Below are 112995 nucleotides of genomic sequence, written 5' to 3'. Positions count from 1 at the left end.
GTAACGCCCCGTGGTGGCCTCGCCGCTCTCACCGACAAACCGCAGGGCCTCGCCGTCGCTTTCCAGCGTGTAACAGGCCCACAGGTCCGAAGGCGGCCAGGCGGAGCAGTATTTGCCGTCCCGCACATCCCAGTAGCCCCAGCTGTCATGGCCCGCATTATAGAGCGTCCGGCCCGAGGCGCGGAACTCCTGCCAGGCGCCGCTGGAGTAGACCAGCCGCTTGCCCTCCAGAGCCGCCCGGACTTCTTCGCCGCTCAAGCTGCGCCATTCGCCGCCCCAAACCGGCGAAACCGCAGATGATAACGCAATCATCAGGGCAATCTGCCTCATCCCCGCCTCCCAGCCTTGCTGTCCTGCCTTTGCTGATCTAAGAGGCCGGGCATCTGCTGCGCAATCACATAAAGGTGCCTTCGCCCATGATCCCCCGCTATTCCCGCCCCGAGATGGTCGCAATCTGGTCGCCCGAGACCAAATTCAAGATCTGGTACGAGATCGAGGCCCACGCCTGCGAAGCCATGGCCAACCTGGGGGTGATCCCGCGCGAAAACGCCGACGCGGTGTGGAAAGCCAAGGACGTGGAATTCGACGTCGCCCGCATTGACGAGATCGAAGCGGTGACCAAGCATGACGTGATCGCCTTCCTCACCCACCTGGCGGAGCATGTGGGCTCCGAAGAAGCCCGCTTTGTGCACCAGGGCATGACCTCCTCGGACGTGCTGGACACCTGCCTGAACGTGCAGCTGGTGCGTGCAGCCGACATCCTGCTCGATGGCATGGACAAGGTGCTGGCGGCGCTGAAGAAACGCGCGCTGGAGCATAAGAACACCGTGCGCGTCGGCCGCAGCCACGGCATCCACGCCGAGCCGACCACCATGGGCCTGACCTTTGCCCGCTTCTATGCGGAGATGGACCGCAACAAGAACCGCCTGGAAAAGGCCCGCTGGGAAGTCGCCACCGGCGCGATCTCCGGCGCGGTCGGCACCTTCGCCAACATCGACCCGGCGGTCGAGGAACACGTCTGCGAGCAGCTGGGCCTGCGCCCGGAGCCGATCTCCACCCAGGTGATCCCGCGCGACCGCCACGCGATGTTCTTTGCCACCCTGGGCGTCATTGCCTCCTCAATCGAGAACGTCGCCGTTGAGATCCGCCACATGCAGCGCACCGAGGTGCTGGAAGGCGCCGAATTCTTCTCGATGGGCCAGAAGGGCTCATCGGCGATGCCGCACAAGAAGAACCCGGTTCTGACCGAGAACCTCACCGGCCTCGCGCGCCTGGTGCGCATGGCGGTGATCCCGGCGATGGAGAACGTGGCGCTGTGGCATGAGCGCGATATCTCGCACTCCTCCGTCGAGCGCGGCATTGGACCGGATGCGACCATCACCCTGGATTTTGCCCTGCACCGCCTGGCCGGCGTTGTCGACAAGATGCTGGTGTTCCCGGAGAACATGCTGGACAACATGAACAAATTCCCTGGCCTGGTGATGTCGCAGCGGGTGCTGCTGGCGCTGACCCAGGCAGGCGTCAGCCGCGAGGACGCCTATTCCATGGTGCAGCGCAACGCCCTGAAGGTCTGGGAAGAGCGCGTCGATTTCCGCGAGCTGCTGCTGGCGGATGCGGACGTGGTTGCGGCCCTCGGCGAAGAGGCGATCAACGAGAAATTCGACATGGGCTACCACACCAAGCATGTCGACACGATCTTCCGCCGGGTGTTCGGCGAGTAAGCCGGCCTTAGTATGAAGCAAACGACGCCCCGCCCTCCGGCGGGGCGTTTTCTTTTCCGCCGGGCAAACGCCTTTGTGAACAAAAATACAGACCCAAGCCTTGGTTCGAAGGATAGAATAGGCCAAACATTGCATTTGGAGTTCTTGAGATGCGTATTCTTGCCTTGGCCGCCGCGCTGTCCCTGCCGGTGACGGGATTTGCTGCAAGCGGCAATGACTGGAACCCGCCGAAACCCACCGAGACCACCAAGATCTGCAAGGGAAAGCGGGTCTGGGACGATGACAAGAAACGCTGCGTGCGGCCCCGGAAGTCCTCCCTGAACCAGCAGGGGCTGCTGGAGGCGGCGCGGGAGCTGGCCTATGCCGGGCGGCAGCAGGATGCGCAGGCTGTGCTGAGCGCGATGGCCGACCAGAAGGACACCATGGTGCTAACCTACTGGGGTTTCACCCACCGTAGGCTGGGCAACCAGGAGCTGGCCCAGAGTTTTTACGATCAGGCGCTTGTGCAGGATCCGGACAATGTCCTGGCCCGCTCCTACATGGGACAAGCCTTTGTGGAACAGGGAAAATACGGCGCAGCCAAGGCGCAATTGAAAGAGATCAAGGCACGCGGCGGCGCTGGCAGCTGGGCCGAGGCTTCGCTGCGCAGCGCGCTGAGAACAGGCAAGACCTACGACCACTAGGCTTCAGGCTTTCTTTACGGCTTGCCGCGTAATCTGCCCCCGACGATTGAGAAGAATCTTTTCTAGGGTGCGAGAATGCCTCAAGACGATATGCTGGCGCTTCCGATGGATTTGGGCGGGGGCGGAATGGGCGGAATGGATATGGGCGATTTCGCCGCTCCGGCACCGTTGGGCGGCCTGGACGCAGACGGCCTCGGCGGCGGAATGGGCGGCGGCGCGGCGGCAGCACCGGCCGCGGCCTCCGGCCTCAGCGGCAAGGCCAAGGCGGCCATCATCGTCCGGCTGCTGCTGAATGAAGGCGCCGAAATTCCTCTTGAAGAACTGCCGGACGACCTGCAGCTGGAACTGACCCAGCAGATGGGCCGGATGAGCATTGTCGATCGTGCCACGCTCAATGCGGTGGCGGGCGAATTCGCCGATATGCTGGACAATGTCGGCCTGCATTTCCCCAACGGCCTGGCCGGGGCGCTGAGCGCGATGGAAGGCAAGATCAGCCGCTACACCCACAACCGCCTGCGCAAGGAAGCCGGCGTGCGCCAGTTCGGCGACCCTTGGGAACGGCTGAAGCAGCTGCCGCCGGAAGACCTGGCGCAGCTGGCCGAGGCGGAAAGCACCGAGGTGGCCGCGGTGCTGCTGTCCAAGCTCGACACCGCCAAGGCTGCGCAGATGCTGATCCATCTTCCCGGCCCGGTTGCCCGCCGCATCACCTATGCCGTCAGCCAGACCGCCAATGTCACGCCGGACACGGTCGACCGCATCGGCCTGTCGCTGGCCGCCCAGGTGGAGGCACGGCCCGATCTTGCGTTCGATCAGACCCCGGGCCAGCGGCTTGGCGGCATCCTGACCGAGGCCGCTGCGGCCAAGCGCGACGAGGTGCTGACCGCGCTGGACGAACAGGACGAGGAATTTGCCATCAAGGTGCGCAAGGCGATCTTCACCTATGCGCTGATCGGCGAACGGATGAAGCCGCTGGATGTGCCCAAGCTGATGAAGGTGCTGTCGCAGGCCGATCTGGTTACGGCCATGGCCTTTGCCACCGACGAGGAGGACGTTGCAACCAGCGAATTCCTGCTCAAGAACATGTCCAGCCGGATGGCCGACAACATCCGCGACGAAGTGGCCGAGCGCGGCAAGGTCAAGCGCAGCGACGGCGAAACCGCCTTTGGCCTGGTGATTTCCGCCATGCGCGACCTGGTGGCAACCGGCGAGATCGAGCTGAAATCCGAAGAAGAGGACGAAGACAGCTGAGCCCCGGCGCGCCCGGCTCCATCCGCCGCGCAGCATTGCGGCGGCAGACAGCTGCAGGCGCCGCCGCAGAGCTGCTTGTGCCTGCTGCCGCCCCTGCGTATGATGCAGACTTCCGGGCGCATTTCTGCGCCGCAGCTATCCAGACGCCATGCCCGCAGATCCTTCCGAGCTCTCCGCCCTGAGCCATGCCAGATACTTTGGCAGCAACCTGTTTCTGCGCGGTCTGCTGCTGGCGGCCGGGCTGGTTCCCTACCGTCTGCGGGTTCCGATGATGGGCCGGCTGGTTACCGCCATGGGGCGTCTGGCGGGGTTCGACAAGCGGGTCCGCGACAACCTCGAGCTGGTCAGCCCGGAGCTGTCGGACCTGGACCCGGGCGCGCTGTACCGGGACGTCAGCGACAACGCGGGGCGGATGATCGCGGAAATCTACGCAGGCAAGCCGTTTCATGACCGCGCCAAGGCAGCGCCGATCACCGGCCCCGGCCTGCAGGCCTTGGAGGACGCCCGCGCTGCAGGCCGCCCGGTGCTGCTGGCCACCGCGCATTTCGGCAATTACGACGCTGCCCGGGCCGCCCTGGTGGCGCGCGGACACGAAATGGGGGCGCTCTACCGGCGGATGGCGAACCCCTATTTCAATGAGCATTATGTCGAGGCAATCAAGAAGAACGGCGAACCGATGTTCGAACAGGGCAAGCGCGGCATGGTGGAGCTGGTCCGGCATCTGAAGAAGGGCGGCATTGCCGCCATCGTCACCGATCTGCACGCCCAGGGCGGAAAGCCGATCGACTTTTTCGGCAAGCCCGCGGTGACCTCAACCGTGCCGGCCGAGCTGGCGCTGAAATTCGGCGCCGCGCTGATCCCGGTCTATGCAGTCCGCCAGGACAACGGCCTGGACTTCGAAATCATCATGAACGCCGAGATCGCGCCCTCCGATCCGCTGACGATGACCAAGGCGCTGAGCGCGGATCTGGAATCGATTGTGCGCAAGCATGCCGGGCAGTGGTTCTGGATTCACCGCCGTTGGAAATTCCGCAAGCGCAAGTCCAAATCCGGCCAGCGGGCGAAGCAGGCCTCCGATACGGCCTGACGGTCAGTCCACGCGCGCGGCCGCAACAATGCGGCCAAAGGGGGCAGCCTGAACCAGCACTGCCGCGGGCAGGCCGCCGGGTGCGGGAACCGACATCTCCAGCTCCTGCGTGCCGTCCCATTCGGCGGCAACTTTCCAGTCCTCGACCACGTTGGCGTAGGTGAAGGTTCTGCCGGCCAGTTCGCCGCGGGTGATGCTGACGGTGCGTTCCGGAGTAAAGCGCACCAGCTGCACCAGCAGCTTGCCTGCAGGCATCTGCCCGCGCGCCTGCAGCCGGATCTGCAGCTCTTCCCCCTGGCGGCTGACCGCCAGAGCCACCGGACGCGGCTGTTTGCTGTGCTTGCCGATGGCCTCTTCCACCTGGACCGCATCGGCACCCACCACATCCTCCTGCCCCATGATGATCATCTGCGGCGTATAGATCATCCGGCGGCCGCCCGCATGGGCATATCCCTTTTGCCGCTTGGCGTGGGCGGGCCTGGCGAATTTGTCTTTCCAGCCGATGTAATCCCAGTAGTCCACATGCAGCGCCAGCGGCAGCACATCCGGGCGCGCGGCCAGTTCGTGCAGCAGCGCGTCGGCCGGCGGGCAGGACGAACACCCCTGCGAGGTGTACAGCTCGACCACCACCGGCTCTGCTGCGGATTGGCCGTAAACCGGCAGGGCCAGGGCCGCCACGGCCGCAATCGACGCCAGGAATCTCATGAATCGCCTTCTTTGTTGCTAGGCATTAGGTCTAAAGGAAGTGCCCCGGAATTGGCCAATCAATCATTTTTGAGAGCTGTTGCAGGCGCTGGCCGCGAAAAAATGTGTACAATCGCATACAAAAGTGGCCCCTGCGGCGTTTGGGCTATTGAATGCTCTATCTTCCTCATGCATTTAGCAGGCAGCGAATTCCCCGGTTTCAAATTCTTGAGGGAGGCCAACCATGCCTATTACCGTCGGACAGGACAATGCCAAGACGCGCAAAACGCTCAGCGTCAACGGCAAGTCGATCTCCTACTACTCCATCCCCGCAGCCACCGAAGCTGGCTTTGGCGACTTCTCCAAGCTGCCCGCCGCCCTGAAGGTGGTGCTGGAAAACATGCTGCGGTTCGAGGATGGCGGCTTTTCCGTCTCCACCGACGACATCAAGGCCTTCGGCGAATGGGCCGAAAAAGGCGGCAAGAACCCGCGTGAGATTGCCTACCGCCCTGCCCGCGTGCTGATGCAGGACTTCACCGGCGTTCCCGCCGTTGTCGATCTGGCCGCCATGCGCGACGGCATCGTCGGCCTGAAAGGCTCTGCCGCCAAGATCAACCCGCTGGTCCCCGTTGACCTGGTGATCGACCACTCGGTGATGATCGACGAGTTCGGCAACCCGCGCGCGTTCCAGATGAACGTCGACCGCGAGTACGAGCGCAACATGGAGCGCTACCAGTTCCTGAAGTGGGGCCAGAACGCCTTCAACAACTTCCGCGTCGTGCCGCCGGGCACCGGCATCTGCCACCAGGTGAACCTGGAATACCTGGCGCAGACTGTCTGGACCGACACCGACCAGAACGGCGAGGAAGTCGCCTATCCGGACACGCTGGTTGGCACCGACTCGCACACCACCATGGTCAACGGCGCCGCGGTGCTGGGCTGGGGCGTTGGCGGCATCGAGGCCGAAGCAGCGATGCTGGGCCAGCCGATCTCCATGCTGATCCCCGAGGTCATCGGCTTTGAGCTGACCGGCGAGATGGTCGAAGGCACCACCGGCACCGACCTGGTTCTGAAGGTGGTGGAAATGCTGCGCGCCAAGGGCGTGGTCGGCAAGTTCGTCGAATTCTACGGGACCGGCCTGGACCGCCTGCCGCTGGCAGACCGCGCGACCATCGCCAACATGGCCCCGGAATACGGCGCCACCTGCGGCTTCTTCCCGATCGACGACGAAACCCTGCGCTACCTGCGCAACACCGGCCGCGACGAAGACCGCATCGCGCTGGTCGAAGCCTACGCCAAGGAAAACGGTTTCTGGCGCGGCGCGGACTACGCACCGGTCTACACCGACACCCTGTCGCTGGACATGAGCAGCATCGTTCCGGCCATCTCCGGCCCGAAACGCCCGCAGGACTATGTGCCGCTGACCAACGCCAAGGCCGCCTTCCGCCAGGAAATGGAAGAGACCTTCAAGCGTCCGATGGGCAAGGAAGTCGCCGTCAAGGGCGAAGACTACACCATGGAATCGGGCAAGGTCGTGATCGCCTCGATCACCTCCTGCACCAACACCTCCAACCCCTATGTGATGATCGGCGCAGGCCTGGTCGCGCGCAAGGCTGCCGCCCTGGGCCTCGACCGCAAGCCCTGGGTCAAGACCTCGCTGGCACCGGGTTCGCAGGTGGTGTCCGCCTATCTGGAGGCCGCGGGCCTGCAGGAAGACCTGGACAAGGTCGGCTTCAACCTGGTGGGCTACGGCTGCACCACCTGTATCGGCAACTCCGGCCCGATCCAGCAGGAGATCTCCGAAGCGATTGCCGAAGGCGACCTGGTGGCGACCTCGGTGCTGTCGGGCAACCGCAACTTCGAAGGCCGCATCTCGCCGGACGTCCGCGCCAACTACCTGGCCTCACCGCCGCTGGTTGTCGCCTATGCGCTGGCCGGCACCATGGACATCGACCTGGCAACCGACGTGATCGCGCAGGACAAGGACGGCAACGACGTCTACCTGAAAGACATCTGGCCATCGACCCAGGAAGTTGCGGAACTGGTCGAGCAGACCGTCACCCGCGAGGCGTTCCAGTCGAAATACGCCGACGTCTTCAAAGGCGACGAGAAGTGGCAGGCGGTCGAGACCACCGATGCGGAAACCTATGACTGGCCCGCGACCTCGACCTACATCCAGAACCCGCCCTACTTCCAGGGCATGGGCACTGAGCCGGGCACCATCGAGAACATCGAGGGCGCCAAGGTTCTGGCAATCCTGGGCGACATGGTCACCACCGACCACATCTCGCCCGCCGGTTCCTTTGCCACCACCACGCCTGCAGGCCAGTACCTGCTGGAGCGCCAGGTGCAGCCGCGCGAGTTCAACTCCTACGGCTCGCGCCGCGGCAACCACGAGATCATGATGCGCGGCACCTTCGCCAACATCCGCATCAAGAACGAGATGCTGGACGGCGTCGAGGGCGGCTACACCAAGGGCCCCGACGGCGAGCAGACCTCGATCTACGAGGCCTCGATGGCGCATCAGGCCAACGGCACCCCGCTGGTGGTGTTCGGCGGCGAGCAGTACGGCGCAGGCTCCTCGCGCGACTGGGCAGCCAAGGGCACCGCGCTGCTGGGCGTCAAGGCCGTGATCGCCGAGAACTTCGAGCGTATCCACCGTTCCAACCTGGTTGGCATGGGCGTGATCCCGTTCGAATTCACCGCTGGCGACACCCGCAAGACGCTGGGCCTGACCGGCGAGGAAACCGTGTCGATCCACGGCCTGGACACCATCCAGCCGCTGCAGGAAGTGCCCTGCGACATCACCTATGCCGATGGCACCACCAAGACCATCACGCTGAAGTGCCGGATCGATACCGCACCGGAGATCGAATACATCGAGCACGGCGGCGTTCTGCACTACGTGCTGCGCAACCTGGCCAAGTCGTAAGGCCTGCCAGACCGAAGCTTTTGAACATGCACCCTGCGGGGTGCATGTTTTTTTTGTGCCCTGAACTTTCCCGAAGCCGTCCGGGGCCGTCGACAGCAGTCTTGCCGAACGCCCGTATCCTGGATACAATTTAAACGCGCAATCGGCGGCGCCTTTACCGGCTGTACGGCCCAAACTGCTTGTGCAAATGTGTATCTCAAATACACCTTACAAACGCTGCGAAACCCATTGAAAGGCTGGACGCCCAAGCATGAAAGAAGCCGTTTTTGCAGTTGTTTACCCTGACATCGGCACTTTCGACGCGCATGTGGAAGCCGTCCTGGCGATGGTGCCGGACACGCGGACCTTTCCAGGCTGCATCGAGGCGCATGTGGGCATCAACCGGGACCGTTTCGAAATCGCAGTCTTTCATCTTTGGGAAACGCCGGAACATCTCAACCGGTATCTGGACTGGCGCGCAGAACGCGGCGACCTGGACGCCCGCAGTGCCACAATGCGGCGGGAACAGGACTTCCGCACCTTTTCGGTGCCCTGAGCCGGCCGCACTGCACAGGGCCTGTTCGCAATCACCGCATTGCAGATGCGGCGTCACCGGGTGACACTGGCGGCATGACACAGACAGACAGCATCACCGGCTATCACGCCCATATCTACTTCGACGCCGCCACCGTGGATCAGGCCCGCGGCCTGTGCCAGCAAGCGGCGGAGCGGTTCTCCGTCGAGATAGGCCGGGTCCATGAAAAGAACGTCGGGCCCCACCCCATGTGGTCCTGCCAGCTGGCGGCGACGCCGGATCAGTTCGCGCAGCTGCTGCCGTGGCTGGCGCTGAACAGGAACGGGCTGGTTGTCTTCGCCCACCCGGAGACCGGCGACGCCCTGGCCGATCACCGCGATCACGGGATCTGGCTGGGCACCGGGCTTGAGCTGGATCTCAGCATTTTCAACTGACCCGAACCGCAAATTTACCAGAAGTTTCCAAGTCGCCGGGAACATGTCAGCACTCACAAATCCCGGAGACTTCAATGACCGAAGCGGTGATCATAGGATTGCACCCCCGGCCCGGAAAATTCAGCGAGCTGACGGCGCTTGTCCAACAAATGGTGGAAGAGGTTCGCAGGCACGCCGGATGCTTGCAGGCTGACATCCTGCTGGCCCCGGACAGAGATGAAATATCCGTATTCCAGAGATGGCAAAACCCCGAGGCTTTCAGCGAGTATCTGATCTGGCGGTCCAAACAGGATCATCTGGACCGCGTCTATGAGCTGTCGGCGGCGGAGCCCGATCTGAGCAGCTTTACCCTGTGTGAACCGGACTGATGCAGGGGGGCGGTTACTGCCCCGCTGCCTTCTCCATCGCCGGGCGCAGGGTGCTGTCGATCACCCGCTGGGTGATCGGGCCGGCAAAGCGCAGGATGATCTTGCCTTGACCGTCGACCACATAGGTTTCCGGCACGCCATAAAGGCCCCAGTCGATCGCCATGCGGCCCTTCTCGTCGCGCCCCATCGCGGTGTAAGGATCGCCCAGTTCGTTCAGGAACGACTCCGCATTGGCCAGCTGGTCCTTGTAGTTGATGCCGTAGATCGGAATGCCTTCCTCGGACAGCGCCTCGAGGTTCGGATGCTCGACCCGGCAGGGCGCGCACCAGCTTGCCCAGTAGTTCACCAGCTTCACGTTTCCGTCGCGCAGGGTTTCGTCAGAGAACATCTCCTTGCCCGGAAACTCATCCAGCACCACCGGCGGCGCCGGCTGGCCTTCTCGGGCGGACGGGAGGCTATTCGGGTCCTCGCGGAACATGCCCACCAGCGCCAGGCCGACAAAGCCTGCAAACACCACACCGGGCACCGCCATCAGGGGTGAAATCTTAGCCATTGCGCTTCATCCGGGTTTCCAGGGTTTCCATCTCCCGGCGCACCTTGCGGCCGCGCAGGATTGTCACCACCACCAGCGCCACCAGCAGCAGCAGAGAGGCGCCATAGGCCGACAGCACCGTGTCGGCGTATTTTCCAAGATCAGGCATCACGCCTCCAGCCGTTCGCGCGCCATCAGTGCCTTGATGCGGCGGGCGCGGATTTCAGTTCCGGTGCGGTAGAACACCAACGCGATGAACAGGAGCACAAACCCTGCCATGCAGACATAAAGCGGATTGGAAAACGCATCGGCCACGTTTTCCTTCTCATCGAGCGACAGCGACGCGCCCTGGTGCAGCCCCTGGTTCCAGAAGTTCACTGCATAGCGGCTGAGAACGGCAAAGACAGAGCCCACCAGGCACAGGATCGCGGTGAGGTCAGCGGCGGTGTCCGGGTTATCGATCGCCTCCCACAGGGCGATGTAGCCAAGGTAGAACAGGAACAGCACCAGGAAGGACGTCAGGCGCGGGTCCCAGGCCCACCAGGTGCCCCACATCGGCTGGCCCCAGATCGCGCCGGTGATAAGTGCAATTACCGTCATGATCACGCCGACAGGCGCGGCGGCGCGGGCGGCCAGAGCACTGACATGGTGGCGCCGGACCACCCAGACCAGCGAGGTGACCAGCATCATGAACCAGGCGTTGATCGCCATCAGCGCCGACGGCACATGCAGGAAGATGATCTTGACGGTGGAACCCTGCCGGTAGTCGTCCGGCGTGAAGAAGAAGCCCCAGATGAGGCCCACGGAAATCAGCACCGCGGAGCTGACCCATAGGGCCGGCATCACCTTCTCGGTGGTGGCCAGAAACTTCTTCGGGTTGGCGTATTCCCAGATCGACATGGTGGCTATTTAGCTCTTGTTCTCGGGTTTCTCAATTCACAGCTCCGGCAAATGTCCTATCGCAAATTGACGCGCAGGACAGCAGCGCTGGCAAAGGGCAGAAGGGCGATGGAGGCGGCGGAGATCCCTGCCAGCAGCAAGAGCGGCGTCTGCACCGCCATGCCCTCGGCGCCGCGGCGGGCGACCTCCGATCCGAAGATCAGCGTCGGCACGTAAAGCGGCATCACCAGCAGCGACATCAGCAGGCCGCCGCGTTTCAGCCCCACGGTCAGCGCGGCGCCGAAGGTGCCGATGACAGACAGCGCAGGCGTGCCCAGCAGCAGGGAGACCACCAGCCACTGAAAGCCCAGCACCGGCAGGTTCAGCAGCACGCCCAGCACCGGTGCCGCCAGCACCAGCGGCAGGCCGGTGGTGATCCAGTGGGCCAGCGCCTTGATCGTGACGGTGCTTTCCAGCGGCAGCGGCGCGGTGGCCAGGAGGTCGAGCGAGCCGTCCTCCCAATCCAGCGCCAGCAGCCGGTCAAGCGACAGCAGGCAAGCAAGCAGCGCCCCCAGCCACAGCACGCCCGGGGCGATGCGGGCCAACAGTTCGGACTGCGGGCCGACGGAGAAAGGCACCATCACGGTCACGATCAGAAAGAACGCAAGGCCGAGGCCAAAACCGCCGCCCGCGCGGAAGGCGAGCTTCAGATCCCGCAGAAGAAGCGCAATCACAGGAAGCCTCCGTCAAAATCGTCAATCTCTGGCGGCTTGGCCTTGTAGGGGCCGACATCCAGCACCTCCGCCTCCAGCCCCAGATCGATATGGGTGGCAATCAGGGCAGAACCGCCCTGCCCCAGATGCGCCCGCACGGCATCCGCGAACATGGCGACGGAATTGGTGTCGAGGCTCACAGTCGGCTCGTCCATGATCCAGACCGGGCGCCCCGTGACCAGCATCCGGCTGAGTCCCAGGCGGCGTTTCTGGCCTGCTGACAGCGCACCGGCCTGCCGGTCGCGCAAGGTTTGCAGATCAAATCCGTCCAGCGCCTGTTCAATGCCGTTGCGGCCAAAGACGCTAGCCCAGAAGGTCAGGTTCTCCGCCACTGTCAGCGTCGGCTTCAGACCGTCGGAATGCGCGGCGTAGGCGATCTGGTCCTCAGCCCCTTCAACCCGGCCCTTCAGCGGCGGCTGCAGGCCCGCGACGGTGCGCAGCAGCGTGGTCTTGCCGATGCCGTTGGGGCCGCGCAGGATCAGCGCCTTGCCGGGCGCCAGCGCAAAGCTCAGGCCTTCCAGCACCGGTATGCCGCCGCGGGCCACGCCCAGATCCGTCACAGTCAATGTCATGAAGTTCGCTAGTCCTATTTCTCCGGGCATCAAAAGCCTGTTTTCAAATCGCCCGCTTTGCGGCAGGTCAAATGAAACTTCAGAAAATCAGACCGGCAGCGCGGCCAGGGCAATCCGGCGGCCCTCGGACAAGAGCACATTATAGGTGCGGCAGGCCGCGGGGGAGTTCATTGCCTCCACCCCCAGGCCCGCCTCCTCCAGCGACTTGCGCAGATCCGCCGGGATATGGGCGATTTCGCTGCCGGTGCCGATGAACAGCACGTCGACTTCCCCGGCCAGCGCCAGCAGAGGCGCGGCATTATCAAGCCCGCCCCAGGCTGCGGTTCCGGCAGCCGAGGTCAGCACCGCGCCCTGATGCACCTGCCCGCCGATACGGAAGAACCCCTCGCCATAGCCGTCCACCGGCTGCGCGTCGGAATAAGTCACTTCGTTCAGGCGCATAGGAGCTTCCTTTCAGTCAAATACCGGGAGGCTGGATACCACGGCCAGCGCAATCACGGAATAGGAGGCAAAGCGGTAGAGCTTCTCAAGCTTGGGGTCAAACAGCGCCTTGCCGGTGAGGGTGGTGATCACATAGGGGATGCCCAGCAGGCAGGCCAGGATCACCGCCTTGAGGCTGGCCATGCCGCCAAAGATCAGATTGGCCGCGATCACCACGTCCAGCGCCGCCAGGAACACGATGGTGTTGGCCCGCACCCGCGCAACGTCGCGCACGTTGGCCAGGTAGAAAACGATGATCACCGGCCCGGTGAGGCCGGTCATGCCGCCAACGATGCCGGCCGCACCGCCAATGGCAAACCGCCCCGGCCAGCCCAGCCGGCCCTGCCAGCGCCAGCCGGAGACCACGGCCGCCAGTGTCACGCCGATCACCCCGGCGGCAACCCAGCGCAGGGTCAGCGGGTCCATCTGCGCCATCAGCCACAGCCCGGCCGGAACCGTGACCGCGGCGGCCATGGACAAGGCTCCGACTTCTGCCCTGTCCGCCTTGCTCCAGGCCTGCGGGAACAGGGTGATGGTGGAAAACACCCCCATCAGCACCATCAGGAACACCACATCCGCGGACGGCAGGAACTGGGCGCCGACCGGAACAAAGATCATCGCGGTGCCAAAACCAGTGAAGCCGCGGACAAGGCCCGCGGCTCCAATGGTCAGGAAAAGCCAGAACAGCCCCGGCGTCTGCAGGGCTGCCTGAAACGCCTCAAGCATCGATGTTCGAGAACTGGTTGCCGGTGGTGTTAGACTGCTTCGACCAGTCGCGCTTCACCCCCAGTTTCAAGAGGATGGTGGAGGCAACGAAGACCGACGAATAGGTCCCCACCACAACGCCCCAGATCATCGCAAACACGAAGCCGCGGATCACGTCGCCGCCCAGCACATAGAGCGATATCAGCGCCAGCAGCGTGGTGACAGAGGTCATCATGGTCCGGCTGAGGGTCTCGTTGATGGACAGGTTCAGAACCTCTGCCAGATCCTTCTGCTTGTAGCGGCGCAGGTTCTCGCGCACCCGGTCAAAAACCACCACGGTGTCGTTCAGCGAGTAGCCGACGATGGTCAGAAGGGCGGCAATGATGGCCAGGTCAAAGCGGATCTGCAGTTCCGAGAACACGCCGATGGTCAGCACCACGTCATGCACCAGCGCCGCCACCGCGCCGAGCGCGAACTGCCATTCGAAGCGCAGCCAGATGTAGACCAGCACCGCCGCGATGGCGAGCACGACGGCAATCACCGCGGTCTGGATCAGCTCGCCCGAAACCTTGGGGCCAACAGATTCGACCGAGACGAACTTGATGCCCGGCGCCACTGCGTCCAGCGAGGCCTTCAGCGTTTCGATCATCTCGCCGGAGATCGCCTCGCCGTCGTCCTGCGCCTGGATGCGGATCATGGCGACGTGCTGGTCCTCCTCGAAGGCCGGATCGAACACCTCGGTGATCGACACATCGCCCAGCTGATGCGCCGCCAGCGCGTCGCGGTAGGCACCCACGTCCACGGACTCGGCCGCCTCGGTGCGGATGGTGGTGCCGCCGCGGAAGTCGATGCCGAAGTTCAGCCCTTGGAACAGGAAGGAGGCAAACCCCACCACCATCATCAGCGCGGAGATGCCCAGCCACAGCTTGGCGCGCTTGAAGAAGTCGAATGAGGTTTCCTGGGGAACAAGTCTCAGCCGCATATCACACCTCAATCGTTTTCGGACGGCGCCGTTCGAACCACATGATGATCATCAGGCGGGTGACAAAGATCGCGGTGAAAACCGAGGTCATGATGCCCAGCCCCAGGGTGATCGCAAAGCCACGCACCGGGCCGGAGCCCATGGCGAACAGGATCACCGCGGTGATGAAAGTGGTGATATTGGCGTCAAGGATGGCGCTCAGCGCCTTGGAGTAGCCTTCGTCGATGGCCTTGGCCGGGCCGCGGCCCGCCTTCAGCTCCTCTCGGATGCGCTCGAAGATCAGCACGTTGGCGTCCACCGCCATACCGACCGTCAGCACGATACCGGCGATGCCCGGCAGCGTCAGGGTGCCTCCAATGAGGCTGAGCATGCCGAAGATCAGCGCAATGTTCAGGATCAGTGCCACATTGGCAAACAGCCCGAACAGGCCATAGCTGAGACCCATGAACGCCAGCACCGCGACAAAGGCGACGGCAGTTGCCACCTTGCCCGCGTCGATGCTGTCCTGGCCCAGTTCCGGACCGATGGTGCGCTCTTCCAGGAACTCCAGCCCCGCGGGCAGCGCGCCTGCGCGCAGCAGCACGGCAAGGTTGGTGCTTTCCTCGATGGTGAAGTTGCCGGTGATGATGCCCGAGCCGCCCGGAATGTGCGACTGGATCACCGGAGCGGAGACCACTTCGTCATCGAGCACAATCGCAAAGGGAGAGCCGATGTTCTCGGCGGTGTAGTCGCCGAACCGGCGGGCGCCGGAGGTGTTGAAGCGGAAGGTCACCGCAGGCCGGCCGTTCTGGTCGAACGAGGGCTGCGCATCCACCAGGTCCTCGCCGGTCACAACGGCGGCGGCTTCAACGGTGTAATAGGTGCCTTCTTCATCCAGCGAGGGGATCACCTTATTGCCGACGCCCGGCGCCGCGTCCGCATCGCTGCCGCGGCCCACAACCGGGTTGAAGGTCAGCTGCGCGGTGGTGCCGATGATCGCCTTCAGCTCCGAGGCAGAGCCGATGCCAGGCACCTGGATCAGAATACGGTCGGCGCCCTGGCGCTGGATGGTCGGCTCGCGGGTGCCGACCTCGTCGATGCGGCGGCGCACGATTTCGAGCGACTGGCGCACGGTGCGGTCGTCGGAGGCGAGCTTTTCCGCCTCGCTCAGCTGCACCACCAGGATGTCGCCTTCGGCGGAGACTTCAATGTCGGTTGCGCCGGCGCCGGTCAGGCTGGTCACCGGGTTGGCCAGGCCGCGCACCACTTCCAGCGCGCGGGACATGCCATCCGGTTTGGAAATCTTCAGCCGAATCTGGTCCGCAGGGCCGGGCTGGCGGCGGAAAGTGCCGACAGTGGAGCGCTCGGGCCGCAGCGCATCGCGCACCTCCGGCCACAGCGCATCCATCCGCGCCTCGTAAACGTCGTCAACCTGCACCTCGGCCAAAAGATGCGCGCCGCCCCGCAGGTCGAGGCCCAGGTTCACCAGGCCCGACGGCAGGAAAGACGGCCACTGGCCTGCGGTTTCCAGCCGTTCCGGCGTTTCGCCCTTGGCGATGATATCCGCCGCCGCGTCATTGGCCTGTTCGACGCGGGTGTAAAATCCGTTTGGCAGGGCAAGCAGCAGGCCGGCCGCACAGACCAGCCAGATCAGCACCCTCTTCCAGAGATCGATTTGCAGCATTGCCCTGCCTTTTCAGATAGTTGCGTAGGGCGCTTACGCTGCCGGTTCGGTCTTGTTCAGAACCTGGGCAATGGTCGCCTTGACCACGCGCACCTTGACGCCATCAGCGATCTCGACCTCGACCTCGCCGTCTTCCTTGACCTTGGCAACCTTGCCGATCACGCCGCCCTGGGTCACCACCTGGTCACCGCGGCGCAGGCCGTCCACCATCGCCTGATGCTGTTTCATCTTCTTCTGCTGCGGGCGGATCAGCAGGAAGTACATGATCGCGAAGATCAGGATAAGCGGGAGAAATTGGGCGACTGCGCCACCGTCCATGGGATATTCCTTCTGTAAAAGCAGCGCTGGAGTTAGCGCCGGAAATTTGCAGCGGAACCTATGCGCTGGACCGGGGGTTTGCAAGGGAACGCTGCAGTCCCGGAGGGGCGGATTGCAGGCCGCGGCGGCTGGCCGTGCGGCAGGCGGCTGAAGAAAGCACAGACTCGCCCTGCCGCCGTGCAGAATTAGATTGCAAAACAGCGCGATTCGGCGCTTTGCTTTCCCTTGCGCAAGCCGCCAGGCGCGGGGCGTTTGCCCCCTCTTTCCGGTCCGGATGGCGGCCCGGCCATTCCTGAAAGAAGGAACAGGCGCATGATGATGGTGCGCTGCTATCTCGCCCCCTCGGCCATCGAAGGGCTGGGCGTTTTCTGCCATGACAACATCACCAAGGGGGATATTGTCTGGCGTCATGACAAGATGCTCGACACCACCTTTCCCGAGAGCAAGCTGGACAATGTCGAACCCCACATGAAGGAGTTTCTGGAGCGCTACAGCTTCCCGGATCCCTGCCGCCCGGGCTACCTGATCCTGCAATGCGACGAAGGGCGTTTCCTGAACCACTCCATGTATCCAAACCTCGATTTTTCGGACGGGGTCTGGGGCCGGGCGCTGGCCAGTATTCCGGCAGGCACGGAGCTCACCTTCGACTATGCCGACTTCCTGACCGGCGAGATCCGCATGCAGCCGCCGCGCCACCAGGTGCACATGATGGCGATGGCCGCGGAATGAGAACCAAAGGGCCGGGTCCAGCACCCGGCCTTTTCTATTCCGCTGCCGGCGGGCTGTGGCCGATTCACCCGCTTGCACATAGACCGCCCGCCCCCCTTCCCCTTTGTTCACCCTTGCGTCATAGGATGGGGCTACTGATTCAAACCATCTTGCAACGCTAGGAGAAACTCTCATGCATGACATCCGCGCTATCCGCGAAAATCCTGCCGCATTCGACGCCGCTGTGGCGCGGCGCGGGGATGCGGGCGTGTCATCCGAGATCCTGGCGCTGGATGAGGCGCGCCGGGCCAAGATCCTGGCGGCCGAGACCGCGCAGGCCGAGCAGAACAAGGCCTCCAAAGAAGTTGGCGCCGCCAAGGCCCGCGGCGACGAGGCCGAGTTCGAGCGCCTGCGCGCGCTGGTGGCCGAGAAGAAGGCCGAAGTGGCCGCCATGAACACCGAGGCCAAGGAATTGGACCAGCAGCTGAATGACATGCTGGCCACCATCCCGAACCTGGCGTTCGAGGAGGTGCCGCTGGGCGAGGATGAGGACGACAACGTCGAAATCCGCCGCTGGGGCGAGCCGAAGCCGTTCGACTTCGAGCCCAAGGAGCATTTCGAAATCGAAGGCGTGAAACCGGGCATGGATTTCGAAGTTGCGGCCAAGCTCTCGGGCAGCCGTTTCGTGGTGCTGTCCGGCGCGGTTGCCCGCATCCACCGGGCGCTGGCGCAGTTCATGATCAACACCCATGTGGACGAGAACGGACTGACGGAAACCTGGACCCCGGTGCTGGTGCGCGAAGAGATGATGTACGGCACCGGCCAGCTGCCCAAGTTCGGCGAGGACAGCTACAAGACCACCAACGGCTGGTGGCTGGTGCCGACCGCCGAGGTGACGCTGACCAACATCGTCAACGGCCTGGTGGTCGAGGAAGGCTATCTGCCGCGCCGCTATGTGGCGCACACCCAGTGCTTCCGCTCCGAGGCAGGCTCGGCCGGCAAGGACACCGCCGGCATGCTGCGCCAGCACCAGTTCGAAAAGGTCGAGATGGTCTCGGTCACCCACCCGGACAACAGCCTGGAAGAGCATGAGCGCATGACCCGCTGCGCAGAGGACATTCTGGAGCGCCTGGGCCTGCCCTACCGCACCATCGTGCTGTGCACCGGCGACATGGGCTTTGGCGCCCGCAAGACCCACGACATCGAAGTCTGGGTGCCGGGCCAGAACACCTACCGCGAGATCTCTTCGGTCTCGGTCTGCGGCGATTTCCAGGCCCGCCGGATGAATGCGCGCTTCAAGCCCGCGGATGGCGGCAAGCCGCAGTTCGTGCACACGCTGAACGGCTCCGGCCTGGCCGTCGGCCGCTGCCTGATCGCGGTGCTGGAAAACGGCCAGCAGGCGGATGGCTCAGTCAAACTGCCGGAGGCCCTGGCGCCCTATCTGGGCGGCAAGCTGACCCTGACCGCCGAGGGCAAGCTGGTCTGAGCCTGACCGCATCCCAAAAATCAGAAACCGGCGCCAATTGCGCCGGTTTTCTTTTAACTGCAAAGGCTTGAAGTCACTTCTTCGCCTTCTTCTTTTTCTTCTTTTCAGCGGTATTGCCTTCCAGAATGGCCTTGGCTTTGGCCTTTTCCTTCTCGATGGCCTTCTTCGCCTTGGCCTTGACCTTCTTGGCCTTACGCTTGGCCTTGACCTTGGCTTCGGCAAACTCCTCCGCCAGTTGCGCCGCCTGCCGCTTGGCCTTCTTCGCCTTGGCCTGCGCCTTGGCGGCCTTCTCTTCTGCGGCCAGCCGGGCGGCCTCTGCGGCTGCCAGCCTGGCGTTCAGTTCCTCTTCGCCCGTATCCGCTTCACCCGCATCCGCCGCCACATGCTCCTTGGCAGCTTCCATCAGCAGGTTCGCCCGGCTGGTGCCAACGCCGGGAATGCTGAGCAGCCTCTGCTCTCCGGCCCCCGCCAGTTCCTCAACCGTTTGAATACCGTTTTCCTCTAGCGTCTTTGCCAGTGCCGGCCCCACGCCGTTCAATTGTGATATGGCCGTCATCCAGAAAACCGCCTCCTTACTTCATTCTTTTCAATCACTTGACGCGCAATCATTACAGGAAAACCTCAGGCCGGAAAGGGCACCAGGCATTTTTTGTCCTCGTCCCACAGTTTCAGCGTCAGCGCCCGGACCGCCTCGGGAAACTTGATCCGGCGCAGCCCCAGTTCCGGCGGCAGGCTGTAGTGGCACTGCCGCAGCCGGTAGGATGGAATGCGCGCGTTGTAATGGTGGATGTCATGCAGGGTGATGTTGGCGACAGCCATGTCGAAGAACCAGCCGAAGTCGAGGCAGGACGACCCCTGCAGCGCCGCCACCTGCGGGTTCAGCTCCGGCCGGCGGTCCCAGTAGGTGTCTTCGAAATTGTGCTGCAGGTAGACAAGAAACACTCCGATCATGCCGCCCAGGAAGGAAAACACCAGCCAGACCCAGATACCGGTCATCCCTCCGGCCCAGTATAGCAGCCCCAGCATAACCACGATCACCAGATTATGCAGGACCACGCCGGCAGCGCCGAAGCGCACCGTGTTCTTGGGCCACCGGTAGCGGATGAAATAGGTGAAAGCCGAACCCAGCGGCACCAGCACAAACGGGTTGCGGTAGAGCCGGTAGCCCAGCCGCTCCCAGAAACCGGCGGCTTTCCATTCCCGCACCGTCATGGTGTGGATTTCGCCGGTCTCTCGGTGCTCCAGATTGCCGATATTGGAGTGATGCAGGTTGTGGTTCTGCTTCATCACCTCAAACGGTGCAAAGGTGAAGGGAGACAGCACATGGCCGGCAATCTCGTTCTGCAGGCGTGTCTCAAACAGCGAGTGGTGGCCGGTGTCATGCTGCAGCACGTAAAGGCGCACCGCAGCGAAGGCAAAGACCACGCCGGCGGGCAGCATCACATACCAGCGGTCCGCGTGGGCGATGGCCAGATAGAGCGACAGGAAGTAAACCGCAAATGTTCCGAAATAGCTGAGCGATGCCAGCCGGTTGTCTTTTTCGGTGAACTTGCGCGTGTGTGCCCTCAGATCCATGAATTCTTCCATAAATACGCGATGTGACAGGCATGCGAAGAAAGGCGCAGCCCGCCCAACATATACCTCAGATAATTCCGGCCTGGCCAAAGGCAAGGCGGCGGCGGCCAGGCACCTCAACCCTAGGGATACCACCCTGCCACTCTTGATGGAATAGGCCCGTTGCGGTCAGCACCGCGCGGCAAAAGCCCGCCGGATTTGCGGCGGCAGGGCTGGGCGCTACAGAAAAGCGCCGCCCCTTGGGGCGGCGCCAGGCCCAACGGGCCAAGGTATTCTCTGAATGCCGCGTGGCCGGGCGGGAGTATCCGCCCCTGGCCGGTCAGCTGCCGCGTTTTTTCAGGTGTTTTTCCAGCGCGCCTGCGTTCTTGGCCCGCTTGCCCTTGTAGGGGTTCTTGTCGCCCTGCCCGCGCATATAAAGGCGGATCGGGGTGCCGGGCATGTCGAAATCCTCGCGCAACCCGTTGACCAGATAGCGGGTATAGCTTTCCGGCAGCTTGTCGGGGTGCGAGCACATCACCACGAATCCCGGCGGTCGGCTCTTGGCCTGGGTCATGTAGCGCAGCTTGATCCGCTTGCCCTGCGGTGCTGGCGGCGGGTGCTGTTCCAGCATGCCAACCAGCCAGCGGTTCAGCGCCGCGGTCGGCACCCGCCGGTTCCAGGTGCCATAGGCCCGCATGATCGCCTCATGCAGCCGGTCCAGCCCCTTGCCGGTCTTGGCGGACACTGTTACCAGCGGCGCGCCGCGCAGTTGCGGCAGCAGGCGGCCGAAGGCTTCCTTGAGGTCGCGCAGCTTTTCCTGCTTGTGCTCCTCGGCGTCCCATTTGTTGACCGCCACCACAACCGCACGCCCCTCGCGCTCGGCCAGGTCGGCAATCCGCAGGTCCTGCTGTTCAAACGGGATGCTGGCATCCAGCAGCACCACCACAACCTCGGCGAATTTCACTGCGCGCAGACCGTCGGAGACAGAGAGCTTCTCCAGCTTCTCCTGCACCTTGGCCTTCTTGCGCATGCCGGCGGTATCGAACACCCGCATCGGCGTGTCTTTCCAGTTGATCTTGAGCGAGATCGCATCGCGGGTGATCCCGGCCTCAGGCCCGGTCAGCAGCCGCTCTTCGCCCAGAATCTTGTTGATCAGGGTGGATTTACCGGCGTTCGGGCGGCCTACAACGGCGACTTGCAAAGGCTTGGCATCGGTCGGGACCGGAATGATCTCTTCCTCGTCCTCGCCGATCTCTTCATAGACCTCGACATCGGTGACCGGCGCATGCTCTTCGACCGCGGCTTCGAATTTCTCCGCCAGCGGCTGCAGGATGCCGTAGAGGTCGGGCATCCCCTCGCCGTGCTCGCCGGACAGCCGCAGCGGCTCGCCCAGGCCGAGACCGTAGGCTTCCAGCACGCCGGCCTCGGCGGCATTGCCCTCGGCCTTGTTGGCGGCCAGGATCACGTGCGCGGACTTGCGGCGCAGGATGTCGGCAAAGATCTCGTCGGTCGGGGTGACGCCGGTTCGGGCGTCGATCATGAACAGGCAGATGTCGGCCATGTCCACCGCCCGCTCGGTCAGGCGGCGCATGCGGCCTTCCAGCGAGTTGTCGGTGGCGTCCTCCAGACCCGCGGTGTCAATCACTGTGAAGCGCAGATCGCCCAGCCGCGCCGCGCCTTCGCGCAGGTCGCGCGTCACACCCGGCTGGTCGTCGACCAGGGCCAGCTTCTTGCCCACAAGGCGGTTGAACAGGGTGGACTTGCCCACATTGGGACGGCCCACAATGGCGAGGGTAAAGGACATCAGACCAGCTTTCTGCGATTCAGACGCGGCTCATAGCGCATCCGCGCGGCTTGTGCCACCCGGAAACACTTTCAGGGCCCTTGACCCTAGCGGTAGGCCAGCAAATCGCCCTTGGTGGAAACCACATACAGCGTGCGCCCGGCGACGACCGGCGCCGTGGTCGCACCGCCGGGCACCTCCACCGTGCGGGCCAGGCTGCCGTCCTGCGGGTTGAAGAAACGCAACAGCCCGTCGCTGGAGGCGACAACCACCTGCCCGCCGGCCAGCACCGGGCCGTGATGGACGTGGATCTGGCCGCGCTTCCTGGGCTTGTCCTTGAGGTAGCCGGGCAGGTCCACCGCCCATATCACCTCGCCGCTGCCGGCATCCAGGCGCAGCAGCTGGTTCAGATCGCTGACCTGGAACAGGCTGCCGCCCGCAGGCCAGGCCGTGCCCGCCGCGCCCTCGCGCGCAGTCCACAGCCGGTCGCCGGTTTCCAGGTCGATCGCCACGGTGCGGCCGGAGTTGTTGCCCGCGTAAAGGCGCCCGCCCGACACCACCGGCGCGCCGGTCACATCGCCGATCCGCGACAGGGTCCGGCCGGTGCGCTGGCCAGCAACAGAGGCGCTCCAGCGGCGCAGGCCGCCGCGGCGGAAGGTTGCAATCAGGTCGCCGGAGCCAAAGGCAAAGACCGCCAGATCGTTTGTCACCACCGGCGCTGGCGCGCCCAGGACATTGGCCGGCGACGGCGAAGCTTCGATCTGCCAGGCAATGCGGCCGTCTTTGGCGTTTACCGCCCAGCCGGTGTCGTCGCCCGCAACCAGATAAACCAGCCCGCCGCTCACGCGCGGCTGGCCGGAGCCGGTGGCGCCCAGTTCCTGCCGCCAGATCTGGCTGCCGTCCGCTGCATTCAGCGCCGTCAGCACGCCAAAGCCGGAGGAGATATAGAGAACGCCGTCGTTATAGGCCAAACCGCCGCCGGTGGCCTGGCCCTCGTCATCGGTGGCCGGGATCAGTTCGCTTTGCCACAGGACCTGGCCCTGCGGCGAAACCGCGGAAACCCGCGCGGCACTGTCCAGCGTGTAGACGCGCCCGCCGCCGACAACCGGGGTTGCAGTGATCCGCTGGCGGCGGCTGTCGCCGGCGCCGATCGAAGCGGACCAGATGCGCTGCGGCGCGGCGGCCAGCGCCGGGTGCGCGGTGCGGCCCGCCTCGGCGCCATGGCCCTGTTCCCAGTTCGCATTGGCAACCTGCTGCGGCAGGGAAATCGGGCGGGACTGGTTCACGATCTCCACTTCGGCGTCGGGCCGGATGTCCTCGCGCTCGCCGCGCAGGATGACCTCCGGCTCAGCGCAGGCCGCCAGCACAGCCGCGGCTGCAGTTGTGCAAAGAAGAACCCGTGCCCGGGAGAAAGTATTGTTTATTGTCATTGCCCTGCCCTGTCTGCCGTTATCGTTCCGCAAGTTCCCATCCGCGGAGCGCCTTACCCCTCAGGCGCGGCATCCCCGTCCAGGGATCCGCCGAGCGCCACAATCACCTGAGACGCGCGGTCTTTCAAGTCTGCACTGACAGTTGCGTCCGCAACGATGTCCCGCAAACGGGCAATTGCCGCCTCGCTGTTGCCTTCTTCGACGTCCAGCAGCGCCAGTTGTTCAGATGCCAGCAGTGCCAGCGGCGCGCCGGGCTGGGCCAGCGCCTCGTACTGAAGGCGGCGGTCCGCGGCGCTGAGCGTCCCGGTCTGCAGCGCCAGCACCTTGAAGCTGGCAATATGGCGGTAGATCAGCGGCAGCTCGCCATTGACGGCAACGGCCTCCAGCCGGGCCACAGCCTCAGCGGTCTTGCCGGCCTCGGCCAATGCGCCCGCTTCCAGCATCTTGGCAATGGCCGCGCCGCCGGCGCCTTCGGCGGACACAGCCGCCAGCGCCTCGGCCTGCTTTTCGCTGCCGTCGGTTTCCAGCGCCGCGGTGATCGCGTCGCCCAGGGCCTCGGCAGCGGCCTGCTCCTGCGCTTTGCTGTATTCGCGGAACGCTGCGCCGCCGACGATCAGCGCCACAGCCACGCCGCCGATCCAGCCATAGCGTTTCAGCATCAGGAAAAGCCGGTCGCGGCGGACCTCTTCGGTCACTTCGTCGATAAAGCTGTCGGTATCGCTCATGAAAAGCCCCTGATATGCGCGGCGCGGGCTTCCGCCGGTGCCGGTATTGAATGCGTCGCGCCCCTCTTACCCCGGCTCAAAGGCCAAGCCAAGTGGCCCGTTTGCACCAGAAACACATGCATTCAGGGCAGAAAAGCAAGAAATGTGAACTAAACCACTTAGTTTAGAATGGACATATCCTATATCAGGCCTATCACATACGCGCGACTCCGCTGTGAACAGGACCGGCCGGCCGACGGACAAGGGTATTGTGCACGTGGAAAAGACAGAGAACAGGAAAGGCCCGACATGCGCATTGTACCGATACTGACCGCAGTGGCGGTGACAGCCAGCCTTTATATGGTGGTTATCGAGCGCGACGATCTGATGGCCTTTGCCCGCGGCGAGGATGCGTCGGAAGCTGCCGAGGCAGGCGCCGCGCCCGCCAGTGGAGAAGAACTGGCCCAGACTGAAGAAGCACGGGTCGGCGTGGTGGCCATTCAAAGCAAGGCGCGCACCATCGGCAACGCGGTGATCCTGCGCGGCCAGACCCAGGCCATCCGCCAGGTGGAGGTGCGGGCCGAAACCACCTCGACCGTGATTTCCGAACCGCTGCGAAAGGGCGCCCATGTCAAGAAGGGCGACCTGCTGTGCGAACTGGATCCCGGCACCCGCAACGCCTCGCTGCTGCAGGCGCAGGCGCAGCTGAAGGAAGCCAAGATCAACCTTACCGCCGCCGCCAAACTGTCGGAAGGCGGTTATGCTTCTGAAACCCGCCTGGCGGCTGCCGAGGCTGCGGAGCGGTCCGCGCAGGCCGCAGTGGCGGCCGCGGAACGGGAAATCGGGCATCTGACCATCACCGCGCCGTTTGACGGGCTTCTGGAGAGCGACACCGCGGAACTCGGCAGCCTGCTGCAGCCCGGCAGCCTGTGCGGCACGGTGATCCAGCTCAATACCATCAAGCTGGTCGGCTATGTGCCGGAGGCCGAGGTCAACAAGGTCGCCCTGGGTGCCATTGCGCAGGCGGAACTGTCCACCGGCCAGCAGGTCCAGGGCGAGGTGACCTTCCTCAGCCGGTCTGCCGACCCCACCACCCGCACCTTCGAGGTGGAGATCACGGTGCCGAACCCGGATCTCAGCATCCGCGACGGCCAGACGGCGGACATCGCCATTTCCTCGGCCGGCGCGCTGGCGCACCGGCTGCCGCAATCGGCGCTGACCCTGAACAACGAGGGCCGGCTGGGCGTGCGCGTTGTCGGTTCCGACAGCACCGTGGTATTCTACCCCGTGCAGCTTCTGCGGGATGAGGCGGACGGCGTCTGGCTGGGCGGCCTGCCCGAAACCGCGGATGTGATCGTGGTGGGACAGGATTTCGTGACCGAAGGCGTCGCCGTGGCGGCCACCTACCGGGAGACTGAACAGTGATTGGCATCGTCGATTGGGCCGCCGGCCGCGCCCGGATGGTCCTCGCCTTCATCGCAATTTCGCTGCTTGTCGGCGGCTTCGCCTATTCGATGCTGCCCAAGGAGGGCGAGCCGGACATCGAGATTCCGGCCCTCTTCATCTCTGTCCCCTTCCCCGGCATCTCCGCCGAGGACGCCGAATCCCTGATGGTCAAGGTGATGGAGACCGAGCTTGCCGACCTCGACGGTCTCGACAAGATGACCTCCACCGCCGCCGAAGGCTATGCCGGGGTGGCGCTGGAGTTCGAATTCGGCTGGGACAAGACCGCCATCATGGCCGACGTGCGCGACGCCATGGACAAGGCCGAGGCCGAATTCCCGGAAGGCGCCGAGAAATACTCGATCACCGAGATCAACTTTTCCGAATTCCCAATCGTCATCGTGAACCTGACCGGCGCCGTGCCGGAACGGACAATGGCGCGTATCGCCAAGGACCTGCAGGACGACCTTGAGGCACTGGATGCGGTTCTGGAGGCCGGCATCGCCGGCAACCGCGACGAAATGGTTGAAGTGCTGATCGACCCCTTGCGGCTGGAAGCCTACAACGTCACAGCACTTGAGCTGATCAATGTCGTGCAGAACAACAACCAGCTGATTGCGGCCGGTGAGGTCGAAACCAGCCAGGGCGCGTTCTCGGTCAAGATCCCTTCCTCCTTTGACGATGTGAAGGACATCTACCAGCTGCCGGTCAAGACCAACGGAGACCGGGTGGTCAAGCTGGGCGAGCTGGCACAGATCAACTTCACCTTCGAGGACCGCGAGGGCACCGCCCGCTTCAACGGCGAAGACACAGTTGCCCTGCAGGTGGTGAAGCGCAAGGGCTACAACCTGATCGACACCGTGAACCTGGTGAAAGAGACACTGGAGGTGTCCAAGTCCAAATGGCCCGCGGAACTGCAGGCCGCGGTCGAGGTCGGCACCTCCAACGACCAGAGCCGCGTGGTGGGCTCCATGGTCAGCCAGCTGGAAGGCTCGGTCCTGACCGCCATTGCGCTGGTGATGATCGTTGTTCTGTCGGCGCTCGGCAGCCGGGCGGCGCTGCTGGTGGGTTTTGCGATCCCGACATCGTTCCTTCTGTGTTTCGCGCTGCTGGCGCTGATGGGCATCTCGATCTCCAACATCGTGATGTTCGGCCTGATCCTCGCCGTGGGGATGCTGGTCGATGGCGCCATCGTGGTGGTGGAATACGCCGACAAGCGGATCAAGGAAGGCACCGGCCCGATGCACGCCTATGTCGAGGCGGCGCAGCGGATGTTCTGGCCGATCGTGTCGTCGACTGCGACCACGCTCTGCGCCTTCCTGCCGATGCTGTTCTGGCCCGGCGTCCCGGGTGAATTCATGGGCATGCTGCCGGTCACCCTGATCTTCGTGCTGTCGGCCTCGCTGGTGGTGGCGCTGATCTACCTGCCCGTCATGGGCGGCGTCACCGGCCGCATCAGCCGCACCTTCGAAGGCGCCTCGCGCGCGCTGCGGATGATTGCGCCGTGGTGGCTGCGTGCGGTGCTGGTGCCGGTCTCCATGTGGGGCATGTTCGCGGGCGCCATGCAGATGCTGAACCCCTCCTACCTGCTGGCAGAGGGCACCGCCCCGATGGCGGGCGTGTTGTTCGGCGGGCTGGTCTTTACCCTTGCCTCCTTTGCGGCCTCGATCACGCTCAGCTCGGTCAAGGCCGTGCGCGAGGAGCAGGAAGTCGCCCCCGGCTACCACCACACCCCGTTCGGCCATGTGATCAAGTTCATCGCGGGCAACCCGGTGATGCCGGTGGTGACCATTGCCGCCGTGGGCTTTGCCATCATGACCGTCTTCTCGATGTTCAGCGAAAACAACTACGGCGTCGAATTCTTCGTCGACTCGGAACCGGAACAGGCCACCGCCTATATCCGCGCCCGCGGCAACATTTCGCTGCAGGAAAAGGACGAGATGGTGCGCGCGGCCGAGGAGGTCATCCTGGACCACCACGCGGTGATCAATGTGTTCTCCTTTGCCGGCGACGGCGGCCTCAACACCGACAGTTCCGGCGCGCAGCTGCCGCCGGACACTATCGGCCAAGTCCAGTTCGAAATCATCCCGTGGGAGGAGCGCCCCACCGAGAGCGAGCCGCTAAACGGCTGGTTCGGCGGGCTGCTGAGCAAGTACCTCGGCTTTGAGAAGAAGGTGATCGCCGAGGAATACGACGGCAACACCGTGATTGACGAGCTGAACGCAATTCTCGGCAAGCTGCCCGGTTTCGAGGTCGAGGTCCGCGCTCTGGCGCAAGGCCCCGCCTCCGGCAAGCCGGTGCATCTGCGCCTGCGCGGCGACGGCTGGGAGGATCTGACAACCGCGACCCTTGCCGCGCGGGAGCAGTTCGAAAACACACCCGGCCTGATCCTGATCGAGGACAGCTTGCCGCTGCCCGGTATCGACTGGCAGATCAACGTCGATGTCGAGAAGGCCGGCCGCTACGGCGCCGATGTGGCGACCGTGGGCGCGATGGTGCAGCTGGTCACCCGCGGCATCCTCTTGGATACCATGCGGGTCGACAGCTCCGACGAGGAGATCGAGATCCGCGTCCGTCTGCCGGAACAGGACCGGGTGCTGTCGACACTCGACAATCTCAAGGTCCGCACTTCGGACGGGCTGGTGCCTCTGTCGAACTTCGTGACCCGCCAGCCGGTGCCGAAGCTCGCCCAGATCAACCGCATCGGCCAGGAACGCTTCTATGACGTCAAGGCCGACGTGGAGCCGGGTCTGAACAAGGTGCTGATCGAGGATGCGGACAGCGGGGAAATGACCCGCCTCGCCCTGCTGAAGGAAGTCCCGGAAGGCACTGAGGCGAACGGAGAAACCCTCACCGCACCGAACGGCCGCGTGATGCAGCTGGCCGCGCTCACCGGCGCCGAGAGCTTTGACGCGGTGCGGGCTGCGCTGGACAATGGCGCCAAGATCAGCCCGGTGAACCCGAACGAGCGGATTGCCGTCCTCACCGAATGGCTGGAGAGCGACCCGCTGCCGCGCAGCATCAGCTGGGAATGGACCGGCGACCAGGAGGAGCAGGAGGAATCCGGCGCCTTCCTGTCCAAGGCCTTTGCCGGCGCGCTGGCGCTGATGTTCGTCATCCTGCTGGCCCAGTTCAACAGTTTCTACAACTCGGTGCTGGTTCTGCTGGCGGTGGTGCTGTCCACCACTGGCGTGCTGATCGGCATGATGGTGATGCAGCAGCCGTTCTCGATCATCATGACCGGCACCGGCATCGTGGCGCTGGCGGGCATCGTGGTGAACAACAACATCGTGCTGATCGACACCTATCAGGAGTTCAGCCAACAGATGCCGCGGATCGAGGCGATCATCCGCACCGCCGAGGCGCGTATCCGCCCGGTGCTGCTGACCACCATCACCACGATGGCCGGCCTCACCCCGATGATGTTCGGCGTCAGCCTGGACTTCATCAACGGCGGCTACTCCATCGACAGCCCCACCGCGCTGTGGTGGAAACAGCTGGCAACCGCCGTGGTCTTTGGCCTGGGCATCGCCACCGTGCTGACCCTGGTGGTGACACCCTCGCTCTTGTCGATCCGGGTCTGGTTCTCCACCTACATGCGGGCCCTGGGCCGGATGCTGTCGCGGATCACCCGCGGCCGCTCCAGCCGCATCGCGCAGGATTCCAAGCTGTTCAAGAAAGCGCGGCAGCTGCCGACCACCGAAATCCAATGGGTCGAAGACGAGACGCCGGAGAGCGGTGAAACCGAAGCCGATGAGGACGAGCCGCAACCGCCCGCCCCGCGCGGCAGGCTGCGTGCCGCAGAATAGGCCGGCCAACAAAAAAGCCCCGCATTGGCGGGGCTTTTTCTTTGCGGCTGGCCGGATCACCCGGCGGCCTGCAGGATCAGTCGATAAAAGAGTATTCGCCCAGCTCACACAGGTCGAGCCCGTAGTCCTCTGCCTCAGAACCGTCGGCAAAGCCGCCGCGGATGTCATAGACGCAGGTGGTTGCGCCGTCCGCAATCAGCACGCCGACCTCATATCCGGATTCCAGAACACCGCCATCCAGCAGGTTCTCTTCCCAATTCCCGGAAGAGGCAGGCGACACATTGAATTCAACCAGATTGGCGCTGCTTTCATTGACCAGCAGGAACTCGAGATCCTCTGCAAAAGCCGGTGCCTGAACAGCCAGCAATGCAACTGCAGCAGCGGCGGCGGTGAAAATGGTTTTCATAGTCTTATCCTTATGTGCGGGCCAGCCGGCGCCAATGCCGCTACGCCCCTGAGCGGGCGTACTACAAGTATCGCGCTCTGCCTTGCAATGGGAATGCAATCGGCGTTTTCCTCTGCTGCCCATCCGCACGCAGCAGTCCTGCGCCTTTCTTGCCGGAAGTTCTGGTTCGGATACCAACCGGCCGGCCGGACGCAGCCCCGCTGCGCCGAGCAGGCAGCGGTTTTTGCGCGGTTTAATCCATCGCATTTTAGGTTTACCGCCCTCGGCACCCCCTTCCCGACCCGCACGCAACTTTAGCGCATTACTCATTGTTTTTATTTGTCTTTTCAGTCCACCACTCGAATTTCGAAAAATTAAATACTGGCAGGATTCACTCATCTTTTCCCCCAAAAGCGGCAGAGGCCCTGAGAAACTGACGCATCCGGCGCGGCCCGGTTTTTGCCCCCTCCGGACGCTGCCGGCCCAAGCCCGGCAGCGTTCACAGAATGTTATTTCTTGCATGCAAAGGGGAGATGATAGCGGAAAACATCCCGCTATACGTGTTCTCTGGTTGGGAAAAATATCATGTCACTAAGATCGCAAATCCTCACTCTGATCGCGATCCCCTTCGTAGCCCTGTCGGGCATTGGCGGTCTCAAGGCCCTGGATGACTGGGACCGGTATAAAGATGCAAAGATAACGCAGGCGGAAACGGCGGCTTCCGTTGCCTTGACCAAGGTGGTCCACCACTTGCAGGTCGAACGCGGACTGTCCGCCGTGTTCCTGTCTTCCGGCGGCGCTTCCGGCGCGGCGGAACTCGACGGTGAAAGGGCAAAGGTCGACGCGGCCATCGCTGAGGTGCCCCCTGCCGCGGCAGGCGCCCTGGCACATCTGGATCAGCTGGCTGCCACGCGCGGCCTGGTCAGCGGTCTTGAGTTAAAGCCCGGCCAGATGGGTGCCCGGTATTCAGGCGCGATCGCCAGTATCCTGGAGGACGTCAGCACCCGGCTCCTGCATCAGAAGAACGCCGAACTCGCCCAGCTCAGTTCAGGCCTCGTAAGCCTCGCCTACGCCAAGGAAGCCGCGGGCCAGCAGCGCGCCGCAGGCGCCACGGGATTTGGCCAGGGCAGCTTCAGCCAGAACATCTTCGGCTGGTTTGCCCGCACCGGCGCCATCGAAGATCAGCTGCTGGACATTGCCGGTCTTTCTTTCACACAGATGCAGCCTGGACTGGACCTGCGCAAGGGGCTGACCCCCACAGGGCTGCCCGCCATCCGCAAGCAGGTTCTGGAAACCCGCCCCGGCGATCCCGCGCCGGAATACCAGGCCGCGGACTGGTTCGGCCGGGCAACCCAGTGGGTCAGTTCGCTGCGGGATGCGGAAATCACCGTGACGGACGCGATGACCGGCCTGGCCGCCAAAGAGCAGGCCCAGGCACAGCAGGCGCTGATCATCACTCTGTCAGCAGTTGTCCTGTCTCTCGCCGTCAGCGCCGCCATCGGGCTGCGCCTGATCACCGCCTTCACCCGCCAGTTCGGCGCCCTGCAGGCGGATCTGGAAAAACTGGCCCGCAAGGAATTCAGCTTCAAACCGGCAAATCTCGACTCCAAGGCGGAAATCGGGCACCTCAGCCGGGCGATGGAACAGACCCGCGCTGCGCTGGAAGAGGCCGAGGAGAAGCTGGCTGCGATTGAAGCGAACCGGATTGCCGACCGCGGTGCCGTGGTGGGCAAGCTGGACGCGCAGCTGGCCCGGCTGTCGCAGCGCGATCTGGACTGCACCATCGAAGAGGCCTTCCCCGAGGAATACGAGGAGCTGCGCCAAAGCTTCAATGCCACCGTCCAGACGCTGAAAGACACCATCGAGCAGGTAATCTCGGCCGCCGGCAGCATCCACAACGGTGCGACCGAGATCAGCCAGGCCTCTGACGATCTGTCAAACCGCACCGAAAGCCAGGCCGCCACGCTGGAAGAAACCGCCGCCGCGTTGGAACAGCTGACGGCCTCGGTGCGGTCCGCTGCCGAAGGCGCGCATAACGTTGAGCAAACCATGGAAGAAGCCCGCCAGGAAGCCGAAACCAGCGGCGAAGTGGTGCGCAAGGCGGTGGCAGCCATGAACGGGATTGAACAGTCGTCCAACAAGATTTCGCAGATCATCGGCGTGATTGACGACATCGCCTTCCAGACCAACCTGCTGGCGCTGAACGCCGGGGTGGAGGCCGCCCGCGCCGGCGAGGCCGGCAAAGGCTTTGCCGTTGTCGCCAGCGAGGTGCGCGCCCTGGCACAGCGCTCTGCCGATGCCGCGACAGAGATCAAGGCGCTGATCGGCGACAGCTCCAAGCAGGTGAGCCAGGGCGTCGACCTGGTTGGCGAAACCGGCGAGGCGCTGGCGAGCATCGTCGGCCGCGTCAATCACATCTCCAAGCTGGTGTCCGACATCGCCAGCGGCGCGGCAGAGCAATCCACCGGCCTGAGCGAGATCAACACCGGGGTCACGCAGCTGGATCAGGTCACACAGCAGAACGCCGCCATGGTGGAACAGGCGACCGCCGCCGGGCATATGCTGCATTCCGACGCCGGCAAGCTGGCGGAGCTGATGGGAGAATTCAAAATCTCCGGCAGCCAGGCCTCCGCGCCCCGTCCGCCCCGCGCCGTGCAACCTCCGGCACCCAGTGCGCATGGACCGGGTATCGAGCCTGCAATCGCCGTGCCGCTGGCCGCCAAGGCCGCCAACGGCGGCGCCTGGCAGGATTTCTGAACCCTGCCCCGTACCAATGAACCAAAGGCCGGCCCGCTGTGGCCGGCCTTTTCTGTTGGGCTGATCAGGCTGCGTCCTGATCCGCCTGCTGGCGCTGCCACAGCCGGGCATAACGGCCGTCCTTGGCCAGCAGCTCCTCATGGGTGCCGGTCTCGGCAATCTCGCCCTGCTCCAGCACCACGATCCGGTCGGCCTCGGCAATGGTCGACAGCCGGTGCGCGATGGTGATCACCGTGCGCCCCTGCCCGGCCCGCGCCAGTGCCTCCTTGATTTCCTGTTCGGTGTCGGTGTCCAGCGCCGAGGTCGCCTCATCCAGCAAGAGCACCGGTGGGTTCTTCAACAGCGTCCGGGCAATCCCCACCCGCTGCTTCTCGCCCCCCGAAAGTTTCAGCCCGCGCTCACCCACCTGGGTGTCATAGCCTTCGGGCAGCGCCATGATGAAGTCATGGATCTGGGCATCGCGGGCCGCCTGCTCCACCTCTTCCTGCGTGGCCCCGTCGCGGCCATAGGCGATGTTGTAGCGGATGGTGTCGTTGAACAGCACGGTGTCCTGCGGCACCACGCCGATGGCGTGATGCAGGCTTTGCTGGGTTACGCCGCGCACGTCCTGGCCGTCGATCTTCAGCGCCCCGCCGGTCACGTCGTAGAACCGGAACAAGAGCCGCCCGATGGTCGATTTTCCTGACCCGGTGGAGCCGACGATGGCCACGGTCTGGCCCGGCTCCGCCTCCAGCGAGATGCCCTTCAGGATCTCGCGCCCCGCATCGTATGAGAACCGCACATTCTCCAGCGTGATTCGGCCGCCATTGACTTGCAGCTCCCCTGCGCCCGGCCTGTCGCTTACATCGGCGGGCTGTTCGAGCAGGTCGAACATCTCTCCCATGTCGACCAGGCTCTGGCGGATTTCGCGGTAGACAGTGCCCAGGAAGTTCAAGGGCACGGTGATCTGGATCATGTAGGCATTAACCATGACAAAGTCGCCGACGGTCAGATTGCCCTGCTCTACCCCGATGGCGGCCATCACCATCACCCCGACCAAACCCGCGGTGATGATCACGCTCTGGCCGAAATTCAGCGCCGCCAGCGAATAGGCGGTCTTGAGCGCCGCCTGCGCATAGCCCCGCATGGCGCCGTCATAGCGTTCCGCCTCGCGCTCCTCGGCAACGAAATACTTGACGGTTTCGAAGTTCAGCAGGCTGTCGATGGCCTTCTGGTTGGCATCGGTGTCCTGCTTGTTCATCTCCCGGCGCAGCTTCACCCGCCATTCGGTGACCGCAAAGGTGAACCAGACGTAAAGCCCGATGGTGACCGCAACGACAACCAGGTACCAGGCGTCGAACAGCACCGTCAGGATCACCGCGACCAGCGTCAGCTCCAGGATCAGCGGCCCGATCGAGAACAGCATGAAACGCAGCAGGAATTCGACCCCCTTCACCCCGCGCTCGATGATACGGCTGAGACCGCCTGTCTTGCGGGTGATGTGATAGCGCATCGACAGGCGGTGGATATGGGTGAAGGTCTCCAGCGCCAGCCGCCGCAGCGCCCGCTGCCCGACGGGGGCAAAGATCGCATCACGCAGCTGCTGGAACCCGGTGGTGAGGATCCGCGCCATGCCGTAGGCCACCGTCAGCCCCACAGCGCCAAGCGCCAGCGGCGGCACGCCCTCGCCCGCCAGGCTGTCGACCGCGCCCTTGTAGAGCATCGGTGTATAGACCGCGATCAGCTTGGCCAGCACCAGCACCGCCAATGCCAGCACCACCCGGGCTTTCACCCCGCGGTTTCCCTCGGGCCACAGATACGGGCCAACCTTGCGCAGCGTGCGCAGGCCGGAGCGGCGTTCGTCCTGGGCGATATCTGCTTGCGTCGGCGCAGCGGCCTGATCTGTCTGGGTCATGGCGGTTCCTGGCTAGACACCTCCAGATATTCACCTGTTCACGGTTTTGCGAGGGGTGCGCAGAAAAAACGCGCCGCAAGGGCGCGTTTTCCATGGTCATTCGGGGATGGTGAAGACCTGCCCCGGATAGATCAGGTCCGGGTTGCGGATTGCGCCCCTGTTGGCTTCGAACACCCGCACATACAGGAACCCGCTGCCGTATTTGTCCTGCGAGATTGCCCAGAGCGTATCGCCCTTCTGCACGGTCACCGCCCGCACCAGCGGCACCGGCTGATCCGGGTCCGCATCACGCTCCGGCTTGGGCAGCAGTTCCGGCGCTTCGCGCTTGAACGGGGTTTCCAGGCGGCTCACCACCCTGCCGGAGGCCGGTTCGATCTCATCCAGCCGCAGGGTGTAGACACCCGGCGCCACGTCCGCCAGCCGCCCGCTCCAGCGGCCGTCCTGGGCGGCGTCCAGTTCGGCCACCGGCCGGTTGTCGACATAGATCCGCACCCGCGATTGCGGGCGCGCCCGGCCTGACAGGTCCACCCCGCCGGAGCCATTGTAGCTGATGGAATCCAGTGCCACCTCTTCGCTCAGCTCCGGGTCGGAAGGCACAGCAGGCTGCACCACCTCGATCCCGTCCTGATCGGCCCGGAGCACCGCAACGGCCTGGCCTTGCGGCTGCGGCGCGGCAGGCTCCGCGGCAGGCGCCGGGTCTTCAGCCGCAGGCTCAGCAGCCGCGGTTATTTCCTCAACCTGCGTTCCTTGAACGGCATCTGCTGCCTGCACTGCCCCGCCGGCAGCATCCGGCTCGGGCGCAGAGGCATCCGCCTGCGTCTGAGCGGCCTCCTGCGCCTCGCCGGCAGGAAGTGCAGCAACCTGGTCCTCTGCCCCCTCTGCAATTTCTTCAGCCTTCTGCGCCGGCGCGGCGGCGACCGGGCTGACCGGCGCCAGGATGAAGGACGCGCCGGATGCGCTCTGTTCACCGTCATGCTCTGCCAGCAATGACACCACCCGGGCATCCGCACTGGGCGCAATCGACGTCAGCGAAACGAATTCACCCCCGGCAGGCACCTCCAGCTGCTCCAGCACTTCGCCGTCCAGCAGCACAGTGATCTGCACGCCCTCTTGCGCCCGGCCGGCAATCACTGCGGCGCCATCGCTGTCCACACGGACCAGATCCAGCTCCGGCGCCTGCAGAACAAAAATATCCTCTTTCGGCGCTTCGGCTTCCGGCTGCGGCTCCGCTGCCGCATCCGCAGGTGCTTCCAGGGCCGCCAGCTCAGTGCCTTCCCCTGCTTCCTGATCTACCGAGGCGGTACCGCCGGAGGCCGTATCTTCAACGGTTACTTCTGTTTTATTTTCTGCAGTTACAGCCTGACTTTGATCTTCAGCCGCAGCTTCCCCACCGGCAGTCGTTTCCGGAGCCGCAGCGTCCTCCTGCTGTCCGGCGTCCGCCGTTTCAGCCTGTTCATTTCCGGCGTCCCGGGCTGCGCGGTTTTGCAGCGGCTGGCCGGACTCCCCGCCTTCTCCGGAAAACGCGCTGTTGCTGTTTGCCGCCTGCCCGGCCGTCTCTTCGCTCACCACCGCGCCTTCGGGCGCGACCGTGCCAAACACCCCGAGCTGGTACAGCACCACGCCGCCCACGACCACGGCCACGCCGGCAATACCGCCAAGTGTGAGGGCCCCAAGGCCCCCGCTTCCAGATGCTTCCGCCATTTCATTCCCTTCGGCATTTGCGGAATGTGACCTTCCGCTTAGTTGAGGGAATCTAACAACCCCGCTATCACGGGTCAAAACACCAATTGGTTTTCACCTTGATATTCCACGGAAAGGCTGGCCGATGAGCATCAAATCCGTCTGTGTCTACTGCGGATCCCGCGCCGGGGTGCTGCCCGCCTATGCCGAGGCGGCGCGCGCCTTCGGCACCGCGCTGGCGGAAAACGGGATGCGGCTGGTTTACGGCGCAGGCGATGTCGGGCTGATGGGCGAAGTTGCCCGCGCCGCGCAAAAGGCCGGCGGCGAAACCTTCGGGGTGATCCCCAGCCACCTGGAGCGGCGCGAGGTGGGGAAATCCGACCTCACCACCTATGTGGTTACGGAAACCATGCACGAACGCAAGAAGGTGATGCTGTGGAACGCCGATGCAGTGGTTGTGCTGCCCGGCGGCGCCGGATCGCTGGATGAACTGTTCGAGGCGCTGACCTGGCGCCAGCTGGGGCTGCATTCCAATCCGATTGTGATCCTCAACACCGAAGGCTACTGGGACAAGCTGCGTGACCTGCTGGACCATGTGGTGAGCCAGGGCTTTGCCAATCAGGAAACCGCGGATTACCTGATCTGGGCCGACACGCCGGTGGCCGCCATCGCCGCCCTGCGCGATGCCCGTTCCTGACGCAGCGCCGAGTAGGAAAACACCGCAACCGCGCTCCAGATCAGCGCAAAGGCGGTGCCGTGCCAGGGGGTGAATGGCTCGGCAAAGACCAGCACCGCCACCAGGAACTGCAGCGTCGGGTTCAGGTATTGCAGCACGCCCACGGTGCCCAGCCGCACCCTGCGGGCGGAGTAGGCGAACAGGATCAGCGGCAGGCCGGTCAGGATGCCGGAAAACATCAGCATCAGCGCATCGCCAGCGCCGCCCAGGAAACCGGCGCCGCCGGTCATCCAGATGATCGTCAGCGCAACCGGCAACAGCAGCGCAACCTCGGCCGTGACGGAAACCACCGGTCCCAGCGGCAATTGTTTCTTAACAACACCGTAAAGCGCGAAGCTGAAGCTCAGCGCCAGCGGAATCCAGGGCGCGGCCCCCAGCCCGAACGACAGCACCGCCACGGCAAGGCCTGCCAGGCATACCGCCACGCCCTGCGCCGCTGCCAGCCGCTCGCCAAAGGCGAGCCGTCCCAGCAGCACGCTCAGCAGCGGAAAGACGTAATAGCCAAGGCTTGCCTCAGTTGCATAGCCCAGTTGAACAGCCGAAATGAAGATGAACCAGTTGAGCGAAATCATCGCCGAGGCAAACGCTAGCAAGAGCGCGCTGCGGCGTGTGGAAAGCGCCGCCCCCAGCTCGGCGATGCGGCCCTGGCACAACAGCACTATGGCAAAAAACACGAATGACCACAGCGCCCGGTGCGACAGAACCTGCTCCGGCGGCACATGCGACAGCGCCTTGTAATATATGCCGGAAAGCCCCCAGACGGTGCAGGAGGCACAAAGTGCCAGAACGCCTTTTTGTGCCTCGCCCATAACATGCTCCTGCCCGGCTTTCGTCTCACAGACACCGGGCAGAAGCGCAGGTCAACCCTGGTCAGCCGTGACGCAGCGCGTCTTTGACCAATTCTTCGATCCTGGTGATTTCGTGACCGGTCAGGTTCTTGCTGATCTCCGCGATCACGCGGTCGGAGACTTCCTTGTGAAGGTTCTTGCGCAGTTCCCCCAGGACCTCCGGTGCGGCGACCAGAACCAGCTTCTCGAATTCACCGCGATGGGCCATCTCATACAGTTTGTCCGACAAGTCCTTGGCAAACCGCTCCTTGGCCAATTGGTGCCAGTCGGTGTCGTCCACGGCGGAGCGGTGGACGCTGGGGCCGTCGTTGAACCGCCCTGGCCGGTTGGCGGACTGCTCCCGGTCCGGCGGGTTGTCCTGCTCATCCTTGCGGCGCACCTGCAGATACGGGTCGTCCCCGTCGACGGTGTTCTCCAGAAACAGCGCCTTTTCGCTGTCAGCCACCAGGACATAGGTGCCGTGGGAAAGCCGGGTCATCACTTCTCCTCCTGCTCATTGGATTTTCGAACTCGGGTGGCACCTGCCGGGCGTTCCTTGGCGCGTTTTTCCTCGTCCTCGCTGCCAATCTCCCGCGCCAGTCTGCCGCCGGTGCGCCCGCCGTGTGCGGCACTGCCCTCCTCGCCCAGAATGTCCTTGGTTTCGCGGTGTCCGTCCTTGGACCTCTTGCGTTCAGCCATGGTGGTCCTCCTTTCGTACATAGAACCAACGCCAGAATCCCGCCCGGCGTTCCGTGCGAAACGCGGCAGAACGGCATTCGTGCCGCACGAAAAAGCCCGCCGGAAATCTCCGGCGGGCCTGTGCAAGCCAGTATGCGGCTCTCGCCTTACATGCGCGAGGCGACGTTTTCCCAGTTCACCAGGTTGTCGAGGAAGTTCGAAAGGTAGGCCGGACGCTTGTTGCGGAAGTCGATGTAGTAGGAGTGCTCCCACACGTCGCAGCCCAGCAGTGCGGTCTGGCCGAAGCACAGCGGGTTCACGCCGTTCTCGGTCTTGGTGACTTTCAGGCCGCCGTCGGTGTCCTTGACCAGCCAGGCCCAGCCGGAGCCGAACTGGCCGGCGCCCGCGGCAGAGAACTCTTCCTTGAACTTTTCGACGGAACCGAAGCTGTCCACCAGCGCCTTTTCCAGCTCGCCCGGCATCTTGCTTTCGCCCGGACCCATCATTTCCCAGAACTGGTTGTGGTTCCACAGCTGGGAGATGTTGTTGAAGATGCCGTTCTGGGCCACTGCGCTCGCGTCGTAGGTGCCCTTGATGATCTCTTCCAGCGACTTGCCGTCCCACTCGGTGCCGGCGATCAGCTTGTTGCCGTTGTCGACATAGGCCTTGTGGTGCAGGTCGTGGTGGTATTCCAGGGTTTCAGCCGACATGCCTTTGCCGGCCAGCGCGTCATGTGCATAAGGAAGATCGGGAAGTTCAAAAGCCATCTGGGCCCCCTGTGAAATAAGTTTGCGTTCCTGCGCAGATACATGCGGTGTGCGCACTATCAGGTCAAGAGGCCACCGCCGCATTTCCGCGCAAGGTATGTGTGTAGAAAACCAGGCAGCCGCCGATAAGTTCCTAGTCAGGCCGCACGGGTCTGTGCATCATCAGGGCCAGGCCTGCTCTCCCCCTGTTCCTAACGTTTATTCAGGCTCCTTTCGGCATTTCAATAAGCCGCCCATACGGCCGTTTCGGATACCTGAAATATTGGCCTTGATCCGACCAGAAAGGTCAGCTTCTGTAAAATCAATCCGGTAGGTCGCCTGGTATTTCACGCCGCTTTGTGCCGGCAAGGTCATGTCCCAGCTGAAGCGCTTCTTACCATTCTTCAGCGCCTTGTAGCTGGTAACAACTGCCTCTCTTTCCACATGCCAGATAAAAGGGTCCAGTACTTCGACCGTCTTACCATCATCGAGAAACGTCAGAAGCGTTTCCTCCGGAACCCAGCCACCTTGCCCATACGTTCTAATATCGCACAAATACTTCTGAACGGGCTGCGCAGCAAAGGCGGCATTAGGCAAAGAAAGGATAGCGGCACCGCAAAATGCCAGTGCTGCCGACCGTCGATTTATGTTCATTGTTCCAAACTCTGTTAAGTAGTTTCTTGCCGCTCTAACTTGAACCCGCCAGCGACTTCAATTTCTGCGAGAGAAAAAATTCAACCTCCCGGATAAGCAATCATGTGCAACCACATCGAAGGAGAGACTAACGATTAGAACTTGGACACAGGAACCCAAACGGCGGTGATACCGAGACATTTCTGGCAAACGGTTAGGCTGTCACCATTCAGCTGGCTGCGGCAGATCTCCCTCGTTCTGCGCCAGCAGCGACAGGCTGTTCTCCGTTTCGCAAAACCCCCTGCCGCGCGGCAGTTTTGCATTGCCGCCTTTCTTGGCCGCTTGCAGGCTCATCTTCTGGTTCGCCGTGTTCAGCACAGCGCGGAAACGCGGTCGCGCTATTCCCGGTTCGGAATAAACGGCCAGGCCCGTCAGTGCCCAGCTCAGCGCGTAGGAAGTCTTGCTGTGCTGCACGACCTTGGCCGGCACCGCCACGCCAAACGTTAGGTCGGTGACCTGCGCGGTGCGGAAGTCATCAGAGAAATGCAGGGTGATCCGGCTGGGAATCCAGGCCGAGCCGGAAATTGGTTTCAAGCTGCAGTGAAAGGTGGTCCCGGCCAGGGCCGCGGCCCCGGCGACCATAAAAACAAAAGCCAAGGCTCCGCATTTCGGCAAACTCATCAGCCGCTCCCTGAAACAACTTCACAGCACTACCTCCCCCGCAGGAAACAGCCTTAATTCAACCGCTTGCACTTAATGCAAAAGGTGAAACCAGGAACGGGGCCTAAAAAAACAGGTGCCCCGGAGGGTCTCCAGGGCACCGTAAATGACGCGTAAAGGCGTCACAAGCAGAAAGCGAGCAAAAATTTTAGTAAACACCCACTTTACTTTGCGGATGCCCTGCTGCGCTTAGCAATTTGAACACATACTCGCCGACCGAGCGGAAGCAGACGATGCAGAAGCTGCCGTCGTCGTTCAACCAGAAGGCGCCGGCCACCTGCGCCAGCCGCGAGCGGCGGAACTGGCCCGGCTTGAAGGCCGCGGCATCGAAGTCCACCGGGCTCACCTTGCCCAGCACCTCGCGCGCGCCTTCGCCCGACAGGCGGAAGAAGGCACGGGCGTCGGAGACGTTCACTGCCAGCGCGTGCTCGCCCTTCAGCGCCTCAGACACTTCTGCGGTCTTGGCAACTGCGTCCTCATAGGGAACCAGCAGCAGCAGTTCGTCCGGGGACATCCAGGCCGCGGCGCCGTTTTCGGCAACCGAGATGGAGCCCTGTGCCGGAACCTCGGCGCCGGTGGCGGCTTTGACAGCCGCCTTCAGCGCTTTGGACCCCAGATCGCCGCGCAGGGTGATCATGCCCTGCAGACCGGCATCCTCGACGGTGGCCAGACCCGAGAAACGGGCGCCGTTCAGTACGGAAACAGCCTTAGACATTCTGCTTCTCTCCATCCTTATCGTAGAAGACCGGGTCAACGATCTTGGCTTTGTAGGTCTTGCCGTCAGTGCCCGGGAACTCGATCACTTCGCCCATCCGCTTGGGGCCGTGCTTGACCAGGCCCATGGCGATGCCGCGGCCCAGGGTTGCGGAGTGGTAGGTCGAGGTCACCCGGCCGATCATGTTGCGCTGGCCGTTGGCGTTGACGCCTTCACCCACCGCATAGGCGCCGTCGGGCAGCACCGAACCGTCGACCGTTTCCAGGCCAACCAGCTGCCAGCGGTCCGGATCGACCATGTGCGAACGCTGCTGCGCGCGCTTGCCCAGATAGTCTTCCTTCTTCTTGGACAGTGCCCAGTGCAGCCCCAGATCCTGCGGGATCACGGTGCCATCGGTCTCGTCGCCGATCATGATGAAGCCCTTCTCGGCCCGCAGGATGTGCAGGGTCTCGGTGCCGTAAGGCATGACGCCGAATTCCTTGCCCGCTTCCATCAGAGCATCCCAGAACGCCTGACCTTCGGAGGCCGCAACCGCGATCTCGTAGGACAGTTCGCCCGAGAAGGAGATCCGGTAAGCCCGGGCGTCAAACCCGCCGATCTTGCCGTCGCGCCATTCCATGAACGGCAGCGCCTCTTTCGAGACATCCATGCCGCCGCCAGCGGCCGCGTTCAGCTTCTCCAGCACCTTGCGGGCGTTGGGGCCGACCACGGCGATCTGGGCATACTGCTCGGTCACGTTGGCGACATAGACCTTCATGTCCCACCATTCGGTCTGCAGCCACTCTTCCATCCAGCCGTGGATGCGCTCGGCACCGCCGGTGGTGGTGTGACACAGGAAGGTGTCCTCGTCGATGCGCGCAACCACGCCGTCGTCCATCAAGAAGCCGTTCTCGGTGCACATCAGGCCATAGCGGCATTTGCCGACCTTCAGCGTGGACATCATGTTGGTGTACAGCATGTCCAGGAACTTGCCTGCGTCGGGGCCCTTGACCACCAGCTTGCCCAGGGTCGAGGCATCCAGCAGGCCCAGGTTCTCGCGGGTGTTCTTAACCTCGCGGTTCACTGCGGCATGCCGGTCCTCGCCCGGTTTGTTGATGGAGAACGGACGGCGCCACTGGCCAACCGGCTCCCAATCCGCGCCATTTTTGTCGAACCAGTCGTAGATCGGCGTCTTGCGCACCGGTTGGAAGATCTCGGCCCGTGCCTCGCCAGCGATCGCGCCCAGCGAGATCGGGTGGTACGGCGGACGGAAGGTGGTGGTGCCCACCTGCGGGATTTCCGAGTTCAGGCTGTCTGCCAGAATGGCCAGGCCGTTGATGTTGGACAGTTTGCCCTGGTCGGTGGCCATACCCAGCGTGGTGTAACGCTTGGTGTGCTCGACGCTTTCGTAGCCTTCGCGGGCCGCCAGCTGCACGTCCGACACTTTCACGTCGTTCTGGTAGTCCAGCCAGGACTTCATGCGCAGCTTGATGTCTGCCTTGGCAGGCATCAGCCAGACCGCTTCCATCTGCGCTTCCGCCTCGGACTCGCCCTTGGCAGCCGCAACGGTTTTCGCCGGGAAGCCGGCCGCTTCGGCTGCTTTCGCACCAGCAGCTGCTGCATCTTCCAGCAGCGCGCCCAGGCCAAACTCGCCGTTTGCAGCACCTGCCGGAACCACAAAGCCGTTGCCGTCGTGGCCCAGCGGCGGACGGGAGGCATCGGGGCGGAAGTTGGCGTTCACCTCGTCCCAGATCAGCTTGCCGCCGCAGTGGGACCACAGGTGGACCACCGGCGACCAGCCGCCGGACATGGCAACCGCGTCAGCCTGCACGGTCTCGCGGGCACCGCCTTCGCCGTTCTGGGCGCAGATGGCGACCTCGGTCACGGATTTGCCGTCCTTCACCTTGGCGATGGCGCGGCCCAGTTCGACCCGGATGCCCTTTTCGCGGACCGCTTCCATCAGCGCGCCGCCGCCGGTTTCGCGGGTGTCGACCACGCGGACCACTTCGACGCCTGCGTCATGCAGCACCAGCGCGGTGCGGTAGGCATCGTCGTTGTTGGTGGCAACCACGACCTTCTGGCCCGGGTTGATGCCCCAGTTCACCACATAGTCGCGCATCGAGGCCGCCAGCATCACGCCCGGCACATCGTTGCCTGCAAAGGACAGCGGACGTTCGATCGCACCGGTTGCGGTGACGATCTGGGAGGCGCGGATCCGCCACAGGCGGTGGCGCGGGCCGCCCTGGCCCGGCGCGTGGTCGGTCAGGCGCTCATAGCCCAGGGCATAGCCGTGGTCATAGACGCCGGAGCCCATGCAGCGGTCGCGGAGCGTAACGTTGTCCATGCCGCGCAGCTCGGCCAGGGTCTTTTCGATCCAGACCTCGGGCGCTTCGCCGTCGATGGTGCCGCCGTCGACCGGAGCGCGGCCGCCCCAGTGGCTGTTCTGCTCCAGCACCAGAACCTTGGCGCCGGAGGCTGCAGCTGCCTTGGCGGCCTGCAGGCCGGCAACACCGCCGCCGATGACCAGCACATCCGCGAAGAAGTAGAAGTGCTCGTAAGTGTCGGCGTCCTTCAGTTCCTTGTCGGGGGCTGCGCCCAGACCTGCGGACTTCCGGATGATCGGCTCATAGACGTGTTTCCACAGCGGGCGCGGGTGGATGAACATCTTGTAGTAGAAGCCGGCGGTCAGGAAGCGGCTGAGCTTGTTGTTCACCGCCAGAACGTCGAACTCCAGGCTCGGCCAGTGGTTCTGCGACTGCGCGGTCAGGCCCGAGAACAGCTCGGTGGTGGTGGCGCGCTGGTTCGGCTCGTAACGGTCGCCCACACCCAGCTGCATCAGCGCGTTGGGCTCTTCCGAGCCGGATGCGACAACGCCGCGCGGGCGGTGGTATTTGAACGAGCGGCCCATCATCACCTGGCCGTTGGCCAGCAGTGCGGATGCGAGCGTATCGCCGGCGAAACCCTTCATGGATTTGCCGTTGAAAGTGAAGGCGATCTGTTTGGAGCGGTCGATCAGCCGGCCGTGCTTGGCAAGACGCGTGCTCATGTGCGCAGACCTTTCAAGAGAAAAGCGGATGTTTCAGTCAGGCGGCGGATCATTTCTGACCGTCCGAAAATTCGCGCCAGGTCCAGCCCGGGCGTTTGGCAGCGATCTTGTCCAGGATCTCCTGCGTCGGCACGCTGGTCTGTGCTGTGTAGGTGCCGAACACCTCCAGCGTCATGGTACAGCGGGCGGCGTGGAACCACTTGCCGCAGCCGTTGGCATGGCGCCAGCGTTCGAAGTGAACGCCTTTGGGGTTTTCGCGCATGAACAGGTAGTCATGGAACTCATCATCCGAGGAGCCGGGGCCATAGCGCTTCAGATGCGCTTCGCCGCCCGCGGCCAGTTCGGTTTCTTCGGCTTTGACGCCGCAATAGGGGCATTCAAGGATCAGCATTTTGCTTGCTCCACAGTATTGAATTTTGCGGCGTTAGTGCGCCACACCGGCGGCGACGCTCTCGTCGATGAACTTGCCTTCTTTGAAGCGGTTGATCGAGAACTCCTCGGTCAGCGGCGAGTGGCCGGTGGCCATCAGTTCCGCCATCGCCCAGCCCGAACCCGGGATCGACTTAAAGCCGCCGGTGCCCCAGCCGCAGTTGATGAAGCAGTTCTGCACCGGGGTCTTGGAGATGATCGGCGAACGGTCGCCGGTCACATCCACGATGCCGCCCCACTGGCGCAGCATCTTCAGGCGGCTGACCATCGGGAAGGTTTCGACCAGGGCGCGGACGGTTTCCTCGATATGGTGGAACGAACCGCGCTGGGTGTAGTTGTTGAACCCGTCGGTGCCGCCGCCGATCACCATCTCGCCCTTGTCGGACTGCGACATGTAGCCGTGCACGGTGTTGGCCATCACAACCACGTCCATGCAGGGTTTGATCGGCTCGGATACCATCGCCTGCAGCGCAACCGATTCCATCGGCAGACGGAAACCCGCCATTTCCGACAGCACAGAGGCGTTGCCCGCAACGATCATGCCGATCTTGTCGCAGTCAATCGGACCCTTGGTGGTGTCGACGCCCACGGTGCGGCCGTTCTCGGTGCGCACGCCAGTGACTTCGCATTTCTGGATGATGTCCATGCCCATGTCGGAGCACGCACGGGCATAGGCCCAGGCCACAGCGTCGTGGCGGGCGGTGCCGCCGCGCTCCTGCCACAGGCCGCCCAGCACCGGGTAGCGGGGGCCGTGCAGGTTGATGATCGGCACGATCTCTTTCACCCGCTCCGGGGTGATCCACTCGGTCTGAACGCCCTGCTGCTGGTTGGCATGCGCGGTGCGCTTGTAGCCGCGGATCTCATGCTCGGTCTGGGCCAGCATGATCACGCCGCGCGGGCTGAACATCACGTTGTAGTTCAGGTCCTGCGACATGGTCTCATACAGGCTGCGCGCCTTTTCATAGATCGCAGCCGAGGGATCCTGCAGGTAGTTCGAGCGGATGATGGTGGTGTTCCGGCCCGTATTGCCGCCACCCAGCCAGCCCTTCTCGATAATTGCGACATTGGTAATGCCGAAGTTCTTACCCAGGTAGTAGGCAGTGGCGAGGCCATGCCCGCCCGCCCCGACGATGACGACATCGTAGTGGCGTTTGGGTTCCGGCGAGCGCCAGGCGCGCTCCCATCCGGTGTGATAGCGCAGGGCTTCCCGCGCAACAGCAAAGACTGAATAGCGTTTCATGAGCGAATCCGATGGTTCGTGTCTGATAGCGGGTATGCCCGAAACGCATGGCTGACCAGTGCCGTTTATCGCCCTGTTTCTGCGTTATTGCGACATATCCCAATGACGCATTGCAGCATCTCTCTGGATGGCGCGGCAGTTTGGCTCTTTTGTTCGCCGCCCCCCGCATATAGATGAAAACCAAACTTCGGAGACATCATGGTTTTCTGGACAGTCACCGCCCTCATCGCATTTTCGGCAGCGCTGCTGCTGGCAATAATCATCATTCGCGCCCGTGAGCAAGGCGAACCAGCCGCGGCCTACGACCTGCGCGTCTACCGCCAGCAGCTGCGCGAAGTGGACAAGGATCTGGCCCGCGGCGTCATCAACGGCACCGACGCCGAGCGTATCCGCACCGAGATCTCCCGCCGCATCCTGGCCGCCGACGCGCAGCTGCAAAAGCGCAAGTCCGGCCGCTCCCAGCCGCGCGGCCTGTCGCTGGGCTTCGCTGTTGCCGCGGCAGTGCTGATCACCGGCGGCACCCTGGGCCTCTACTGGCAGCTGGGCGCACCGGGCTATGGCGACCTTGGCCTTCAGGACCGCATCCGCCTGGCTGGCGAGCGTGCCGAAAGCCGCCCCTCGCAGGCGGAGGCCGAAGCCGAGGTTAAGCCCATGGAACCGCCGCAGGTCGAGGAAGGCTACACCAAGCTGGTGGAACAGCTGCGCAAGACCGCCGGCGAGCGCAAGGACGATGCCAACGGCCAGGCGCTGCTGGCGCAGCACGAGGCAAATCTCGGCAATTTCAAAGCCGCCTATGAGGCCAAGGCCAACTACATCCGGCTCGCCGAGGGCAAGGTCAACGCCAACGACTTCTCCGAGCTGGCGGAACTCAAGATCATGGCCGCCGGCGGCTATGTCTCGCCGGAGGCGCAGGCCGACCTGCAAAAGGCCCGCGCAATTGACCCCAGCCACGGCCCGGCCCGCTACTACTGGGGCCTGATGCTCGGCCAGATCGGCCGCCCGGATCTCGCTTACCGCGAATGGGCCGAAACCCTGCGCGACGGCCCCGCCGGTTCGCCCTGGGTCATCGGCATCGAGGGCCAGATCGAGGAAATGGCCTTCCGCGCCGGCGTCAAGCACCAGCCCGTCATGCCCGGCGGCGGCGCTGCCCCCGCTCTGCCCGGCCCCAGCGCCGAGGAGATGTCCTCTGCCAGCGAGCTCAGCCCGGAAGAGCAGCAGGAGATGATCCGCGGCATGGTCACCCGGCTCTCGGACCGGCTGGCAACCGAAGGCGGCTCGGCCGAGGAATGGGCCCGCCTGATCGGCGCCCTTTCGGTTCTGGGCGAAACCGAGCGCGCCCGCACGGTCTATGACGAGGCCCGGGGCGCCTTTGAGGCGGACGCCGACTCGCTGGAGCTTCTGGAAACCATCGCCGCCCAGTCCGGACTCGCCGAATGATCCACGACGCGTTCGAAGATTTCGCCGCCGCCCTGCCGCCGATGAGCGCGCTGATGGGGCTGGACCTGGGCACCAAGACCATCGGTGTTGCCGTCTCCGACCGCATCGGCGCAGTGGCGACGCCGCTGGAAACCGTGAAGCGCAAGAAGTTCTCAACAGACGCCGCGCGCCTCATGGAGATCGTCAAGCAGCGCGACATCAGCGGCATCCTTTTGGGCCTGCCCCGCAACATGGACGGCACCGAGGGCCCGCGCTGCCAGTCCACCCGCGCCTTTGCCCGCAACCTGATGCAATTGACCGATCTCCCGATCTCATTCTGGGACGAGCGCCTCAGCACCGTGGCGGCAGAAAAAGCCCTTCTTGAAGCAGATACGACACGCAAACGCCGCGCAGAGGTTATCGACCACGTCGCGGCCTCCTATATCTTGCAAGGCGCATTGGACCGGATGCGGCATTTGAAGAACGGGTGAAGGCATGAGCGACGACGTTTGGAAACGGGACGAGATCCAGTCCCCCTGCATCAAGATCTGCGTCGTCCACCCCGAGGCCCGCATCTGCACCGGCTGCTACCGCTCCATCGACGAAATCCGCGACTGGTCCAAAATGACCAATGATGAGCGCGCGGAGATCATGAACGCCCTGCCCGCCCGCGCCAGCAAACTGGTCAAGCGCCGCGGCGGCCGCGGCGCCCGGCTGAACCGGGGCTGACGCCGCCCCTCGGTCTTAGCCCGTCGTCAGCCAGGCTTTTGCATTCTCAATCTCTTCGCTTGGGAAGAACCGGGTTTCCGCCTTCAGAATCCGGGCTGCAACCCGTTGCGCCATGTGCTGCCAAGCCTTGTCACCAACCACGGCTGCGCGGTCCAGCAGCGGCACATGGGTCCGCGCCAGATTGAAATGCGCCGCCATGGCCGACAGGCCTTGCCAGCCATCAAACTCCGTCAGGTCGATCAAGAGGCGGAACCCCTCCCGCTCCCGCAGCCTTGCATCCAGATCGCCACCGGCCCGCTGGTAGGCTTCGGGGTCCACCTGCCCCATCAGCTTGATCTGCAGGCAAGGCCCGCCCAGATCAATGATGTGCACCGTGCCAAGGGACTCCCGCAGCCAGCGACGGGCCGCTTCCGCCTCATCAAGGCCAAAGACTTGCACCGGGCACGGCAGCAGCGGCGCCGCCACGCGGATGGCTGTTTGCACCCACCCCTGATCCGCCGCCACAGCGCAGCGGTCAAAACCGCTCCAATGCCCCAGTCCCAGCTTGGTATCGGCCCACACGGCGGACAGGTCATAGCCGCCAAAGCCCTGGTCCAGGATTGCCAGCACCCTGATCCGGTCATGCTCCTTCAGCGCGGCTTCCACCGCGGGCACAAGCAGCTTTTCGTAATCTTCGCCTCGGATTTTTCCGGTCAGGCGCACCTCAATCAGAGAGCCGCCCATTTGAGTTTCGACTTGGATCATTTCAACCACCCCGCGCACTCATTAACGGCTGAATCTTAAACCCATTTGCTGACGCCGGCCACGGAAAGGACAGCAAGGCTGCCATGCGCCCGGCCTTTCCATTCAACTTCTGTCGACCAACGCACGCTGCGGCAACCAAATGAAACCCATGCGGACTGAATGCTGACCTATCACCTTATGGCTGCAGGCTACCTGCCTGGTCCGTATTCGCAAAACGCGGCATCAGCTTGTGCGCCATCCAACTTGAAGCGTTGGCTAAAGCCCGCCAAAGGGAAAACTTAAAAAGTCTGGAGGCGTGTCTACCCCTCCGCCAGCCACCCCATGGTCCAATCCGCCAGCTCCGGGCGGAAATAGGCGATCATCCGGCCTTCTTCCGGCGCGCTTGCCCCTTCGCCCCAGGGCGCAACCCCGTGCAGGCACAGCCGGTGCATCAGATAAGACTCGCCGGGCTTGGCGTGCACGGTGATCCGCGGGCAGGTCTCGAACACTTCGGCGCGGGCGGCGGTATAGGCATCGGTCACATCCACATCCGCCCAGCCCGATTGCGGCACGCCCTCAAAGGCGGCGGCAAAGGCGCGGCGCATGATCCGGTGGCTGCCCTCCCAGATCACCAGCGGCGAAGCATCGGGGCTGCTTTCATTCAGCGGGATGCCCAGCACCCAGGCATGCGGCTCCTCCACCTTGCGGCGGCGGTGCTCGCCGTACATCTTGACCCCGTCCACATGCGCTGCGTCGCGTTTGACGCGGTAGCGGAAGGCAGCCTCGCCCTCGCCCGGCCGCGGACGCGGGTAGCCGGGAAAGACCGAGGACACCTGCGCCCGGTGCAGATCCGGAATGGGCCCGAGGTGATGCGTGATGAAATCGACAGGCGCGCCCGCCAGCGGCGGCCCTTCGGGCAAACGCCCTGAGGCATCATTCGGCAGCGCATCGACGCCGATGAACCAGGTCCGCTCGCACTGGAACCATTCGGCACAGGCCGGATCGTCCAGCGACCGGATGCCGTGGTGCAAGGCATCCGCCGCCCAGGCGGCGACCTGCGGGTCTTGGGCAAAGCGCACCCAGCCCCTGTCCTGAAACTGTTCGATCTGTTCCAGCATGACGTCCTCTTAGTAACCGAATGCCTTGCGCAGCATGTTCAGCGCCACCAGCACCAGGAAGGCCCCGAACACGCGTTTCAGCGGTTTCGGATCCATCGCATGGGCCAGCTTCACGCCATAAGGAGCAGTGATCAGCGTCATGGCGATCACGATAAAGAACGCCACCAGATTGACCGCGCCAATGGTGAAAGGCGGCCGCGCAGCCGGGTCTATCTCGAGCAGCAGAAAGCCCGCAACAGAAGGAACCGCAATGATCACGCCGAACCCCGCGGCGGTCGCCACCGCCCGGTGCACCGCCACCCCGTGCAGCGTCATCAGCGGCACCCCGAAGCTGCCGCCGCCAATCCCCATCAGCACCGACAGGAACCCGACGGCCGGCGACAGCGCCATCCGCTTGGTCCCCTTGGGCATTTCTTCAGCCAGCCGCCACTCGGACCGGCCCAGCCCCAGATAACAGCCAATCACCAGCGCCAACCCGCCAAAGACGCCTTGCAGCACGGTGGAGCGCAGGGCGGAGGCCGCCAGCACGCCGACAATGGCGCCAAGCGCAATGCCAATCCCCCAGGTGCGCAGGATCTCCCAGTCCACCGCGCCCTTCTTGTTGTGGCTCATGACAGAGCGCAGCGAGGTCACGATGATTGTCGCCAGCGAGGTCGCCAGACAGATCTGCATCAGCTGGTCGCCGCCATAGCCCAGCGTCTGGAAGGCATAGAAGAAGGCCGGCACCAGCACGATGCCGCCGCCGACGCCCAGCAGCCCTGCCAGCACGCCCGCAAAAGCGCCAATCACCACCAGCAGCCCTGCCATCTGCATCAGCAGCGCAGGCTCCGCCAGCAAGGCAGCGGTCACGGCAGGATCGTTCATCAGGGGCACCTCGGTCTTTTGCGTCTGCGGCAAAGGGTTAGCCGCGGTGCCCGGCTTGCACAAGGCACTAGCGCGTGAGGCGCCGCGTCACGCCGCCGCGCGGCTCTCCACCTGCGCCAGGGCTTCCAGCACCAGGTCCGGCCCGGCGCCTGCCCGGCAAGCGCCCTCCGACAGCATCCGCCGCCACTGCCGCGCCCCGGGCTTGCCCGTAAACAGCCCCAGCATATGCCGGGTGATCTGGTTCAGCTTGGCGCCTTCGCTGAGACGCGCCTCGATATAGGGCAGCATCTGCCGCACCGCCTCGCCCGCATCGCTCACCGCGCCGGTGCCGTAAATCTCAGGATCGGCAGCACAGAGCACATCGGCGGGCTGGTGATAGGCCGCACGCCCCACCATCACCCCGTCCAGGCCCCGCGCCAGATGCGCCTTGGCCTCAGCCAGCGTGGCAATGCCGCCGTTGATCGAGACATGCAGGTCCGGAAACGCCGCCTTCATCCGGTGCACCAGATCATAATCGAGCGGCGGGATGTCCCGGTTCTCCTTGGGCGACAGCCCCTGCAGCCAGGCCTTGCGCGCGTGGATGGTCACCCGCTTGCAGCCGGCCGCGCGGATCTTCTCCAGGAAATCCGGCAGCACCTGTTCCGGCTCCTGCTCATCGACGCCGATACGGCATTTGACGGTGACTTCCACATCCACCGCTTCGCGCATGGCAGCCACACAATCGGCCACCAGTTCCGGCGTTTGCATCAGCACCGCGCCAAAGGCACCGGATTGCACCCGGTCGCTGGGACAGCCGCAGTTGAGATTTATCTCGTCATAGCCTGCCTCCGCGCCCAGCCGCGCGGCCTCCGCCAGCTCCTGCGGATCGGAGCCGCCCAGCTGCAGCGCCACCGGGTGCTCTTGCGGATTGAACTCCAGCAGATGCAGCGCCCCGCCGCGCACCAGCGCCGGCGCCGTCACCATCTCAGTGTATAGCAGCGCCTCCCGGCTCAAGAGCCGGTGCAGATAGCGGCAGTGCCGGTCGGTCCAGTCCATCATCGGCGCAACGCTCAACCGCGCGGCCTGGTGCAGGGGGGCGAAATCAGTCATGCCGCGCCATATAGGCCACGCGCCGCCGCCTGCCAAGCCGCAGCGCACAGCTCCCCGCCGCTACCCAGCCAAGGAAGGCAGGTAGAGAACAATCCCCGGGAACGCGACCAGCAACGCGATAGTCACCGCATCGGCAATGAAGAACGGCGTCACGCCGCGGAACACGTCCTGCACGCTCAGGTCAGGGCGCACGCCTGCGACGACGAAACAGTTCAGCCCGATCGGCGGGGTGATCAGGCAGAACTCGGCCATTTTCACCACTAGGATTCCAAACCAGATCGCGCACATGGTGCCGCTCATGCCAAAGGCGCTGTCCGCCGCGGCAACGCTCTCGCCGCCGTTCAGCGCCATCACCGCCGGGTAGACCACCGGCAGGGTCAACAGCAGCATGCCGATCGCGTCCATGAACATGCCCAGCACCGCATAGGCCAAGAGGATGCAGATCAGGATCAGCATCGGGCTCATCTCCAGCGAGGTGATCCAGTCGGAGAACGCCCCCGGCAGATCGGCAAAGCCGAGGAACCGCACATAGATCAGGACACCCCAGATGATGGTAAAGATCATCACCGTCAGCTTGGCTGTTTCCAGCAGCGCCGATTTCAGCTCCGCCCATTTCATGCCCTCCTTCAACGCATAGAGGAAGACGATGAAGGCGCCGATGGCACCGCCTTCAGTCGGGGTGCCCCAGGCATCGCCGCCAAAGGGGTTGTAGACAAAGCAGATGATGATCACGACCACCAGCACGATGGGCAGCGCGCCGGGCAGCGCGGCGAACCGCTGGCCCCAGGTGAAGCCCTTGACCGGCGGGCCGACGGTTTTGAAGACCACCGCGATGCCAACGATCAACAGGCCATAGATCACCGCCGAAAAGGCGCCCGGGATGAAGCCTGCCAGCAGCAGCTTGCCCACGTCCTGCTCAACGATGATGGCGTAGATCACCAGAATGGCCGAGGGCGGGATCAGCGACGCCAGCGTGCCGCCGGCGGCGACAACCCCGGCGGCAAAGCGCTTGTCATAGCCAATCTCCAGCATCTCCGGGATGGCAATGCGGGCAAAGACGGCGGAGGTCGCCACGGAGGCCCCCGACACCGCGGCAAATCCCGCGGTGGCAAAGACGGTGGAGACCGCCAGCCCGCCCGGCAACCAGGCGATCCAGCGCTTGGCGGCCACGAACAGCGCGCGGGTCAGCCCTGCGTAATAGGCGAGATAGCCGATCAGGATAAAGGTCGGAATGAGGCTGAGCGCCTGGCTGGAGACCTTGGAATGCGGCACCTGGCCCGCGGTCTTGACAGCGATGGTCAGCGCCTTGCCGAACCGGGCCGGGTCATAGCCGAACTTGGCCCAGAAGATCCAGATGAGGCCTGCAAGCCCCGCAAGCCCGGCCGCAAAGGCCACCCGCATCCCCAAGACCACCATGGCCAGCAGGCCGCCCGTGACCCACAGGCCGATTTCAATCGGTTCCATCTGCCTTACCCCTGCCCGCTGCCATTTGTGTCATGGCCTTGCATCTGTTCCGCTTCAGCCGCCGCCTGTTCTGCCGCGCTCTGGATCAGCGGCACCGCCACCGGAGCTTCCAGCCCCAGCACCAGCGCCCGCCCGTAGCCCCAGACCTGCAGCAGCAGCCGCAGGGCCAGCACCGCAAAGGCCACCGGCGCCAGCAGCTTGGCGGGCCAGATCGGCAGGCCGATGTCGATGGAGCTGTCGCGGCTCCACAGCGGCGCGGCAAAGTCGAAGGAGCGCAGAAAATGCGACCAGCTGCCCCAGACCAGCGCCAGGATCAGCAAGAGGATCAGCACCACCGAAACCAGTTCGAACAGCCACAGCGCCCGCCCCCGCAAAGCGCCGATGAAGATATCCATGCGGATATGGCCGCCCACGCGCTGCACATAGGCAATGCCCATGAAGGCGATTAGCGGCATGATCTGCTCGATCCAGTCGACATAGCCGGGCAAGGGCGCGTTGATCGCATTGCGCCCGCCAACCGAGACCACCGCCAGGATCATCAATGAGAACACCGCAATGCCGCTCAGCAGCGCCAGCAACAGCTCCGCCTTCAGCAATCCCCTGTCCAGCCTGCTGATCAGGCTGCCATCCTCCAGCACCGCCGCGCTGCCTGCCATGCCCTGCCCCCGTCATTTCCATATCGTCAAAGACAGAAAGGGCCGGTGCTATCCTGCCCGGCCCCTTCCTATTGCGTCAGGCTCAGCTGCCCGAGCGCACGTCGCTCAGGGTTTTCTGCACCAGGTCATAGAGCTCCTGCGCGGGCAGGCCCTGGGCGCTCATGTCCTTGATCCACTTTTCGCGGATCGGGTCGGCGGCCACCTTGCGGAACTCGGCCAGCTGGTCGTCGGAGATCATCACCTTCTGCACACCCTTCTCTTCCAGCACGCCGTCCCACTTGGTCAGCAGCGCGCCGTAATTCTCCAGGTAATGGGCAATCGCCTCATCCACCGAGCTGTCAAGTGCGGCGCGCTCGGCATCGCTCAGGGCGTCATAGGCATCGGTGTTCACCACCACCGGGCAGTTCACGGTGCCGGGGTTCAGGTTGGCGGTCCACCAGTCGGCCCTGTTGATGGTGCCAAAGCTGAGATGCGCGTGCTGGGCAAAGGCGACGGTGTCGACAACGCCGGACTCCATCGCGTTGTACGCCTCGGTCGCAGTCACCGAGGTCGGCACTGCGCCCACGGCAGAGAACGCCTGGCCGATGCCGCCGGTGGCGCGCACCCGCATGTCCTTGAACTCTGCCAGCTCATCACGCGGTTCGCCGGTGCCGACGATGTTGTACTGCGGCATCGGCGAGGTCATCAGCAGCTTGGCGTTCCAACGCGCCAGATCCGCCTGCACCGCCGGATGGCCATAGACGGCGTGGCTGACAGCGACTTCCTCCTCCAGCGTGTTCACCCCCAGGAACGGCAGTTCCAGCACGGTGATCGAGGGGTTCTTGTCGCGGTGGTAGCCGGCGCAGAACTGCGCCATCTCAAAGGCGCCGATGGAAATCCCGTCGAGGTTTTCCTTGTTCTTCGAAAGCCCGCCATAGCTGATGTTCAGGGTGAACTCGCCGCCGGTTTTCTCGCTGACCAGCTCGGCCAGTTTCTCCACATGCTCGGTAAAGGCGCGGCGCTTGCCCCACAGGGACACGTTCCACTCGGTGGCCGCAGCCTCCCCGGCGATTGCAAAGCCAGCGGCAGCCGCCACGGCGGCAGTCAGAATTTTAGTCATGATGTAACTCTCCCGGATTGCGCCCTTTTTGCCCCGGCATTGGACCGGAGAGGTGCGCTTGGCGGTCAGGCTAGCCGCTTGCCCGCGCCCTGCCAACCCCTGCGGCCGAAGTGTTACGCAGCGACTCGCGCCCGGCGCGCAACCGGGGCTGAAATTCGGCCCGGCGCGCAGGCTGGCACAATATGCCGCAGCGCTGCGGCAGCATGTTTTCGCCAACAGCGCCGCAGCGCCGCCCTGCAGGCTGAAACCCCCGGCAAAACCCGTGTAAAACCGTTTACAGGCAAGTCCTTGTTTTTGCCTGTTCTGAAGATAGGAAATTCCTATATGTTTACAAATTTTACAGCCGACCGGAAATTCGTTCACAAGCAAATGCTTAAAAACCCGTCAGTTATTCACAAATTTTCAGCCTGCAGTATTATCAGTGCCCAGGAGGAAACGGTTTGACAGCCACGGCACAGCGTTGTCGTTTGTCTTGCCAATAAAATTCTGGGAGGAAACTGAATGAACGCGCTGCACGCAGACGCTGTCTATCCGCCGTCGGACGAAACCGTTGCCCGCGCGCATGTGAATGCCGCCAAATACCAGGAGATGTACGAGGCCTCTCTGAAGGATCCGGAAGGGTTCTGGGGCGAACAGGGCAAGCGCATCGACTGGATCAAGCCCTTCACCCAGGTGAAGGACGTGAACTACAACTTCGGCAACGTTTCGATCAATTGGTTTGCCGACGGCACCCTGAACGTTTCCGCCAACTGCATCGACCGCCATCTGAACACCCGCGGCGACCAGACCGCGATCATCTGGGAACCGGATGATCCGAACGAGGACGCCCAGCACATCACCTACAAGGAGCTGCACCGCCGCACCTGCCGGATGGCCAACATCCTGGAGTCGATGGGCGTGCGCAAGGGCGACCGGGTGGTGATCTACCTGCCGATGATCCCCGAAGCGGCCTATGCCATGCTAGCCTGCGCCCGCATCGGCGCCATTCATTCCATCGTGTTCGCCGGCTTCTCCCCCGACGCGCTGGCGGCCCGGATCAACGGCTGCGACGCCAAGGTGATCATCACCGCGGATGAGGCCCCCCGCGGTGGCCGCAAAACCCCGCTGAAATCAAACGCCGACGCTGCCCTGCTGCACACCAAGGACAGCGTGAAATGCCTGGTGGTCAAGCGCACCGGCGGCCAGACCACCTGGGTGGACGGCCGCGACTACGACTACAACGAGATGGCGCTGGAAGCGGATGACTACTGTGCCCCGGCAGAGATGAACGCCGAAGACCCGCTGTTCATCCTTTACACCTCCGGCTCCACCGGCCAGCCCAAGGGCGTGGTGCACACCACCGGCGGCTACCTGACCTATGCCGCAATGACCCATGAGATCACCTTTGATTACCACGACGGCGACATCTACTGGTGCACCGCGGACGTGGGCTGGGTAACCGGCCACAGCTATATCGTCTACGGCCCGCTGGCCAATGGCGCCACCACGCTGATGTTCGAAGGCGTGCCGACCTACCCCGATGCCTCGCGCTTCTGGCAGGTCTGCGAAAAGCACAAGGTGAATCAGTTCTACACCGCCCCCACCGCGCTGCGCGCACTGATGGGTCAGGGCGATTCCTGGGTCGAGAAATGCGATCTGAGCGATCTCAAGGTGCTGGGCACCGTGGGTGAGCCGATCAACCCGGAAGCCTGGGAGTGGTATCACAACGTGATCGGCAAAGGCGCCGTGCCAATCGTCGACACCTGGTGGCAGACCGAAACCGGCGGCCATCTGATGACCCCGCTGCCGGGCGCGCACACGCTCAAACCCGGCGCCGCGATGAAACCCTTCTTCGGCATCCAGCCGGTGGTGCTGGACCCGCAGTCCGGCGTCGAGATCGAGGGCAACGGCGTCGAAGGCGTGCTGTGCATCAAGGACAGCTGGCCGGGCCAGATGCGCACCGTCTGGGGCGACCACGAGCGGTTCGAGAAAACCTATTTCTCCGACTACAAGGGCTATTACTTCACCGGCGACGGCTGCCGCCGCGACGAGGACGGCGATTACTGGATCACTGGCCGCGTCGATGACGTGATCAACGTCTCCGGCCACCGCATGGGCACGGCTGAGGTCGAAAGCGCGCTGGTGGCCCATGCCGCCGTGGCCGAGGCCGCCGTGGTCGGCTACCCGCATGAGATCAAGGGCCAGGGCATCTATTGCTACGTGACCCTGATGAACGACCGGGAGCCGTCGGATGAGCTGCTGAAGGAGCTGCGCCAGTGGGTCCGCACCGAGATCGGCCCGATTGCCTCGCCGGACGTGATCCAGTGGGCGCCGGGCCTGCCGAAAACCCGCTCCGGCAAGATCATGCGCCGCATCCTGCGCAAGATCGCCGAGAACGACTTCGGCTCCCTGGGCGACACCTCGACGCTGGCCGATCCGTCGGTGGTCGAGGACCTGATCGAAAACCGTGCGAACAAGGGGTGATTGAGCGATGACGACGGACACAATGACCCGCCCCGCCGTTCTGATCCTGCTTGGCCCGCCTGGCGCCGGCAAGGGTACCCAGGCACGGATGCTGGAAGAGAAGTTCGGCTATGTGCAGCTCTCGACCGGCGACCTGCTGCGCGAGGCGGTTGCCGCCGGCACCCCTGCAGGCCTTGCGGCCAAGGCGGTGATGGAAGCAGGCCAGCTGGTCAGCGACGAGATCGTGATCAACATCCTGCGCGACCGGCTGGCAGAGCCGGACTGCGCCAAGGGCGTGATCCTCGACGGCTTCCCCCGCACCACCGTGCAGGCCGAGGCGCTGGACGGCCTGCTGGCGGAAACTGGTCAAAAGATCAACGCCGCGATCAGCCTCGAGGTGGACGACGCGGCGATGGTCGAGCGGATTTCCGGCCGTTACACCTGCGGCGGCTGCGGCGAGGGCTACCACGACAGCTTCAAACAGCCTGCCGAGGCAGGCAAATGCGACAAATGCGGCGGCACCGAGATGAAGCGCCGCGCCGACGATAACGCAGAAACCGTTGCCAGCCGGCTGGAGGCTTATCACGCGCAGACCGCGCCGCTGATCGCCTACTACGGCAGCAAGGGTGTGCTGCAGACCACAGATGCCATGGGCGGTATCGACGACATCGCCCGGGACATGGCGGCCATTGTGACCAAGGCCACCAGCTAACAACCAAGAAACGGGGCCTGCCCTGACCCGGCAGGACCCCGTCCCCGGACATTGGAATGCCCATCGGACCTGCCCTGGCAGACCGGAGGAGTCATGCCTGCGCCGCACCCCCGGCAGCAGGCAAACGGAGGAGGTCTGCCATGCACCCCCGCAAGGCAGACATGGAGGAAAAAGGAGGAGCCGCGATGGCGGACCATTCCACAAATGCGGCAAAAACCGCCGAAGCCGATAAGGGCTATTGGGCGGCGAACGTGCGCATCATTCTAGTCAGCCTGGTGATCTGGGCTGTTGTTTCATTCGGCTTCGGCATCCTGCTGCGCCCGCTGCTTTCGGGCATCAAGGTCGGCGGCAGCGATCTGGGCTTCTGGTTCGCCCAGCAAGGCTCGATCCTGGTGTTCCTGGGGCTGATCTTTTTCTACGCGTTCCGGATGAACAAGCTGGACCGCGAATACGGCGTGGAGGAAGAATAAGATGGACCAGTTTACCATCAACCTGCTGTTTGTGGGCGCATCTTTCGCGCTTTACATCGGCATCGCGATCTGGGCCCGCGCGGGCTCCACATCTGAATTTTATGCCGCAGGCCGGGGCGTTCACCCCGTGACCAACGGCATGGCCACCGCGGCTGACTGGATGTCGGCGGCCTCCTTTATCTCGATGGCGGGCCTCATCGCCTTTACCGGTTATGACAATTCCACCTTCCTGATGGGCTGGACCGGCGGCTACGTGCTGCTGGCGCTGCTGCTGGCCCCCTACCTGCGCAAGTTCGGCAAGTTCACGGTCTCCGAGTTCATCGGCGACCGGTTCTACTCGCCGACCGCGCGCGTGGTGGCGGTGATCTGCCTGATCGTGGCGTCGACCACTTACGTGATCGGCCAGATGACCGGCGTCGGCGTGGCCTTCGGCCGCTTCCTGGAGGTTTCCAACACCGCGGGCCTGCTGATCGGCGCCTGTGTGGTCTTCGCCTACGCCGTGTTCGGCGGCATGAAGGGCGTGACCTACACCCAGGTGGCGCAGTACTGCGTGCTGATCATGGCCTACACCATCCCGGCCATCTTCATCTCGCTGCAGCTGACTGGCAACCCGATCCCGGCCCTGGGCCTGTTCGGCGACCACGCCGCCTCCGGCGAGCCGCTGCTGGCCAAGCTGGACGCCATCGTGACCGAGCTGGGCTTCAACGAGTACACCGCGCATCACGCCGACACCTTCAACATGGTGCTCTTCACCCTGTCGCTGATGATCGGCACCGCGGGCCTGCCGCACGTGATCATGCGCTTCTTCACCGTGCCGAAGGTGGCTGATGCCCGCTGGTCGGCCGGCTGGGCGCTGGTGTTCATCGCGCTTCTGTATCTGACCGCTCCGGCTGTTGGCGCCATGGCCCGCCTGAACATCACCGAAATGATGTGGCCGAACGGCGGCATCGAAGGCGGCGCCGTGACCGTGCAGCAGATCGAAAACGATCCGCAGTACGACTGGATGGCGACCTGGCAGCAGACCGGCCTCCTGGGCTGGGAAGACAAGAACGGCGACGGTGCGATCCAGTACTACAACGACAAGAACGCCGATCTGCAGGCCGTGGCCGAAGCCAACGGCTGGGCCGGCAATGAGCTGACCAACTTCAACCGCGACATCCTGGTTCTGGCCAACCCGGAAATCGCCAACCTGCCGGGCTGGGTCATCGGCCTGGTGGCCGCTGGCGGCCTGGCGGCGGCGCTGTCCACCGCGGCGGGCCTCTTGCTGGCGATCTCCTCGGCTGTGTCCCACGACCTGATCAAGGGCTCGATCAACCCGAACATCTCGGAAAAAGGCGAACTGCTGTCGGCCCGTATCGCCATGGCCGTGGCCATCGGTGTGGCAACCTACCTGGGTCTGAACCCGCCGGGCTTTGCCGCGCAGACCGTGGCGCTGGCCTTCGGCCTGGCCGCTGCCTCGATCTTCCCGGCGCTGATGATGGGCATCTTCACCAAGGTGAACAACAAAGGCGCCGTGGCCGGCATGCTGGCAGGCCTGATCGTGACCCTGGTCTACATCTTCCTGCACAAGGGCTGGCTGTTCATCCCGGACACCAACTCCTTCACCGATGCGGACCCGCTGCTGGGCACCATCAAATCCACCTCCTTCGGTGCGGTTGGCGCGATGGTGAACTTTGCGGTGGCCTTCCTGGTGTCGAAATCGAGCGAAGCCATCCCGGCCGAGATCGAAGAGCTGGTGGAAAGCGTCCGCATCCCGCGCGGCGCCGGAGCGGCACAGGACCACTAACCTCCCCTGGGCGGGCTGCCTCCCAGCAGCCCGCCTCTTTCCTCATGGTCCCGCACGGTGCACAATCGGCGGGACCATTTTTTTCTGATTTCACCCAGGTATACCCATGCCCTTATCTGACGCTGCGCTGCTCCGGTTTCTAACCTCTGTCCATCCTTACGACAGCCTTGACCCGGCGCTGCTGCAGGAGCTGGCTCCGAAGTTCCGCCTGATCGACGCAGCCGCAGGCGATCCCGTCTATGCGCTGAACGAGGAGCTGGAAGGGCTCTATCTGGTCCACACCGGCGAGGTTGAGGTAACGGACGAGAACGGCATCCCGGTCTCCATCCTCGGTCCCCGCAATTCCTTCGGCGAACGCGGACTGACCCGCGGCGGCCGCGCGCTGACCTCTGCCCGGACCGTCAAGGACACGCTGCTGCTGCTGCTGCCCAAGGCCGAATTCCGCGCCCTGATGGCAAACCAGCCGAAGGTGGCCAAATTCTTCGACCGGCGCCGCCCCGGCAGCCAGGACACCTCCAGCCTTGCCACCACCCGGGTGGCAACCATCATGGCGCGCGATCCCGTCACCTGCTCCAGCGGCCTCACCTGCCAGGGCGCGGCGCAGCTGATGCGGGACCGCCGCATCTCATCGATCTGCGTGACCGACGGAGATGCGCTGCAGGGCATTCTCACCAACCGCGACCTGACCGGCAAGATCCTCGCCGCGGGCAAGCCGATCTCCACCCCGGTTGGCGCGGTGATGACCCCGGACCCGCTGACCCTGGCGCCCGCCGCCATCGGCTCCGACGTGCTGCACATGATGATGGAGCACGGCATCGGCCACATCCCGGTGATCGAGGGCGGAAAACTGGCCGGCATCGTCACCCAGACCGACCTCACCCGCTTTCAAGCCGTCAGTTCGGGCGAGATGGTGTCGAGCATCGCACGCGCCGGATCCGCCAAAGACATGGCCCAGGTCACCGCCGAAATCCCCCGCCTGCTGGTGCAGCTGACCGCGGGCGGCAACCGCCACGAGGTGGTCACGCGGCTGATCACCGACATTGCCGACACCGCGACCCGCCGCCTGCTGGCCCTGGCCGAGGAACAGCTGGGCACCCCGCCCGTCCCTTACCTGTGGCTGGCCTGCGGCTCGCAGGGGCGGCGCGAGCAGACGGGGGTGTCCGACCAGGACAACTGCCTGATCCTGTCCGACGATCTGGCCCCCGGCGACGAGGCCTATTTCGAACAGCTTGCAAGGTTCGTCTGCGACGGGCTCAACACCTGCGGCTATGTCTATTGCCCCGGCGACATGATGGCCTCCAACCCGCGCTGGCGTCAGCCGCTGCACGTCTGGCGCGACTACTTCCGCGGCTGGATAGCCAAACCGAACCCGGAGGCGCAGATGCTGGCCTCGGTGATGTTCGACCTGCGCCCGATCGGCGGCGACACCGCGCTGTTTGCGGACCTGCAGCAGGAGACCCTGAGTGCGGCCAGCGCCAATTCGATCTTCACCGCCCATATGATTGCCAACTCGCTGAAGCACACGCCGCCCCTGGGCCTGTTGCGCGGGCTGGCCACCATCCGCTCAGGCGAGCACCGCAACACGCTGGATATGAAGCATAACGGCGTGGTGCCGGTAGTGGACCTGGGCCGCATCTACGCCTTGCAGGGGCAGCTGGCGGAGGTGAACACCCGCGCGCGGCTGGAGGCGGCCGAGGCCGCGGGCGTTCTCAGCCACACCGGCGCGCGGGACCTGCTGGATGCCTACGACCTGATCGCCCAGACCCGGCTGGAGCATCAGGCGGCACAGATCCGCAGCACCCAGGCGCCGGACAACTACCTGGCGCCTTCGGACCTGTCGGATTTTGAGCGAAGTCATCTGCGCGACGCCTTTGTTGTGGTAAAGACGATGCAATCGGCGGTTGGCCACGGCAAAGGCATGCTGAGCTGACGGCTGCGCCTGCCGGGAATGCGGAAGCCTCCGGCGGGAGTATTTTGAGAAAGATGAACAGGCCGAAAGCCTGCGGGGAGAGCATATGTTTCTGGAACTGATTGCGGTGATTTTTGCGGGCATTGCCGCGGCCGGCGTGGTGATGCTGCTGAACCGGACGCTCAAGGGCCGGCTGCCGCGCTGGTTCGCGCCGGTGGCGGCCGGGCTGGCGATGATCGGTGTCACCATCGCCTCCGAGTACGGCTGGTACAGCCGCACCAAGGCCGCCCTGCCCGAGGGGTTGGTGGTTGCGGAAACCGTCGAGAACCGCAGCTTTTACCGGCCCTGGACGCAGGTTGTGCCTTATGTGGACCGTTTTGCCGCTGTTGACACCGCAACGATGAAAAGCCACGCGGCGCATCCGCAGGTCTATCTGGCCGACATCTATTTCTTCGGCCGCTGGGCGCCGGTCAGCAAGCAGCCAGCGGTGCTGGATTGCGGCAAATGGCGCCGGGCCCTGGCGGCGGGCACCGCGGCGTTTTCCGGCAGCGGCCTGCCCCAGGGGTTGGACTGGGTCGCCGGTGAAGCGGACGACGCCCTCCTGACCGCAGCCTGCGAGGGGTAGCCATGCACACACGGCTTTCGCTGCGGCTCCGCATCTTTCTGTTCTTCTGCCTGCTGGCCCTCGGCGGCATTGCTGTCACCACCGGTGCGCTCTGGCTCGGCTACAGCCGCTCTGGCCATCCGGAACTGACGGATGCCTTCCTGTTTTCCGGCCTGCTGAGCGGGTTTGCCATGCTGGGCCTTTGCGCCGGCATCTGGCTGCTGTTTGACGAAAACGTCGCCAAGCCGATCGAGCGGCTGGCGGCAGGCATGCGCGCCCGCGCCCATGCCGGGGTGAACAAGGAACTGGACACTCACGGCGCCCGCTACCTCGGCGACCTCGCCGCGGCTGCCCAGGGGCTGGCCGGGCAGCTGGGCGCCTCGGCGCTGTCGGCGGCCGAGGCCATCGCCCGCGAGACCGAGCATCTGGAGGCAGAAAAGGCGCGGCTGGCGGCACTGCTGACCGACATCCCCATTGCAACCGTCATGGCCAGCCCCGCCCACCAGATCGTGCTTTACGACGGCCAGGCCGCCGCAGTTCTGGCAGAGGAGGCGCCGCCGCGCCTGAACGCCCCGCTGTCCGATTACCTGGACCTGACCGGGCTGGAGGCCGCTTACGGCCGCCTGATCCGCACCGGCATGGAGGTGCAGGCCGAAGTGAAAAGCGCCAGCGGCGCCCAGGTATACGACCTGCGCCTGAAACCGCTGGGCGGCGCGCCCGGCTATATCATCCTGTTCGAGGGCAGCCACGCAGGCCTGGCCCCCGGCGACGCCCGCCCGCTGGTCTATGACTTTGCCCTGCTGCACGCAGAGCACGCCGAGCTGGAGAACCGCAATCTCGCCGGCCACAGCTATGTGGTGTTCGACACCGAGACCACCGGCCTTTTGCCGCACAAGGACGAGATCGTGCAGATCGGCGCCCTGCGGGTGGTGCGCGGCCGGATCATCGAAAGCGAGACTTTCGAGACCCTGGTCGACCCGGGATGCCCGATCCCCGCAGCCTCAACCAAAGTCCACGGGGTCAGCGATGCCATGGTGCAGGGCGCACCGCAAATTACCGAGGCCGCGCGCCACTTCCACCGCTTTGCGTCCGACGCGGTGATCGTGGCCCATAACGCGCCCTTTGACATGGCCTTCCTGCACCGCCACGCCAAACGCACCGGGGTCATCTGGGACCAGCCGGTGCTGGATACCGTGCTGCTGAGCGCGGTGCTGTTCGGCGCCTCGCAGAGCCACACGCTGGACGCCTTGTGCGAACGGCTGGATGTCACCATCCCGCCTGCGCTGCGCCATACCGCCATGGGCGACGCCCGCGCTACAGCCGAGGTGTTCTGCAAGATGCTGCCGATGCTGGAAGCGCGCGGCATTGGCACCTTTGGCGCGGTGCTGCAGGAGACCCGCAAGCACAGCCGCCTCATTGAAGACATGAACTAGGTAGACAATCGGGGCCATGCGTGGCAGGTCACTGCCCGGAACGAACAGAAGGCGCGCGAAATGGCCGACACCAGCTTTATTCCCGGGCCGGAGACCGCCCGGGCCTACCGCGATGCGCTTGGCTGCTTTGGCACCGGGGTGACGGTTGTCACGACCGGGACGCCGCGCGGCCCGCTGGCCATTACCGTCAACAGCTTCACCTCCGTTTCTCTGGACCCGCCCCTGATGCTGTGGTGCCCGGCCAAGGCCTCGCTGCGCCATGATGCCTTTGTTGCGGCTGAGAATTTCGCGATTCACGTGATGGCGGAAGACCAGCTGCCCCTGGCCAAGCATTTCGCCGCCTTCGGCGAGGATTTCAGCGCCGCAGCCTGGCAGCCCAACGAGCTGGGCGCGCCCGCGCTGGAGGGCGTGATCGCCCGCTTCGACTGCCGCCGCTATGCCGCCCATCCGGCAGGCGACCACACCATCGTCATCGGCGAAGTGGCCCGCGTCACCACCCGTCCGGGCAAGGGGCTGATCTTCAAGCGCGGCCAGTATGGCGGGTTTCTGGAGCAGGGCTGATGACGGCCTCTGCAAAGGGCAACCCCGCCTCGGCATCCTGATACGGATCAGCCACGGCACCGGCATCATCAAAATTGCCCGGTTCCGGGACGGTATTCCCGCCCTGCCCGGCCAGCAGATGCGGCAGCACCGCATAGGCGGTCAGATCCATGCCGGGGGTCATGCTGAGCGCCCTTTGCGGGCAGATCGAAACGCACAGGCCGCATTGCGTGCACAGGGATTCCACAAAGCTCAGCGCGCCGCCGTTTTCGGTCAGGCTCAGCGCATCCGACGGGCAGACCCAGACGCAGCTGCTGCAGCTGTTGCACAGGCTTTCGTCCAGGCTGACAGAGCCGTATGGTGCCTGCTCCGGCAGCGGCACGTGGCTGGTATCGGACGGCAGCAGCGCCGCCGCGCTGGCGCGTGCGGTATCCCTGCGGCTGCCCATTGCCAGCACCTCCGGCGCGACCGAGGGGAACGGCAGAAGCCGCGCTGCCAGCCGCCGGTCCAGCCCGGTAGCGCCGTCAAACAGCAGCACACGCCCCAGCCCGCCCAGGGCGCGCACCAGCTCCACCTCCTGACGCTGGTGCTCCCGCCCCTGCGGCCCGGGACAAGCCTGCAGGTAAATGACATCGAAACCGCAGGCCAGCGCATGCAGCAGGTCCGCATGGGTGATCTTCTCCAGGCTGCAGACCGAGATCGGAACAACGTCGCTGCCCGGAGCTCCCGCCCCGGCCAGCCCGGCGGGCTCGATCTCGAAAAGCGTCAGGATCTGCGCCCGGCCGGTTTCAAACTTGCGCTCATGCGCTTTCCGGCACAGGGCCATCAGCGGCAGCGCGCTGCTTCTGCTGGCAACGTCCAGCAGTGCCGGCCGCCCCTTGACCGCAAACCGGGACCGGCATTCTTCGGCTTCCTGCGGAGGGCAAAGGCACAGCTGCTGCGGCTGGCTGGCTGCCAGCTGTTGCCGTTCGAGGATATGTCCGCATGCCTCTCCCATGAGGTCACGTTAACACATTTTTAAACAACTTTAGCGTGTTTGTTCTGTCGACCGTCCTTTTGTTGCAGTTTTAACCAATCCACTGAGGTTTCACGCAAAAGCCCGCCGGGGCAATCACCCGGCGGGCTTCCAGGGGCAACCCTTGGCAGGGGCCGTCTTACTTCAGCGCCGCATCCGTGATGGCGTGGGTCCAGGCGCCCTCCGGCTCCTTGGTGATCACCGGATCCGAGCCGCCGCCCATCAGGGTGGACACCGTGCGCTGGTAATCCGCCGGATCCAGCGCGCCGTTGCTGCCTGCGGTCAGCTTGGCGATCTCGCCCATCATCCGCTTCTGGTGCTCTTCGGTCTGGGCACCGGAGGCATCGTTGTCCAGCACGATGTCCGCCGCCTCATCCGGGTTCTCTTCTGCGTATTTCCAGCCCTTCATCGAGGCGCGCACAAAGCGCTGCATCTTGTCCGCAAAAGCCTCGTCGCCCAGGTTTTCCTCCAGCACGTACAGGCCGTCCTCCAGCGTCGCGACGCCCTGGTCCTCATACTTGAAGGTAACCAGCTCATCCGGGCTGACGCCCGCGTCGATGACCTGCCAGTATTCATTGTAGGTCATGGTCGAAATGCAGTCCGCTTGCCGCTGCAGCAGCGGGTCGACGTTGAAACCCTGCTTCAGCACCTCGACACCGTTTTCGTCCTTGCCATCGGTGTCGATACCCAGCTGGCTCATCCAGCTCATGAAGGGGAACTCGTTGCCGAAGAACCAGACCCCCAGGGTGCGGTTCTTCAGATCCTCGGGGCTCTCGATGCCGGCATCCTTCCAGCAGGTCAGCATCATGCCGGAGGATTTGAACGGCTGAGCGATATTGACCAGCGGCAGGCCCTTCTCGCGCGCCGCCAGCGCCGCCGGCATCCATTCCACCGTCACATCGGCGCCGCCGCCTGCAATCACCTGGGTCGGCGCAATGTCGGGGCCGCCCGGCAGGATGGTGACATTCAGGTCCTCTTCCTCATAGAACCCCTTGTCCAGCGCCACGTAATAGCCCGCGAACTGCGCCTGGGTCACCCACTTCAGCTGCAGCGTCACGTCATCCGCCGCCTGCGCCGCCCCTGCGGCCCCCAGCGCCAGCGCTGCCGCCGTCATCAAATGTTTCATGTGTTATTCTCCCTGTTGATTATGATGTGAAGCTTGCCCGGGTTTGACCATTCGTTCAAAGTTTTTTCTTTATGAGGCCTGCCTTTGACGGCACCCCGCGCAAGATTTCCGCAAAAACCGCCCCGCATGGCGGGACGGCACAGCCCTCAGCCCCGCTGCGACGGATGCCAGAAGGTAAAGCTCTTCTCGATCAGCGCCACCAGCCCGTAGAAGGCCGACCCGGCCAGCGCCGCCACCACGATTTCCGCCCAGACCATGTCCAGCGCCAGCTGGCCGACGCTGGTGGAAATGCGGAACCCCATGCCGACGGTGGGCGAGCCAAAGAACTCCGCTACGATCGCGCCAATAAGCGCCAGGGTGGTGGAGATCTTGAGACCGTTGAACACAAACGGCAGCGCCGCCGGCAGCCGCAGCTTGAAGAAGCTTTGCCAATAGCCCGCCGCATAGGTCTTCATCAGGTCGCGCTGCATCTGGCTGGTCTCCCGCAGGCCCGCCACGGTGTTCACCAGCATCGGAAAGAACACCATGACCACGACCACCGCGGCCTTGGACTGCCAGTCGAAGCCGAACCACATCACCAGGATCGGCGCGGTGCCGACAATCGGCAGCGCCGCGACGAAGTTCCCGACCGGCAAGAGGCCGCGGCGCAGGAAATCGCTGCGGTCGACCAGGATCGCGGTCAGGAAGGCCGCGCCGCAGCCAATCAAATAGCCGCCAAGCGCGCCTTTCAGGATGGTCTGGGCAAAGTCCTCCCACAGAATGGGAAGGCTGGACGCAAAGCGCGCCGCGATCACCGACGGCGCCGGCAGGATCACCAGCGAAACCTCCAGCCCGCGCACCAGCAGCTCCCAGACCACCAGCACGGTGATGCCGAAGATCGCTGGCACCAGCAGCTGCACCGCCCGGGTTTTCGAGGCCGGGCTGTTCGCCAGCCGGCTGTTCAGCCACCAGCCCAGACACCAGACAAGGATTGCAAGGATCACCAGTATCATGCCCGCACCCCCATCCGGCTCAGCACCAGCTTTTCAATCAGCCCCAACAGCGCCACCAGTGCCGCCGCCAGAATGGCCGCGGCAAACAGCGCCGACCAGATCTGCACGGTCTGCCCGTAATAGCTGCCCGCCAGCAGCCGCGCACCAAGGCCCGCAACCGCACCGGTCGGCAGCTCACCGACGATGGCCCCCACCAGCGAGGCGGCGATGCCGATCTTCAGCGACGCGAACAGATAAGGCATCGAGGACGGCAGCCGCAGCTTCCAGAACCCCTGGTTCGTGTTGGCGTTGTAGGTTTTCAGCAAATCCAGCTGCATCGCATCCGGCGCCCGCAGCCCCTTCACCATGCCGACAACCACCGGGAAGAAGCTGAGGTAGGCCGAGATCACCGCCTTTGGAATGATCCCCTGAACCCCGATGGAATAGAGCACCACGATGATCATCGGCGCCAGCGCGATGATCGGGATGGTCTGGCTTACAATCGCCCAGGGCATCACTGACATGTCCATGACGCGGGAATGCACAATTCCCACCGCCAGCAGAATGCCAAGCCCGGTGCCGATGGCAAACCCCAGCAGCGTTGCGCTCAGCGTCACCTGCCCGTGATAGATCAGGCTGCGCTTGGAGGTGATCTTCTTCTCCACCGTGGTCTCCCACAGCTCCACCGCCACCTGATGCGGTGCGGGCAGCCGCGGGCGCTCCTGCACCCAGGTCTCGCCAATGGCAAATGTGTTGTTCGCCACCAGCCCGATCTCACCCCTGTCCCGGCGTTCCTTGGCGGTGGCGGGGGTGACTTCAATGCCCGCCCGCTCTGCCTGGTCCAGCACGCCCTTGATGTTCATCGGCACGCAGGCCGCGTACCAGAAGGCGATGATGGCGGCGAGCACGGTGAGGACGGCAACAAGGCTTTTCATGACCGCGCCCTCCCCATTTGGCTGCCGCCCGGTGCACAGGCGGTGCACAAGGGGTGTACGCAGGACACCCCCCTGCTCCGGCGGGTCGTGCTGGCAATATCAGTCATCGCCATGCCCCGCCCGCAGGCCCTCGCGCACCCGGTGAGCGATCTCGATGAACTCCGGGCTGTCGCGAATATCCAGCGGCCGTTCTTTGGGCAAGGTGCTGTCGATCACATCGTGAATGCGGCCCGGCCGCGGCGACATCACCACGATCTTTGTGGACAGATACACCGCCTCAGGGATCGAATGGGTGACAAAGCCGATGGTCTTGTTGGTCCGCGCCCACAGCTTCAGCAGTTGCTCATTCAGGTGGTCGCGCACGATCTCATCCAGCGCCCCGAAAGGCTCGTCCATCAAAAGGATGTCGGCATCAAACGCCAGCGCCCGCGCGATACTGGCCCGCTGCTGCATGCCGCCGGACAGCTGCCAGGGAAACTTGCCGCCAAAGCCTGATAATTCAACAAGTTCCAAGACTTGGTTAACGCGTTTTTCCTGCTCCGCCTTGGAGTATCCCATGATCTCCAGCGGCAGCTTGATGTTCTTGGAAATGGTGCGCCACGGGTACAGCCCCGCGGCCTGAAACACATAGCCATAAGCCCGGTTGCGCCGCGCCTCATCCGGGGTCATGCCGTTGACGGACAGGCTGCCGCCGGTTGGTGTTTCCAGCGCCGCGATACAGCGTAGAAAGGTGGTCTTGCCGCAGCCCGACGGGCCGATGAAGGAGACAAAGTCGCCCTTGTTGATCTCCAGGCTCACATCCTTCAATGCGTGCACCGGGCCGTCGTTGGTCTGGAAGGTCAGGTCCAGGTTCCGGGCCTCGATCACGCAGTTTGCGGGGACAGGAGCGGAAGCGGCGGCCTCGGGTCGGATTGCCTGGGTGGTCGGTTCCATATTCATATCTTCGCCTTGATTTCACACAGGAAAACGGGCCGCCGATCCCGGCAGCCCGCTCCTGATTTACACGCCTGTTGCCGGGATGCCGGTGCGCTCCACCGGGCGCGGCGCCGTCAATTCCTTCCAGGTCGACAGCGCCTTGTTCACCGTGGTGTTGGGCTCCCGGGCAACGAATTCGCCGTGGCCCTCCTGGCAGCGGATCTCCCCATCGTGCACCGCCACATGGCCGCGGGTCAGGGTAAAGCGCGGCAGGCCCTTCACCTCATGCCCTTCGAACACGTTGTAGTCGATCGAGGACTGCTGGCTGGCGGCGGAAATCGTCTTTCGCTTTTCCGGGTCCCAGACCACCAGATCGGCATCGGCGCCGACAAGAACCGCGCCCTTTTTCGGGTAGCAATTCAGGATCTTGGCGATATTTGTTGAGGTGACGGCGACAAACTCGTTCGGGGTCAGGCGGCCGGTTTCAACGCCGTGGGTCCACAGCATCGGCATCCGGTCCTCAAGGCCGCCGGTGCCGTTCGGGATCTTGGTGAAATCGCCAACCCCATAGCGCTTTTGCTCGGTGGTAAAGGCGCAATGGTCCGTCGCCACCACCGACAGCGACCCCGACTGCAGACCAGCCCACAAGGAGTCCTGATGCTGCTTGTTGCGGAACGGCGGCGACATCACCCGGCGAGCGGCGTGATCCCAGTCCTTGTTGAAATACTCGCTCTCATCCAGGGTCAGATGCTGGATCAGCGGCTCGCCCCAGACGCGCTTGCCCTGCATCCGGGCGCGGCGGATGGCCTCGTGGCTGTCCTCGCAGGAGGTATGCACAACATACAGCGGCACGCCCGCCATGTCGGCAATCATGATCGCGCGGTTGGTCGCCTCGCCCTCCACCTGCGGCGGGCGGGAATAGGCGTGGGCTTCGGGGCCAGTGTTGCCCTCCGCCATCAGCTTGGATTGCAATTCGGCAACCACATCGCCGTTTTCTGCATGTACTAGAGCGGTGCCGCCCAGTTCGGCCAGGCGCTTGAAGGACGCATAAAGCTCGTCATCATTCACCATCAGCGCGCCCTTGTAGGCCATGAAGTGCTTGAAGGTGTTGATGCCGCGCTCCTGGATCACGGTCTTGATGTCGTCAAAGACCTGCTCGCCCCACCAGGTGACCGCCATGTGGAAGGAATAGTCGCAGTTGGCGCGGGTCGATTTGTTGTCCCAGCGCTTCAGCGCGTCCAGCAGGCTTTCGCCCGGATTGGGCAGCGCAAAATCCACCACCATGGTGGTGCCGCCCGCCAGCCCGGCGCGGGTGCCGCTTTCGAAGTCGTCCGAACTGTATGTGCCCATGAAGGGCATCTCCAGATGGGTGTGCGGGTCGATCCCACCCGGCATCACGTAGCAGCCGGTGGCGTCCAGCTCTTCGTCGCCTTTCAGGTTCGGGCCGATCTGGGTGATGACCCCGTTTTCGATCAGCACATCGGCCTTATAGGTCAGATCGGCGGTCACGATGGTGCCGTTTCTGATGACTTTACTCATGGTTACAACTCCCTGAAACGGGGCGCATTTGCGCGCCTCCTTTTGTCTCGATGCTGCCTTTCGCAGCTTCTTTCATCTTTCCCGGAATACTCCGGAGGAGCGGCCTGCCAGGGCCGCAGGGGCAGCGCCCCCCCCTAGGCGACAATCTCCGCTGTTTCGACCACCGCGTGGAACAGCACATTGGCGCCGGCCTCGGCCCATTCCTTGCTGATCTCCTCGGCCTCGTTGTGGCTGAGGCCGTCAACGCAGGGGCACATCACCATCGCGGTGGGCGCCACGCGGTTGATCCAGCAGGCGTCATGGCCCGCGCCGGAGATGATATCGAGATGCGAATAGCCCAGCCGGTCCGCCGCATTGCGCACTGCGCTGACGCAGCCCTCGTCAAAGGCCACCGGGTCAAAGCCGCCCACCTTCTCGAACTCGATCCCCACCCCCATTGCCTCGGCAATCTGGGTGCCCTTCTCGCGCAGGCGGTTTTCCATGTCGGTGATCACGTCGAGTTCCGGGCTGCGGAAATCGACGGTGAAGACAACCTTGCCCGGGATCACGTTGCGCGAATTCGGATAGACATCGATATGGCCCGCGGCACCGACCGCATGGGGCGCATGGCTCCAGGCGATGCCGTCCACCTCCTCCAGGATCCGCGCCATCGCAAGGCCCGCATTGCGGCGCATCGGCATCGGCGTGGAGCCGGTATGGGCGTCCTTGCCGGTAATGGTCACCTGGGTCCAGCTGAGGCCCTGGCCGTGGGTAACGACGCCGATGTCCTTGCCCTCGGCCTCCAGGATCGGGCCCTGCTCGATGTGCAGCTCGAAAAAGGCGTGCATCTTGCGGGCGCCGGTTTCCTCCTCGCCGCGCCAGCCGATGCGCTTCAGCTCATCGCCGAATTTCTTGCCCTCGGCGTCTTCCCGGTCGTAGGCCCAGTCCTGGGTATGCACGCCGGCAAACACGCCCGACGACAGCATGGCCGGCGCGTAGCGGGTGCCTTCCTCGTTGGTGAAGTTGGTGGCCATTATCGGGTGCTTGGTCTTGATGTTCATGTCGTTGAGCGAGCGGATCAGCTCCAGCCCAGCAAGCACTCCCAGCACCCCGTCGTATTTGCCGCCGGTGGGCTGGGTGTCCAGATGCGAGCCGACATAGACCGGCAGCGCGTCCGGATCGGTGCCCGCGCGCATCGCAAACATGTTGCCCATCTGATCAAGCCCCATGGTGCATCCCGCCTCCTCGCACCATTTCTGGAACAGCGCGCGGCCCTCCCCGTCCTCGTCCGTCAGCGTCTGGCGGTTGTTGCCGCCCGCGACGCCGGGGCCGATCTTGGCCATCTCCATCAGGCTGTCCCACAGCCTGTCACCATCGATTTTCAGATTCTGTCCAAGCGACGTCATCAACAGCTTCCTTCCCTGTGCGCCCGTCTTTGCGGGCTGTCCGGCTTGGCGCCGTGTTAGGTGGCTTTGAGTGCCGGTCTCATCAAAGCTGTGGAGATTGCGCGCCCGCCTTTGATTTGACCAACTGGTCAAACTCACGCTATCACGGGTTCACCACCAGTCAAGAAATTGCCGCGTGGCCCTTGAAAAAATCGGTGCTTTTGCCGGAAATAGGTGAAATTCCGCGCTTTCGCTGATGCGGGGCCGCTGAGAGAGACAGGACGGACATGCCCGCAGACCGCGCGCCCACACGCATTCAGAGAAAGAATCGCGCCGCCATTCTGGAGGCCGCGCTGGATGTGTTTTCCAGCCATGGCTTCCGCGGCTCCACCGTGGACCAGATCGCCAAGGCGGCAGGGCTCAGCAAGCCGAACCTGCTCTACTACTTCCCGTCCAAGGAGGCGATTTTCAACGAGCTGATGGCCGGTCTGCTGGACACCTGGCTGGACCCGCTGCGGGCCTTGAACCCGGACGGCGAGCCGCTGGAGGAGATCCTCGCCTATGTGCAGCGCAAGCTGCAGATGAGCCGCGACTTCCCGCGCGAAAGCCGGCTGTATGCCAATGAAATCGTCCAGGGCGCACCGCGGCTGCATGACGTGATTGCCAGCGATCTGTATGTGCTGGTCGAGGAAAAGGCGCAGCTTCTGCAGGGCTGGATGGATGCCGGCCGGATCAACCGCGCGCATCCAAAGCATCTGCTGTTCTCGATCTGGTCGCTGACCCAGCACTATGCCGATTTCGACGCCCAGGTGCGCACGCTGATGGGCGATGAAGACCCGTTCGACGCCGCGCCGAAATATCTGGAAACCCTTTACCGGCGGATGCTTACGCCGGAAAGCTGAAGCAGCGTACCGCAGCCCTGAATCTGCAGAGCGCAGCGCGCCCCTTCCCAAAGCCAACTCAAAAAAAGCCCCGGCCAGAAAGCCGGGGCGTAAAGTCAACGGGGAGACAGCGCGCCCTTACGGGCGCGTTTCGGTTATTCCGCAGCGGTTGCAGACGGATTGTTCGGATGCGTGGTCCAGTTGGCGTATTCACCCGAGACCACCTCGCCGGTGCGCTCGTCGGTCTGGCCTGCCGGGACCTCTTCCATGGTGATGCAGCCCTCTACCGGGCAGACGTTCACACAGAGGTTGCAGGCGACGCATTCGTCGTCCTTCACCGTGAACACCCGGTCCTCGCTCATCGCGATCGCCTGATGCGAGGTGTCCTCGCACGCCGCGTAGCAGCGGCCGCATTTGATGCAGTCATCCTGGCTGATCTTCGCCTTGGTGACATAGTTCAGGTCCAGATACTGCCAGTCGGTCACATTCGGCACCGCCATGCCGATGAAGTCCTGCGTGGAGGTATAGCCCTTCTCGTCCATCCAGTTCGACAGGCCGGAAATCATCTCCTTCACCACGTTGAAGCCATAGGTCATGGCCGCGGTGCAGACCTGCACGTTACCGGCACCCAGCGCCATGAACTCCGCCGCATCGCGCCAGGTGGTGACACCGCCGATGGCAGAGATCGGCAACCCGCGGGTCTGCGGGTCGCGGGCGATTTCCGCCACCATGTTCAACGCAATCGGCTTCACCGCCGGCCCGCAGTAGCCGCCGTGGGTGCCCTTGCCGCCGATGGTCGGCTCCGGCGCCATGCTGTCGAGGTCCACCGAGGTGATCGAGTTGATGGTGTTGATCAGGCTGACCGCATCCGCATTGCCCGCATTTGCCGCGCGGGCCGGGTTGCGGATGTCGGTGATGTTCGGGGTCAGCTTCACGATCACCGGCTTGGAGTAGTATTTCTTGCACCACTCGGTGACCATCTGGATGTATTCCGGCACCTGCCCCACGGCGGAGCCCATGCCGCGCTCCGCCATGCCGTGCGGGCAGCCGAAGTTCAGCTCAATCCCGTCCGCGCCGGTGGCCTCGACCTGCGGCAGGATGTCTTTCCAGGCCTGCTCCTCGCAAGGCACCATGATTGACACGATCACGGCACGGTCCGGGTAGTCCTTCTTGACGCGGGTGATTTCCTCCAGGTTTGTCTGCAGCGGCCGGTCGGTGATCAGCTCGATGTTGTTGAGGCCCAAGAGGCGGCGGTCGGCGCCCCAGATCGCGCCGTAGCGCGGGCCGTTCACATTGACCACCGGCGGACCTTCGGCGCCCAGGGTCTTCCAGACCACGCCGCCCCAGCCCGCCTCAAAGGCGCGGCGGACGTTGTATTCCTTGTCGGTCGGCGGCGCAGAAGCCAGCCAGAACGGGTTGGGGGATTTGATACCCAGAAATTCTGTTGTCAGATCAGCCATTTGATCTCTCCTCTTAAGGCTAGCTTGGGGGCAGCAGAACTGCCCCCGAACTGGCTCAGCCCATCAGGCTAGAGTGAATGTCCATTGCAGCGTCACGGCCCTCGGCCACGGCAGTTACTGTGAGGTCCTCGCCGCCCGAGGCGCAGTCGCCCCCGGCCCAGACCCCGGCCACCGAGGTGCGGCCCGTTTCGCTGACCTTGATCTTGCGGCCCTCCAGCTCCAGCGCATCGGGTTGGCCTTCCAGCGTCTGGCCGATGGCCTTGAACACCTGATCGGCCGCCAGCCGCACGGTTTCACCGGTGCCGGAAACCTTGCCGTCCGCGACCGCAGTATACTCCAATTCGATCTCGGCGGCTGCGCCGTTGCCATGCACCGCCTTGGGCATGACGTTGAACATCAGCTTCACGCCCTTGGAGGCCGCCAGATCCTGCTCGAACCGGCTGGCGCCCATATCCTCGCGGCTGCGGCGGTAGGCGATGGTGACGTTTTCGGCGCCCAGAAGCTTGGACTGCACGGCCGCATCGACCGCGGTCATGCCGCCGCCGATCACCACCACGTTGCGGCCCACCGGCAAGGCGCTCAGGTCCTCGGCCTGGCGCAGTTCGGCAATGAAGTCCACCGCATCGCGCACGCCGTCCTTGTCCTCGCCCGGCGCACGCAGGGCGTTCACCCCGGCCAGACCAATCGACAGGAACACTGCATCATAGCTGTCCTTCAGCGCGTCCAGGGACAGCTCCGCGCCCAGCTTCTTGCCGTAGTCCATTGTAATGCCGCCGATTTGCAGCAGCCAGTCAACTTCGCGCGCGGCGAAATCATTGGTGGACTTATAGGCAGCAATGCCAAACTCGTTCAGGCCGCCGGCCTTGGATTTGGCGTCATAGACCACCACGTCGTGGCCCAGCATCGCCAGCCGGTGCGCAGCAGCCAGGCCTGCGGGGCCGGCGCCAACAACAGCAACCTTCTTGCCGGTGGCGGCAGCGCGGGTGAAGGGATGCCCCCCCTTCTCCATCAGCGTGTCGGTGGCATAGCGCTGCAGGCGGCCGATCTCGACCGGCTTGCCTTCGGCGGTTTCGCGCACGCAGGCCTCCTCGCACAGCGTCTCGGTCGGGCAGACCCGGGCGCACATGCCGCCAAGGATGTTCTGCTCCAGAATGGTTCTGGCCGCGCTTTCGGGGTGGCCTGCCTGAATCTCCCGGATGAACTGGGGGATGTCGATGGTGGTCGGACAGGCGGTCATGCAGGGCGCGTCATAGCAAAAATAGCAGCGGTCCGCCGCCACGGCTGCCTCGTGCGCGTCATAGGCTGGGTGCAGGTCCGAGAAATTCTCAGCAATGCCGGCAGCGTCAAGACGCGCTGCCTGAATGCCGGATGCCTGATGGCTGGTCGCCATTGGGTGTCTCCCTGATTTTCTGTTGTTCTTAATATCAGAGTGCCACAGTCTGATTTTTTATCAACTGGTAAAATTTTTAACCGGGCAAAAAATATGCCGCCCCCGGAGGAGCGGCTTGCAAGGGTCTGAAAACGCGCAGTTATGCGGGATCGCCGTTCGGCCAGTTTCAGCCTGATTATTGGGAAAATCGGGCAAAAACAGCGATCGAGCACTGTTTCAAGCGCCTTTGACCTGTCTTTCCGCAGCCTGAACGGCGCGTAAACCCTGCCTGTCGGCGCTGTTTCTGCGGTGTCAGGACGGCAGAACTGCGGTGGCTTCGATTTCCACCTTGGCTTCGTCCTCGACCAGGGCGGACACCACCACCATGGTCATCGCCGGGAAGTGATAGCCCATTACCGCACGGTAGGCCCTGCCGACCTCCGCCTGATGGGCCAGGTATTCCGCCTTGTCCGTCACATACCAGGTCAGCCGGGTGATATCCTCGGCAGTGCCGCCCGCGGCCTCGACCACCTCCAGGATGTTGCGCAGCGCCTGGCTCATCTGGCCGATGAAATCCTGCGCCTCGAACACCTGGTCCGCGGTCCAGCCGATCTGGCCGCCGACAAACAGCAGCCTGCCCTCTGCCACCATGCCGTTGGCATAGCCTTTTGCGGGCTTCCACCCTTCGGGATGCACGCTGATGGCCGGCATGGCGGAACTCCTTTTGCTGATACTGCCTGGGCTGACCTTAGCGCTGCCGCAGCATTTATTTCAAGCTTAAAATTTCCTGCCACCGAAGCCCGAAAACAAAAACCGCGCAGGCCCGGGACCTGCGCGGTTGCATAATTCAGCGTGGAGGCACGGCTTACATGCCGAGCGCTTCCTTGTACATTTCCAGCACCGCCTCTTCTTCGGCGATGTCGTTCTCGTCGCGCTTGCGCAGGGCGATGATCTTGCGCATCACCTTGGTGTCGTAGCCGCGGCCCTTGGCTTCGGCCATTACTTCTTTCTGCTGCTCGGCGATGGTTTTCTTTTCTTCGTCCAGCCGCTCGAACCGTTCGATGAACTGGCGCAGTTCGCCAGCGGTCACGCGGTAGTTTTCGCTTTTTTCGTCTTCGGTGATATCCATCTGCGGCTCCGTCGGCACATGCTGTCAATTGCTGTCGGAGCAAGGGGATAGCGCTCTGCCCGCCGCGCCGCAAGAAGGGAAAGCGGCGAAGCGGTGCAGAGCGGCAAAATCCGGCGCCCCGGGAGCCCGGTCCGGGGGCGCAAAGCTTGCACGCGCAGAGCGGATCGGTTAGGCGCGGCGCAACGCAACCCCCGCAGGAGCACGCTTATGTTCGATCTCATCGTCTGGGCCGGAGCCGCCGTGTCCGTTGCCGGCCTCTTGGGGCTGGTCTGGTGCATCGCCAAGGTTGCCCGCGCCCGCCGCCGGAACCTTGATGACGAGGCCCTGCGCGCAGTGGTGCAATCGGTGCTGCCCTACAATCTGGGCGCCCTCCTGCTGTCGGTGCTGGGGCTGATGCTGGTGATGGTGGGCATCTTTCTGGGCTGACGCCCGGCCCCGTCTGCCCCGGCTGACTGCTTAGACCGGCACGTTGTCGAACATCTCCTCGACCGCTTCCTCACACAGCGTTGCCTCCAGGCGGCGGAGGCGGCCCGGAACCTCTGCCCCGTTCCTGCGCATGTAGTCCAAAAGCCGGATGAACTCGGGCCGCATGGCCAGACGGGCTGAACCCGTTTCCTTGCGGATCCGTGATTCCAGGTTCTCGACAGTGTGCAGCAGATCTTCCTGAGTCATAAGCAGTCCTCCCTACGTCCGGCGATTATGCCAGCTTTTCGCAACAGGAATACGAAAGCCCGAAAAAAGGTGAGCGGCACGGCGATTTTTTGCGCATAATTTACACTCTCCTTCTGGTTTTGCGAATTTGTTACGCGGCCGGAGCATAGCCCGGCCCGGCAGCAGCCTGCCTTGACACAAATCAGACGGCTGCGATGATTTCACGCGATGGCGGTTTCCGGACCGCAGCGCTTGAAACATATTCTTAAATCAATATATGTTTTCTCAAACCCAAGGGAGAGCGAGAAATGACCCCTGCCGTCAAGGCCTTCTTCGATGAAGCGACCAACACCGTCTCTTACGTGGTGCGCGAACCCGAAGGCTCAGCCTGCGCCATTATCGACTCGGTTCTGGACTATGACCAGGCTGCCGGGCGCACCTGCACCGCATCGGCAGATGCCATCATCGCCTGGATAAAGGAAACAGGCCTTCGGGTTGAGTGGATCCTGGAAAGCCATGTCCACGCCGACCACCTGTCCGCTGCGCCCTACCTTCAGGAGCAGCTGGGCGGCAAGATCGGCATCGGCGACCAGATCACGGTGGTTCAGGATACCTTCGGCAAGGTGTTCAACGAAGGCACCGAATTCCAGCGCGACGGCAGCCAGTTCGACCGCCTGTTCCGCGAAGGCGACAGTTTCATGATTGGCCAGATGCGCGGCGAGGTGCTGCACACGCCGGGCCACACGCCCGCCTGCCTCACCTATGTGATCGGCGATGCCGCTTTTGTCGGCGATACCCTGTTCATGCCCGACTTCGGCACCGCCCGCTGCGATTTTCCCGGCGGCTCGTCGGCGGATCTGTACAACTCGATCCAGAAAATCCTGTCGCTGCCGGATGAAACCCGCGTGTTTGTCGGACACGACTACAAGGCGCCGGGGCGCGATGACTACGCCTGGGAAACCACGGTGGGCGAACAGAAGGCGCTGAACGTGCATGTCGGGTCAGGCCGCAGCATCGAGGAATTTGTCGAAATGCGCGACGCCCGTGACGCAACGCTGGGCATGCCGCGGCTGATCCTGCCTTCGCTGCAGGTCAACATGCGCGCCGGCCAGATGCCGGAGCCGGACGAGCAGGGCGACGTGTTTCTGAAAATCCCGGTCAACAAGCTCTGAGCAGGCAAGGAGGCGAGCAGAAATGGAAGCGGATTGGATCTGGGGGCTGGGCGGCGGCCTGCTGATCGGCCTGGGCGGCGCGGTCTACCTCTTGGGCAACGGCCGCATCATGGGGGCCAGCGGCATCCTGGGCGGCCTGCTGGATGGCAGCGGCAAGTCCACCGCGGCGGAGCGGTCTGCCTTCCTTGCCGGAGTGGTCCTGGTGCCGCTGCTGATCGGCCTGGCCACCGGGCGCACCCCGGACACGCATGTCACCGGCAACGCGGCGGTGCTGATTGCCGCGGGCCTGCTGGTGGGGATCGGCACCCGGGTGGCCAATGGCTGCACCTCCGGCCACGGGGTTTGCGGCATTTCCCGGCTGTCCCTGCGCGGAATCGCGGCCACCGCCGTCTTCATGCTGGCCGGTATTCTGACACTGGCGGTTCTGCGCCAGATCCTGGGGGTGATCTGATGCTGCGGATGCTTTTGGCCCTTGGCGCCGGCGGGCTGTTTGGCGCAGGTCTGATGCTTTCGGGAATGACCGATACCACCAAGGTGCAGGGATGGCTGGATATCTTTGGCAACTGGGATCCGACGCTTGCCTTCGTGATGAGCGGCGCGCTGCTGCCGATGGCGCTGGCCTGGCGGCTGACGGAAGGGCGCAGGCCCGCAGCCGGAGGCAGCTTCCCGGCCCCGCCGAAGGCGGAGCTGGACCGGCGGCTGATCCTCGGGTCCGTCCTGTTCGGCGCCGGCTGGGGGCTGGCGGGGCTGTGCCCCGGTCCCGCCATCGCCTCGCTCAGCTATAACGGCTGGCAGGGGGCCTTGTTCTTTGTTGCAATGGCCTGCGGCATGTTGGCCGCTCCGGCGCTCAGCCGGCATCTGGACCGGGCGGCCGCAAACGCGTAAAGACTCGGACCATGGATGCACGCGTAATCACCCCCCGCTATTCGGTCTCGCCGCAGATCTCTGCCGAGGACCTGCCCGCCATTGCCGATGCCGGCTACAAGACGGTGATCTGCAACCGCCCGGACGAGGAGGTTCCCCCCAGCCATCAGGCGGAGGCGATCCGCGCCGCCGCTGAGGCTGCGGGACTGCGGTTCGAGCTGCTGCCGCTTACCCATCAGACAATGACCCCGGACAATGTGGCGCGGCAGCGGGAGCTGTACGAGGGATGCGAGGGCCCGGTTCTGGCCTATTGCGCTTCCGGCACCCGCTGTTCGGTGGTCTGGGCGCTAAGCCAGGCCGGCGACATGGCCGCCGACGACATTCTGAAGAAAACCGAGGCCGCAGGCTATCAGCTGGACGGCCTTCGCCCTGCGCTGGAATCTTTGGCTGGTGCCTGAGCGAACGAAGGAACCGCTGAAATGGCGGTTCCGGTCCCAGCAGCCGGGTTCAACAGACAGCGGCAGGAAGGTACTGACCGCCCGAGGCTTCGCTGGCCGTCATGTTCATTAGCCTTGGAGGATCGTCTGCGGATTTGGCTCACCAGCCTAAGCTGCAGCTCCTTTTTTGACGGATCTTGACCGGTATCTGGAGCGTCTGAACCCGGCCTCCGGCCGCACCTGCTGAATCCTGGCCGCCGCACCGAACGCTGCGCCCTTCATTCCCGGCAGGGTTTCAGGACTCCGGCAGCGCGCCCTCGAGACCGGCGAGATCCGAGAAATCAAGCGCATCTCCGGCCGGGAAATCGCCCAGGTCATCCGCTGGCAGACCGGCCAGTTCAGGCAGGTCGGACAGATCGGGTATCCCGCCTCCCAGACTGTCCATACTCATTGCATCCCCGCCTTCAAGTGCGGGCAGGCCCATGGGATCCATTCCGCCATCCAGACCCTCGCCGCCAAGCGCAGGCAGGCCGCTGTCAGCGCCCAGGTCCAGGGCAGCCGCGTCCAGGCCAGGGCCGGCGTCAAGCGACGGCAGACCCATGTCATCCATCGGGTCCTGCAGCCCCTGCGCGGCAATCCCCATATCCAGCGGCATAGGGGCGTCTGGCAGCGCTTCCATGCCGCCGCCTTCGGAGAAGGCCATCGCATCAGCATCGGTTCCGCCCCGCTGGCCGGACTTGGGCCCATTCAGGCGCACGGCGCGCGCGCCGTTCATCTGGCCGAGGCGCCCCTGGGCAACCGGCTTGCCGCCGATGGTCAGCAGATCCGTTTCATAAAGAAACGCCGAATCCAGCGGCAGCGTGTCCCCGACCTTGAGGCCCGCAAAATCCTGCAGCGGCACCCGCATCTTGCAAAGCACCGCCGTCAGCTCTGCCCGGATCGAATCAAGGTTGCCGCCCAACGACGGGCCCTGGGAACCGCCCTGGCCACCGGTCATTTCCTCAGCCGTGGGTTCCGGCAAAATCAGCTTCATCACGCCCTGCATGGCGCCGCAGGCCAGGTCGATGTTCAGCTCGATCACCCGGTAGTCATCAGCTTCCATCCCCAGCACCAGGCTGCGCACGGTCTCAACCTGCGCGCCGTAACGGTAGCCGGAGAAAAGGGCCTGGTCCGCCTGCCCGTCCAGCATCGCCACCACCTTGGCAAAGGTGCGCTCCAGGAACTCTGCCGTCATCGCCGCGTCTGTGGGGGTGTAATGGCGTTCATCGGGCGCCTTGCCGATCACCGCGCCGATGGTCTGCTGCTGAATCAGGGCGGTGACGGTGGCTGCATCCATGCAGGCAGCCCCCATGCGGCCCTGCGGGCAATCCAGCACCACCAGAAGATCCTTGTCCGACAGCTGCCCGGCCAGATCATCCGACAACCGGTTGGACTGGCGCGCGGCCAGCACCGCCATCGGCAGATCGCACAGGTCCGCAGCCGCGCGCGCAACCGAACGGCGCAGCGCCTTCAGCGTCAGGGAACTGGTCAGCCCCCCGGCGCCTTCCTTGGTCGCCGCCAGCTTGCGTGCAAGCACACTCTGCCTGCCGCTGCCTGCCTCTGCTGCTTCTGTTTCAGACATAGGCTGTTTAACCTGCCCCTTGCGCGTCCCGTTTGCCCTGTTTTAGCGGAAAGGAGGTTAACAACTTCTGTATGACGGCAGGCTTCACGCCGCCTTTTCACCCGCTGCCGGCAGGGAAACCCGGAACGCGCCGCCGCTGCGCCCCGGCAGGTAAAACACATCGCCGCCAAGCCGCTGCATGACCTCGCGGCAGATTGCCAGGCCCAGCCCGGCGCCGCCCGCCCGTTCGGGTCTGACGCGTGCAAATTTCTCAAAAATCATCTGCTGCGAGTCCGCCGGAACGCCGCTTCCGTTGTCGGTAAAGTCGATGTGAAGCCGCCCCCCGGCCGCACTGGCCGAAATCGTCAGCTCGGGATTTTCCGCGTCGCAGTATTTCTGGGCATTGGCAATCAGGTTGATGAACACCTGTGCCAGCCGGTCGAGATCGGAGGAAATGCGGAAGCTTTCGCTCTCCGGGTCACGCCGGACCCGGAGCGGCCGCTCCGACCCCGCAAGCGCCGCGGAAACCGCGTGATCCAGAACCTCTGTCAAAGTGCCTGCAGACATGTTCAGGCTGACCTGCCCGCTTTCCAGCACGCTGAGATCCAGCAGGTCGTTCAGCAGCCGGGTCAGCCGCAGCGTTTCATCGTGAATGATGCCCGCATAGTGGCGCTGGTCCTGCGGCCCCAGCTGCCCGTCGTCGCGCAGGATTTCCGAAAACGCCCGAATCGAGGTCATCGGCGTCCGCAACTCATGGCTGACCTGGCTGAGGAAAGCGTCCTTCTGTGCCGAAATCTGGGTGAGCTTTTCGTTTGTTTCCCGCAGCTTGCGCGCGGTTGCCGACAGCTCTGCCGATTGCGCCTCCAGGCGGCTGGAGTATTCCAGCATCTGCGCAGTCTCATCCGCAACCGCCAGCAGATCCGCCACCGACACCGATGACCCGCCGGCGATCTGGCCGATCATCGCATGCGCCGCTGCCGCCCCGATCGAGGCGCTCAGCTCGCGCTCCAGCCGCTCCAGGAAGGCCGGTGTCGGCTCCGGCAGCGGCCCGCGGCCGCCCTGGCGCAGCCGCTCACGCTCAAAAAACGCCTGCGCTTCCTCGGCACCCAGGATCCGCTGCGACATGATCATCAGGTCCTCGCACTGCGCCACCGATCCGGTCCAGCCGCGCGGGCCCGCCGAATGGTCGAACACATTGACGAACTGGGCGCCCTGCAGCCGTTCCAGCGGGCTGGGAAAGGTCATCAGCGACACCAGGCAGAACACCAGCGCATTGAGGCTCATCGACCACATCACCGCGTGGACGGTCGGGTCCATTCCTTCTATCCCGAACAGCGCCTCCGGGCGCAGCCAGCTGAGACCGAACAAGCCGTGGCGCAGGATATGCTCCGGCAGCAGCCCGCCGCCCAGGGCGGGCAGCAGCATGGTATACAGCCAGATGCCGAATCCCACCGTCAGCCCGGCCAGCGCGCCGCTGCGGGTGGCGCCGCGCCAGAACAGCCCGCCGACCAGCGCCGGCAGGATCTGCGCCACCCCGGCAAAGGAGATCAGGCCGATCACCGCGAGCGCCGCTGCGCCGCCGGAGAGGTGGTAGTAGAAATACCCCAGCGCCATGATCACCGCGATCGACACCCGGCGAGACAGCAGCACCACGTCGCGCACATCGCCGGAAACCGAGGCCTGGCGGCTTTGCAGCCGCAGCCAGACCGGCATCACGATGTGGTTCGACACCATCGTCGACAGCGCCATCGCCGCCACGATCACCATCGAGGTCGCCGAGGAGAATCCGCCGAGGAAGGACAGCATCGCAAGCCCCTGCTGCCCCTGCTGCAGGGGCACCGTCAGCACGAACATGTCCGGGTTCGACCCTGCGGGCATCAGATCCAGGCCCACCGCAGCAATCGGCACCACGAACATCGAAATCAGCAGCAGGTACAGGGGAAACGCCCAGGAGGCGATGCGCAGATGCCGTTCGTCCTCATTCTCCACCACCATCACCTGAAACATCCGCGGCAGGCAGACAAAGGCCGCTGCGGCCAGGAAGGTGATCGCGGCCCAGCGGCTGCCGTCGACATTCCACTGGCCGATCTGCGAGGCGTCGATCCGGGCCAGTGTTTCACCGACCCCGCCGGCCACGCCCCAGACGACAAAGACGCCGACGGCTAGCAAGGCGGCCAGCTTGACAACCGCCTCCAGCGCCACCGCGGTGACGACGCCGTGGTGGCGCTCATTGGCGTTCAGGTTGCGGGTGCCAAACAGGATAGCGAACACCGCCAGCCCCGCGGCGACCCAGAACACCGTCGAGGTCTCGTTATAGCCGCGCAGCGGATCGGCCTCGGCAAAGATTGCAAAGGACAGCGTAACGGACTGCAGCTGAAGCGAAATATACGGGGTGACGCCGATCACGGCGAGAATGGTGACACCGGCTGCGAGCAGGTTCGACTTGCCGTAGCGCGACGACAGGAGGTCGGCGATGGAGGTGATCCGCTGGCTGCGCCCGATCCGCACCAGCTTGCGCAGGCCCCACCACCAGCCGATCATCACCAGCGACGGGCCGATGTAGATCGTCACGAACTCCAGCCCCGAGCGCGCCGCATATCCGACGGCGCCGTAGAACGTCCAGGCGGTGCAATAGACTGACAGTGACAAGGTGTAGATCAGCGGCGACCGCATCCAGGCGGCGCTGCGGCCGCGGGACGCCATCCGGTCGGCCCAGAAGGCAATGAAGAACAGAAAGGCCACATAGGCCAGGCAGACAAAGGCGAGCAGGTTCAGAGAAGCCATCAGCCGTCCTCCCCGCTGTCCGGCACCGAAGCCCCGTCAGGCCCGCCGCCGGTCCAATGGTCCGCCCAACGCTGCACGGCCAGGCTGAACACGAAACAGGCGCCGATCAGGCCGGTCCAGACGGCAAAGACGTAAATGATAGCCGCCGACATGCTGACCCCGCCGCGCCCGGCAGGATGGGACGCGGCTTCGGGCCACAACAGCGGCAGCGCCAGCAGCAGCGCCCCCAGCACTGGCAGCAGCCGGGCGATGTCCATAAGGCGGCGGCGGCGGTAGGTCTGGCGCTCTGCGCGGGTGCCGGTCTGCGCCTTGGGGCCGCCGTCGCGGGTCATCCCTGCCCGGCCTGGGCGTGCAGGTCGCGCACGGCTGTCAGCACTTCGGCATTGGAGAACGGCTTGGTCATGAACCGGGTGACCCCCGCCTTCTCAGCCATTTCACGGTCCCGCATCTGGCCGCGGGCGGTCAGCATCAGGACCGGCAGAGCCGTCATGCCCTCGCCGCCGCGCAGCTCGCGCACGATTTCCAGCCCGCTTTTGCCCGGCAGCATCAAATCCAGAATCACCAGGTCGGGGTTGGCGTCCCGGATCACCTCCACCGCGGTGGCGCCATCGGTGTGCGCATCCACGCTCCAGCCGTCGCGGGTCAGAAGAAAGCGGATCGCCTCAGTGATATTCGGCTCATCCTCGATCAGAACAACATGCCTGCCCATCAGCAGAATTTCCTCCAGGCGCGGTCCCTGGCCTCCCGCCGGGCCGCGCATTCATTTTTGCGCAGGTTAGCCGCCGGCCCGCACCAGTGTCAAAACTCTTCCTTCAGGATCGACGGCTCCCGGCGCGCGGCGCAGCCCCGGCGCGGGCAGATCCGGCAGCTGGCGCCCACCGGCTGCGGGTCCTGCGCGTCCTTGGCGCCGGGCAGGATCAGCATTACCGCGCGGTACAGGGGGTCTTCGCCGAAATCCGGCTGATTCTGCGGCCAGGCCACGGCCAGGCAGTCAAACGCAGCCGTGTTGCGCCCCTGCTGCACCACGTTGCGCCGCACCGGCACATGCGGATTGACCAAAGCCGTGTAAAGCGGCCACAACGGACAGGAGGCGCCAAAGCGCGGCATTGCAAACCCGGTGACGGGCTTGCGGAACAGCAGGGTGCCTGAGGCGTCGCAGATCACCAGCCCTGCCTCATGCCCTAGAACCTCCTCCGGCAGCGCCGCCAGGCGGCGCAGCACCGCAGGCAAGCCGCAGCCGAACCGGCGCGCCAGCGCCACGGGAGAGATCCCGGCGGGCTGCAGTTCCCGCGCAAGCGCTTTCAGCGGCATCACCCGGGCATCGGCCCGGTACTGCTCCAGCGCCGCCCGGGCAAGGCTGCGTGCCGCCTCGCTTGCCAGCGCCGGTTCGTTCTCGAGCAGGTCCTCAGGCTCTGCTGAACCCTCCTCCAATGCCGGGAAATGGAATCCGTTGTTTTGAAAAAAAGCCTCTGCCTCTTCCTGCGGCATGCCGCGGCGGTCCTCGCCTGCGTCCCCTTCATCCAGAAAACTGACAAGGGCGCGGCTGCTTTCCGACAGCCGCAGCGAATCCTCGTTCAGGTTCTTGTGAAACCGGTCCCGCCACTCCGGCTCAAGCTCGCCGGTTTCCGCCAGGATCGAGGCGGTGGAGCGGATTGCGGCGGCTGTCGACAGCACCTCATGCACCGAGGCCGCCAGGTTGGGATCATGGGTCAGCCGGTCCGAGAGCGTCTCGACCGTGCGCTCCAGCGTGGCGATGCGGCGGTGGCCGGCCGCCAGAACCTCGGCCCAGCCCGGAAACCGGCCGGCAAATTCATCGACCCGGTCCAGTTCTGCCACCGGCACACCGCTGTCTGCCGCGGCCTCGCGCAGGGTGGAAATCAGCGCCGCCTCCGCCCCCTCGCTCAGCATCGACGGCTCCACCCCCAAAACCCCGGCTATATCCACCAGCAGCTTGCCGCCGATTCTGCGCCGGTTGTGTTCGATCAGGTTGAGATAGGAAGCCGAGATCCCCGCCTCCCGCGCCAATTCGGCCTGGCGCAATCCCAGGATCAGCCTGCGCTCGCGGATCCGGCTGCCGGTTAGGGTGTCGCGTGCCATGCGGACGGGTCTCCCAAAACACTTCCATTTCAAGGGCTTTCTGCAATGCAAAATAAGGTAATTTACAGAAGCCTCAAAAATATTGTTCAGTTATTTACAGAATTTTCAAGCGATAAAAGGGTTTTATTGCCTGAGTTTACATGAGGCCCTCATACTGATTTTGCACGCAAAGTGCTGGTACCGCGCAGAAGTGAGGAGCTGCAAGGCACCAATCATATCAGGGAGGAATACATGTCCAAATTTGACGTATCGCGCCGCAGAGTCCTTAAGACCGGCGCAATTGCAGGCGCCGGCGTGGCGCTGCCGGCCATCTTTACTGCTTCTTCTGCCGCGGCTTTTACCAACGAGCCGACCGGCGGATCCGTCACCTTGGGTTTCAACGTGCCGCAGACCGGCCCATACGCCGACGAAGGCGCTGACGAGCTGCGCGCCTATGAGCTGGCTGTCGAGCATCTGAACGGCGGCGGCGACGGCGGCATGATGAACACTTTCAGCTCCAAGGCGCTGCAGGGCAACGGCATCCTGGGCAAGAAGGTGGAATATGTCACCGGCGACACCCAGACCAAATCGGACGCCGCCCGCGCCTCCGCCAAGTCGATGATCGAGAAGGACGGCGCGGTGATGATCACCGGCGGCTCCTCCTCCGGTGTGGCGATTGCCGTTCAGGGCCTTTGCCAGGAGGCAGGCGTGATCTTCATGGCCGGTCTGACGCACTCCAACGACACCACCGGCAAGGACAAGAAGGCCAACGGCTTCCGCCATTTCTTCAACGGCTACATGTCGGGCGCGGCGCTGGCGCCGGTGCTGAAGAACCTCTACGGCACCGACCGCATCGCATACCACCTGACCGCCGACTACACTTGGGGCTGGACCCAGGAAGAATCGATCGCCGCCGCCACCGAGGCGCTGGGATGGCAGACCGTGAACAAGGTCCGCACCCCGCTGGCAGCCACCGACTTCTCTTCCTATATCGCGCCGGTGCTGAACTCGGGCGCCGACGTGCTGGTTCTGAACCACTATGGCGGCAACATGGTGAACTCGCTGACCAACGCGGTCCAGTTCGGCCTGCGCGAAAAGGTCGTGAACGGCAAGAACTTCGAGATCGTCGTTCCGCTCTACTCCCGCCTGATGGCCAAGGGCGCAGGCGAGAACGTGAAGGGCATCCACGGCTCCACCAACTGGCACTGGACGCTGCAGGATGAAGGCTCCAAGGCTTTCGTGAAATCCTTCGGCACCAAATACGGCTTCCCGCCGAGCCAGGCCGCGCACACCTGCTATGTGCAGACCATGCTCTATGCGGATGCGGTGGAGCGGGCCGGCAGCTTCAACCCCTGCGCCGTCGTGGAAGCGCTGGAAGGGTTCGAATTCGACGGCATGGGCAACGGCCCGACCCTTTACCGCGCCGAAGACCACCAGTGCTTCAAGGATGTTCTGGTGGTGCGCGGCAAGGAAAACCCGACCTCGGAATTCGACCTTCTGGAAGTGGTCGAAGTCACGCCGCGGGCACAGGTGGAATACGCACCGGACCACCCGATGTTCGCCGGCGGCAATCTGGGCGCCTGCAACCCGGGCGCATAAGCCAGCTACAGGGCACCGGCATTCTGTAAAATCTCCGGTCCGGATTACGGACCGGAATCCGGCTGCCTCAACCGGCCCGTCCGCCTCCCCCGCCGGGCGGGCCAATCCTAACCTGACGCACGGTGGGACCCATGGACGCCATTCTCCTGCAAATCCTGAACGGGCTCGACAAAGGCTCGGCCTATGCGCTGATCGCGCTGGGTTTGACACTCATCTTCGGCACGCTGGGCGTGGTGAACTTTGCCCATGGGGCGCTGTTCATGATCGGCGCCTTCTGCGCTGTCACCCTGCAGCGCATCCTGAACCTCAGCTTTGAGCTCGTGGACGAAACCCAGAAAGATTTCCTGGGCAACCCGCTCAAGGTCAAAACCCCCTATGTGGAGGCCTGGTTCGGCCCCGATATCGGCGGCAGCATCATCGACTGGGCAGTGCCCCTGGCGATCCTGTTTGCTATCCCGATCATGATCGGCGTCGGCTACGTGATGGAGCGCGGCCTGATCAAGCATTTCTACAAGCGCCCGCACGCCGACCAGATCCTGGTGACCTTCGGCCTCGCCATCGTGCTGCAGGAAGTGGTGAAATACTTCTACGGCGCCAACCCGATCCAGACCCCGGCCCCGGACGCGCTGAACGGCGTGGTGAACCTGGGCGCGGCCATCGGCATGGACATCGTCTATCCGGTCTGGCGCGTGGTCTATTTCTTCTTTGCGGTGCTGATCATCGGCGGCATCTTCTCCTTCCTGCAATTCACCACTTTCGGCATGGTGGTGCGGGCCGGCATGGCCGACCGCGAGACGGTGGGCCTGCTGGGCATCAACATCGACCGCCGCTTCACCATCATGTTCGGCATTGCGGCCGCTGTCGCGGGCCTTGCGGGGGTCATGTACACGCCGATCAACTCCCCCAACTACCATATGGGCATGGACTTCCTGGTCCTCAGCTTCGTGGTGGTGGTTGTCGGCGGCATGGGCTCCCTGCCCGGCGCGGTGCTGGCAGGCTTCCTGCTGGGCGTGCTCGAAAGCTTTGCCTCGATGAACGAGATAAAGTCGCTGATCCCCGGCATCGACCAGATCATCATCTATGTGGTCGCAATCATCATTCTGCTGACCCGTCCGCGGGGCCTGATGGGCCGCAAAGGCGTGATGGAGGACTAAGACATGTTCGGACTGGATAAAAAAGACACTTCTATGCTGATCATCGTCGCCATCCTGACGCTGTTCGCCCCCTTCATCCTGAACCCCTTCCCGACAGACAGCGCCATGGCGCAGTTCAACGCGGGCTATCCGGACCTGATGCAGCGTTTCGTGATCTTCGGGATCTTCGCCATCGGCTTCAACATCCTCTTCGGCCTCACCGGCTACCTGTCCTTCGGCCATGCGGCCTTCCTGGGTGTCGGCTCCTACTCCGCGGTCTGGATGTTCAAGCTCATCGGCATGAACGTAATCCCGGCGATCGTGCTGTCGGTCATTGTCGCGGGCCTGTTTGCGCTGCTCATCGGCTTCGTATCCTTGCGCCGCTCGGGCATCTACTTCTCGATCCTGACGCTGGCTTTTGCGCAGATGTCCTTCAACCTGGCCTACTCGGTGCTGACCCCGATCACCAATGGCGAGACAGGCCTGCAGCTGACGCTGGAAGACCCCCGCGTCCTGGGCGTCTCCGCCACCGCGGACGGTTCAATCCCGGTGACCAACCTGTTCGGCCTGGAGATGCGCTCCACCTTCGAGCTGGCGCTCGGCCCCTGGGCGTTCCAGTTCAACGCGGGCTACTACCTGTGTGCGCTGATCATGCTGGCCGCCTTCTACCTGGCGATCCGCATCTTCCGCTCGCCCTTCGGCATGATGCTGCGGGCGGTGAAGTCGAACCAGCAGCGGATGAACTACACCGGTCTCAACACCCGTCCCTACACCCTGGCGGCCTTCGTGATCTCCGGCATGTATGCAGGTCTTGCAGGCGGGCTGATGGCCTCGATGGACCCGCTGGCGGGTGCTGAGCGGATGCAGTGGACCGCCTCCGGCGAGGTGGTGCTGATGACCATCCTCGGCGGTGCCGGCACGCTGATCGGCCCGGTGCTGGGCGCGGGCTTCATCAAATACTTCGAGAACATCTTCTCCAAGATCAACGACAACGTGCTGCACACCTGGTTCAGCTTCCTGCCGGACGGAATGGAGGACGCAGTGGTCTTCATCATCCACCCCTTCATCGGCAAGGGCTGGCACCTGACTCTGGGCATCCTGTTCATGCTGGTGGTGATCTTCCTGCCCGGCGGCCTGGTTGAGGGCGGCCAGCGGATCAAGGGCTGGCTCAGCCGACGCAAGGCCAAAGACAGCGGCAAGGCTGCCGGCGAAACCAACCCCGCGGAATAAGGAGACAGAACAATGGGTATCCTTGAAGTCAAAGACGTGGGGAAACGGTTCGGCGGCCTGCAGGCGCTCTCGAACGTGAACCTCAGCGTTCAGGAAAACTCGGTCCACGCAATTATAGGCCCGAACGGCGCAGGCAAATCCACCCTGTTGAACTGCCTGGTGGGCAAGCTGATCCCCGACACCGGTTCCGTCATGTTCGACGGCCAGTCGGTGCTGGGCCGCGCGCCTTACGAGATCAACCAGATGGGCATTTCCCGCGTGTTCCAGACGCCGGAAATCTTCGGCGACCTGACGGTGCTGGAGAACATGATGATCCCCTGCTTTGCCAAGAGAGACGGTGCGTTTGAATTGAACGCCCTGTCTGCAGTGCTGCGCCAGAAGGACATTCTGCAAAAGGCAGAGCACATGCTGGAAGAGATGAACATGGCGGACAAGCGGCACATGCACGCCGCCGCCATGTCCCGCGGCGACAAGCGGCGGCTGGAGATTGGTATGTGCCTAAGCCAAGAGCCGCGCCTGCTGCTGCTGGACGAGCCCACCGCCGGCATGGCGCGGGCCGACACCAACAACACCATCGATCTCCTGAAGCAGATCAGCGACGAGCGCGACATCACCATCGCCATCATCGAGCACGACATGCATGTGGTGTTCAGCCTCGCCAACCGGATCACCGTGCTGGCTCAGGGCACACCGCTGGTGGAGGACGACCCCCAGAACATCCGCGGCAACCCGAAGGTGCGCGAAGCGTACTTGGGCGAGTCGGCGTAAGGAGGAACCAAGATGAACGTAAAACCCGATTTCTCCAAGAACGCCAACGTCGCCACCACCGCGCCGGCCTTCCTGTCGGTCTGGGATGTGCATGCCTACTACGGCGAGAGCTACATCGTGCAGGGCATCAGCTTCAACGTCCACGAGGGCGAGATCCTTGCCCTTCTCGGCCGTAACGGTGCCGGCAAGACGTCGACCCTGCGGTCGATCGCCCGCACCGGCTCCCCCATGGTGACCCGCGGCGAAATCTGGCTCGACCACAAGCCACTGCACAACATGGCCTCGCACGAGGCCGCAGCAGCCGGGCTGGGCCTGGTGCCCGAAGACCGCCGCATCATCCCCGGCCTGACGGTCGAGGAAAATCTGCAGCTGGCACAGATCGCGCCGCCCATCGGCTGGTCGCTGGAGCGTCTCTACGACCTGTTCCCGCGCCTTGGCGAACGCCGCAAGCAGGAAGGCGTGACGCTGTCGGGCGGCGAGCAGCAGATGCTGGCGATTGCCCGGGCGCTGGCCCGCGACATCAAGGTGCTTCTCTTGGACGAACCCTACGAAGGCCTCGCCCCGGTAATCGTGGACGAGATTGAAAAGACCCTCATCCACATCAAGGAACAGGGCATGACAACCATCATTGTCGAGCAGAATGCGGTCCGCGCCCTGGAACTGGCGGACCGTGCGGTGATCCTCGATACCGGCGGCATCGTCTTTGACGGCACCGCCGCCGAGGTTCTGGAAAACGAAGAGCTGCGCGCCGAATACCTGGCGATCTGAACCGCATCCAAGTCATCATCTCCGCCGTGCCGGCCGCCCGCGTGCCGGCACAGGGTCACTGAGGCCGGCTCTGTTCAGGGCTGGCCTCCTTTTTTGGGCAACAGCTGCAGCCGCCGTCTGTAAAGATCAGTTTTCACTGCAATAAACCCTGGTTATACGCCCGCGGCTTCTGCGTCCTTTCCACCCTGGCGCCTATTCTTTTCCGCCGTTCTGTCCCCGAAATCTCTGCCACGGCCCGCGCCATTCCGGTGCGGCACCCGGCAGGACACAGAAAGGACACCCGATGCGCCATACCCTGAAACTCGCCACCCTCGCCCTCGCGCTGCCAGCCGCAGCGGCGCTTGCCTCTGACGGCACCCCCAGTGCCGAAACCCAGGCCAAGATCCGCGATCTGCTGACCGGCCAGGGCTATGAAGTGCGCAAGATCGAAACCGAAGACGGTCTTTACGAAGCCTATGCCTTGAAGGACGGCAAAAGGTACGAATTCTACCTCAACGACAAGATCGAGGTGGTGAAGATCGAAGAAGACGATTGACCGGCACAAATCACAATCTGCCGGGCGCAATACCGTGCCCGGCCATTGCAGGAGGGCCGGCATGCGCCGCACATACGTCTGGGACCCTGTGGTCCGGCTGTTTCACTGGTCGCTCGCGGCGGGATTTGCCGCCAACGCACTGATTACCGATCCAGAGGGCGATCTTCATCTCTACATCGGCTATGGTGTTGCCGCGCTGGTCGCCGTCCGGGTGCTCTGGGGAATGACCGGCAGCCGCTATGCGCGGTTTTCCAGCTTTCCGCCTGATCCAGGCGCCGCAGCCGGGCAGCTGAGCGACATCGCAACGGGCCGGGTCCGGCGGCACCTGGGGCATACGCCGCTCGGCGCGCTGATGATCTACAATCTGCTGCTGACCGTCAGCGGCATCGCCCTGACCGGCTGGCTGATGACCACGGATATGTTCTGGGGCATCGAATGGCCGGAAGAGCTGCATGAGGCGCTGGCCGCCTGGGCAGAATTCTCGGTCGTGCTGCATGTGGCAGCGGTGCTGTTCGAAAGCCGCCGCACCAAAGTCAATCTGGCGCGCGCAATGGTCACTGGCTACAAGGAGATGCCCGGCACCTCAGCGGAGACCCGACAATGCGCCCACACCGGCAAGACCCGGCCAGACCCTGGATCCTGATTGCCGTCATTGCCGTGCAGGCCCTTTGCGCGGCAGTGTTTCTGGGCGACATGATTGCCGATCTCGGGGGTCTGGAAGCGGCAGACGCCGAGCATGGCGAAGGCCCGCACGCCTATATCGAGGGGCTGGCGGCGCTGGCGCTGGCAGCGGCAATCGTGATCGAGACCCGCATCCTGCTGTGGCTGCTGCGCCGCAAGGCGCATCTGGAGGAAACTCTGAACGCCGCCCAGGCTGCGGTGCAGGACGTGATCGACGCCGAGTTTGCCAATTGGGGCCTGACGCCCGCCGAGCTGGACGTCGCGACCTTTCTGGTCAAAGGCCTCAGCACCGCCGAAATCGCCGCCATGCGCGGCAGTGCCGAAGGCACCGTCAAGGCGCAGCTGAATGCCATCTACCGCAAATCCGGCACCGGAAACCGGGCCGAGCTGATGAGCCTGCTGATTGACACCATGATGGGGCAGCGGCAGCCGGACACGGGCGAAGGCGCGGCTTCCCGCCCGGCCTGATCCGCGTTCAGACCATCTTCCGCAGCTCTGTCTTCAGCACCTTGCCATAGTTGTTCTTGGGCAGCGCTTCGATGCGGATATAGGCCTTGGGACGTTTGAACCGCGCAATCTGGCTGTTACACAGCTCATCCAGCTCTGCATCCGGCGCATCGCCCACGACAAAGGCCACCACTTCCTCGCCCCAGTCCGCATGGGCACGGCCCACCACGGAGACCTCGCGCACCTGCGGGTGCATCAGCAGCACCTCCTCCACTTCTCGCGGATAGACGTTGGAGCCGCCGGTGATGATCATGTCCTTGGAGCGGTCCTGCAGGGTCAGGTAGCCGTCCTCGTCCAGCACGCCCATGTCGCCGGTCATCAGCCAGCCGTTGATCAGGGTTTTCCCTGTCGCTTCCGGGTTCTCCCAGTACCCGGGCATCACCGTATCGCCGCGCACCATGATCTCGCCGTGGTGCCCCGCCGGCAGGAAATCACCCTCCGGCGTGCCGATCCGCACCTCAACCACGCTCTGCGCCCGGCCGACGCTGGCCAGCCGCTCCTTCCAGCGCGGATGCGCGCGGTCCTGCACGTCGTGGCGCGGCAGCGCGGTGATCGCCATCGGGCATTCGCCCTGCCCGTAGACCTGCACAAAGACCGGGTCGAAATGCTCCACCGCCTCCATGATGTCGGCGACATACATCGGGCCGCCGGCATAGACGACCGTGCGCAGGCCCTCGCCCTTTCGGCCCAGGCGTTTCGCTTCAGCCGTCATCCGCGTGACCATTGTGGGCGCGGCAAACATGTGCACGCGGCCAAAATGCGCAGCCAGATCGAAAATCTCCGCCTCGTCAAAGCCGCCGGAAACCGGGCAGACGTGCCGCGCGCCGGCCAGAACATGCTGGATCGCATAGATCCCTGCGCCGTGGCTCATCGGCGCGGCATAAAGCGCGTGGTCCTCCGCGCTCACCTGATCGACATCCGCGAAATAGGCGATGGCCATGTTCATCAGCATCCGGTGGGTGATCATCACCCCCTTGGGCCGCCCGGTGGTGCCGGAAGTGTAGAACAGCCAGGCCAGATCATCCGGCAGTCGCGACGCGGGCTCCGCCACCGGATCAGCCTGCAAGGCATCCGCATACTCTGGGCCAGTGATGTCCACACAGCGAACCTCGGCCTCAGTTTCCGCAACCGCCTCCGTCAGCCCCGGTGAGGTGAAGACCAGCCCGGCACCGGAATTCTGCAGGATGAACTCGGCCTCCTTGCCGTGCAGCTTGGCATTGATTGGCACAGCCGCCGCGCCGGCATACCAGATGCCGTAAAGCGCGATCAGGTAGTCCGGGCAGTTCTTCATGAAGATGCCGACACGGTCGCCGGGCATGATGCCCTGCGCCTGCAGCCAGCCCGCCACCGAGGCCGCGCGCGCATGAAACCCGGCATAATCCGCCGCCAGTTCCTGCCCCAGGTACAGCGCCGGCCGCGCCCCCTCTGCCGCGGCCATCCGTGCCAGCCATACTGCAATGTTCATCTGCTGCCCCTCCCCGGCTTGCTGTTGCGGCCGGAAACTGGCACGCAGGCTCAAGCCCCTTCAATTCCGCAAAAATACCTGCGTAAGAATACCATATGAGCGATCTTGCCTTTGACCATGCCCCTGTGGGCCTTGCTGTACTGGAACGCCGCGTCATCACCCGGTGCAACCTGCAATTCGCCGCGACCTTTGGCGGCGCGCCCGGCGACTATACCGGCATGCTGATTGCAGAGCTTTATCCCAGCCAGGAGGATTTCCACCGCATTGGCGCCCTGCTGCAGCAGCCAGAGGCGCAGGGCGGCAGCTACAGCGACGAACGCATCATGCGCCGCCGGGCCGGCGGGTTGTTCTGGTGCCGGGTGCGCGGGCGCTCGGTGACGCCAGAGGCGCCGTTTCAGACAGGGATATGGTCCTTTGCCGATATCTCCGACGACCGCCCCGTGGTCTCCCTTACCCCGCGCGAGCGCGAGGTGGCGATCCTCACCTGCAAGGGGCTGTCTGCCAAGGAAATCGGCAAGCAGCTCGACCTGTCCTACCGCACGGTGGAAAGCCACCGGGCGCATCTGTTGCAGAAATTCGGCGCCCGCAAGCTTCCGGAACTGGTGGCAAAACTGACCGGAATGCCGCTCTGACCAGGAATTTCACGCCGGCAATTGCGAATCCGCGCCATAGACTTCATGTTACCGCGCAGTTCAGGAGTGCTTTCCTTGCGGTAATCCTTGCCCTATAAGCGCCCTAATTTCCTGCCTGCCCTAACCGGCGGGCCTGTCGGAATTGGCTGAGGACAATATGACAAACAAAACTCACGAAGCTGACGTGGCATTCATCAAGGCGCTGGCGGAGCTGCTGCGCGAAAACGACCTGACCGAGCTGCAGGTCAAGCGCGACTACGGCGATGATGACAGCCTGAACGTGCGCGTGTCGCGCCAGACCGCGATGGCGGCCGCACCGATGCAGGTACAGGTTCCTGCCGCTGCTGCCCCCGCGCCGGTTGCTGCTGCAGCCGCGCCTGCCGCTGCTGCCCCCGCAGCCGCAAACGACGATCCGGCCAGCCACCCCGGCGCCGTGACCTCGCCGATGGTCGGCACCGTCTACCTGCAGCCGGAGCCCGGCGCGCCCTCCTTTATCTCTGTCGGCGCACAGGTCAGCGAAGGCGACACCCTGCTGATCGTTGAGGCGATGAAGACCATGAACCACATTCCGGCGCCCAAGTCCGGCACCGTGAAGCGCATTCTGGTCGAAGACGGCGCCGCCGTGGAATTCGGAACCCCCCTGGCCATCATCGAGTAAGGATCTGCGATGTTTGACAAGATCCTGATTGCCAACCGCGGCGAGATTGCCCTGCGCGTGATCCGTGCCTGCCGCGAGATGGGCATCAAGTCCGTCGCGGTGCACTCCACCGCGGATGCCGACGCGATGCACGTCCGCATGGCCGATGAATCGGTCTGCATCGGCCCGCCTTCCGGTGCCCAAAGCTACCTGTCTATTCCGGCCATCATCTCGGCCTGCGAGATTACCGGCGCCCAGGCGATCCACCCGGGCTATGGCTTTCTGTCGGAAAACGCCAATTTCGTGCAGATCATCGAAGACCACGGCCTGACCTTCATCGGCCCCTCGGCGGCGCATATCCGCATCATGGGTGACAAGATCACCGCCAAGGAAACCGCCAAGAACCTCGGCATTCCGGTTGTGCCGGGTTCCGAAGGCGGCGTGCCCGACATCGCGGCAGCCAAGAAGGCCGCCAAGGACATGGGCTACCCGGTGATCATCAAGGCCACCGCCGGCGGCGGCGGCCGCGGCATGAAGGTCGCCAAGGACGAGAAAGAGCTGGTTTCGGCCTTCTCCACCGCCCGCTCCGAGGCCAAGGCCGCATTCGGCAATGACGAAGTTTATATGGAGAAATACCTCCAGAAACCGCGTCACATCGAAATCCAGGTCTTTGGCGACGGCAAGGGCACCGGCGTGCACCTGGCGGAACGCGACTGCTCGCTGCAGCGCCGCCATCAGAAGGTGTTCGAAGAAGCCCCCGGCCCCTGCATCAGCCCGGAAGAGCGCGCCCGCATCGGCAAGATCTGCGCCGACGCGGTCGGCAAGATGGGTTATTCCGGCGCCGGCACCGTCGAATTCCTCTATGAGGACGGCGAGTTCTACTTCATCGAGATGAACACCCGCCTGCAGGTGGAGCACCCGGTGACCGAGGCCATCTTCGGCGTTGACCTGGTACGCGAGCAGATCCGGGTGGCTGAAGGCCTGCCGATGTCCTTCACCCAGGACGACCTGGAGATCAACGGCCACGCCATCGAGGTGCGGATCAACGCCGAGAAGCTTCCGAATTTCTCGCCCTGCCCGGGCAAGATCACCCAGTACCACGCCCCCGGCGGCCTGGGTGTGCGGATGGATTCGGCGCTATATGACGGCTACTCGATCCCGCCCTACTATGACTCGCTGATCGGCAAGCTGATCGTGCACGGCCGCGACCGGACCGAGGCGCTGGCGCGCCTGAACCGTGCCCTGGGCGAGCTGATCATTGATGGCATCGACACCACCGTGCCGCTGTTCCACGCGCTGCTGCAGGAAGAAGACATCCACACCGGCAACTACGGCATCCACTGGCTGGAACGCTGGCTGGAAGAAAACACACCGGGCTGAAACATTCGGGGCGCACCATCCGGTTGCGCCCCGTTTTACTTTTCCCTGCCTTTACCCTTTATACTGGCGGCACCATGAGCCTGACTGCCGATCTCTTGCTGCACGCCTATTCCGCCGGTGTTTTCCCGATGGCCGAACACCGCGACGATCCCGAAGTGTTCTGGGTCGACCCCAAGCGGCGCGGAATTCTGCCGCTTGATGGCTTCCGCATCTCCCGCTCCCTGGCCAAGCGCATCCGCAACGGCGGCTTCGAGATCACCGTGAACCGCGACTTTGCAGGCGTGGTGGACGGCTGCGCCGACCGGGCAGAGACCTGGATCAACAGCGAAATCCGCGACCGCTACCTGGATTTGCACCTGATGGGCAACGCCCACTCGCTGGAGGTCTGGCACCAGGGCGAGCTGGCCGGCGGCACCTATGGCGTCTCGCTGGGCGGCGCGTTCTTCGGCGAGAGCATGTTCTCCCGCCGACGCGACGCCTCCAAGGTGGCACTGGCCTATCTGACCGACCGGCTGGTGCAGGCGGGCTTCACTTTATGCGACACCCAGTTCCTGACCCCGCATCTGGCGTCGCTCGGCGGGATCGAGGTCACGCGCGCGCGTTACCGCGCGCTGCTGCGCGAAGCCCTGGACAAAGATGCGGATTTCTCAGTGCCAGCGGTGCCGCAGCCTCAGCTGCTTTTGCAGCGGATGACCCAGACGTCATAACGGTTGTGGTCCAGCGCGTTCAGCGCCGGGCTGGAAGCAATCATCCAGCCGCTGAAATGCTGGGCCCCGTCCCTTGGATCGCGCACCAAAAGATAGGCGAACGCATCGCCTGTCGGGTTCTCGGCCGGATAGCGGCACTCCGAAACGCTGACCAGCAGGCCGAACATTTCGGCGCTGGCGCCAACAGCAACCTCGGCATCCATGAAATGGCCGTTGACCTTGTCCAGCGCCCGCAGGACCGCCGCGGATCCTTGCGCGGCCTGCTCCTGCCCCCAGGCAGGCATGGCCAGAAGGGCGGCTGTCAGCGCAGCAGCAAGGCGTCTCACGACTCTTCCCCGCCGCCTGCCACGAATTTGACCAGCAGCGAAATCAGGCTGACCGCGCCCTGGGTATCCTCGATCTCATCCCCTGCTTCAAAAGCAAACGCAGAACCGCCCGGCATGATCTCGACAAAATTGCCGCCCAAGAGACCTTCAGAGGAAATCACAACGGCGCTGTCATCAGGGATTTCAATTCCGTCCTTCACCGAAAACACGGTGTCGGCACGGAATGTTTCCGGGTTCAGGTCAACGCCGGTTACGGTGCCGATCTTGACCCCTGCCAGCCGCACGTCGGTGCCGACACTGACGCCTTCCAGCGACCGGAAAGACGCGTTCAGGTCATAAGTCGCGCCGCTGCGGGACAGGCCGGCCGCCTGCCCTGCGTAGACGGCAAAACCGATGGCTGCCGCCAGCACGACGCCGCCGGCAAGAACTTCAGTGGGATTGTGAGACATGAAATCAGCCTTTTGGCAGAGGTGTTTACTCGGGCACCCAGGCCTCGTAGTCGCGGCGCTCTTTCGGCTCGCCGCCCGCGCGGATCGACCCTGCCGGCGCATAGGCCATCATAGTGCCGGTCAGGTTTTCCTGATGCGGCTTTTCCCAGGCCTTGTGCTTCAGCGGCTTCTCGCTCGGCACCTCGTCGAAGGTGCGGTGCAGCCAGCCGTGCCAGTCGGGGCTGATGCGGGACGCTTCCACTTCGCCGTTGAACATCACCCAGCGCTTGCTGTCGTCCGCATTGCGGTAGAACACGTTGCCCTGGTCATCCTCACCCACCTTGATGCCCTTGCGGGCGGTGAAGATCCGGGTGTTCAGGGTGGAGCCGTTCCACCAGGTCACAGCGCGCAGAAGAGTGTTCAGGATTCCCATGGGTGCCTCCGGATTTTTCCGACTTCGATATGGCCCAATTTCCCGCCAAGGTCCAGTGGCTTGCGCCTTGGGCAGCCTGTAACTTGGCGGGATTTGGCAGTTTTGCCTCAGCGGCTGAAGCGCCGCCAGCCGGATCAGCCCTCCGCGGGCGCCAGCGCGGTCAGTTCGATCTCGATCCGGAACTTGGGATCGATCAGATTGCACTCCACCATGGTCGCTGCCGGCGGGTTGGCGCCAAAGGTTTCCGCCAGAACGGGCCAGCAGGGCTCGAACTCCGCCGCGTCCGGCAGGTAATAGTTCACCCGCACCGCATCGGCAAAGCTGGCGCCCGCCTTTTCCAGCGCCGCCGCGATGGTGTCCAGCGCCGATCGGCACTGGGCAACAACGTCATCGCCCTGGCCGACGGTGCCCGCCACATGCACGAAACCGCCTGCAACCACGGCGCGGCAATAGCCGATCTTGGCCTCGAACTCGCCGCCCGAAGAAATCCGTTTGATCATGTTTCTCTCCTCAACATGAAAGCGGCGCGGAAATTACCGCGCCGCTCTATTAGAAACTTTCGCCTATCAGCCCGCCGACGCCGGCTCTTTCTCGGCATCCGCATGGATCATCAGCGGCTGCGCATCGGAGGTCACCGCCTCTTCGTTCACGACCACCTTGGTGACGCTGTCCATGCCCGGCAGGTCGAACATGGTATCCAATAGGATGTCCTCCATGATCGAGCGCAGGCCGCGGGCGCCGGTCTTGCGTTCGATCGCCTTCTTGGCAATCGCGCTCAGCGCTTCCTCGGTGAAGTCCAGCTCGGTGTCTTCCAGTTCGAACAGGCGCTGGTACTGCTTGACCAGGGCGTTCTTGGGCATGGTCAGGATGGTGACCAGCGCGTCCTCGTCCAGATCCTCCAGCGTTGCCAGGACCGGCAGACGACCGACGAATTCGGGGATCAGGCCGAACTTCAGCAGGTCTTCCGGCTCCAGATCCTTGAAGATCTCGCCGACGCCGCGCTCGTCATTGTCACGCACATCGGCGCCAAAGCCCATCGCCGAGCCCTTGCCGCGCTGCGCGATGATCTTGTCGAGGCCGGCAAAGGCGCCGCCGCAGATGAACAGGATGTTGGTGGTGTCCACCTGCAGGAATTCCTGCTGCGGATGCTTGCGCCCGCCCTGCGGCGGAACCGAGGCCACGGTGCCTTCCATCAGTTTCAGCAACGCCTGCTGCACGCCCTCGCCCGACACGTCGCGGGTGATCGAGGGGTTTTCCGACTTGCGGGTGATCTTGTCGACCTCGTCGATATAGACGATGCCGCGCTGCGCGCGCTCGACGTTGTACTCCGACGCCTGCAGGAGCTTCAGGATGATGTTCTCGACATCCTCGCCCACATAACCGGCCTCAGTGAGCGTGGTTGCATCCGCCATGGTGAAGGGCACATCCAGGATCCGAGCCAGCGTCTGCGCCAGCAGCGTCTTGCCGCAGCCGGTGGGGCCGATCAGCAGGATGTTGGATTTCGCCAGTTCGATGTCCGAGCCAGCCTTCTGGGCGTGGTTCAGGCGCTTGTAGTGATTGTGCACCGCAACCGACAGCACCCGCTTGGCGGTTGCCTGGCCGATCACGTAGTCATCCAGAACCTGGCAGATGTCCTTGGGCGTCGGCACGCCGTCAGTGGCCTTCAGCCCGGACGCCTTAGTCTCTTCACGGATAATATCCATGCACAGTTCAACGCATTCATCGCAAATGAAAACGGTGGGGCCTGCGATCAGCTTGCGCACTTCATGCTGGCTCTTGCCGCAGAAGCTGCAATAGAGAGTGTTCTTGCTGTCGCCGCCTGAATTCGTCGCCATGGTCTACCTTTCAGTCCGCCCGGTCCGCTGCGCCCGCGCTGCGGGGCAATCCATCTTTTGGCCAGCTTAAGCCAGTGCTTAGGCCGCCACAATGTGAAAGTGCGCCCCTTCTGAAACACCGGGGCACACGGCTGTTCACAAGCTCAGGCGTCAGGCCTGCTCGTCATCGCCCCTGGCGCGGTTCTCGACGATCTCGTCGATCAGGCCGAATTCCTTGGCCTCTTCCGGCGACATGAAATTGTCGCGCTCCAGCGCGCCGACGATGGTGTCGTAGTCCTGGCCGGTGTGCTTGACGTAGATCTCGTTCAGGCGCTTCTTCAGCTTCAGGGTTTCCTCGGCGTGGATCATGATGTCGGTGGCCTGGCCCTGGAAGCCGCCGGAGGGCTGGTGCACCATCACGCGGGAGTTCGGCAGCGAGAAGCGCATGCCCGGCTCACCCGCGGTCAGCAACAGCGAGCCCATCGAGGCTGCCTGGCCGATCACCAGGGTCGAGACCTTGGGCTTGATGTACTGCATGGTGTCATAGATCGACAGGCCGGAGGTCACCACGCCGCCGGGGCTGTTGATGTACATGGAGATTTCCTTGGACGGGTTTTCCGCCTCAAGGTGCAGCAGCTGCGCCACGATCAGAGAGCTCATCCCGTCGTGCACCGGGCCGTTCAGGAAGATGATCCGCTCCTTCAGCAGGCGGGAAAAGATGTCATAGGCCCGTTCGCCCCGGCTGGTCTGCTCAACCACCATCGGGACCAGGGTGTTCATGTATGTTTCTCTGGGATCAATCATTGCGACCTGCCTGCGTTGTTTATGTCCGGCACCATACCCGACAGTGTGTTACCCGAGTCTTAGTATCGCCCCTTTTGACCTGCAAGGGGCGGCGGGCATTTTCGCGATGACGCAAACCTGTATCCGGTGTCGCAATCCGCTGGAACGCTGTCGCTATTCTCCGGCTGCATCGGGCGGCAGCGCCTTAGGAAGCACAATCAAGTCCGATACCCGCCCGGTGCATAAACCCGGGCGCCGCGCTGGGGTTCCGCCATGTCCGATGACAGTTTCGTTCAGAAAGGCGCCGCCGCCAATCTCGCCATTCCGTTCGAGGGCGAGCCGCAGGACTTCTATTTCCTGCTGCTGCCCAAGGCGACGATGCTGCCGGTGGCCGCTGCCATCGAACCCCTGCGCATTGCCAACCAGGTGACCGGCACCCGGCTGTACCGTTGGTTCATCATGACAGAGGACGGCCAGCCGGTGCGCTGCTCCAACGGCATGGTGGTGACGCCGGACACCCAGCTGCAGCCGCTGCCCTCGGATTCCATGGGGTTTGTCTGCGCCGGGGTGGAACCGCACGCCGCTGCCAGCGAAATCACCCTGAACTGGCTGCGCCGCGAAAGCCGCTTTGGCCGGTCTATCGGCGGCATCTGCACCGGCGCCTTTGCGCTGGCCCAGGCCGGGTTGATCAAGAATCACAAGTTCACCCTGCACTGGGAGAACCAGCCGGGCTTTCTGGAAAGCTACCCGAACCTGGAGCCCTCGCCGAATATCTTTGAGATTTCCGGTCCGCTGATGACCTGCGGCGGCGGCAATGCCGCAACCGACATGATGCTGCACCTGATCGAGGAACGCCACGGCAAGCAGCTGGCAATCATCGTCGCCGACATGTGCCTGCACGTGCGCTCCGGCGGCCAGGCGGCGCCGCAAAAGTCGAACTACGCTGTGGCCATCGGTAGCCGCAACCAGCGCCTTCTGAATGCGCTGCAGCTGATGCAGGAATCGATCGAGGAGCCGCTGTCGATCGGCGAGCTGTGCGACCGGCTCGATATCTCCCGCCGCCAGTTGGAGCGGCTGTTCTCGCGCTATCTGAACCAGAGCCCGATGCACGTCTATTTCGACATGCGCCTCAGCCACGCCTTTGCGCTGATGAACGAGACCTCGATGAGCGTGACCGAAATCGCGCTGGCCTCGGGCTTCAACTCCGCCACCCACTTCTCCCGCCAGTTCAAGCGCAAGTTCGGCGCATCCCCGCATTTCTTCCGCAAGGGCTGGAGCTGAACGCCCCGGTTTGATCCAGCGCAAATCGCGGAACGGAATACCTGCGTAAAGGAGCACCTCAAACACTCCTTTTCGCCAGGCAGGACCGATGACTTCCAAGCGCTCTGAACTGCTGATGCCCGCGGGCAATCTGCGCAAACTGAAAATGGCAATCCTCTATGGCGCCGATGCCGTCTATCTCGGCACCCCGGACATGAGCCTGCGCACCAAGTCCGAGTTCTCGCTGGAGGAGGTGATCGAGGGGGTGGAGTTCTGCCACCGGCACGGCCGGCGCGCCTATCTCACGCTGAACCTGTTCTCGCACAACAAGGACATCCCCAAGCTGGACGAGTACATCGAGACCGTCCGCAAGGTGCAGCCGGACGGGCTGATCATCGCCGACCCGGGGGTGTTCCAATATGTGAAGGACCGCGCGCCGGAAATCCCGCTGCATGTCTCTACCCAGGCCAACATCTGCTCCTGGCTGTCGGTGAAATTCTGGCAGGACCAGGGGGCCGATCTGGTGGTGCTGGCGCGCGAGGTCTCCTACCCGGAATTGGTGGAGATCCGGGAGAAATGCCCGGAAATCAAGCTTGAGGCCTTTGTCCACGGCGCCATGTGCATGACCTATTCGGGCCGCTGCCTGCTGTCGAACTTCATGGCAGAACGCGGCGCCAACCAGGGCAACTGCGCCAACAGCTGCCGCTGGAACTACGGCGTGCGGATGCGGCTCAAGGACGGCACCGTGCAGGAGCTGGACATCAACGAAAGCAATGCAGGCATGTTCGAATTCCTGCTGGAGGAAGGCTGCCGCCCCGGCGAGCTGATGCCGATCGAGGAAGACGGCCGCGGCTCCTACATCCTGAACTCCCGCGATCTCTGCATCATGCCGAAACTGGACGAGTACCTGAAGATCGGGGTCGACAGCCTCAAGGTCGAGGGCCGCGGCAAATCGGAATATTACGCCGCCATCGTTGCCCGCGCCTACCGGATGGCGATCGACGACTATTACGCCGACCCGGAAAACTGGGACCCGAAGCCCTACATGCGCGAGCTGGAGGCCGTCGGCAACCGAGGCTACACGCTCGCCTTCCACGACGGCCGCCTCAGCAACCTCGCGCATGACTACGAACACACGGCCTCGCTGGCGCAATGGGAATACGCCGGTGTTGTGACCGAAGTGACCGATGACGCCTTCCACGTTCTGGTCAAGGCCAAGCTGACCGCTGGCGAAGTGCTGGAGTTCGTTTCCCCCATCGCCCGCGAAACGGTGCTGCTGCGGGTCTATGACTTCGAGGTGGCCAAGGACGGCGGCTGCACGGAGGTGGTGCACGGCAGTACCCAGACCGTGATCCGCCTGCCGTTCACCCTGTTCGATCATGAGGATATCGACGCCCTCAAGGCCCGCTTCCCTGCCTTTACCGTCTTGCGCAAGGAACGCGCCCTGACGGAGGAGCAATGGAACCGCGTCCGCTTTGACAAGCTGACGCAGGCGCTTGAAATATCTGGAAAAGACAATCCCAAAGCCTATACGCGCCGCCGCGACGCGCTGGCGGACAGCATTGCGCAGGACAGCAACGAGAAGCGCTTCAAGACCAACCGCGTCGGCACCGAGGGATGCTGCGGCAAGGGATGCAACGGCTGCCTCATCTTCTGGCAGGACCCGCAATACGAACTGGCCCGCGCGGCGCTTCAGAAGCGCAAGCAGGGCGAAATGCTGAACCGGGCGGAAGCCGCAGAGCTGAAAAGGGCCGCAGGCGAGCCTGCTTAAAACGCACGCCCAGCCGTGCCGTAACGGGCGTGCGGCACAGAACGCCTGACCCTAACAGCGTCACCAGCCCGCCCGGAGCCTGGCCGCCCGCCGTTGCGGTGAAATCTGCCTGTCCGCCGGTGCAGAGCGCAGCGGTCGGGCGCAATCGCTGCAGGCCGCCGGACCTAAATCGCTGCCCGGAACAAGTTTTCTTTGGCCACAGCTTGCAGATTTGCTAAGCGCTCATGCAAGATATGCTGACTATACGCACACCCCCGGGGCAGCAGTGACGGCCTGAACCGGGTAAGCAACAGGAGCGCAGCGCGCCAGCGCCACCCGGGAGACGAAGATGGCCCTACCGCAGATTTCCGCCGATATGGATCCGGAAGAGATGGACAAGATGGTTGAGAACGCAACCAAGGCCTCCAGCTTCCTCAAGGCCATCAGTCACGAAGGCCGGCTGATGATCCTGTGCCATCTGGTCTCCGGCGAGAAATCGGTTACCGAACTGGAAGCGCTGCTGTCGGCCCGCCAGGCCGCCGTTTCCCAGCAACTGTCGCGGCTGCGCCTGGAAGGCCTGGTTCTGCCCCGCCGCGAAGGCAAGGCAATCTACTACCGCTTGGCAGATGACAAGCCGCGCCGTATCCTCGAGGTTGTCTACGAACTGTTTTGCAAGGACAGCGGCTGAAGGCTGGCCGCACAGGGACGCTAGCGCCTGCGGAAGATCGCAAGACTGCCCTCGCCAGACCGCACGCACACCGGAGCCCGGCAATGAACCGCAAGCAGATCATCGGCGCACCGCAGACAGGAAACAAGGCGGAAGCCTTCGAGGCCGCAGACGACATTCCAGCCAACCCGGACCTTTCCCGCGCCATCGGCAGCGTGATAGCCGCCCGCTACGGCCGCCGGGACATGCTGAAGGGGATGCTCGGCGTCTCTGCCGCCGCTGCCCTGTTCGGCGCCCCTGCGCTCACAGCGGCGCGCCAGGCCAGTGCTGCCGCCGCTGCCGCGCGCAGCCGCTATGTTTTTGATGAACTGGAGGCGGGTGTTGACGAGACCCACCACGTCGCCGCCGGCTATGACGCGGACATCCTGCTGCGCTGGGGCGATCCCATCACCGCAGACGCGCCGGAGCTTGACGTGATGAACCAGAGCGCAGAGGCCCAGCTGCAGCAGTTTGGCTACAACAACGACTATGTTGGCTTCCTGCCCTTGAACGCTGAGGGCTCCCGGGGCCTCCTGTGCGTCAATCATGAATACACCAATGAAGAGGTGATGTTCCCCGGCCTAGGCCGTCAGGACAAGGCGGAGTTTACCGGCATGACGAAGGAGCTGGTGGACATCGAAATGGCCGCCCATGGCGGCTCGGTGGTGGAAATCGCCCGCAACGCAGATGGCAAATGGCATGTGGTCCGGAACGGCAAGCTGAACCGCCGCATCTCGCCCCTGAACACTGTGATGGGGATTGACGGCCCTGCCGCGGGCCACCCGCGGATGCAGACCAGCGCTGATCCAAAGGGGCGCGAAATCATCGGCACCTTGAACAACTGTGCTGGCGGCATGACCCCCTGGGGCACCTGGCTGATGGCCGAAGAGAACTTCCACGGCTACTTCTGGACCGACCAGCTGGACGCCGATGGCGAGCCCGATGTGACCGGCCAGGCCGAGGCCCGGCAGATGCAGCGCTACAATGTCCCTTCCATGTGGTACGCTTGGGGCAAATACCACGACCGTTTCGACATCACCAAAGAACCCAATGAAGTGAACCGCTTCGGCTGGGTGGTTGAAGTGGATCCGCGCAACCCTGAGGCCAGGCCGGTGAAGCACACCGCCCTCGGCCGCTTCGCGCATGAAGGTGCGGAGACCACGCTGTCCCCGGACGGCCGCCTGGTGATCTACATGGGGGACGACGCACGCTTTGAATACGTCTACAAATACGTCTCCGACGGCGCAGTGTCAGAGGACCGCGCCGCCAATTCCCGGTTGCTGAGCAAAGGCACGCTCTACGCCGCGCGATTTGACCCGGACGGCTCGTTGCATTGGCTGCCGCTTGTGCACGGGCACGGGCCACTGACGGCTGCGAACGGCTTTGCCAGCCAGGCGGATGTGCTGATCGGCGCGCGCCTGGCCGCGGATGCGCTGGGGGCTACACCGATGGACCGGCCCGAAGATGTCTCGCCCCGCGGCGACGGCACCGCCTATGTAATGCTCACCAACAATTCCAAACGCAAACCCGGGCAGACCGACGCCGCCAACCCTCGGGCAGAGTCGGATTTCGGCCACATCATCGAGATCAAGGAAGAAAACGGCGACCACGCTGCAACCCGCGGCAGATGGTCCATCCTGGTGCAATGCGGCGATCCGGGCATTGCCGCCGTGGGCGCCCAGTGGAACCCGGATACCTCGGAAAACGGCTGGTTCGCCTCCCCGGACAACAGTGCCATTGATGCAGGCGGGCGGCTTTGGGTCGCCACCGACCAGGGCCGCAGGTGGGACAAGACCGGCAAATCCGACGGGCTTTACGGGGTCGAGACCGAAGGCAGCTTGCGCGGCCATTCCAAGCTGTTTTTCCGCTGCCCGGTCGGGGCAGAGCTCTGCGGCCCCTATTTCACCCCGGGCGGGGAAACCCTGTTCCTGGCGGTCCAGCACCCCGGGACCGACGGCACTAGGAACCTGAAAGGTTTCGAACGCGACTCCACCTTCGAGGACCCGGCCACCCGCTGGCCCGATTTCGATCCGCAGATGCCGCCGCGCCCCTCGGTTGTGGCGGTGACCAGACAGGGCGGCGGCAAGATCGCCATCTGACCCGGCGCCGCCTGCCGCACGCGATTGTGAGCCTCAAACCCGCAGCGATGCCTTAAATGTGGGCATGCACGCCTTGGAGAGCCCCATGTTTTTCAGACACCTGACCGCCGCATTGATCCTGACTGCCGCAACAGCCTCTGCAGGCAGCATCGCCCCGCGCGACGGCTGGGCAGTACATGAAACCTCCAAACCATTCGAACAGCTGATCGCGGACGTCAAGGCCGCCGCCAAGGCAGAGGGCCTCGGCGTTGTCACCCAGGCTGGCCCGACCCAGGCCGCCGCCGCGCGCGGCATCACCATCCCCGGCAACAGGGTAATTGGCCTCTTCAACAACGACTTCGCGGTGAAAATCCTGGCGCTCTCCACCGCGGCGATGATCGAGGCGCCCGTGCGCATGTATGTGACAGAAGAGGCGGACGGCAGCGCCACCCTGTCCTACAAGCTGCCCACCCATGTCTTTGCGCCTTATGCGGATGAAGGCGGCGCGGGGCTGGCTGCCCTGGCAGGCCAGCTCGACCGCCGCTTTGCGCTGATCGCGGAACGGGCGCAGAAATAGCCAGCTGCTTCATTCTGGTCACAATCCCCCGAACCGCCGCCATTTGCGCCGATTCCCGCCGCAGCATTTCTCACACTGGCGTGAGAGGGCTTGCGCAGAGGCGCAGCCTCGGCAATCTGACGGCAATTCAACGGATTGGACGGACAAGATGACAGAGACCCTGCGCACAGCCGATGTTCTGGCCCGGCGGCTTTATGAGGCGGGCTGCCGCCATGCCTTCGGGATGCCCGGCGGCGAGGTGCTGACGCTGGTCGACGCGCTGACCAAGGCGGGCATCACCTTTCACCTGGCCAAGCATGAAAACTGCGCCGGTTTCATGGGCGAAGGCGTGCATCACGCCGACGGCGCGCCGGTCATCCTGGTCGCCACCCTCGGCCCCGGCGCGCTGAACGGTGTCAACGTGGTGGCCAACGCCCATCAGGACCGGGTGCCGATGCTGGTTCTGACCGGCTGCGTTGATGCTGCAGAGGAGCAGAGCTACACGCATCAGGTGCTCGACCACCGCGCGGTGTTCACCCCGATCACCAAGGCCACATTCCGACTCGATCCAGACGCTGCGGACCTGATCGCAGACAAGGCGGTTGCCATCGCAACCGAGCCCCGAAACGGCCCGGTGCATATCGACGTGCCGATTTCGGTCGCGGACACGCCGGCCAGGGACCGGGGCATCCGCCGCGCGCCTGCAAGCCCGGCTGCGCCAAGCGGTGAAGCGCTGGCGCAGGCGCGTTCCTGGCTGGCGGCTGCCGAACGCCCGGCGGCGGTGATCGGCCTCGATGCGCTGCAGGAAAACGCAGGCCCGGCCCTGCGCGCCTTTCTCGAAAAACACCAGATCCCTTTTGTCACCAGCTACAAGGCCAAGGGCATCCTGCCCGAAGACCACACGCTTGCCTTGGGCGGCGCGGGCCTGTCGCCGCTGGCGGACAAGCACCTGCTGCCGCTGGTGCGGGAGGCCGATCTGGTTCTCTCCATCGGCTATGACCCGATCGAGATGCGCCCCGGCTGGCGCAATGTCTGGGACGTGGAAACCCAGAACGTCATCGACATCGCACCGGAGGCCAACACCCATTACATGCATCAGGCCGGGCTGAACTTCCTGACCGCCATCGCCCCGACGCTGGAGGCGCTTTCCGAAGGTTCAGAACCGCGCGAAACCTGGACCAATGGCCACCCGGCAGCTGTCAAATCCGCACTGGCCGAAGCCTTCCCGCAGGATGAGGGCTGGGGTCCGGCCGGCGTCATCGCCGAATGCCGCGCCACGCTGCCCCCGGAAACCCTCGCCACCGCCGACAGCGGTGCCCACCGCATCCTGCTCAGCCAGATGTGGGAGTGTTCCGAGCCGCGCGGTCTGATCCAGTCCTCCGGTCTTTGCACAATGGGCTGCGCCGTGCCGATGGCAATCGGGCGCAAGCTGGCACAGCCGGACCGGCCCGTGGTCAGCTTCTCCGGTGATGCGGGCTTCCTGATGGTAGCGGGCGAGCTTGCCACCGCCGCAGAACTGGGCGTGGCGCCGATCTTCGTGGTCTTCGCCGACGCCAGCCTCGCCCTGATTGAGCTGAAACAGCGCCAGCGCCAGCTTGCCAATGGCGGCGTGGATTTTGCCGCGCATGATTTTGCCGCGATGGGCCGCGCCTTTGGCGGCAACGGTGTCACAGTCACCAGCCGCGCTGAATTGCGGGCGGCCCTGCAGGACGCCATAAAAGCAGAAAAATTCACCGTCATCTCGGCAGTAATCGACCGAGGAGGCTACGATGGCCGCATCTGACATGCTCCCCCACGGCGCGCTGAAGGGCGTCAAGGTTCTCGACCTGTCCCGGATCCTGGCAGGCCCAACCTGCACCCAGCTGCTGGGCGATCTCGGTGCCACGGTGATCAAGGTAGAAAACCCCAAGACCGGCGGCGACGACACCCGCCAGTGGGGGCCGCCCTATGTCGTGGATGCCGACGGGCAGCAATCCGACCTCTCGGCCTATTTCATGGCCGCCAACCGCAACAAGCGCTCAGTCGCTATCGACATTGCCACGGAGGAAGGCCAGCAGGCGATCCGCCGCCTGGCGGCAGAGGCGGACATCCTGATCGAGAATTTCAAACCCGGTGGGCTGGCAAAATACGGATTGGATTACGCCAGCCTCAAGGACGATCTGCCCGGCTTGATCTACTGCTCGATTTCCGGCTACGGCCAGACCGGCCCCAACAGCCACAAGCCCGGCTATGACATCATGGCCCAGGGGTTCGGCGGCATCATGTCATTGACCGGGGAGCCCGAAGGCCAGCCGATGAAGGCGGGCGTCGGCATCGCCGATGTGATGTGCGGCATGTATGCCTGCATCGGTATCCTCTCGGCCCTGCACCACCGCGAGAAAACCGGCGAGGGCCAGCAGATCGACTTGGCGCTGGTCGATGCACAGATCGCCTGGCTGATCAACGAGGGCGTCGCCTATCTGAACACCGGCCAAATCCCCAAACGCCGCGGCAATGAACACCCCAGCATCATGCCCTATGGCGTCTATGAGACCTCGGACGGCCATGTGATCCTGGCGGTGGGCAACGACAGCCAGTTCCGCCGATTCATGGAGTTCCTGAAGCTCGAAGGCCTGGCCGAGGATTCCCGCTTTGCCACCAACCCGGCCCGGCTGCAAAACCGCGACGCGCTGAACAGCGTGCTGATCCCCTCCGTGCAGCGCTTCACCACGCAGGAGGTTCTGGCGGCAATGGAGGCCCGCAAGGTGCCCGCGGGCCCGGTGCAAAACCTGGAAACCCTCTTCGCCACCGATCAAGTCGAGGCGCGCGGCATGGCAATCGGCATGGACACCGCGGCCGGCCCGGTCAGGCTCCTGGGCAACCCGCTGAATTTTTCCCGCACGCCGGTCACATACCGCCATGCGCCGCCCCAATGCGGCGAGGGCACGGAGGAGATTCTGACCTCCGGCACGCCCTTCGGGCAGCCCTGACCGCCGAAATCCGCGGCGGCATTCCGCCAAGTGTTACAATTTCCGGCAAAACACCGCCAAACCGGCGGTGTTTTTGTTGTCTGTCGGCCCGGCCTCTTGCGGAATTTTCCCGGGAAATCCTACACATCCGGCGAATTTCAAGGCCGAGTGCACACAGCCCATCACCAAACCGCGAGCAGGGTTCGCCCGGACGGTTGCTATGATCTACTCTCCATCGGGACAGGAACCCGCGCTTAAATTGACAGAGATTGGACTCCGATGACGCATGATATTTTCGGCCAGGACAGTAGCCTGACTGACACCGCCGCGCTGCAGGATTGGAACGACGTGCAGTTGGGTGTTCTGGCCCACGCGGCTGCAACCGCGGATCATCTGGGCGCCGTGCTCAGGGCGGCTCCGGAGTTCGCCCTGGCCCATGCGCTCAAAGGATTGTCGCTGCTGATGCTGGGACGCAGCGAACTGCTGCCCACCGCCCGCGAGGCGCTGCGCGACGCAAAGAGTTTTTACGAAGGCTCGCTGCCGCGCGAACGTAAATATATCGACGCGCTGGA

The 112995-nt window shown here is 64.0% G+C and carries 112 protein-coding genes (2 of these 112 running past the window's edge); 51 read left to right on the top strand and 61 right to left on the bottom strand.

From position 1 onward, the window contains the following. A protein-coding gene (locus tag LHL23_RS07820) for a hypothetical protein (protein WP_226429419.1) crosses the window boundary here: on the bottom strand, positions 1-330 show its 5' portion. Its footprint begins 18 nt before the window's first position; 330 of the gene's 348 nt are visible here — the first part of the coding sequence; its start codon is at positions 328-330; its stop codon lies beyond the left edge, outside the window. An 86-nt stretch (positions 331-416) separates the two neighbouring features. Here LHL23_RS07820 and purB point away from each other — a divergent pair, with 86 nt between their 5' ends. The 4 genes from purB (at position 417) to LHL23_RS07800 (ending at position 4739) form a co-directional block, all read left to right on the top strand. After that, a complete protein-coding gene (gene purB, locus LHL23_RS07815) occupies positions 417-1721 on the top strand; it encodes an adenylosuccinate lyase (protein WP_222476008.1) in 1305 nt (434 codons plus the stop codon). 149 nt (positions 1722-1870) lie between these two features. Next, a complete protein-coding gene (locus LHL23_RS07810) occupies positions 1871-2404 on the top strand; it encodes a tetratricopeptide repeat protein (protein WP_226429418.1) in 534 nt (177 codons plus the stop codon). Positions 2405-2479: 75 nt separating this feature from the next. Further along, positions 2480-3652 (top strand): flagellar motor switch protein FliG, encoded by a 1173-nt coding sequence (locus tag LHL23_RS07805; RefSeq protein WP_226429417.1) that lies wholly within the window; start codon positions 2480-2482, stop codon positions 3650-3652. 148 nt (positions 3653-3800) lie between these two features. Next, on the top strand, positions 3801-4739 hold the full coding sequence (locus LHL23_RS07800; protein ID WP_226429416.1) for a lysophospholipid acyltransferase family protein: 939 nt from the start codon (positions 3801-3803) through the stop codon (positions 4737-4739). Between the two features lie 3 nt (positions 4740-4742). Here LHL23_RS07800 and LHL23_RS07795 read toward each other — a convergent pair whose 3' ends face one another. Beyond that, positions 4743-5444, bottom strand: a complete 702-nt coding sequence (locus tag LHL23_RS07795) for a DUF1223 domain-containing protein (RefSeq protein WP_226429415.1) — start codon at positions 5442-5444, stop codon at positions 4743-4745. Positions 5445-5667: 223 nt separating this feature from the next. Here LHL23_RS07795 and acnA point away from each other — a divergent pair, with 223 nt between their 5' ends. From acnA to LHL23_RS07775, 4 genes are all read left to right on the top strand, one after another. Beyond that, positions 5668-8355 carry an aconitate hydratase AcnA gene (acnA, locus tag LHL23_RS07790; protein WP_226429414.1) on the top strand — a complete coding sequence of 896 codons (2688 nt, stop codon included), beginning with the start codon at positions 5668-5670 and terminating at the stop codon, positions 8353-8355. A gap of 250 nt (positions 8356-8605) precedes the next feature. Beyond that, the gene (locus LHL23_RS07785; RefSeq protein WP_226429413.1) at positions 8606-8890 is read left to right on the top strand and encodes an antibiotic biosynthesis monooxygenase; all 285 of its coding nucleotides are present in this window, start codon (positions 8606-8608) and stop codon (positions 8888-8890) included. A 74-nt stretch (positions 8891-8964) separates the two neighbouring features. Further along, on the top strand, positions 8965-9303 hold the full coding sequence (locus tag LHL23_RS07780; protein WP_226429412.1) for a DOPA 4,5-dioxygenase family protein: 339 nt from the start codon (positions 8965-8967) through the stop codon (positions 9301-9303). A 74-nt stretch (positions 9304-9377) separates the two neighbouring features. Next, on the top strand, positions 9378-9671 hold the full coding sequence (locus LHL23_RS07775) for a putative quinol monooxygenase (protein ID WP_226429411.1): 294 nt from the start codon (positions 9378-9380) through the stop codon (positions 9669-9671). A gap of 13 nt (positions 9672-9684) precedes the next feature. Here the strand turns inward: LHL23_RS07775 and LHL23_RS07770 are convergent, their stop codons facing one another. From LHL23_RS07770 to yajC, 10 genes are all read right to left on the bottom strand, one after another. Then, a complete protein-coding gene (locus LHL23_RS07770) occupies positions 9685-10224 on the bottom strand; it encodes a DsbE family thiol:disulfide interchange protein (RefSeq protein WP_222476025.1) in 540 nt (179 codons plus the stop codon). After that, positions 10217-10372: a heme exporter protein CcmD gene (gene ccmD / locus LHL23_RS07765; RefSeq protein ID WP_222476026.1), complete on the bottom strand. Its 156-nt coding sequence runs from the start codon at positions 10370-10372 to the stop codon at positions 10217-10219. The genes LHL23_RS07770 and ccmD overlap by 8 nt, the downstream gene beginning before the upstream one ends. Further along, a complete protein-coding gene (locus LHL23_RS07760) occupies positions 10372-11103 on the bottom strand; it encodes a heme ABC transporter permease (protein ID WP_222476027.1) in 732 nt (243 codons plus the stop codon). Before LHL23_RS07760 ends, ccmD begins: the two co-directional genes overlap by 1 nt. 56 nt (positions 11104-11159) lie before the next feature. After that, on the bottom strand, positions 11160-11816 hold the full coding sequence (gene ccmB, locus LHL23_RS07755) for a heme exporter protein CcmB (protein ID WP_222476028.1): 657 nt from the start codon (positions 11814-11816) through the stop codon (positions 11160-11162). Further along, entirely contained in the window at positions 11813-12427 is a 615-nt protein-coding gene (gene ccmA / locus LHL23_RS07750) for a heme ABC exporter ATP-binding protein CcmA (RefSeq protein WP_226429410.1), read from the bottom strand. Before ccmA ends, ccmB begins: the two co-directional genes overlap by 4 nt. A gap of 87 nt (positions 12428-12514) precedes the next feature. Continuing rightward, on the bottom strand, positions 12515-12868 hold the full coding sequence (locus tag LHL23_RS07745; protein WP_226429409.1) for an Mth938-like domain-containing protein: 354 nt from the start codon (positions 12866-12868) through the stop codon (positions 12515-12517). A 12-nt stretch (positions 12869-12880) separates the two neighbouring features. Then, positions 12881-13633 (bottom strand): TSUP family transporter, encoded by a 753-nt coding sequence (locus tag LHL23_RS07740; RefSeq protein WP_226429408.1) that lies wholly within the window; start codon positions 13631-13633, stop codon positions 12881-12883. Continuing rightward, the gene (secF, locus tag LHL23_RS07735; RefSeq protein ID WP_226429407.1) at positions 13626-14594 is read right to left on the bottom strand and encodes a protein translocase subunit SecF; all 969 of its coding nucleotides are present in this window, start codon (positions 14592-14594) and stop codon (positions 13626-13628) included. The genes LHL23_RS07740 and secF overlap by 8 nt, the downstream gene beginning before the upstream one ends. A gap of 1 nt (position 14595) precedes the next feature. Next, positions 14596-16257 carry a protein translocase subunit SecD gene (gene secD, locus LHL23_RS07730; protein ID WP_222476034.1) on the bottom strand — a complete coding sequence of 554 codons (1662 nt, stop codon included), beginning with the start codon at positions 16255-16257 and terminating at the stop codon, positions 14596-14598. Between the two features lie 33 nt (positions 16258-16290). Next, entirely contained in the window at positions 16291-16575 is a 285-nt protein-coding gene (gene yajC / locus LHL23_RS07725) for a preprotein translocase subunit YajC (RefSeq protein WP_222476035.1), read from the bottom strand. A 312-nt stretch (positions 16576-16887) separates the two neighbouring features. On the opposite strand from yajC, the gene LHL23_RS07720 reads away from it, so the two are divergent. Both LHL23_RS07720 and serS read left to right on the top strand, forming a co-directional pair. Then, positions 16888-17304: an SET domain-containing protein gene (locus LHL23_RS07720; RefSeq protein ID WP_226429406.1), complete on the top strand. Its 417-nt coding sequence runs from the start codon at positions 16888-16890 to the stop codon at positions 17302-17304. Between the two features lie 172 nt (positions 17305-17476). Continuing rightward, the gene (gene serS, locus LHL23_RS07715; protein WP_222476039.1) at positions 17477-18769 is read left to right on the top strand and encodes a serine--tRNA ligase; all 1293 of its coding nucleotides are present in this window, start codon (positions 17477-17479) and stop codon (positions 18767-18769) included. Positions 18770-18842: 73 nt separating this feature from the next. Here the strand turns inward: serS and LHL23_RS07710 are convergent, their stop codons facing one another. The 5 genes from LHL23_RS07710 to LHL23_RS07690 all read right to left on the bottom strand — a co-directional run bounded on the left by LHL23_RS07710 (position 18843) and on the right by LHL23_RS07690 (position 24261). Then, entirely contained in the window at positions 18843-19325 is a 483-nt protein-coding gene (locus LHL23_RS07710; protein ID WP_226429405.1) for a helix-hairpin-helix domain-containing protein, read from the bottom strand. Positions 19326-19390: 65 nt separating this feature from the next. Continuing rightward, on the bottom strand, positions 19391-20344 hold the full coding sequence (locus LHL23_RS07705; protein WP_226429404.1) for a fatty acid desaturase: 954 nt from the start codon (positions 20342-20344) through the stop codon (positions 19391-19393). Between the two features lie 319 nt (positions 20345-20663). Then, positions 20664-22127, bottom strand: a complete 1464-nt coding sequence (gene der / locus LHL23_RS07700; protein ID WP_226429403.1) for a ribosome biogenesis GTPase Der — start codon at positions 22125-22127, stop codon at positions 20664-20666. Positions 22128-22213: 86 nt separating this feature from the next. Beyond that, the gene (locus LHL23_RS07695; protein ID WP_226429402.1) at positions 22214-23536 is read right to left on the bottom strand and encodes a PQQ-like beta-propeller repeat protein; all 1323 of its coding nucleotides are present in this window, start codon (positions 23534-23536) and stop codon (positions 22214-22216) included. Positions 23537-23589: 53 nt separating this feature from the next. Then, on the bottom strand, positions 23590-24261 hold the full coding sequence (locus LHL23_RS07690; protein ID WP_226429401.1) for a hypothetical protein: 672 nt from the start codon (positions 24259-24261) through the stop codon (positions 23590-23592). Positions 24262-24549: 288 nt separating this feature from the next. On the opposite strand from LHL23_RS07690, the gene LHL23_RS07685 reads away from it, so the two are divergent. After that, the gene (locus tag LHL23_RS07685) at positions 24550-25665 is read left to right on the top strand and encodes an efflux RND transporter periplasmic adaptor subunit (RefSeq protein ID WP_226429400.1); all 1116 of its coding nucleotides are present in this window, start codon (positions 24550-24552) and stop codon (positions 25663-25665) included. Then, on the top strand, positions 25662-29492 hold the full coding sequence (locus tag LHL23_RS07680) for an efflux RND transporter permease subunit (RefSeq protein ID WP_226429399.1): 3831 nt from the start codon (positions 25662-25664) through the stop codon (positions 29490-29492). The genes LHL23_RS07685 and LHL23_RS07680 overlap by 4 nt, the downstream gene beginning before the upstream one ends. Positions 29493-29568: 76 nt before the next feature. Here LHL23_RS07680 and LHL23_RS07675 read toward each other — a convergent pair whose 3' ends face one another. Then, positions 29569-30276, bottom strand: a complete 708-nt coding sequence (locus LHL23_RS07675) for a hypothetical protein (protein ID WP_226429398.1) — start codon at positions 30274-30276, stop codon at positions 29569-29571. A 186-nt stretch (positions 30277-30462) separates the two neighbouring features. Here LHL23_RS07675 and LHL23_RS07670 point away from each other — a divergent pair, with 186 nt between their 5' ends. Continuing rightward, positions 30463-32634, top strand: a complete 2172-nt coding sequence (locus LHL23_RS07670; protein WP_226429397.1) for a methyl-accepting chemotaxis protein — start codon at positions 30463-30465, stop codon at positions 32632-32634. A 64-nt stretch (positions 32635-32698) separates the two neighbouring features. Here LHL23_RS07670 and LHL23_RS07665 read toward each other — a convergent pair whose 3' ends face one another. Continuing rightward, a complete protein-coding gene (locus LHL23_RS07665; RefSeq protein ID WP_226429396.1) occupies positions 32699-34528 on the bottom strand; it encodes an ABCB family ABC transporter ATP-binding protein/permease in 1830 nt (609 codons plus the stop codon). A 96-nt stretch (positions 34529-34624) separates the two neighbouring features. Continuing rightward, positions 34625-36229 (bottom strand): LysM peptidoglycan-binding domain-containing protein, encoded by a 1605-nt coding sequence (locus tag LHL23_RS07660; RefSeq protein WP_226429395.1) that lies wholly within the window; start codon positions 36227-36229, stop codon positions 34625-34627. 124 nt (positions 36230-36353) lie between these two features. On the opposite strand from LHL23_RS07660, the gene LHL23_RS07655 reads away from it, so the two are divergent. Continuing rightward, a complete protein-coding gene (locus LHL23_RS07655) occupies positions 36354-36905 on the top strand; it encodes a TIGR00730 family Rossman fold protein (RefSeq protein ID WP_226429394.1) in 552 nt (183 codons plus the stop codon). Here LHL23_RS07655 and rarD read toward each other — a convergent pair. The 10 genes from rarD to LHL23_RS07605 all read right to left on the bottom strand — a co-directional run bounded on the left by rarD (position 36842) and on the right by LHL23_RS07605 (position 45957). Then, positions 36842-37753 carry an EamA family transporter RarD gene (gene rarD / locus LHL23_RS07650; protein WP_226429393.1) on the bottom strand — a complete coding sequence of 304 codons (912 nt, stop codon included), beginning with the start codon at positions 37751-37753 and terminating at the stop codon, positions 36842-36844. The genes LHL23_RS07655 and rarD overlap by 64 nt on opposite strands. A 61-nt stretch (positions 37754-37814) precedes the next feature. Further along, positions 37815-38270 carry a host attachment family protein gene (locus tag LHL23_RS07645; RefSeq protein WP_226429392.1) on the bottom strand — a complete coding sequence of 152 codons (456 nt, stop codon included), beginning with the start codon at positions 38268-38270 and terminating at the stop codon, positions 37815-37817. Then, the gene (locus tag LHL23_RS07640) at positions 38270-38470 is read right to left on the bottom strand and encodes a hypothetical protein (protein ID WP_226429391.1); all 201 of its coding nucleotides are present in this window, start codon (positions 38468-38470) and stop codon (positions 38270-38272) included. Before LHL23_RS07640 ends, LHL23_RS07645 begins: the two co-directional genes overlap by 1 nt. Before the next feature lie 146 nt (positions 38471-38616). Next, positions 38617-39216 (bottom strand): superoxide dismutase, encoded by a 600-nt coding sequence (locus LHL23_RS07635; RefSeq protein WP_222476057.1) that lies wholly within the window; start codon positions 39214-39216, stop codon positions 38617-38619. A 198-nt stretch (positions 39217-39414) separates the two neighbouring features. Next, positions 39415-39849, bottom strand: coding sequence for a hypothetical protein (locus LHL23_RS07630; RefSeq protein WP_226429390.1), 435 nt, complete (start codon positions 39847-39849; stop codon positions 39415-39417). Between the two features lie 201 nt (positions 39850-40050). After that, the gene (locus LHL23_RS07625) at positions 40051-40485 is read right to left on the bottom strand and encodes a hypothetical protein (protein ID WP_226429389.1); all 435 of its coding nucleotides are present in this window, start codon (positions 40483-40485) and stop codon (positions 40051-40053) included. A gap of 211 nt (positions 40486-40696) precedes the next feature. Next, positions 40697-41263 carry a sarcosine oxidase subunit gamma gene (locus LHL23_RS07620; RefSeq protein WP_222476060.1) on the bottom strand — a complete coding sequence of 189 codons (567 nt, stop codon included), beginning with the start codon at positions 41261-41263 and terminating at the stop codon, positions 40697-40699. Next, the gene (locus LHL23_RS07615) at positions 41256-44288 is read right to left on the bottom strand and encodes a sarcosine oxidase subunit alpha family protein (RefSeq protein ID WP_226429388.1); all 3033 of its coding nucleotides are present in this window, start codon (positions 44286-44288) and stop codon (positions 41256-41258) included. The genes LHL23_RS07620 and LHL23_RS07615 overlap by 8 nt, the downstream gene beginning before the upstream one ends. A gap of 49 nt (positions 44289-44337) precedes the next feature. Next, the gene (locus LHL23_RS07610) at positions 44338-44679 is read right to left on the bottom strand and encodes a sarcosine oxidase subunit delta (protein WP_222476064.1); all 342 of its coding nucleotides are present in this window, start codon (positions 44677-44679) and stop codon (positions 44338-44340) included. A 33-nt stretch (positions 44680-44712) separates the two neighbouring features. Beyond that, positions 44713-45957, bottom strand: coding sequence for a sarcosine oxidase subunit beta family protein (locus LHL23_RS07605; RefSeq protein WP_222476067.1), 1245 nt, complete (start codon positions 45955-45957; stop codon positions 44713-44715). A gap of 198 nt (positions 45958-46155) precedes the next feature. Between LHL23_RS07605 and ccmI the strand changes: the two genes are divergently transcribed. Genes ccmI through LHL23_RS07590 form a run of 3 tightly spaced genes read left to right on the top strand, consistent with a single transcriptional unit; the run spans position 46156 to position 48102 of the window. Continuing rightward, positions 46156-47394, top strand: a complete 1239-nt coding sequence (ccmI, locus tag LHL23_RS07600; RefSeq protein ID WP_226429387.1) for a c-type cytochrome biogenesis protein CcmI — start codon at positions 46156-46158, stop codon at positions 47392-47394. Further along, a complete protein-coding gene (gene ruvX, locus LHL23_RS07595) occupies positions 47391-47864 on the top strand; it encodes a Holliday junction resolvase RuvX (protein WP_222476069.1) in 474 nt (157 codons plus the stop codon). The genes ccmI and ruvX overlap by 4 nt, the downstream gene beginning before the upstream one ends. A 4-nt stretch (positions 47865-47868) precedes the next feature. Next, positions 47869-48102 carry a DUF1289 domain-containing protein gene (locus tag LHL23_RS07590; RefSeq protein WP_226429386.1) on the top strand — a complete coding sequence of 78 codons (234 nt, stop codon included), beginning with the start codon at positions 47869-47871 and terminating at the stop codon, positions 48100-48102. Between the two features lie 15 nt (positions 48103-48117). On the opposite strand, the gene LHL23_RS07585 is transcribed toward LHL23_RS07590, so the two are convergent. The 7 genes from LHL23_RS07585 to LHL23_RS07555 all read right to left on the bottom strand — a co-directional run bounded on the left by LHL23_RS07585 (position 48118) and on the right by LHL23_RS07555 (position 55115). Next, positions 48118-48846, bottom strand: coding sequence for an STAS/SEC14 domain-containing protein (locus tag LHL23_RS07585; RefSeq protein WP_226429385.1), 729 nt, complete (start codon positions 48844-48846; stop codon positions 48118-48120). Positions 48847-49145: 299 nt separating this feature from the next. Next, a complete protein-coding gene (locus LHL23_RS07580; RefSeq protein ID WP_226429384.1) occupies positions 49146-49943 on the bottom strand; it encodes a hypothetical protein in 798 nt (265 codons plus the stop codon). 9 nt (positions 49944-49952) lie between these two features. Then, complete coding sequence (locus tag LHL23_RS07575) at positions 49953-50807, bottom strand: sulfite exporter TauE/SafE family protein (protein WP_226429383.1); 855 nt, start codon at positions 50805-50807, stop codon at positions 49953-49955. Positions 50808-50894: 87 nt separating this feature from the next. Next, on the bottom strand, positions 50895-51896 hold the full coding sequence (gene dusA, locus LHL23_RS07570; protein ID WP_226429382.1) for a tRNA dihydrouridine(20/20a) synthase DusA: 1002 nt from the start codon (positions 51894-51896) through the stop codon (positions 50895-50897). A 60-nt stretch (positions 51897-51956) separates the two neighbouring features. Continuing rightward, positions 51957-53360: a TRAP transporter large permease gene (locus tag LHL23_RS07565; RefSeq protein ID WP_222476079.1), complete on the bottom strand. Its 1404-nt coding sequence runs from the start codon at positions 53358-53360 to the stop codon at positions 51957-51959. A 5-nt stretch (positions 53361-53365) separates the two neighbouring features. Then, entirely contained in the window at positions 53366-54016 is a 651-nt protein-coding gene (locus LHL23_RS07560) for a TRAP transporter small permease subunit (RefSeq protein ID WP_222476081.1), read from the bottom strand. A gap of 82 nt (positions 54017-54098) precedes the next feature. Then, positions 54099-55115, bottom strand: a complete 1017-nt coding sequence (locus LHL23_RS07555) for a C4-dicarboxylate TRAP transporter substrate-binding protein (RefSeq protein WP_226429381.1) — start codon at positions 55113-55115, stop codon at positions 54099-54101. A gap of 501 nt (positions 55116-55616) precedes the next feature. Between LHL23_RS07555 and acs the strand changes: the two genes are divergently transcribed. The 8 genes from acs (at position 55617) to LHL23_RS07515 (ending at position 65032) form a co-directional block, all read left to right on the top strand. After that, positions 55617-57578, top strand: a complete 1962-nt coding sequence (acs, locus tag LHL23_RS07550) for an acetate--CoA ligase (RefSeq protein WP_226429380.1) — start codon at positions 55617-55619, stop codon at positions 57576-57578. A 7-nt stretch (positions 57579-57585) separates the two neighbouring features. Beyond that, a complete protein-coding gene (locus LHL23_RS07545; RefSeq protein ID WP_226429379.1) occupies positions 57586-58269 on the top strand; it encodes an adenylate kinase in 684 nt (227 codons plus the stop codon). Positions 58270-58454: 185 nt separating this feature from the next. Beyond that, a complete protein-coding gene (locus LHL23_RS07540; protein WP_222476310.1) occupies positions 58455-58739 on the top strand; it encodes a DUF4212 domain-containing protein in 285 nt (94 codons plus the stop codon). Position 58740: 1 nt separating this feature from the next. Continuing rightward, positions 58741-60525: a sodium:solute symporter family protein gene (locus LHL23_RS07535; protein WP_226429378.1), complete on the top strand. Its 1785-nt coding sequence runs from the start codon at positions 58741-58743 to the stop codon at positions 60523-60525. Between the two features lie 106 nt (positions 60526-60631). Then, positions 60632-62455 carry a DUF294 nucleotidyltransferase-like domain-containing protein gene (locus tag LHL23_RS07530; protein WP_226429377.1) on the top strand — a complete coding sequence of 608 codons (1824 nt, stop codon included), beginning with the start codon at positions 60632-60634 and terminating at the stop codon, positions 62453-62455. 85 nt (positions 62456-62540) lie between these two features. After that, positions 62541-63059, top strand: a complete 519-nt coding sequence (locus LHL23_RS07525) for a hypothetical protein (RefSeq protein ID WP_226429376.1) — start codon at positions 62541-62543, stop codon at positions 63057-63059. 2 nt (positions 63060-63061) lie between these two features. Further along, positions 63062-64471, top strand: a complete 1410-nt coding sequence (locus LHL23_RS07520; protein ID WP_222476100.1) for a 3'-5' exonuclease — start codon at positions 63062-63064, stop codon at positions 64469-64471. Positions 64472-64531: 60 nt separating this feature from the next. Continuing rightward, on the top strand, positions 64532-65032 hold the full coding sequence (locus tag LHL23_RS07515) for a flavin reductase family protein (protein WP_226429375.1): 501 nt from the start codon (positions 64532-64534) through the stop codon (positions 65030-65032). Here LHL23_RS07515 and LHL23_RS07510 read toward each other — a convergent pair. From LHL23_RS07510 to LHL23_RS07480, 7 genes are all read right to left on the bottom strand, one after another. Continuing rightward, on the bottom strand, positions 64992-65837 hold the full coding sequence (locus LHL23_RS07510; RefSeq protein WP_226429374.1) for an ATP-binding protein: 846 nt from the start codon (positions 65835-65837) through the stop codon (positions 64992-64994). The genes LHL23_RS07515 and LHL23_RS07510 overlap by 41 nt on opposite strands. A 328-nt stretch (positions 65838-66165) precedes the next feature. Next, the gene (locus LHL23_RS07505; protein ID WP_226429373.1) at positions 66166-67152 is read right to left on the bottom strand and encodes an ABC transporter substrate-binding protein; all 987 of its coding nucleotides are present in this window, start codon (positions 67150-67152) and stop codon (positions 66166-66168) included. A 146-nt stretch (positions 67153-67298) separates the two neighbouring features. Beyond that, positions 67299-68144 carry an ABC transporter permease gene (locus tag LHL23_RS07500; protein WP_222476109.1) on the bottom strand — a complete coding sequence of 282 codons (846 nt, stop codon included), beginning with the start codon at positions 68142-68144 and terminating at the stop codon, positions 67299-67301. Next, the gene (locus LHL23_RS07495) at positions 68141-69058 is read right to left on the bottom strand and encodes an ABC transporter permease (RefSeq protein WP_226429372.1); all 918 of its coding nucleotides are present in this window, start codon (positions 69056-69058) and stop codon (positions 68141-68143) included. Before LHL23_RS07495 ends, LHL23_RS07500 begins: the two co-directional genes overlap by 4 nt. Positions 69059-69157: 99 nt before the next feature. After that, positions 69158-69997 carry an ABC transporter ATP-binding protein gene (locus tag LHL23_RS07490; RefSeq protein WP_222476111.1) on the bottom strand — a complete coding sequence of 280 codons (840 nt, stop codon included), beginning with the start codon at positions 69995-69997 and terminating at the stop codon, positions 69158-69160. A 60-nt stretch (positions 69998-70057) separates the two neighbouring features. Further along, the gene (gene hydA / locus LHL23_RS07485) at positions 70058-71512 is read right to left on the bottom strand and encodes a dihydropyrimidinase (RefSeq protein ID WP_222476112.1); all 1455 of its coding nucleotides are present in this window, start codon (positions 71510-71512) and stop codon (positions 70058-70060) included. A gap of 134 nt (positions 71513-71646) precedes the next feature. Next, complete coding sequence (locus tag LHL23_RS07480) at positions 71647-72897, bottom strand: Zn-dependent hydrolase (protein ID WP_226429371.1); 1251 nt, start codon at positions 72895-72897, stop codon at positions 71647-71649. 266 nt (positions 72898-73163) lie between these two features. Here LHL23_RS07480 and LHL23_RS07475 point away from each other — a divergent pair, with 266 nt between their 5' ends. Beyond that, a complete protein-coding gene (locus tag LHL23_RS07475) occupies positions 73164-73778 on the top strand; it encodes a TetR family transcriptional regulator C-terminal domain-containing protein (protein ID WP_222476116.1) in 615 nt (204 codons plus the stop codon). 134 nt (positions 73779-73912) lie between these two features. Here LHL23_RS07475 and preA read toward each other — a convergent pair whose 3' ends face one another. The 4 genes from preA to LHL23_RS07455 all read right to left on the bottom strand — a co-directional run bounded on the left by preA (position 73913) and on the right by LHL23_RS07455 (position 77715). Beyond that, on the bottom strand, positions 73913-75217 hold the full coding sequence (gene preA / locus LHL23_RS07470) for an NAD-dependent dihydropyrimidine dehydrogenase subunit PreA (protein WP_226429370.1): 1305 nt from the start codon (positions 75215-75217) through the stop codon (positions 73913-73915). 55 nt (positions 75218-75272) lie between these two features. After that, positions 75273-76607 carry an NAD(P)-dependent oxidoreductase gene (locus LHL23_RS07465; protein WP_226429369.1) on the bottom strand — a complete coding sequence of 445 codons (1335 nt, stop codon included), beginning with the start codon at positions 76605-76607 and terminating at the stop codon, positions 75273-75275. A 291-nt stretch (positions 76608-76898) separates the two neighbouring features. Next, entirely contained in the window at positions 76899-77297 is a 399-nt protein-coding gene (locus LHL23_RS07460) for a RidA family protein (protein WP_226429368.1), read from the bottom strand. A gap of 154 nt (positions 77298-77451) precedes the next feature. Beyond that, positions 77452-77715, bottom strand: coding sequence for a DUF2312 domain-containing protein (locus LHL23_RS07455; RefSeq protein ID WP_008553759.1), 264 nt, complete (start codon positions 77713-77715; stop codon positions 77452-77454). A 207-nt stretch (positions 77716-77922) separates the two neighbouring features. Here LHL23_RS07455 and LHL23_RS07450 point away from each other — a divergent pair, with 207 nt between their 5' ends. After that, a complete protein-coding gene (locus LHL23_RS07450; protein ID WP_222476124.1) occupies positions 77923-78141 on the top strand; it encodes a hypothetical protein in 219 nt (72 codons plus the stop codon). A gap of 30 nt (positions 78142-78171) precedes the next feature. Here the strand turns inward: LHL23_RS07450 and LHL23_RS07445 are convergent, their stop codons facing one another. Then, positions 78172-78387: a hypothetical protein gene (locus LHL23_RS07445; RefSeq protein WP_222476126.1), complete on the bottom strand. Its 216-nt coding sequence runs from the start codon at positions 78385-78387 to the stop codon at positions 78172-78174. A 287-nt stretch (positions 78388-78674) separates the two neighbouring features. Here LHL23_RS07445 and LHL23_RS07440 point away from each other — a divergent pair, with 287 nt between their 5' ends. From LHL23_RS07440 to LHL23_RS07425, 4 genes are read left to right on the top strand one after another with little or no spacing between them, the layout of a single operon-like run. After that, entirely contained in the window at positions 78675-79538 is an 864-nt protein-coding gene (locus LHL23_RS07440) for an MBL fold metallo-hydrolase (protein ID WP_226429367.1), read from the top strand. Between the two features lie 22 nt (positions 79539-79560). Continuing rightward, positions 79561-79989, top strand: a complete 429-nt coding sequence (locus LHL23_RS07435; RefSeq protein ID WP_226429366.1) for a YeeE/YedE family protein — start codon at positions 79561-79563, stop codon at positions 79987-79989. Further along, positions 79989-80423, top strand: a complete 435-nt coding sequence (locus tag LHL23_RS07430; protein WP_226429365.1) for a DUF6691 family protein — start codon at positions 79989-79991, stop codon at positions 80421-80423. Before LHL23_RS07435 ends, LHL23_RS07430 begins: the two co-directional genes overlap by 1 nt. A gap of 11 nt (positions 80424-80434) precedes the next feature. Further along, positions 80435-80860 (top strand): TIGR01244 family sulfur transferase, encoded by a 426-nt coding sequence (locus tag LHL23_RS07425; RefSeq protein ID WP_222476134.1) that lies wholly within the window; start codon positions 80435-80437, stop codon positions 80858-80860. A 274-nt stretch (positions 80861-81134) separates the two neighbouring features. Here LHL23_RS07425 and LHL23_RS07420 read toward each other — a convergent pair whose 3' ends face one another. From LHL23_RS07420 to LHL23_RS07400, 5 genes are all read right to left on the bottom strand, one after another. Then, entirely contained in the window at positions 81135-82460 is a 1326-nt protein-coding gene (locus LHL23_RS07420; protein ID WP_226429364.1) for a FliM/FliN family flagellar motor C-terminal domain-containing protein, read from the bottom strand. 84 nt (positions 82461-82544) lie between these two features. Next, the gene (locus LHL23_RS07415) at positions 82545-85223 is read right to left on the bottom strand and encodes an ATP-binding protein (protein ID WP_226429363.1); all 2679 of its coding nucleotides are present in this window, start codon (positions 85221-85223) and stop codon (positions 82545-82547) included. After that, on the bottom strand, positions 85223-85555 hold the full coding sequence (locus tag LHL23_RS07410; protein WP_222476141.1) for a hypothetical protein: 333 nt from the start codon (positions 85553-85555) through the stop codon (positions 85223-85225). Before LHL23_RS07410 ends, LHL23_RS07415 begins: the two co-directional genes overlap by 1 nt. Further along, positions 85552-85932, bottom strand: coding sequence for a response regulator transcription factor (locus LHL23_RS07405; protein ID WP_222476143.1), 381 nt, complete (start codon positions 85930-85932; stop codon positions 85552-85554). The genes LHL23_RS07410 and LHL23_RS07405 overlap by 4 nt, the downstream gene beginning before the upstream one ends. Positions 85933-86021: 89 nt before the next feature. After that, positions 86022-87320 (bottom strand): helix-turn-helix domain-containing protein, encoded by a 1299-nt coding sequence (locus tag LHL23_RS07400; protein WP_226429362.1) that lies wholly within the window; start codon positions 87318-87320, stop codon positions 86022-86024. A 231-nt stretch (positions 87321-87551) separates the two neighbouring features. Between LHL23_RS07400 and LHL23_RS07395 the strand changes: the two genes are divergently transcribed. The 8 genes from LHL23_RS07395 (at position 87552) to LHL23_RS07360 (ending at position 94481) form a co-directional block, all read left to right on the top strand. Beyond that, positions 87552-88898 carry a substrate-binding protein gene (locus tag LHL23_RS07395; RefSeq protein ID WP_226429361.1) on the top strand — a complete coding sequence of 449 codons (1347 nt, stop codon included), beginning with the start codon at positions 87552-87554 and terminating at the stop codon, positions 88896-88898. A 131-nt stretch (positions 88899-89029) separates the two neighbouring features. Beyond that, on the top strand, positions 89030-90052 hold the full coding sequence (locus LHL23_RS07390) for a branched-chain amino acid ABC transporter permease (protein WP_222476151.1): 1023 nt from the start codon (positions 89030-89032) through the stop codon (positions 90050-90052). Positions 90053-90055: 3 nt separating this feature from the next. Next, positions 90056-91261: a branched-chain amino acid ABC transporter permease gene (locus LHL23_RS07385; RefSeq protein WP_226429360.1), complete on the top strand. Its 1206-nt coding sequence runs from the start codon at positions 90056-90058 to the stop codon at positions 91259-91261. A 12-nt stretch (positions 91262-91273) separates the two neighbouring features. Then, positions 91274-92029, top strand: coding sequence for an ABC transporter ATP-binding protein (locus LHL23_RS07380; protein ID WP_222476156.1), 756 nt, complete (start codon positions 91274-91276; stop codon positions 92027-92029). A 12-nt stretch (positions 92030-92041) separates the two neighbouring features. Further along, the gene (locus LHL23_RS07375) at positions 92042-92797 is read left to right on the top strand and encodes an ABC transporter ATP-binding protein (RefSeq protein ID WP_019295845.1); all 756 of its coding nucleotides are present in this window, start codon (positions 92042-92044) and stop codon (positions 92795-92797) included. Positions 92798-93080: 283 nt separating this feature from the next. Further along, a complete protein-coding gene (locus LHL23_RS07370; protein ID WP_226429359.1) occupies positions 93081-93332 on the top strand; it encodes a PepSY domain-containing protein in 252 nt (83 codons plus the stop codon). Positions 93333-93393: 61 nt separating this feature from the next. Then, on the top strand, positions 93394-93975 hold the full coding sequence (locus LHL23_RS07365; RefSeq protein WP_226429358.1) for a cytochrome b/b6 domain-containing protein: 582 nt from the start codon (positions 93394-93396) through the stop codon (positions 93973-93975). Next, positions 93933-94481 (top strand): helix-turn-helix transcriptional regulator, encoded by a 549-nt coding sequence (locus tag LHL23_RS07360; protein ID WP_226429357.1) that lies wholly within the window; start codon positions 93933-93935, stop codon positions 94479-94481. Before LHL23_RS07365 ends, LHL23_RS07360 begins: the two co-directional genes overlap by 43 nt. A 7-nt stretch (positions 94482-94488) precedes the next feature. Here the strand turns inward: LHL23_RS07360 and LHL23_RS07355 are convergent, their stop codons facing one another. Continuing rightward, positions 94489-95985 carry a class I adenylate-forming enzyme family protein gene (locus tag LHL23_RS07355; RefSeq protein WP_226429356.1) on the bottom strand — a complete coding sequence of 499 codons (1497 nt, stop codon included), beginning with the start codon at positions 95983-95985 and terminating at the stop codon, positions 94489-94491. A 95-nt stretch (positions 95986-96080) separates the two neighbouring features. Here LHL23_RS07355 and LHL23_RS07350 point away from each other — a divergent pair, with 95 nt between their 5' ends. From LHL23_RS07350 to aat, 4 genes are all read left to right on the top strand, one after another. Next, complete coding sequence (locus LHL23_RS07350) at positions 96081-96617, top strand: PAS and helix-turn-helix domain-containing protein (RefSeq protein WP_226429355.1); 537 nt, start codon at positions 96081-96083, stop codon at positions 96615-96617. A gap of 157 nt (positions 96618-96774) precedes the next feature. Then, positions 96775-97275 carry an acetyl-CoA carboxylase biotin carboxyl carrier protein gene (accB, locus tag LHL23_RS07345; RefSeq protein WP_222476171.1) on the top strand — a complete coding sequence of 167 codons (501 nt, stop codon included), beginning with the start codon at positions 96775-96777 and terminating at the stop codon, positions 97273-97275. A 9-nt stretch (positions 97276-97284) separates the two neighbouring features. Further along, on the top strand, positions 97285-98634 hold the full coding sequence (gene accC, locus LHL23_RS07340; protein ID WP_226429354.1) for an acetyl-CoA carboxylase biotin carboxylase subunit: 1350 nt from the start codon (positions 97285-97287) through the stop codon (positions 98632-98634). A 74-nt stretch (positions 98635-98708) separates the two neighbouring features. Further along, positions 98709-99341: a leucyl/phenylalanyl-tRNA--protein transferase gene (aat, locus tag LHL23_RS07335; RefSeq protein ID WP_222476173.1), complete on the top strand. Its 633-nt coding sequence runs from the start codon at positions 98709-98711 to the stop codon at positions 99339-99341. Here the strand turns inward: aat and LHL23_RS07330 are convergent. The 6 genes from LHL23_RS07330 to LHL23_RS07305 form a co-directional block, all read right to left on the bottom strand. After that, positions 99305-99667, bottom strand: a complete 363-nt coding sequence (locus LHL23_RS07330) for a DUF2155 domain-containing protein (protein ID WP_226429353.1) — start codon at positions 99665-99667, stop codon at positions 99305-99307. The two genes, aat and LHL23_RS07330, sit on opposite strands and share 37 nt — an antisense overlap. Further along, positions 99664-100116, bottom strand: a complete 453-nt coding sequence (mlaD, locus tag LHL23_RS07325) for an outer membrane lipid asymmetry maintenance protein MlaD (RefSeq protein ID WP_222476174.1) — start codon at positions 100114-100116, stop codon at positions 99664-99666. The genes LHL23_RS07330 and mlaD overlap by 4 nt, the downstream gene beginning before the upstream one ends. A 25-nt stretch (positions 100117-100141) precedes the next feature. Beyond that, entirely contained in the window at positions 100142-100528 is a 387-nt protein-coding gene (locus LHL23_RS07320; protein WP_039182305.1) for an NADH:ubiquinone oxidoreductase subunit NDUFA12, read from the bottom strand. Positions 100529-100662: 134 nt separating this feature from the next. Further along, positions 100663-101028, bottom strand: a complete 366-nt coding sequence (locus tag LHL23_RS07315; protein ID WP_226429352.1) for a RidA family protein — start codon at positions 101026-101028, stop codon at positions 100663-100665. Between the two features lie 66 nt (positions 101029-101094). Continuing rightward, entirely contained in the window at positions 101095-102363 is a 1269-nt protein-coding gene (gene clpX, locus LHL23_RS07310; RefSeq protein ID WP_222476178.1) for an ATP-dependent Clp protease ATP-binding subunit ClpX, read from the bottom strand. 150 nt (positions 102364-102513) lie between these two features. Next, positions 102514-103146 (bottom strand): ATP-dependent Clp protease proteolytic subunit, encoded by a 633-nt coding sequence (locus tag LHL23_RS07305; RefSeq protein WP_226429351.1) that lies wholly within the window; start codon positions 103144-103146, stop codon positions 102514-102516. 252 nt (positions 103147-103398) lie between these two features. On the opposite strand from LHL23_RS07305, the gene LHL23_RS07300 reads away from it, so the two are divergent. From LHL23_RS07300 to LHL23_RS07265, 8 genes are all read left to right on the top strand, one after another. Then, complete coding sequence (locus LHL23_RS07300) at positions 103399-104406, top strand: GlxA family transcriptional regulator (protein WP_222476179.1); 1008 nt, start codon at positions 103399-103401, stop codon at positions 104404-104406. Between the two features lie 88 nt (positions 104407-104494). Further along, positions 104495-106156 (top strand): peptidase U32 family protein, encoded by a 1662-nt coding sequence (locus LHL23_RS07295; RefSeq protein WP_226429350.1) that lies wholly within the window; start codon positions 104495-104497, stop codon positions 106154-106156. A gap of 328 nt (positions 106157-106484) precedes the next feature. Beyond that, positions 106485-106823: an ArsR/SmtB family transcription factor gene (locus LHL23_RS07290; protein ID WP_222476182.1), complete on the top strand. Its 339-nt coding sequence runs from the start codon at positions 106485-106487 to the stop codon at positions 106821-106823. A gap of 83 nt (positions 106824-106906) precedes the next feature. Beyond that, positions 106907-108940, top strand: a complete 2034-nt coding sequence (locus tag LHL23_RS07285) for a PhoX family protein (RefSeq protein ID WP_226429349.1) — start codon at positions 106907-106909, stop codon at positions 108938-108940. An 85-nt stretch (positions 108941-109025) separates the two neighbouring features. Continuing rightward, positions 109026-109496 carry a DUF302 domain-containing protein gene (locus LHL23_RS07280; RefSeq protein ID WP_222476186.1) on the top strand — a complete coding sequence of 157 codons (471 nt, stop codon included), beginning with the start codon at positions 109026-109028 and terminating at the stop codon, positions 109494-109496. Positions 109497-109644: 148 nt separating this feature from the next. After that, positions 109645-111258, top strand: coding sequence for a thiamine pyrophosphate-binding protein (locus tag LHL23_RS07275; protein WP_226429348.1), 1614 nt, complete (start codon positions 109645-109647; stop codon positions 111256-111258). Continuing rightward, positions 111245-112444 carry a CaiB/BaiF CoA transferase family protein gene (locus LHL23_RS07270; RefSeq protein WP_226429347.1) on the top strand — a complete coding sequence of 400 codons (1200 nt, stop codon included), beginning with the start codon at positions 111245-111247 and terminating at the stop codon, positions 112442-112444. Before LHL23_RS07275 ends, LHL23_RS07270 begins: the two co-directional genes overlap by 14 nt. Positions 112445-112702: 258 nt before the next feature. Beyond that, positions 112703-112995, top strand: partial view of a tetratricopeptide repeat protein gene (locus LHL23_RS07265; protein ID WP_226429346.1) — the 5' end (the start) only. Its footprint extends 1069 nt past the window's final position; only the first 293 of its 1362 coding nucleotides appear in the window; its start codon is at positions 112703-112705; the stop codon falls past the right edge of the window.

The sequence above is a fragment of the Leisingera sp. McT4-56 genome (assembly GCF_020514995.1).
Taxonomy (GTDB): Bacteria; Pseudomonadota; Alphaproteobacteria; order Rhodobacterales; family Rhodobacteraceae; genus Leisingera; species Leisingera aquaemixtae_A.
The sequence above is the reverse complement of the archived record's forward strand: the minus strand, read 5'-3'. Positions and strand labels throughout refer to the sequence as shown.

Coding starts and splice junctions, on each gene's coding strand:
- purB (WP_222476008.1), top strand. CDS start 417: ATGATCCCCCGCTATTCCCGCCCCGAGATGGTCGCAATCTGGTCGCCC.
- LHL23_RS07810 (WP_226429418.1), top strand. CDS start 1,871: ATGCGTATTCTTGCCTTGGCCGCCGCGCTGTCCCTGCCGGTGACGGGA.
- LHL23_RS07805 (WP_226429417.1), top strand. CDS start 2,480: ATGCCTCAAGACGATATGCTGGCGCTTCCGATGGATTTGGGCGGGGGC.
- LHL23_RS07800 (WP_226429416.1), top strand. CDS start 3,801: ATGCCCGCAGATCCTTCCGAGCTCTCCGCCCTGAGCCATGCCAGATAC.
- LHL23_RS07795 (WP_226429415.1), bottom strand. CDS start 5,444: ATGAGATTCCTGGCGTCGATTGCGGCCGTGGCGGCCCTGGCCCTGCCG.
- acnA (WP_226429414.1), top strand. CDS start 5,668: ATGCCTATTACCGTCGGACAGGACAATGCCAAGACGCGCAAAACGCTC.
- LHL23_RS07785 (WP_226429413.1), top strand. CDS start 8,606: ATGAAAGAAGCCGTTTTTGCAGTTGTTTACCCTGACATCGGCACTTTC.
- LHL23_RS07780 (WP_226429412.1), top strand. CDS start 8,965: ATGACACAGACAGACAGCATCACCGGCTATCACGCCCATATCTACTTC.
- LHL23_RS07775 (WP_226429411.1), top strand. CDS start 9,378: ATGACCGAAGCGGTGATCATAGGATTGCACCCCCGGCCCGGAAAATTC.
- LHL23_RS07770 (WP_222476025.1), bottom strand. CDS start 10,224: ATGGCTAAGATTTCACCCCTGATGGCGGTGCCCGGTGTGGTGTTTGCA.
- ccmD (WP_222476026.1), bottom strand. CDS start 10,372: ATGCCTGATCTTGGAAAATACGCCGACACGGTGCTGTCGGCCTATGGC.
- LHL23_RS07760 (WP_222476027.1), bottom strand. CDS start 11,103: ATGTCGATCTGGGAATACGCCAACCCGAAGAAGTTTCTGGCCACCACC.
- ccmA (WP_226429410.1), bottom strand. CDS start 12,427: ATGACATTGACTGTGACGGATCTGGGCGTGGCCCGCGGCGGCATACCG.
- LHL23_RS07745 (WP_226429409.1), bottom strand. CDS start 12,868: ATGCGCCTGAACGAAGTGACTTATTCCGACGCGCAGCCGGTGGACGGC.
- LHL23_RS07740 (WP_226429408.1), bottom strand. CDS start 13,633: ATGCTTGAGGCGTTTCAGGCAGCCCTGCAGACGCCGGGGCTGTTCTGG.
- secF (WP_226429407.1), bottom strand. CDS start 14,594: ATGCGGCTGAGACTTGTTCCCCAGGAAACCTCATTCGACTTCTTCAAG.
- secD (WP_222476034.1), bottom strand. CDS start 16,257: ATGCTGCAAATCGATCTCTGGAAGAGGGTGCTGATCTGGCTGGTCTGT.
- yajC (WP_222476035.1), bottom strand. CDS start 16,575: ATGGACGGTGGCGCAGTCGCCCAATTTCTCCCGCTTATCCTGATCTTC.
- LHL23_RS07720 (WP_226429406.1), top strand. CDS start 16,888: ATGATGATGGTGCGCTGCTATCTCGCCCCCTCGGCCATCGAAGGGCTG.
- serS (WP_222476039.1), top strand. CDS start 17,477: ATGCATGACATCCGCGCTATCCGCGAAAATCCTGCCGCATTCGACGCC.
- LHL23_RS07710 (WP_226429405.1), bottom strand. CDS start 19,325: ATGACGGCCATATCACAATTGAACGGCGTGGGGCCGGCACTGGCAAAG.
- LHL23_RS07705 (WP_226429404.1), bottom strand. CDS start 20,344: ATGGATCTGAGGGCACACACGCGCAAGTTCACCGAAAAAGACAACCGG.
- der (WP_226429403.1), bottom strand. CDS start 22,127: ATGTCCTTTACCCTCGCCATTGTGGGCCGTCCCAATGTGGGCAAGTCC.
- LHL23_RS07695 (WP_226429402.1), bottom strand. CDS start 23,536: ATGACAATAAACAATACTTTCTCCCGGGCACGGGTTCTTCTTTGCACA.
- LHL23_RS07690 (WP_226429401.1), bottom strand. CDS start 24,261: ATGAGCGATACCGACAGCTTTATCGACGAAGTGACCGAAGAGGTCCGC.
- LHL23_RS07685 (WP_226429400.1), top strand. CDS start 24,550: ATGCGCATTGTACCGATACTGACCGCAGTGGCGGTGACAGCCAGCCTT.
- LHL23_RS07675 (WP_226429398.1), bottom strand. CDS start 30,276: ATGAGTGAATCCTGCCAGTATTTAATTTTTCGAAATTCGAGTGGTGGA.
- LHL23_RS07670 (WP_226429397.1), top strand. CDS start 30,463: ATGTCACTAAGATCGCAAATCCTCACTCTGATCGCGATCCCCTTCGTA.
- LHL23_RS07665 (WP_226429396.1), bottom strand. CDS start 34,528: ATGACCCAGACAGATCAGGCCGCTGCGCCGACGCAAGCAGATATCGCC.
- LHL23_RS07660 (WP_226429395.1), bottom strand. CDS start 36,229: ATGGCGGAAGCATCTGGAAGCGGGGGCCTTGGGGCCCTCACACTTGGC.
- LHL23_RS07655 (WP_226429394.1), top strand. CDS start 36,354: ATGAGCATCAAATCCGTCTGTGTCTACTGCGGATCCCGCGCCGGGGTG.
- rarD (WP_226429393.1), bottom strand. CDS start 37,753: ATGGGCGAGGCACAAAAAGGCGTTCTGGCACTTTGTGCCTCCTGCACC.
- LHL23_RS07645 (WP_226429392.1), bottom strand. CDS start 38,270: ATGACCCGGCTTTCCCACGGCACCTATGTCCTGGTGGCTGACAGCGAA.
- LHL23_RS07640 (WP_226429391.1), bottom strand. CDS start 38,470: ATGGCTGAACGCAAGAGGTCCAAGGACGGACACCGCGAAACCAAGGAC.
- LHL23_RS07635 (WP_222476057.1), bottom strand. CDS start 39,216: ATGGCTTTTGAACTTCCCGATCTTCCTTATGCACATGACGCGCTGGCC.
- LHL23_RS07630 (WP_226429390.1), bottom strand. CDS start 39,849: ATGAACATAAATCGACGGTCGGCAGCACTGGCATTTTGCGGTGCCGCT.
- LHL23_RS07620 (WP_222476060.1), bottom strand. CDS start 41,263: ATGTCTAAGGCTGTTTCCGTACTGAACGGCGCCCGTTTCTCGGGTCTG.
- LHL23_RS07615 (WP_226429388.1), bottom strand. CDS start 44,288: ATGAGCACGCGTCTTGCCAAGCACGGCCGGCTGATCGACCGCTCCAAA.
- LHL23_RS07610 (WP_222476064.1), bottom strand. CDS start 44,679: ATGCTGATCCTTGAATGCCCCTATTGCGGCGTCAAAGCCGAAGAAACC.
- LHL23_RS07605 (WP_222476067.1), bottom strand. CDS start 45,957: ATGAAACGCTATTCAGTCTTTGCTGTTGCGCGGGAAGCCCTGCGCTAT.
- ccmI (WP_226429387.1), top strand. CDS start 46,156: ATGGTTTTCTGGACAGTCACCGCCCTCATCGCATTTTCGGCAGCGCTG.
- ruvX (WP_222476069.1), top strand. CDS start 47,391: ATGATCCACGACGCGTTCGAAGATTTCGCCGCCGCCCTGCCGCCGATG.
- LHL23_RS07590 (WP_226429386.1), top strand. CDS start 47,869: ATGAGCGACGACGTTTGGAAACGGGACGAGATCCAGTCCCCCTGCATC.
- LHL23_RS07585 (WP_226429385.1), bottom strand. CDS start 48,846: ATGATCCAAGTCGAAACTCAAATGGGCGGCTCTCTGATTGAGGTGCGC.
- LHL23_RS07580 (WP_226429384.1), bottom strand. CDS start 49,943: ATGCTGGAACAGATCGAACAGTTTCAGGACAGGGGCTGGGTGCGCTTT.
- LHL23_RS07575 (WP_226429383.1), bottom strand. CDS start 50,807: ATGAACGATCCTGCCGTGACCGCTGCCTTGCTGGCGGAGCCTGCGCTG.
- dusA (WP_226429382.1), bottom strand. CDS start 51,896: ATGACTGATTTCGCCCCCCTGCACCAGGCCGCGCGGTTGAGCGTTGCG.
- LHL23_RS07565 (WP_222476079.1), bottom strand. CDS start 53,360: ATGGAACCGATTGAAATCGGCCTGTGGGTCACGGGCGGCCTGCTGGCC.
- LHL23_RS07560 (WP_222476081.1), bottom strand. CDS start 54,016: ATGGCAGGCAGCGCGGCGGTGCTGGAGGATGGCAGCCTGATCAGCAGG.
- LHL23_RS07555 (WP_226429381.1), bottom strand. CDS start 55,115: ATGACTAAAATTCTGACTGCCGCCGTGGCGGCTGCCGCTGGCTTTGCA.
- acs (WP_226429380.1), top strand. CDS start 55,617: ATGAACGCGCTGCACGCAGACGCTGTCTATCCGCCGTCGGACGAAACC.
- LHL23_RS07545 (WP_226429379.1), top strand. CDS start 57,586: ATGACGACGGACACAATGACCCGCCCCGCCGTTCTGATCCTGCTTGGC.
- LHL23_RS07540 (WP_222476310.1), top strand. CDS start 58,455: ATGGCGGACCATTCCACAAATGCGGCAAAAACCGCCGAAGCCGATAAG.
- LHL23_RS07535 (WP_226429378.1), top strand. CDS start 58,741: ATGGACCAGTTTACCATCAACCTGCTGTTTGTGGGCGCATCTTTCGCG.
- LHL23_RS07530 (WP_226429377.1), top strand. CDS start 60,632: ATGCCCTTATCTGACGCTGCGCTGCTCCGGTTTCTAACCTCTGTCCAT.
- LHL23_RS07525 (WP_226429376.1), top strand. CDS start 62,541: ATGTTTCTGGAACTGATTGCGGTGATTTTTGCGGGCATTGCCGCGGCC.
- LHL23_RS07520 (WP_222476100.1), top strand. CDS start 63,062: ATGCACACACGGCTTTCGCTGCGGCTCCGCATCTTTCTGTTCTTCTGC.
- LHL23_RS07515 (WP_226429375.1), top strand. CDS start 64,532: ATGGCCGACACCAGCTTTATTCCCGGGCCGGAGACCGCCCGGGCCTAC.
- LHL23_RS07510 (WP_226429374.1), bottom strand. CDS start 65,837: ATGGCCCTGTGCCGGAAAGCGCATGAGCGCAAGTTTGAAACCGGCCGG.
- LHL23_RS07505 (WP_226429373.1), bottom strand. CDS start 67,152: ATGAAACATTTGATGACGGCGGCAGCGCTGGCGCTGGGGGCCGCAGGG.
- LHL23_RS07500 (WP_222476109.1), bottom strand. CDS start 68,144: ATGATACTGGTGATCCTTGCAATCCTTGTCTGGTGTCTGGGCTGGTGG.
- LHL23_RS07495 (WP_226429372.1), bottom strand. CDS start 69,058: ATGAAAAGCCTTGTTGCCGTCCTCACCGTGCTCGCCGCCATCATCGCC.
- LHL23_RS07490 (WP_222476111.1), bottom strand. CDS start 69,997: ATGAATATGGAACCGACCACCCAGGCAATCCGACCCGAGGCCGCCGCT.
- hydA (WP_222476112.1), bottom strand. CDS start 71,512: ATGAGTAAAGTCATCAGAAACGGCACCATCGTGACCGCCGATCTGACC.
- LHL23_RS07480 (WP_226429371.1), bottom strand. CDS start 72,897: ATGACGTCGCTTGGACAGAATCTGAAAATCGATGGTGACAGGCTGTGG.
- LHL23_RS07475 (WP_222476116.1), top strand. CDS start 73,164: ATGCCCGCAGACCGCGCGCCCACACGCATTCAGAGAAAGAATCGCGCC.
- preA (WP_226429370.1), bottom strand. CDS start 75,217: ATGGCTGATCTGACAACAGAATTTCTGGGTATCAAATCCCCCAACCCG.
- LHL23_RS07465 (WP_226429369.1), bottom strand. CDS start 76,607: ATGGCGACCAGCCATCAGGCATCCGGCATTCAGGCAGCGCGTCTTGAC.
- LHL23_RS07460 (WP_226429368.1), bottom strand. CDS start 77,297: ATGCCGGCCATCAGCGTGCATCCCGAAGGGTGGAAGCCCGCAAAAGGC.
- LHL23_RS07455 (WP_008553759.1), bottom strand. CDS start 77,715: ATGGATATCACCGAAGACGAAAAAAGCGAAAACTACCGCGTGACCGCT.
- LHL23_RS07450 (WP_222476124.1), top strand. CDS start 77,923: ATGTTCGATCTCATCGTCTGGGCCGGAGCCGCCGTGTCCGTTGCCGGC.
- LHL23_RS07445 (WP_222476126.1), bottom strand. CDS start 78,387: ATGACTCAGGAAGATCTGCTGCACACTGTCGAGAACCTGGAATCACGG.
- LHL23_RS07440 (WP_226429367.1), top strand. CDS start 78,675: ATGACCCCTGCCGTCAAGGCCTTCTTCGATGAAGCGACCAACACCGTC.
- LHL23_RS07435 (WP_226429366.1), top strand. CDS start 79,561: ATGGAAGCGGATTGGATCTGGGGGCTGGGCGGCGGCCTGCTGATCGGC.
- LHL23_RS07430 (WP_226429365.1), top strand. CDS start 79,989: ATGCTGCGGATGCTTTTGGCCCTTGGCGCCGGCGGGCTGTTTGGCGCA.
- LHL23_RS07425 (WP_222476134.1), top strand. CDS start 80,435: ATGGATGCACGCGTAATCACCCCCCGCTATTCGGTCTCGCCGCAGATC.
- LHL23_RS07420 (WP_226429364.1), bottom strand. CDS start 82,460: ATGTCTGAAACAGAAGCAGCAGAGGCAGGCAGCGGCAGGCAGAGTGTG.
- LHL23_RS07415 (WP_226429363.1), bottom strand. CDS start 85,223: ATGGCTTCTCTGAACCTGCTCGCCTTTGTCTGCCTGGCCTATGTGGCC.
- LHL23_RS07410 (WP_222476141.1), bottom strand. CDS start 85,555: ATGACCCGCGACGGCGGCCCCAAGGCGCAGACCGGCACCCGCGCAGAG.
- LHL23_RS07405 (WP_222476143.1), bottom strand. CDS start 85,932: ATGGGCAGGCATGTTGTTCTGATCGAGGATGAGCCGAATATCACTGAG.
- LHL23_RS07400 (WP_226429362.1), bottom strand. CDS start 87,320: ATGGCACGCGACACCCTAACCGGCAGCCGGATCCGCGAGCGCAGGCTG.
- LHL23_RS07395 (WP_226429361.1), top strand. CDS start 87,552: ATGTCCAAATTTGACGTATCGCGCCGCAGAGTCCTTAAGACCGGCGCA.
- LHL23_RS07390 (WP_222476151.1), top strand. CDS start 89,030: ATGGACGCCATTCTCCTGCAAATCCTGAACGGGCTCGACAAAGGCTCG.
- LHL23_RS07385 (WP_226429360.1), top strand. CDS start 90,056: ATGTTCGGACTGGATAAAAAAGACACTTCTATGCTGATCATCGTCGCC.
- LHL23_RS07380 (WP_222476156.1), top strand. CDS start 91,274: ATGGGTATCCTTGAAGTCAAAGACGTGGGGAAACGGTTCGGCGGCCTG.
- LHL23_RS07375 (WP_019295845.1), top strand. CDS start 92,042: ATGAACGTAAAACCCGATTTCTCCAAGAACGCCAACGTCGCCACCACC.
- LHL23_RS07370 (WP_226429359.1), top strand. CDS start 93,081: ATGCGCCATACCCTGAAACTCGCCACCCTCGCCCTCGCGCTGCCAGCC.
- LHL23_RS07365 (WP_226429358.1), top strand. CDS start 93,394: ATGCGCCGCACATACGTCTGGGACCCTGTGGTCCGGCTGTTTCACTGG.
- LHL23_RS07360 (WP_226429357.1), top strand. CDS start 93,933: ATGCGCCCACACCGGCAAGACCCGGCCAGACCCTGGATCCTGATTGCC.
- LHL23_RS07355 (WP_226429356.1), bottom strand. CDS start 95,985: ATGAACATTGCAGTATGGCTGGCACGGATGGCCGCGGCAGAGGGGGCG.
- LHL23_RS07350 (WP_226429355.1), top strand. CDS start 96,081: ATGAGCGATCTTGCCTTTGACCATGCCCCTGTGGGCCTTGCTGTACTG.
- accB (WP_222476171.1), top strand. CDS start 96,775: ATGACAAACAAAACTCACGAAGCTGACGTGGCATTCATCAAGGCGCTG.
- accC (WP_226429354.1), top strand. CDS start 97,285: ATGTTTGACAAGATCCTGATTGCCAACCGCGGCGAGATTGCCCTGCGC.
- aat (WP_222476173.1), top strand. CDS start 98,709: ATGAGCCTGACTGCCGATCTCTTGCTGCACGCCTATTCCGCCGGTGTT.
- mlaD (WP_222476174.1), bottom strand. CDS start 100,116: ATGTCTCACAATCCCACTGAAGTTCTTGCCGGCGGCGTCGTGCTGGCG.
- LHL23_RS07320 (WP_039182305.1), bottom strand. CDS start 100,528: ATGGGAATCCTGAACACTCTTCTGCGCGCTGTGACCTGGTGGAACGGC.
- LHL23_RS07315 (WP_226429352.1), bottom strand. CDS start 101,028: ATGATCAAACGGATTTCTTCGGGCGGCGAGTTCGAGGCCAAGATCGGC.
- clpX (WP_222476178.1), bottom strand. CDS start 102,363: ATGGCGACGAATTCAGGCGGCGACAGCAAGAACACTCTCTATTGCAGC.
- LHL23_RS07305 (WP_226429351.1), bottom strand. CDS start 103,146: ATGATTGATCCCAGAGAAACATACATGAACACCCTGGTCCCGATGGTG.
- LHL23_RS07300 (WP_222476179.1), top strand. CDS start 103,399: ATGTCCGATGACAGTTTCGTTCAGAAAGGCGCCGCCGCCAATCTCGCC.
- LHL23_RS07295 (WP_226429350.1), top strand. CDS start 104,495: ATGACTTCCAAGCGCTCTGAACTGCTGATGCCCGCGGGCAATCTGCGC.
- LHL23_RS07290 (WP_222476182.1), top strand. CDS start 106,485: ATGGCCCTACCGCAGATTTCCGCCGATATGGATCCGGAAGAGATGGAC.
- LHL23_RS07285 (WP_226429349.1), top strand. CDS start 106,907: ATGAACCGCAAGCAGATCATCGGCGCACCGCAGACAGGAAACAAGGCG.
- LHL23_RS07280 (WP_222476186.1), top strand. CDS start 109,026: ATGTTTTTCAGACACCTGACCGCCGCATTGATCCTGACTGCCGCAACA.
- LHL23_RS07275 (WP_226429348.1), top strand. CDS start 109,645: ATGACAGAGACCCTGCGCACAGCCGATGTTCTGGCCCGGCGGCTTTAT.
- LHL23_RS07270 (WP_226429347.1), top strand. CDS start 111,245: ATGGCCGCATCTGACATGCTCCCCCACGGCGCGCTGAAGGGCGTCAAG.